Raw genomic sequence first — 111237 nt, 5'->3', positions numbered from 1 at the left:
CGGATCGAGTCCGCGAGGATCTCAATCGCTTTGGGGCGCGGGAAGCTGGCGCGCCAGGCAATCGCCACGGTACGGAACGGCACCGGCGGCGTGAGTGGGCGCACTTCGATCACGCCCTGGGCGTAGTGATGGCTGTCTACCGCAGACAGCGGCAGGATCGAGATGCCCAGGCCGGACGCGACCATATGGCGAATGGTTTCCAGGGAGCTGGATTCCACCGTGGTGTGCTTGGCGCCGTCGTTGCCCTTGGTCAGGGTCGGGCAGGCTTCCAGCACCTGGTCGCGGAAGCAGTGGCCTTCACCGAGCAGCAGCAGGCTCTTGTCATTGAGCAGGCCGGCGTCGATGGTGTCCTTCTTGGTCCACGGGTGGGAGGCCGGCATCAGCACGTAGAACGGCTCGTCGTAGAGCGGCAGGGTCAGCACGTCCGCCTCGTTGAAGGGCAGGGCGATGATGATCGCGTCCAGCTCGCCGTTGCGCAGTTTATCGCGCAGCACGTGGGTGAAGTTTTCTTCGATATACAGGGGCATCTGCGGCGCGACGCGGTGCAGTTGCGGAATCAGGTGCGGGAACAGGTAGGGGCCGACTGTGTAGATCGCGCCAACCTTGAGCGGTGCGGTCAGCTGGTTCTTGCCGGCCTGGGCCAGTTCGCGAATGCTTTGCGCTTGTTCCAGGACCTTCTGGGCCTGGGCAACGATGCCTTCGCCCACAGGGGTGAGGCGCACGGCGCTCTTGCTGCGCTCGAAAATCAGCACACCGAGTTCGTCTTCAAGCTTTTTCACACCCACCGACAGCGTCGGCTGGCTGACGTGGCAACGCTCGGCTGCATGGCCGAAGTGCTGTTCTTGGGCGAGGGTCACGATGTAGCGTAATTCTGTAAGAGTCATAGCGGGCGTCCATGAGGTTGCGGGCCAAGCATACCGGCTGCAATCGATAGACGCACGTTATCAGAACTTTGCTGTGGATTGAGTGGGGAATGTCGGAATTTTGCTGAGGTAATAAAGCGAATGCGGGAGGGAGCAAGTCCCCCCCACAGTGCTCTGTCAGCGGCGACGCTTGTCGATGTTGTAAACAAACGGTGCGACCAGTTCGACGCTGCCGTTTTTCAACAGGTCGGCCGGCGGCTTGGGCAACGGCTGAGCCTTGCGGATCATCTCAAGGGTCGCACGGTCCAGGTCGGCGTTGCCGGAGCGGCCTTCCAGCTCGTAGGACAGCACATTGCCTTCGCCATCGACCACGAAGCGCAAGCGGTTCATACCTTCCTTGCCACTGCGTTGGGCGCCAGGCGGGTACTTCTTGTACTTCTGCAGATGCGCCAGCAACGTGCTTTGCCAGGAAGCCTGGGCGGCCAGCTGCTGTGCCGATGGGCCCGGCGTAGGTTGTGCGGACTTCTGCGCAGGTGCGTTGCTCGGCGGCGTTTCGCTCGGTGGCTCCTCGGAAGGTTTCTCCTTGGGCGGCTCGGGCTTCTTCTCCACCGGCTTTGGCGGTTGTGGCTTAGGCTTGGGCTTGACCGGCTTGGGCACCTGGATCGTTGGCTTGGGCGCCTCGGCCAGCTTTGGCAGGGGCAGCTCTTCGACCGGTGGTGGCGGCGGCGCAACGACCTTGGGCGGTGCTGGAGGCGGCGGTGGCGCTGGCAGCGGCGCCAGGTCGATGACCATGGCGGCGGGTGGCAGCTGGATCGCCTGCGGCGCGGACCATTGGAGCGCGATGATGATCGCGACGGCATGCACGCCCAGCACGACGGCGAGGCTGGTGCCATAACGCGTCAGTTTGTGGCGCGTCGTGATCATTTCTTGGCTGCCGTCTCAAGTCCGACCAGGCCTACCTTGAGGTAGCCGGCTGCCCGCAGGGCATCCATCACGCTCATCAGGTCACCGTAGTCCACGCCTTTGTCGGCCTGGAAGAAGATCGTCGTGTCTTTCTTGCCTTGGGTCTTGGCATCCAGCACCGGCCCCAGGGTCTCAGCCTTGACTTCTTCTTCGCCCAGGAACAGGCGTTGGTCCGCCTTGACGCTGAGGAAGATCGGTTTCTCTGGCCGCGGCGCCGGCTTGGCGCTGGACGCAGGCAGGTCCACTTTGATGTCCACGGTCGCCAGCGGTGCGGCCACCATGAAGATGATCAGCAGCACCAGCATCACGTCGATAAACGGCGTGACGTTGATTTCGTGGTTCTCGACGAGTTCGTCGTCGCCTTGATTCAAATGCAGGCCCATGGCCGATTACCCCACTTTCACCATGTGCGGTTGCGAGCTGCGCTCGGTAGGCAGGTGATCGAGGTCACGGCTGACCAGCAACAGGACTTCTGCCGATGCATCCGACACCTGGGCCTTGTAGCCGGCAATCGAACGGGCGAAGACGTTGTAGATGACCACCGCAGGAATCGCGGCAACCAGGCCTAGGGCGGTCGCCAGCAGGGCTTCGGCGATGCCGGGGGCAACGACGGCGAGGTTGGTGGTCTGGGTTTTGGCGATGCCGATGAAGCTGTTCATGATGCCCCACACGGTACCGAACAAGCCGACGAAGGGCGCGGTGGAACCGATGGTGGCGAGTACGCCGGTGCCGCTGCTCATGTTACGGCCACAGGCGGCAACCAGGCGCTCCAGGCGGAAGCTGACGCGTTCCTTGATGCCTTCTTTTTCGCGGGTGTTGGCCGACAGGCGCATTTCTTCCAGCGCGTCGTGCACCAGCAGGTTGGCCAGGGTGCCCTTCTTGGTCGCGGTTTCGCTCGCTTCCTTGAGGGTGGTGGCTTTTTTCAGGTGGACGATTTCAGCACGCAGACGACGCTTGGCGCCCAACAGCTCGAAGCCTTTGGCAATCCAGATGGTCCAGGTAATGATCGAGGCAATGGCCAAGCCGATCATGACGGCTTTCACCACCACGTCAGCATTCTGGTACATGCCCCATGGCGACAAGTCGTGGGCCATGCCCAGGGTGTTGTCTTCTTCCAGCACCACGCCGGTTTCGTCGGCAGGTGCGGCAGCGCCGGCGGCCTGGGCCGGGTCGGTGGCCACTGGCGCGACGGCAGGCGCTGCCGGGGTCGCGGCATTTTGCTCGGCGGCTGCTGGAGCGGCGGGAGCGGTGGCGTCAGCGAATGCGGCGGTCGGTGCCAGCAGTACGCTGAACAGCATCGCAGCAATCGCACGCCAGGCGCGGGAGGGACTGTGAAGCTTGGTTGGCGAAGCGGGGGTTGTATGACGTGTCATGCTGGCCGGACCTGAGAAAAAAAATGGGTGATCGTCCTTCCAGACCCAAAGGGTCGAGGACAAATGGGCGGTCATTATTGCAAGTAATTCTTGTTAACAGAAGTAATACAGTAACTTTATTTGTGCTTTTTCTGGCCGTTGGTCATCTCTGGCGGCTAATCTGCGCCTTTAAGAATGGAGTTTTGTAATGTCTGCGCCTTCTGTTGTGATTGCCGGTTGCGGTGATGTGGGTAGTCGGCTGGCTAGCCAATTGCTGGCCTCGGAATGGGAGGTCCACGGCCTGCGCCGCGATATTTCACGCCTGCCCGACGGGGTGATCGGCATCGCCGGCGACCTGTTCAAAAAGGACTGCCCTGATACCTGGCCCATCGGCGGGGTGGATTATCTGGTGTACTGCGCCGCTGCCACTGACCACGACGAAGCCGGCTATCGCGCCGCCTACGTGCAAGGGTTGCTGCATGTGTTGGAGTGGCTGGAAGACTACGGCCAGACGCCCAAGCATTTGCTGTTTGTTTCCAGCAGCAGTGTGTATGGGCAGCAGAACGGCGAGTGGGTTGACGAAACGTCCGAGACGCAAGCGAAGGGCTATTCCGGGCAGGTGATGCTGGAAGCTGAGCAAGTGGCGCTCAACAGCGGTATTCCATCCACCATCGTGCGCTTGACCGGCATCTACGGCCCTGGCCGTGAATGGCTGCTGACCCAGGTGCGTCAAGGCTACCGCGTAGCGGTTGATCCGCCGTTGTATGGCAACCGTATCCACGCCGATGACGCCGCGGGCCTGCTCGCCTTTTTGCTGCGGCATGTGGAAAAGGGCGGCTCGCTGGACAAGGTCTATATCGGCGTTGACGATGCGCCGGCACCGCTGGCCGAGGTGGTGGCCTGGTTGCGCGAGTACCTGGGTGTGACTGAGTGGGCCGAGGACGCCAGTGTGCGCCGTGCTGGCAGCAAACAATGCAGTAATGCGCGTATCAAGGCGTTGGGCTGGGTGCCGACATACCCGACCTACCGGGAAGGCTATGCGGCGATTCTGAAAGGCTGAAACACGTTCAAAACTGTGGGAGCTGGCTTGCCTGCGATAGCCATAGGTATCTACACAACTTTGTAGCCTGTAGCAGCCACCGGTAACCACGATGCGAAGCGAGTCGCTCTTGATCTTGCTCTTGATCTGCTTTTGATCTTAGGCGCCCCGTTAAACCACGCTGGCCGGAATTCGACAGGGATTTGGGGGGTAAACCGGCAGGGATGCCGGTTTAGCCGCCCCGCGCCATGGATGGCGCGTGGCGGCGGCCCCCCAAATCACTGGCGGATTACGGGCACACCGAGCCTAGGCGAGGTGCCGAGTGGTGGGGCAAGAGCGTTTTGCTTACTTTTGCGCTTTTCAAAAGTGAGCCGCCGTCAGGGCGGAACCCTAAGTGGCCGTTACCTAAATAACGGATATGTACGCGGTCGAATCCAGCATCCCGGTCGGCTGTCAGGCCGTCTTCGCAGGCAAGCCAGCTCCCACATTTGGATCGCGGTGCGTCAGTTAGAACAGCATCGGCTGTCAGGCCGTCACGGGAGCAAGCTCCCTCGCCACAGGTTCAGCGTCGCACCAAAATTGTGTAGATACCTATGCTGCGATAGCGGTATATCAATTACATCTTTGTTGGATGTAATACCGTCATCACAGGCAAGCCAGCTTCCACATTTTGATCAAGTGAGGCTTTTATTACTTTTCAAGCAGCCACTGGCGCGGGCCTGGCGTAAACGAAGGCACTTCATCGGCCTGCGCAGTATTGATCGCCTGGAAGATCTCCAGTTGCTCACCCTTGCGCGCGAAGATCCAAGGGTTGCCCTGGCCGTTCAGTTGCAGCCAGATGCTGTCATAGCCGCCGCTCATGGAGGCGCAGTCGCCTGCCAGGCAGAGTGAATAGCGATCAACTCCCGGCAGGCCGGCGACCTTGCCGTCTGCCTGGAACTGCACCGTGGCGCCGCTGCCGGTGCCGTCGCTGATCTTCCAGTCGCCGCCCATGTAGGCCGCGTACAGTGCGCGTTCGAAGTTGGCGCCCAGTGGCGCGCCTTCTGGGGCCGGGTCTTTGGCGCGGGCAAACAGCTGCTCGGGCTCATTGTCGTTGGCCACTTGCAGCAGTTGCTTGCCTTTGCGCTTGAGTTCGGTGGCAGAGCTGCCATAGAAGTCCACGTTCCACGCGCCGGGCTTTTCACCCGACAACTTGCCTTCCGCTACTTCAAAACCGTTGTAGTAGCGCGCCTGCAAGGCCTTGGTGTTGACCTCCCACTCAAGGTTGGGGCCATAGGACTGCAGGGCTTCACGCAAAGGGCCGCCTTTGGCTGCCGCGTCGATGGCGGCCTGGTTGATCCAGGTGCCGCTCACATCCAGGTCGGCGGGGTTGCTGGCACAGCCGCCGAGCAGCAGGGCGAGCAACGAGGAGGCTACAAGCGCTTTGCGCATTACGAAATCCTTCTGAAACGAAGTCGGCGCAGCCTGTTGGAGCTGCGCCGGGTGTTTTACTCGATGACCAGAATGGCATCCATCTCAACCTGTGCGCCCTTTGGCAAGGCGGCAACGCCGATGGCGGCGCGGGCTGGGTAAGGTTGTTCGAAGTACTTGCCCATGATCTCGTTGACCTTGGCGAAGTGGCTGAGGTCAGTGAGGAAGATGTTCAGCTTGACGATGTCCTTGAACGAACCACCGGCAGCTTCAGCCACGGACTTGAGGTTTTCAAAGACCTGTACGGTCTGGGCTTCGAAGCCTTCAACCAGTTCCATGGTCTTTGGGTCCAGCGGGATCTGGCCGGACATGTAGACGGTGTTGCCCGCCTTGATCGCCTGGGAATAAGTGCCGATGGCAGCTGGAGCTTTATCGCTGGTGATAACTGTCTTGGTCATGAATGACTCCTTGTAATGGATCGGTTATGCACGCATGCGGGTGATGCGGATCACACCGGTCAAGGCGCGCAGTTTTTTGATCACGCGGGCCAGGTGCACGCGGTCGTGCACGCTGACCACCAGTTGGACCACGCTGATGCGACCATCGCGTTCGTCCATGCTGATTTTCTCGATATTGCCGTCGGCGGCGTTGACGCTGCTGGCCAGCAGGGCGATCAGGCCGCGCTGGTGTTCCAACTCCACCCGCAGCTCGACGTTGAATTCGCCGGTAACATCCTTGGCCCACGAGAGCTGGATGCATTTTTCCGGGTTGTGGCGGATTTCGGTGATGTTGCGGCAGTTGTCCAGGTGCACCACCATGCCTTTGCCTGCGGACAAGTGGCCGACAATCGGGTCGCCCGGGATCGGCGTGCAACATTTGGCGTAGCTGAGTACCAGGCCCTCGGTGCCGCGAATCGCCAGCGGGCCTTCAGGGCTCGGCAGCTGTTCGCCTTCGCCCAGCAGGCGGCGCGCAACCACGTAAGCCATGCGGTTGCCCAGGCCGATATCTTCCAGCAGGTCTTCGATGGTTTCCTGGCGGTACTCGTGGAGCATCGCTTGCACGCGCTCTTGCGGGATCTTGTCCAGGGCGCTGTCGAAGCCGTTGAGCACCTTGTTCAGCAGGCGTTCGCCCAGGCTAATGGACTCGGAGCGGCGCTGCAATTTCAGTGCGTGGCGAATATGCGTACGCGCCTTTCCGGTGACCACGAAGTTGAGCCAGGCCGGGTTCGGGCGAGCGCCCGGTGCGCTGACGATCTCCACCGTGGAACCACTTTGCAGCGGTTCGGACAGCGGGGCCAGGCGCCGGTTGATGCGACAGGCGATGCAACTGTTACCGACATCGGTGTGCACCGCGTAGGCAAAGTCGACCGCCGTGGAGCCTTTGGGCAGCTCCATGATCCGGCCTTTGGGCGTGAACACGTAGACCTCGTCCGGGAACAGGTCGATCTTCACGCTTTCGATAAATTCCAGGGAGTTGCCGGCACGTTGCTGCATTTCCAGCACGCCCTTGACCCATTGGCGTGCACGGGCATGGGTGCCTTTGGGCTGTTCGTCGCCGCTGGACTTGTACAGCCAATGGGCGGCGATGCCGTTGTTGGCCATCTCTTCCATTTCGCGGGTGCGGATCTGGATCTCGATCGGCACCCCGTGCATGCCAAACAGGGTGGTATGCAGCGACTGGTAGCCGTTGGCCTTGGGAATTGCGATGTAGTCCTTGAAGCGGCCCGGCAGCGGCTTGTACAAATTATGTACAGCGCCCAGCACGCGGTAGCAGGTATCGACCTTGTCGACGATGATCCGGAACGCATACACGTCCATGATCTCGTTGAAGGCCCGACGCTTGCCGCGCATCTTCTTGTAGATGCCGTAGATGTGCTTCTGCCGTCCGCTGACCTCGCCCTCGATCTCGTCGATCGCCAGGCAATGGCTCAGGGACTCTTCGATCTTGTTGACGATTTCCTTGCGGTTGCCCCGTGCGCGCTTGACCGCCTGGTAGATGCGCGCCGAGCGCATGGGGTGCATGGCTTTAAAGCCAAGGTCTTCGAATTCGATACGAATGGCGTGCATGCCCAGCCGGTTGGCGATGGGCGCATAGATTTCCAGGGTTTCCTTGGCGATGCGCCGGCGTTTTTCGCCGGACAGCACTTCCAGCGTGCGCATGTTGTGCAGCCGGTCGGCCAGCTTGACCAGGATCACCCGAATGTCTCGGGCCATGGCCATGGCCATCTTCTGGAAGTTTTCCGCCTGGGCTTCGGCCTTGGTCTCGAAGTTCATCTGGGTCAGCTTGCTGACCCCATCGACCAGTTCGGCCACGGTTTCGCCAAATTGCGCACTGAGCGCTTCCTTGGCAATGCCGGTGTCTTCGATCACGTCATGCAGCATCGCGGCCATCAGGCTCTGATGGTCCATGTGCATGTCGGCAAGAATATTGGCCACCGCAAGAGGATGGGTGACATACGCCTCGCCGCTACGGCGGCGTTGGCCGTCGTGGGCTTGTTCGGCGTAGAAATACGCTCGGCGAACCAGGTTGACCTGGTCGGCGCCGAGGTAGGCCGATAAGCGATCGGCGAGGGCGTCTATGCTCGGCAAAGTGTGAACTCCTGCCGATGGCTGTGACCCCGCGCCGTGCTACGTCGACCAGGCATAGGCTTAGACGTCCTCGTTGGACTCGCCTTCGAACGCTGCAAACAGCGGTTCGTCTTCAACGATTTCGGCGTTGGCGATGAACTCGTAGCTCATCAGGCCTTCAGCGATTTCACGCAGGGCTACAACGGTAGGCTTGTCGTTTTCCCACTGGACCAGGGGCTCTTTGCCGCCAGTGGCCAGTTGACGGGCACGCTTGGTAGAGAGCATGACCAGCTCAAAGCGGTTATCCACGTGTTCTAGGCAGTCTTCAACGGTTACGCGGGCCATGGTATTCCTCGGAGCGAATGCAAGATGCGCGCTGCCCGGTTGGGCGAGCGGACTGAGCAGTTTAAAAAATCACCAGCGTTTAGGGAAGCGCTGATTTTTCGCAGGCCTTCGCAAAACCGCTACAAGTGCCAATGTAAGGCCCTTGCAGCCGTTTTGGGAAGAGCCAATCAGCCGAGCAATTCGGCGAGTAATTTGCCGAAACGTTGCTGTTGGCGCTTTTGCTGCAGTTGGTTGGCGCGGAAAATCGCCTTCAAATCGTCCAGTGCGTGGGCAAAGTCGTCATTGATGATCAGGTAGTCGTAGTCGACGTAGTGGCTCATTTCGCTGACGGCCTCACGCATGCGGCCCTCGATGATCTCATCGCTGTCCTGGCCGCGGTTGGTCAGGCGCTGGTGCAGGGCTTGGAGCGAGGGCGGCAGGATGAAGATGGAGCGCGCCTTGGGCATCAGCTGGCGCACTTGCTCGGCGCCCTGCCAGTCGATTTCCAGGATCAGGTCGTGGCCTTCGTCCAGGGTCTGTTGCAGGTGGCTTTGCGAGGTGCCATAGAGGTTGCCGAACACTTCGGCGCGCTCCAGGAAGTCACCATGCTCGATCATCTTGACGAACTCGGTACGCTCTACGAAGTGATAGTGCACGCCGTCCACTTCGCCCGGGCGCATGGCGCGGGTGGTGTGGGAGACCGAAATGCGGATCTGCTCGTCGGCGTCGGTCAAAGCCTTGACCAGGCTGCTTTTGCCCGCGCCCGAAGGGGCGGAAATGATGTAAAGGGTGCCGGTGCTGTGGGTCATGGAGGGTGCCTTACTCAATGTTCTGTACTTGTTCGCGCATTTGCTCGATCAACACTTTGAGGTTGACCGCCGCCGTGGTGCTGCGCGGGTCGAACGCCTTGGAGCCCAGTGTATTGGCTTCGCGGTTGAGTTCCTGCATCAGGAAGTCCAGGCGCCGACCGGCGGCACCGCCCGACTTGAGTACGCGGCGCACTTCAAGGATATGGGTGCTCAGGCGGTCGAGTTCTTCGGCCACGTCGTTCTTCTGCGCGAGCAGGACCATTTCCTGTTCCAGGCGCGTCGGGTCGAGGTCGGCTTTCATGTCGGTAAAGCGGTCGAGGACCTTCTGGCGCTGGGTGGCGAGCATCTGCGGTACCAGTTCGCGCAGGGTCACCACGTCGGCTTCGATCGACGTCAGCCGCTCGTTGATCAGGCGCGCCAGCTCGGCGCCTTCGCGCTCGCGGCCGGCCTTGAGTTCCTTCAGGCCCTGGTTGAACAGGGCGAGGGCTTCGGCATTCAGGGCCTGCGGGTCGGCCGCGTCGGCCACCAGCACGCCGGGCCAGGCCAATACTTCCAGAGGGTTCAATGCGGCCGGCTGCTTGATCAGGCCAGCGATGGTTTCGGCCGCGGCCACCAGTTGGGCGGCGCGGTCGCGGTCAACCTGCAGCGGCTTGCCGGTGGTTTCTTCGGTAAAGCGCAAGGTGCATTCCAGCTTGCCACGGGAGATGCCCTGGCGCAGCGCTTCACGCACCGCTCCTTCGAGGTCGCGGAACGACTCTGGCAGGCGCAGGTGCGGCTCCAGGTAACGGCTGTTGACCGAGCGCAGTTCCCAGCTGAGGGTGCCTTGGGCCCCGGCTTTTTCGACACGGGCGAAGGCGGTCATGCTGTGCACCATGGAGGTACCTCGCGTTGGATAAATAGAAAGTGACCAGGCCGACCTGTAGGAGCGAGCTGGCTGGCGAAGAACGCAAGGGCACCGCGTTGAATCAGGAAGGCCCCGTAATCGTTGACGTTTTTCGCGAGCAGGCTCGCTCCTACCGTCTGGAGGCGCAGGATTGTAGCGCAGTGGGAGGGGGTCGCCCAAACCCGGGCATTGGTAACCGGATTTTTTAGAAGTGCCCCGAACCGGTTCGCGGCTCTATAATGCTCGGCAGTTTTTCGTCCTCAGTACAGGTATCCCCTATGAAACGTCCAAGTGGTCGCGCTGCCGATCAGCTCCGCTCGATCCGCATCACCCGCAACTACACCAAACACGCCGAGGGATCTGTACTGGTCGAGTTTGGCGATACCAAGGTCATCTGCACGGTCAGCGTCGAAAACGGCGTGCCGCGCTTCCTCAAGGGCCAGGGCCAGGGTTGGTTGACCGCTGAATACGGCATGCTGCCGCGCGCCACTGGCGAGCGTAACCAGCGTGAAGCCAGCCGTGGCAAGCAAGGCGGGCGCACCCTGGAAATCCAGCGCCTGATCGGCCGTTCCCTACGTGCCGCTCTGGATATGTCCAAACTGGGTGACGTCACCCTCTACGTCGATTGCGACGTGATCCAGGCAGATGGCGGCACCCGCACGGCGTCCATCACCGGCGCCATGGTGGCCCTGGTCGACGCGCTGAAAGTGATCAAAAAACGCGGTGGCCTGAAAGCGGGTGACCCGCTCAAGCAGATGATCGCCGCTGTATCGGTCGGTATGTACCAGGGCGAGCCTGTGCTGGACCTGGACTACCTGGAAGACTCGGCTGCCGAGACCGATCTCAATGTGGTCATGACCAGCACCGGTGGTTTCATCGAAGTGCAGGGCACTGCCGAAGGCGCGCCATTCCAGCCGGCTGAGCTGAACGCCATGCTGGCCTTGGCCCAGAAGGGCATGACCGAAATCTTTGAATTGCAGAACGCCGCGCTGGCTGACTGAGCCGGCCCCAAGGAGATGCACCATGAATGACAGCCAGTTGCCAGTTCCGGCACCGTCCAAGGAAGTACGCCAGTGGGCAATGTTGTGTCATTTCGCGGCATTCCTGGGGTTGGTATTTCCCTTCGGCAGCCTGCTGGGGCCGTTGATCCTGTGGCAGTTCAAGAAGGACATGGACCCGCTCGTCGATGACCAGGGCAAGGAAGCGCTGAATTTCCAGATCACCGTGGCGATCGCCTGGCTGGTGTGCCTGTTGTTGGGCTTTGTGGTGGTCGGCTTCTTGCTGATGACCGTGCTGGTGATGGGTGCGTTGATTCTGACGATCATCGCCGGTATCAAGGCCAACAAAGGCATTGCCTATCGCTATCCGTGGACCTGGCGCCTGGTCAAGTAACCGAGCGGCCACAAAAAAACCGACATCACTGTCGGTTTTTTTGTGCCTGGAGAATGACCTCAGATGGTCAATGTCCAATCGTAGTCCACGATCAGCGGCGCGTGCTGCGAGAAGCGCGGCTGGCGCGGCAGGCGTGCGCTACGTACGAACCGGCGCAGGCCAGGGGTCAGCAGCTGGTAGTCGAAACGCCAGCCAAGGTTGAGCATCTCGGCCTGTTCGTTATCCGGCCACCAGCTGTACTGGTCGCCTTCGCGGCTGACTTCGCGCAGGGCATCGACATAGCCCATGTTGCCGACAATCTCGTCCATCCAGGCGCGTTCCGGCGCCAGGAAGCCTGGGGATTGCTGGCTGTCGCGCCAGTTCTTGATATCCAGCTTCTGTTGCGCCACGTACAGCGAGCCACAATAAATGTACTCGCGACGTTTGCGTCGCTGTTTATCCAAGTAACGGGCGAAATCGTCCATTAGCTTGAATTTCTGGTTCAAGTCTTCATCGCCGTTCTGCCCGGAAGGAAGCAGCAAGGTCGCGATGCTGACCTTGTCGAAATCGGCTTGCAGGTAACGCCCGTAGCGGTCGGCTGTCTCGAAGCCGAGGCCGCTGATGACCGCCTTGGGTTGCAACCGCGAGTACAAAGCCACGCCACCTTGGGTGGGCACTTCGGCATCGCAGGCATAAAGGAAGTAGCCATCCAGTTGGAAGGCTGGGTCGTCCAGTTCAAAGGCGGAGGCACGGGTGTCCTGCAGGCAGATGACGTCGGCATTCTGTGCTTGCAGCCAACTGAGCAAACCACGCTCGACTGCAGCCTGAATACCATTAACGTTCACACTGATGATCCGCATAAATGGCCCCAAAAATCGCGTGCGTGTATGATACACGCCGTCCACCCAATTAGCTAAATCCGTGGTATCTGAGGCTTTTTTCATGCAGGCGTATCAGCGCGATTTCATTCGTTTTGCCATCGATCGCGGCGTTTTACGCTTCGGTGAGTTCACCCTCAAGTCCGGGCGCACCAGCCCGTACTTCTTCAATGCGGGCCTGTTCAATTCAGGTTCGGCCCTGGCTCAGCTGGGCCGTTTCTATGCGGCAGCCATCGTTGAGAGCGGTATTTCCTTCGACGTACTCTTTGGCCCGGCCTACAAGGGTATTCCCCTGGCTGCGGCGACGGCGGTCGCTCTGGCGGAGCATCACGGGCAGGACCTGCCGTGGTGTTTCAACCGTAAGGAAGCCAAGGCCCATGGTGAAGGCGGCAGCCTGGTTGGCGCACCGTTGACCGGCGATGTGCTGATCATCGATGACGTGATCACCGCGGGTACTGCTATCCGTGAAGTGATGCAGATCATTGCTTCCCAGGACGGCGCCAAGGCTGCCGGTGTGCTGATCGCCCTGAACCGCCAGGAGCGCGGCAACGGTGAGTTGTCGGCGATCCAGGAAGTGGAGCGCGATTTCGGCATTCCGGTGGTGAGCATCGTGTCGTTGAACCAGGTGTTGCAGTTCCTGGAAGATGACCCGCAGCTCAAGCAGCATTTGCCGGCGGTGCGTGCCTACCGCGAGCAGTTTGGCGTCTGACGCCGCTCTCCCTGTAGGAGCGAGCTTGTGTGGGAGCGGGCTTGCTCGCGAATGCGGTGGGTCAGCAACCTAATCAGTGACTGACACTGCGCATTCGCGAGCAAGCCCGCTCCCACAGGGGATCTCCATTGTCCTCACGCTCTATGCAAAAAAGCCCCGCTCAATTCAATTGAGCGGGGCTTTTTTGTTTGCAGCGATTAAGGCCGCTTGCGGTTACTGATCAGCGTGCCCATACCGGTATCCGTGAAGATTTCCAGCAGTACCGCATTCGGCACGCGGCCATCGATGATCAGCGAGCTGCCGACGCCGCCTTGCACTGCTTCCAGCGCGCAGCGGATCTTGGGCAGCATGCCGCCGTAGATGGTGCCGTCGGCGATCAGGTCATCCACCTGTTGGGTGGTCAAGCCGGTCAGTACCTTGCCTTCCTTGTCCATCAGGCCGGCGATGTTGGTCAGCAGCATCAGCTTTTCAGCCTTCAACGCTTCCGCCACTTTGCCCGCCACCAGGTCGGCGTTGATGTTGTACGACTCGCCATTGGCGCCCACGCCGATCGGCGCGATCACCGGGATGAAGTCACCCTTGACCAGCAGGTTGAGCAGGTCGGTGTTCACGCCCACCACTTCACCCACCTGGCCGATATCGATGATTTCCGGCTGAGTCATTTCAGGTGTCTTGCGGGTAACGGTGAGCTTTTTTGCACGGATCAGCTCCGCATCCTTGCCGGTCAGGCCGATGGCGCTGCCGCCGTGGCGGTTGATCAGGTTGACGATGTCTTTGTTGACCTGGCCACCGAGGACCATTTCCACCACGTCCATGGTTTGCGCGTCAGTGACGCGCATGCCATCGATGAAGTGACTCTCGATCGACAAACGCTTGAGCAGGTCGCCGATTTGCGGGCCGCCGCCGTGGACGACCACGGGGTTGATCCCCACGGCCTTCATCAGCACGATGTCGCGGGCAAAGCCGGTTTTCAGCTCATCGCTTTCCATGGCATTGCCGCCGTACTTGATCACCAGCGTCTTGCCGACGTAGCGTCGAATATAAGGCAACGCTTCGGACAGGACCTTGGCGGTGTTGGCAGCGGCTTCGCGTTCGAGGGTCATTCAGGGCTCCGGGCAAAAATCAGAACGGTAATTGGAGATCAGGGGCAACACGTTTCAACTGGGCGTGGAACACGTCCTTGATGCGCTGCAACTCCGCTTCGGTATCCGCCTCGAAACGCAGGACCAGCACCGGTGTGGTGTTGGACGCGCGAACCAGGCCCCAGCCTTTGGCGTAATCGACTCGCACACCATCAATGGTGGTCAGGTTGGCGCCTTCACCCCATTGCGCATCGTGCAATGCGTCAATGATGCTGAATTTGCTCTCCTCGGTCACATGGATATTGATCTCAGGCGTAGAAATATCATTCGGGAAGGTCTGAAACAGCTCTTGCGCCGTGGATTTCTCCTTGCTGAGGATCTCCAGCAGACGAGCGGCGCTGTAAATACCGTCGTCAAACCCGAACCAGCGCTCCTTGAAGAAGACGTGGCCGCTCATTTCACCGGCCAACAGCGCGCCGGTTTCCTTCATTTTCTTTTTGATCAACGAGTGACCGGTCTTCCACATTAGCGGGCGACCGCCGTATTCCTTGATCAATGGCGTGAGGCGACGCGTGCATTTCACGTCGAAGATGATCTCGGCGTTGGGGTTGCGCGCCACTACGTCACGGGCGAACAGCATCAGCAGGCGGTCCGGGAACACGATCTCGCCGGTTTCGGTCACCACGCCTACACGGTCGCCGTCGCCATCGAAGGCCAGGCCGACGTCGGCGCCCACTTCCTTGACCTTGGCGATCAGGTCCACCAGGTTTTCCGGCTTGCCTGGGTCTGGGTGATGGTTGGGGAAGTTGCCGTCCACTTCGCAGAACAGTGGGATCACTTCGCAGTTCAGGGCTTCGAGCAGTTGCGGGGCAATCACGCCGGCTGCGCCGTTGCCGCAGTCCACCACGACTTTCAGGCGGCGGGCGAGCTTGACGTCACGGGTGATTTCATCGGAGTAGCGCGGGAGGATATCGACCTTGGTGATGCTGCCGGTGCCGCTGGTCAAGTCGTTGGTCTTCAGGCGGGTGTGCAAGGCCTGGATCTGTTCATTGGCCAGGGTGTCGCCAGCGATGACGATCTTGAAGCCGTTGTAGTCCGACGGGTTGTGGCTGCCGGTGAGCATGACCCCGGATTTGCCCGCCAGTACGTTGGCGGCGTAGTACAGCGCGGGGGTTGGTACCAGGCCGACGTCGCTGACGTGGCAGCCGCTGTCAGCCAGGCCCTGGATCAGTTGCTCGACCAGCTCCGGGCCGGACAAGCGGCCGTCACGGCCTACCGAAACGTTGGGTTCGCCCTGGGCCAGGCTCTGGGAGCCGATGGCGCGGCCGATCCAGTAGGCGGTTTCGGCGGTCAGGGTCTTGGGGACCACGCCACGGATGTCATAGGCGCGAAAAATGCTGTCGGGAAAGGTCGGGGCTACGCGGGCTGCGGTACTCATCGCGGGGGAAACTCCATCTGAAAGGGGGCAAGGCTGGCCTGATGTGGCTGGCCGGCAGGCTCAAACTGAAGGGTATGACGGCGTTTTCGGCAGAGAGTTCGTGGTGTAAAAATGCCATCGGCGCTCTGGCTTTAGCATTATTTTTACGTAGTCCTTTGATTTCATTAGAGAAATCTCGATGATTATTTCCGCGCATTCTTCATCCTGAAAAGCCGGGCGGTGGCGCGTGGCCGGACGATGGCGTCCGGCCACGGTCAGCTTAGTCAGTGACTGCCGGAATGCCCAAAACCGCCTGCGCCGCGTTGGGTTTCGTCAAATTCCTGCACCAATTCAAAATGCGCCTGCACCACCGGCACCAGTACCAGTTGGGCGATGCGCTCGCCGATCGCGATGTTGAAAGCAGTCTGGCCACGGTTCCAGCACGACACCATCAACTCGCCCTGGTAGTCCGAATCGATCAGGCCGACCAGGTTGCCGAGCACGATGCCATGTTTGTGGCCCAGGCCGGAGCGCGGCAGGATCAACGCCGCCAAGCCTGGATCGCCGACATAGATCGACAGGCCAGTAGGAATCAGGATGGTCTGGCCCGGCTCAAGGACGGTGTCCTCCTTGAGCATGGCGCGCAGGTCCAGGCCGGCGGAGCCGGGTGTTGCGTAGGCCGGCAGGGGGAATTCGTTGCCGAGGCGTGGATCGAGGATCTTGGCTTGCAAAGCGTGCATGGAGATTAAACCTGGTTCAGCCGTTGGGCGATAAAAGAGATCAGTTGGCGGGCAATCTTGCCCTTGCTGGTCTGGGCGAAAAGGGTGGCGTGCAGTTCGCGGTCGATCACGCTGCACGCATTTTCCTCGCTGTTGAAGCCGATGCTCGGGTTGGCGACATCATTGGCAACGATCAGGTCGAGGTTTTTGTCTTTCAGTTTGCGTGCGGCGTAGTCCAGCAGGTGCTCGGTCTCGGCAGCGAAGCCGACGCTGAACGGACGGTCTGGACGGGTAGCGATGGTGGCCAGGATGTCTGGGTTACGCACCATTTGCAGGAGCAGGCCGTCGCCGCTCGTAGGGTCTTTCTTGAGCTTCTGCGGGGCGACGACTTCCGGGCGGTAATCCGCAACCGCTGCCGAGGCGATAAACAGGTCGCAGGGAATGGCGGCTTCGCAGGCTGCCAACATGTCCCGGGCGCTGACTACGTCGATCCGCGTGACACGATCAGGGGTCGGCAAATGCACCGGGCCTGTGATCAACGTGACCCGTGCGCCTGCCTCGACCGCGGCTTCAGCCAACGCAAAGCCCATTTTTCCTGAGCTATGGTTGGTGATGTAGCGCACCGGGTCGATGTTTTCCTGGGTTGGGCCGGCGGTGATTAGCACGTGCTTGCCGGTCAGGGCCAGGTGCTGGAAGCACTCGGCGGCGCATTGCGCCAGGTCCGTGGCTTCGAGCATGCGGCCCAGGCCGACGTCGCCGCAGGCCTGGCTGCCGGACGCCGGGCCGAACACCTTGAGGCCGCGGGTTTGCAGGAGTTGGGTATTGGCTTGGGTGGCCGGGTCGCGCCACATGGCCTGGTTCATGGCCGGTGCGATAGCGACGGTGGCGTCGGTGGCCAATACCAGGGTGGTGAGTAGGTCATCGGCAATGCCCTGGGCCAGACGGGCGATCAGGTCGGCGGTGGCCGGGGCGATCAGCACCAGGTCGGCCCATTTGGCCAGTTCGATATGGCCCATGGCGGCTTCTGCTGCCGGGTCCAGCAGGTCGAGGTGAACCGGGTGGCCGGACAGGGCCTGCATGGTCAGCGGGGTGATGAACTCGCTACCACCACGGGTCATGACCACGCGCACTTCGGCGCCCTGGTCCAGGAGCCTGCGAACCAACTCTGCGCTCTTGTAGGCGGCAATGCCGCCGCCGACGCCGAGAACGATGCGTTTCCGATACAGACGCTGCATTGGTTTGCCTTTCCAGTTCAGTGATGCCAGTTCAGTGACGCCTGCGATGACCCCTCCCCAGGTGAAATCGCCGGCAAAAAAGAGGGCCCTACGATAACACAGCGCCCGCCGGGCAACAGCGGAGCAGATACAGGGAGGTGGGATGAGTATTCGTGATTGGCCCGTGGCGGAGCGTCCGCGGGAGAAGTTATTGGACGGTGGCGCGGCGAGCCTGTCCGATGCCGAGCTGTTGGCGATCTTCCTGCGTACGGGAGTTGCCGGCCGAAGTGCAGTCGACTTGGCGCGCCATCTGTTGGCGCAATTCGGTGGCCTGCGCCCGTTATTGGAGGCCAGTCAGACGCTGTTCAGCCAGCATCTGGGGCTGGGGCCGGCGAAGTTCGCTCAACTGCAGGCGGTGCTGGAAATGTCCCGGCGCCACCTGGCCGAGCGCTTGCGGGCTGACTCGGTGCTGGAGAGCCCGTTGGCCGTGCGCGAGTACCTCAAGGCGCTGCTGCGCCATGAGCCCCATGAGATCTTCGGCTGCCTGTTCCTGGACTCAAAGCATCGGGTGCTGGGGTTCGAGGTCATGTCCCAGGGCACCATCGACGCTGCGATTGTCTATCCGCGACAAGTGGTCAAGCGCGCCTTGGCGTACAACGCGGCGGCGTTGATTCTGTGTCACAACCACCCGTCGGGGAGCGCGGAGCCCAGCGCGGCTGATCGAAAATTGACCAAATTGCTGCAAAAGGCGCTGGATGTGGTGGATGTGCGTGTGCTGGACCACATCATCGTGGGCGATGGTGATCCGTTGTCGATGGCTGAATACGGTTGGCTGTAATAACCCCGCCTCTGTCTGTAGGAGCGAGCTTGCTCGCGAAAAACCTGAGAACCCCGCGGGGCGTCAGGCTTGCCGAGTCATCGTTGTCGATTTTCGCGAGCAAGCTCGCTCCTACAGGTGGTGGGGCTTAGGGCTTGAGGCTGACCTTCGAGTAGTCCTGGCGGCCGAACGGGCTTACCTGGTACCCATCGATGTTCTTGCGGGTCAAGGCAAACGCCGTTGGGTGCGCCAGCGGTAACCACAGCGCTTGTTGCTGGATCTGCGCCTGGGCCTGTTGATACAGCTTGCTGCGCACACCTTGCTCGCTGGTGGTTTTGCCGGCACTGATCAACTTATCCAGGGTGGGGTCGCAATAGCGGGCGAAGTTGGTACCGGACTTCACCGCAGCGCAGGAGAACTGCGGCGTCAGGAAGTTATCCGGGTCGCCGTTGTCGCCGGCCCAGCCCATGAACAGCAAGTCGTGCTCGCCGGCCTTGGCGCGGCGGATCAACTCGCCCCATTCGATCACGCGAATCTCGGCCTGGATGCCAACCTTGGCCAGGTCGGCCTGCAACAGTTGGGCGCCGAGGTTCGGGTTGGGGTTGAGCAGGCTGCCGGTAGGGCGGGTCCATATCGTGGTTTTGAAGCCGTCCTTGAGCCCAGCGCGGCCCAGCAGCGCCTTGGCTTTGGTGAGGTCCTGCGGGTAGCCTGGCAACTCTTTGGCATAGCTCCAGGTGTTCGGCGGGTAGACACCGTTGGCCGCTTCGGCGGTGCCTTCGAACACGGCCTTGAGGTAGCTGCCCTTATCAAAGGCCAGGTTGATTGCCTGGCGTACTTCGGGCTTGTCCAGCGGCGGGTGCTGGCTGTTGATGGCGACGAATGCGGTCATGAACGCAGCGGTTTTCTCGACTTTCAGTGCCGGGTCCTTTTCCGCTTCGCCCACATCCAGGGGCTTGGGCGACAGGGCGATCTGGCATTCATCGCGGTGCAGCTTCTGCAGGCGTACGTTGGCGTCCGGGGTGATGGCGAAAATCAGGTTATCCACCGCCGGTTTACCGGCGAAGTAGTCCGGGTTGGCCTTGTAACGCACCACGGCGTCTTTCTGGAAACGCACGAACACAAACGGGCCGGTACCGATGGGCTGGCTGTTGAGCTTCTCGGGTGTGCCGGCCTTGAGCAATTTGTCGGCATATTCGGCCGGGTAGATCGAGGCAAAGCCCATGCTCAGTGCCGGCAGGAAGGTGGAGTCGGCGTGGTCGAGGGTGAAGCGCACGGTCAGCGGGTCAAGGGCGTCGATTTTCTTGACCAGTGTGGGCAATTGCAGGGATTGGGCGTGAGGAAAACCGCTCTGGGCGATCTTGTGCCACGGGTTGGCCGGGTCGAGCATGCGCTCGAAGCTGAAACGCACGTCTTCGGCGGTCAAGGTGCGGCTAGGGCTGAAATAGCTGGTGCGATGAAATTTCACATCGGGGTGCAGCTTGAAGGTGTACGTGAGCCCATCGGGCGACACTTCCCAGCTGTCTGCAAGGCTGGGTACCAACTTGCCACTGGCCGCGTCGAATTCCACCAGGCGGTTCATCAGCACATCGGCCGAGGCGTTGGTGGTGGTCAGCGAATTGTACTGCACCACATCGAACCCTTCGGGGCTGGCCTCGGTGCAAACGCTCAAATTGGTGGCGGCAACGGCCACTGGCGCAATAAAGAGAGGGGCAAGCAATAGCGGTAGGGCAGCGAGGCGCATATTCGGTTTCCTGTGCAGATCGAAGGCCCATCTGCGAGTGCAGTCTGGAAAAAGCCTACCGTAGAGGTCTGATTGATAAATGACTAGCCCATTTTTGCCTGTGCTTTTGGCCAAAATGCTGTTTTGATGGCGCCTGCGCGTGTTGCGCCGTGCACTTCCCTGTGACCGCAGGCGTTGTAAATCATTCTGTGCGACGAGCGGTCGGCTGTTACAGCGGCCCATCCTGGCAGCGGTTCAGGCGCTTGTGGTCACGATTTACGCTGCTAAAAGTACACAGGTTGTTGTTGCACTGGGGTCTTTCTGGTATAAAGCAGCGCTCTTTTCTAGGGGCCCGGTTCCTTCACTGTAGGTGTAGCCGGTAAGACCCTAAAGAAACGCGGCGCCTGGCGCCAAATGACTGAGAGATTAAGCGGCCAACCCATGCCGGGTTGGGCATGTGGTTTTAGAGGGCTGAGGCATGTCGAGAGTCTGTCAAGTTACCGGTAAGGGTCCGGTGACTGGGAATAACATTTCCCACGCAAATAACAAAACCCGTCGTCGTTTCCTGCCGAACCTGCAGCATCACCGCTTCTGGGTTGAAGAAGAGAAACGTTTTGTTCGCCTGCGTGTATCTGCTAAAGGCATGCGTATTATCGACAAGCGTGGCATCACTGTCGTGCTGGCCGAAATCCGTGCCGCTGGCAAGATCTAAGGAGCTCTATCATGCGTGAATTGATTCGAATGATCTCTAGCGCCGGTACTGGTCACTTCTACACTACCGACAAGAACAAGCGTACTACCCCGGACAAGCTCGAAAAGAAAATGTTCGACCCGCGCGTTCGCAAGCACGTGATCTACAAAGAAGGCAAAATCAAGTAATTGATTTTCTTCCTTGTGAAAAAAAGCCCGTATCTCACGATGCGGGCTTTTTTTTGCCTGGAGTTTGGTGATCAGGCTTTCTCTTCGAACACCACGTAGATCTTGCGGCACGCTTCCAGCACTTCCCAGGTACCGCTGAAACCGGCAGGGATCACAAAGCGGTCGCCGGCCCGCAGGGTCTTGGCATTCCCCTCGGCATCGCGCAACACCGACACGCCTTGCACGATCTCGCAGTACTCATGCTCGGTGTAGTTGACTTTCCACTGGCCCACTTCACCTTCCCAGACGCCGGCGTTCATCTGGCCGCATGGGCTGTTGTAGTGGTTGTAGAGTGTCTGCTCGGGATCGCCCTTGAGGATTTTCTCGGCGGCAGGGCGGTAACGTTCGGGGGCGGTGTTGGCTTGGCTGAAATCGACGATGTCCTGGATGCTCATGTGCATTTCCCGTCTGGCCTGCGGTTGGAGAGCCCAAAGTCTATGTTTATTAAAATGAACATCGCAAGGGCGTTTGCCACCGTTATGTCAAATATATTGAAACATCCCCAGCCGCTGGTTTAGGGTGGCAGCTGCCTTGAGCCGAACCGCAGGCTGGTCGGGCAAGCATTCGTGATGGCGCCGGGATAAACCTCCCAGGCCCTTGTATTCAATAAGAGGAGGACACTCGCATGACCACCCTGACCCGTGCCGACTGGGAACAACGCGCCAAGGCTCTGAAGATCGAAGGCCGCGCCTATATCAATGGCGAATACACCGCCGCCGTTTCCGGCGACACCTTCGAATGCATCAGCCCGGTGGATGGACGCTTGCTGGCCACTGTCGCCAGCTGTGATGCCAGCGACGCCCAGCGCGCCGTAGAAAATGCGCGTGCCACTTTCAATTCCGGCGTGTGGTCGCGCCTGGCGCCGGCCAAGCGCAAGTCCGTCATGATCCGTTTCGCCGCGCTGCTCAAGGCCAACGCCGAAGAGCTGGCGCTGCTCGAAACCCTGGACATGGGCAAGCCCATCAGCGACTCCCTGAACATCGACGTCCCCGGCGCGGCGCAAGCCCTGAGCTGGAGCGGCGAGGCGATCGACAAGATCTACGACGAAGTCGCCGCCACGCCTCACGATCAACTGGGCCTGGTGACCCGCGAGCCCGTCGGCGTCGTTGGCGCCATCGTGCCGTGGAACTTCCCGTTGATGATGGCCTGCTGGAAGCTCGGCCCGGCGCTGTCCACCGGTAACTCTGTCATCCTGAAGCCGTCCGAAAAATCCCCGCTGACTGCCATCCGCATTGCCGCGCTGGCCGTTGAGGCTGGTATTCCAAAAGGCGTGTTCAACGTGCTGCCTGGCTATGGCCACACCGTGGGTAACGCCCTGGCGGTGCATATGGACGTCGACACCCTGGTGTTCACGGGCTCCACCAAGATCGCCAAGCAACTGTTGATCCGCTCCGGCGAGTCGAACATGAAGCGTGTCTGGCTGGAAGCCGGTGGCAAGAGCCCGAACATCGTGTTTGCCGATGCGCCGAATCTGCAAGCGGCCGCCGAATCCGCCGCCAGCGCCATTGCCTTCAACCAGGGCGAAGTCTGCACCGCTGGCTCGCGCCTGCTGGTCGAGCGTTCGATCAAGGACACCTTCCTGCCGCTGGTGATCGAGGCCCTCAAGGGCTGGAAGCCTGGCAACCCGCTCGACCCAGCCACCACGGTCGGTGCCTTGGTGGATACGCAGCAGATGAACACCGTGCTGTCGTACATTGAAGCCGGCCACGCCGATGGCGCCAAGCTGGTCGCAGGTGGCAAGCGCACCCTGGAAGAGTCCGGCGGCACCTACGTCGAGCCGACGATTTTCGACGGCGTGACCAATGCCATGAAGATCGCCCAGGAAGAGATCTTTGGCCCAGTCCTGTCGGTGATCACTTTCGACAGCGCCGAAGAAGCCATCGCCATCGCCAACGACACCCAATACGGCCTGGCCGCAGCGGTGTGGACGGCGGATATCTCCAAGGCACACCTGACGGCCAAGGCTCTGCGTGCCGGTAGCGTGTGGGTTAACCAGTACGACGGCGGCGACATGACCGCACCGTTCGGTGGTTTCAAGCAGTCGGGTAATGGCCGCGACAAGTCGCTGCATGCGTTCGACAAGTACACCGAACTGAAAGCGACCTGGATCAAGCTCTAAGCAACACCGCTGATCCCCCTGTAGGAGCGAGCTTGTGTGGGAGCTGGCTTGCCTGCGATAGCATCACCGAGGTGTGGCTGACACACCGAGGCGTCTGCATCGCAGGCAAGCCAGCTCCCACACAGGTCCGCTCCTACAGTTCGTTTTGCAAACCAGAATTATCCACAGGAGCGTGGCAATGCGTTGGGCGACTTATTTCGCCGTGCTGGCCTCGGTACTCAGCGTTGGCCTGGCCCTGGGGGTCAGTATGCCGTTGGTATCCCTGCGCCTGGAAGGCTGGGGTTATGGCAGTTTCGCCATTGGCGTGATGGCGGCGATGCCGGCGTTCGGCGTGCTGCTGGGGGCCAAGGTCTCCAGCCGCATGGCGTCCTGGCTCGGCACTGCCAACCTGATGCGCCTGTGCCTGTGGGCTGGTGCGGTGTCCATCGGCTTGCTGGCGATCCTGCCCAGCTACCCGGTGTGGCTGGTGCTCAGGCTGATGATCGGGGTGATCCTGACCATCGTATTCATCCTTGGCGAAAGCTGGATCAACCAACTGGTGGTCGAACAGTGGCGTGGCCGGCTGGTGGCGCTGTATGGCTGCAGTTATGCCTTGAGCCAGCTGTCGGGACCGTTGCTGCTGGGCCTGATTGGCACCGACCATGACTACGGCTTCTGGGTCGGCGCGGGCCTTTTGGTGGTGGCGCCGCTGCTGTTGCTGGGACGCACCGGGGCGCCGACGGCGGATTCGTTCAGCGTGACGTTTGGCGACCTGTGGCGCTTTTGCCTGGGCCTGCCAGCGATTGCCTGGGCCGTGGCGTTGTTCGCTGCCTTCGAAGCGATGATTCTGACGTTGTTGCCGGTGTACTGCCTGCAACAGGGTTTTACCGCCGAGATCGCCTTGGCGATGGTCAGTACGGTGGTGGTGGGCGATGCGTTGCTGCAATTGCCCATTGGCGCACTGGCCGACTACCTGCCGCGACGGACCCTGTTCCTGGCCTGTGCGCTGCTGTTGCTGGCATCGAGCCTGGCGGTGCCGGTATTGATGCACACGTTGCTGATCTGGCCGGTGTGGGTGGTGTTCGGTGCGAGTGCCGGTGGGTTGTTTACCTTGTCGCTGATTTTGATTGGCGAGCGCTACCGCGACGATGCGTTGGTGCGTGCTAACGCTCACGTGGCGCAGCTGTGGGGCATTGGCTGCCTGATCGGGCCGCTAGTGGCGGGAGCGGGCAGCCAGTGGATCAGCGGGCATGCGCTGCCGCTGCTGATGGCGGCTGGGGCGTTGGGGTTGGTGGTGCTGTTGCTGCGCCAAGGGGCATTCGGTGCCGCGCAGCCGGCCTGACCTCGAAATGCAACCCATTGTAGGAGCGAGCTTGCTCGCGAAAAACCGGAGGGCGCCGCGTTAAACCAGATGCGCTGCGTTATCGTTGACGTTTTTCGCGAGCAAGCTCGCTCCTACAGGGTTTTTAGAGCATGCGTTCCAGGCCAACACTGGTGGCGAACCAGGCATTGAACCGCCGCCACCAACTGCCCGGTTCGCGGGTCAGGGTGTGCATCTGGCCGTTGTCTTCTGTCACCCACACCAACTGGCCGTCCTGCAGTTTGGCCTCATAGCTCAACGCTGGCGCCATACCTTGCAGCGCGAGGTTGCGTACGTGTTCGGCCAGCTCGGGGCTGTCCACCAGTACGCCGACTTCGGTGTTCCACAGCACTGAGCGCGGGTCGAAATTGAACGAGCCGATAAACGACTTTTCTCGATCAAAAATCATCGCCTTGCTGTGCAGGCTGGAGTCCGAGCCGCGCCAGCTGCCATGCCGAAACAGGCGCGGGCCGCTGCTTGCGCTGGGGTCGCCGGGTTGCCTGCGCAGTTCATAGAGCTTCACCCCGTGCTCCAGCAACGCCTTGCGATACGGTGCGTAACCACCATGCACGGCCGGCACGTCGGTGGCTTCGAGGGCGTTGGTCAGCAGGCGCACCGAAACACCCGCATCGGCGCGCCCTGTAAGGTAGACCAGCCCAGGTTGGCCCGGCACGAAGTAAGCCGAAATCATGATCAGTTCATGGCTGACCCCCGCAAGCTCTGGCGCCAGCTGAGTGGTCAGCAGCAGTCGTGGGTCGGGGTCGGCCTTGGCCAGTACCTTGCTCGGTGCGTCCCACAGCGCCTGGTTCCAGGCCCAGATCAACTCGCGGCGCCAGATGTCCATGCGGGGTTGGGTCTGGTACGTGCGCAGGCGGTTATACAGCGCGTGGTTCTGCTGACGGGATTGGGCGAGGGAGGCCTCAAGGCGCCCGCGGGCGACGGCGAGGTCGACCTTGGAGGGTTTGTTCGAGACAAAGTCATCGATAGGCTTGCTCAGGGCGCTGTTCCAGTACTGGTCGAAGCTGTGACCCAATTGCTCGGCCACCGGCCCGACGCTGAGCATGTCGATGTCGGTGAAATTCAGATTGGGTTCGGCGTCGAAATACTCGTCGCCCAGGTTGCGCCCGCCCACGATGGCCACGCTGTTATCGGCCAGCCACAGTTTGTTATGCATGCGCCGGTGTTGCAGTGACAGGTTGAATACCCGGCCCATGGCGCGTGTAACGCCGGTGCTGCGCCCCAGATGCAGCGGGTTGAACAGGCGTATCTGCACCTTGGGGTGGGCGGCGAGGGTGGCGATGATCTGGTCGAGGCCATCGCTGGTGGTGTCGTCCAACAGAATGCGCACGCGCACGCCGCGGTCGGCGGCTTTGAGCAGTTCGTCCACGAGCATGCGTGTGCTGATGCCGTCGTGCACGATGTAGTACTGCAAGTCGAGGCTGGTCTGGGCGTTGCGGATCAACTCGGCGCGGGCCATGAAGGCTTCACTGCTGTTGGGCAGCAAACGAAAGCCCGAGCGCCCTTGGTAGGGGGCGGCCTGGGCCTGGATCGAGCGACCGAACGACGATTGCGCGGCCGGCAGAGCCTGGCTTGGTTGGCGCATGGATTCAACGTTGGCGCAGCCGACCAGAGGCAGCGCAAGTACCAAAGCCAGTAGAAGGGGCAGGCTAAGTCTCAAAGTGCGGTGCCTCGGGTGGGGGGACGTTGCTGCATGGTACGGAATCGGACCACAGCAAGCTCGAAAGATCCCACATGCGATTTGTGGAGCCGATTACTAGGAAGGGTGACGCTTCCTACGCTTCGGTTGGATTATTCCTGTGTGTTGCTCTTTCAAGATTCGAAATGATCGGTGTGCACTGGATCCGTAGGGAGACGCTTTTGATCTTGTGTATTTCAACCACCTTCACTTTGGTATTTCTATGAAAAAGCAACTCCTGAGCGTCACGCTGGTCGCTGCCATGACACCCTTTGCAGCACAGGCGGCAAGCGTTGATCTGCTCGTGACCGGCACGGTTATTCCGACTTCCTGCGTTCCGTCATTCAACGGTGGTTCGACCGTTGACCTGGGGCGTATTCATTCCGCGGCTTTGAGCCCGACTGCACAAAATAATCTGCCGACACGTAACGTCACGCTGAGGATCCAGTGTGACGCCCCGGCTGCGGTTGAAGTGTCGGTGGTGGATAACCGCTTTGCCACCAAAGCACCAGGGCTGATCTTCAATAATCAGACTTCTGATGCCAATTATTATGGGTTGGGTAACGTTCAAGGCGTGGGCATTGGTGGTTTTGCCCTACTGGCCAACAGGGCTTATGCCGGTGGCTACCCGCATGAACTCCTCGTGCGTAGCTCGCTTAATCCCGTGTGGGGGGTTGCAAGCAATGGTTTGGTGCTGGGGGCTCCACTCTCCTATTCGTGGGGTGTGAACGCTACACAAGGCCCCGTCGCAGTAACCCAGCACGCACTGGAAATGAGAGTGGCGGCAGTTATCCGTCCCACCTCCCAGCTGCCAGCCGTTACTGACGAGTACAAGCTCGACGGTTCGGTCACCTTCGAAATGAAGTATCTGTGAGCCCACGTACTGCGTGGAGCTTTAGATTCTGATTTGACCGGGATGCCTCGCACGGAGGTTCTCGGCTCGTGATCAACGCATCACTGGGCGTCGTCCGGCGTGAGTTTGCACACGGCGGTCGAGGCCCTCTCGGAGAGTGGCATGCACTGCCTTATTTCTTTACGCGCACTCGTCGCTATGACGTTGTCGTGCCTGGCTTTTGTTACCAGCTCTAGCGCGTGCGCTGTTGGCATGGTGCCGGAAACACCCATTGTGATTGTCGACGAGGGCTTGGGAGAAGCCACGTTGAATGTGAAAAACAGCGACGATCAACCCGCCTTGCTTTATAGCACCCTCGAACATATTGCCGAGGATAGCGAACCGTTGGTGCTGCTGGCTCCTCCTGTTGCAAGGGTCGAGCCGGGCAAGAGCCAGCAGGTCAGATTTATCATGCGCGCTACTGCGCCACTCAAAACAGAGCGGCTCAAGCGTGTGGTGTTCGAGGGCATCAAGCCGAGCCAGGACGGCACGGGCGCGCGTATCAGCCTTGGGGTCAGACAGAATATTCCGCTCATTGTGCGTCCAGCCAATCTGGCGGTTGATCGCACACCTTGGAGGCGGTTGGTCTGGAGCGTCGTGGGCGACAAGGTGGAGGTCAGTAACCCCAGCCCGTATGTGGTCCGTCTGGCCAAGTCCGTGACCTTGCTCCCCGGCGGCGCTGTCCTGGACCTGGGCCGCACCTATATCTTGCCCGATGAGCGCTTGGTGCTTGAAGCAAGCTCGTTGCTGGGGACGCATGTAAGGCTTTCCCCCGCAAGTGCCTACGGATTTGCCGTCGGCAGTTACGACGCCCCACTGAGCCGTCAGTAATGCTCAAGGGGGTGAGTCAGCTCATTATTCGCTGCGCTTTACGCGTGGGCGTGACCGCACAGATGACTGTCGCTGGAAACGCTTGGGGTCAGGAATGGATCAATTTTGATTCGGCAGTGCTTGAAGCGCGGGGGCTAAGTCCACAAGTGGCCGAGTACTTTCGGGCAGCACCACGGTTCGACGCCGGGCCAAATCAGGTGGAGTTGATAGTCAATGGTGCTTCCGTCGGGCAGATATTGGCCCTTTTTGATGACGAGGGGCATCTATGTCTCGATGCGCAGTTGCTTCAACAAGCCGGCATCGAGGCTCCGGTATCGGCAGTGCCTGAGGCATTGGGCAAGGCTCGGTGTCCGCGTTTGGCCCAGCATTTTACTGATGTGTTGGTGCGTCCAGATCCTGGCACGCAGCAGGTCTCATTGCTGGTGCCTGTAGATTGGCTGACCAAGTCCTCGCCATTACAGCGCACCTGGTCCCGTGGTGGTGTAGCCGGGGTCTTGAATTACAGCGCATTGGCGGTTGCGGTATCTGGCCCTTCAACGTCAAACCAGTATCGCCACATCAATACGGAAGTCGGTCTGAACGCTGGCGATTGGGTATTGCGCAGTCGACAGAATTACACCCAGTCGGATAACCACTCCCGGTTTGAAAACGTCTACACCCAGGCATCGAGGACGTGGGAGCGTTATCAGGCCAATGTGCAATTGGGCAGCTCACTTTGCGTTCTTCGTTATTTGGGGGCGGTGCCTTCAGCGGGGTTCAAGTGCTGCCTGATACCGGGCTTACGTCCAGGAACGGCGGGTTGCTTGGCTCGGGATCCGCTGTGGAAGGGGTGGCGTATGGGCCGTCGCGTATTGAGCTGCGACAGAATGGTGCGTTGATTTACACCACGTTGGTGCCCAGCGGCCCCTTTACCTTGCGTGATTTGCCACTTTTGAGCCTGCAGCTGGACCTTGAAGTGACGATCATCGAGGAAGGCGCCGAGCCGCGTAAATTCTGGGTGCCTGCGGCCAATTTGCGTCCGGCGGGTGTAGTGAACACACCAGGATTCGCTTTGGCGGGGGGGCAAGTGCGCAGGTTTTCCAACGATAAGCGTGATCGTCCGAATTTCGTTGCCGGGACTAAGGAGTGGCAGTGGGACACGGCGACATTGTTCACTGCCGGAGCGATGGCGGCCACCGATTATCACGTGCTGGGCCTAGGGTTGGAGCATGCGTTGACGCGCTATTTGAGGGGTAATGTTCAACAATTGAGTTCTTCCGCTGCGTCGACTGGAATAGGTCAAAGCACTCAGGTTGGTTTGAATGTTTCTGTCGGGCCTAAGCTTTCCGCCAACCTCACGGCGATTCGCCGCAGCAAGCAATTCAGAACCTTGGACGACACCGACGCCGACGTCCCGATCGATAACCCCTTCGCCCGGACAGAACGCCAGTGGAGTGCCTCGTTGAGCTACGCAGACCCTTATTGGGGCGCACTGAGCAGTTCGTTTTCGCGTTACGACGGCGGCAGCGCAGGCGGTATATCGAGAGTGGGGGCGGGTTGGTCGCGCTCGTTCCAGGGGGTAAATCTGTCATTGAGCATGGACCGCGACAGCGGCGCCAATGCGCGGGGCCTTGGGGTTTACGCGACGTTGAGCGTGCCGTTGGGGCAGAGTCGCAACTTGAGTGTCTACGCTCGCCGCGATGACCATCGCGGAGCTCGCACGGGGGCTCGCTACAGTGAGCAACTCAGCGACACCGCGCGGTACAGCCTTGCCACCGACCGCACCGAGACTGGCCAGGCGGACTTCAATGCGCGGCTCGGCCTGGTGCCGCGCTACGCCAGTGTCGATGTCGGGCATTCCCGTAGCAGCAAAGGCAACCGCAGTTATGATCTGACCGTCGAAGGTGGCTTGGCTATTCATGACCAGGGTGTGACTGCATCGCCTTATGCACTGCAGGACACTTTTGGTCTGATCAAGGTCGGAGATGCCGCTGGCGTCAAGGTCCGTACGCCTCAAGGGCCGGTCTGGACAGACCGTGCCGGACGCGCTGTTGCACCTAGCCTGCCGGCCTACCAACTGAGCCGGCTGGAAGTTGACCATGCCAGCCTAGGGAGCAAAACGCAGGTTCTCAACGGTTTTCAGCAAGTTGAAGCGGGACGTGGCGCAGTGCCAAGGCTCGATTTTGCCGTCAGCAATCACCGACCGCTGATGTTGAATGTGCGTACCGACACCGGAGAGTGGGTACCCAAGGGAGGGGGGGTGTACGACCGCAATGGTCGCTACTTGACCACGGTGGTTGATACCGGTGTGGTGTACCTGGACGATGCGCCTGAGCCCATTGTCGTATTGCACCTGCCATTACCTGGTGAGCGCCGCTGTATTGTCGAATTGGACACGCGCCAGCCTGCGCAAACCAATGCGCCCTACCAGACGGCTGATGCCAGTTGTCGGGTGATTGACCTTTGACCGACAGGATAGCCATGAAAAGAATTTTTTTACTGACCACGCTGGTGTGTGCCAGCGCTGCGAACGCGAACGGCGATTGCACGCTGGCGCTCAGTCCCTCCTCAGTGAGTTATGAGGCACGCACGCTCAATATGCTGCAAGTTTCCGGGCATGGCGCAGCGTTGAGTTTCGGCGAGCGGCGCGTGAGATTGAGTGTGGACTGCCCGCGCATGCAGGCGCTCGAAGTGCGCTTCGATGCGCCGGCGGCAAGTCGGGATACTTATCGGTTTGGTCCGGGTGAGTTGCAGTTGCGAGTGGTCTCTGCTCGGCTCGATGGGAGAATGATCGAATGGTCACGGGAGCCTGACGGCGTGCGTAACGCTTCACTGTTGCGGCCGGGCGACCGTCTTCGGCCAGGGCTAAGCGCAGCGTTGACCCAGGGTCAGCAATGGCAGGTTGAGATGATCGTTGAGCCTATCGTCAAACGGCAGGCCGTGAGTATTACTGATTTGAGCCAGTTCCAGGCCCTGGGCAGCTTCCGGCTTGAATAGGCTCAGGCTTCTGCCAGCAATGCCGCAGCGGCTGCACCCACCTTGCGCACGGCCTCTTCAATCTGCGCCGTTGGCTTGGCAGCGTAGTTCATGCGCAAGCAGTTACGGTACTTGCCGGAGGCTGAGAAGATACTGCCCACCGCCACCTGTACGCCTTGTTCCAACAGCACGCGGTTGAGCTTCAAGGTGTCGAACCCTTCAGGCAGTTCGATCCACAGCATGAAGCTGCCCTGGGGCCGGCTGGCGCGCGTGCCAGCGGGGAAATAACGGCTTACCCAATCAAGCATCAAGTCGCGATTACGCTGGTATTGGGCGCGCATCCTGCGTAAATGCGGCTCGAAATGCCCGCCTTTGAGGAATTCGGCAATGGCGATCTGCGGCTGTGTGGCCGTAGAACCGGTGCTGATGTATTTCATGTGCAGCACCCGTTCCAGGTAGCGTCCCGGTGCGACCCAACCAATGCGCAGGCCGGGCGCCAGGGTTTTGGAGAAGGAGCTGCACAGCAGCACACGGCCGTCTTCATCGAAGGATTTGATGGTGCGCGGGCGCGGGTAGCTGTAGGCCAGTTCGCCATACACATCGTCTTCGATAATCGCCACGTCAAAGCGCTGTGCCAGGGTCAGCAAGGCGCGTTTGCGCGCTTCCGGCATGATGTAGCCCAAGGGGTTGTTGCAGTTTGGGGTGAGCTGGATGACTTTGATCGGCCACTGTTCCAGCGCCAGTTCCAGGGCTTCGAGGCTGATGCCGGTGAGCGGGTCGGTGGGGATTTCCAGGGCTTTCATGCCCAGGCCCTTGAGGGTCTGCATGGCGCCGTGGAAGCTGGGCGAATCCACCGCGACGATATCGCCGGGCTCACAAATCGCGTGAATGCTGGCGGAGAGGGCTTCGTGGCAACCGGTGGTGATCACGATGTCTTCGGCGCTCAGTTGGCAGCCAGAATCCAATGACAGCCGGGCAATTTGCTCACGCAGTTCCATACAGCCGAGGATGTTGTCGTAATACAGCCCCGGCAGGTCTTGGCGGCGGCTGACACGGGCGAGGCTACGCAGCAGCGGCTTCAAGGTAGGCGACAGTACATCCGGCATGCCCCGACCCATCTGTATGACGTCTTTGCGCGGCACCGCACGAATCAGTTCCAGCACCAGGTCCCACTGGGAGATTTCCACTGGCCGTTGGGCCGGGCGGCCTATCTCGGGCAGCGCCGGCAGTTCACGGCCCACCGGCACAAAATAGCCCGACTTGGGCTTGGGCGTCGCCAACCCGTTGTCTTCGAGCAACCGATACGCCTGCTGCACGGTGCTCAGGCTCACCCCATGCTCCACGCTCAAGGCCCGCACTGAAGGCAGCCGATCGCCCGGCCGATAGAAGCCCTGTTCGATGCGGGTGCCGAGCAATTCGGCGAGGTTGACGTAAAGGGTCATGGTGCTCACTCCCGAGGGACCAGTACAGATAGGGGCAAAATACAGGATTCAGCCGCGCAGAGGGAGTATCTGTATGGGTTTAATAAAAGTTTGCTGAATCTGTCATGGTTCTGGCCGCCCGCGCATGCTGGTCACTCAAGGCAACAGGCCAATGAGGGGCAGTCCAATGAGCGGCATGAGCGATGTACGGCTGGCGTTACGCAGTCAGGAACTGGAAATGGCGCAGGAACAGGTGATCACTGCCCCTGCGCCTGGCCGCTGGAGTCTGTTCTGGCGCCGTCGTCATACGCGCAAGGCCCTGCTGGACCTGAGCCGCGAGCAGTTACGCGACATCGGGCTGACCGCCGAGCAGGCGCGCCGTGAGGGTTTGAAACCCTTCTGGCGCGATTGATCAGAGCAGTTCTTTGAGACGGTGCCAGAGCATCCCCAGGGCCAGCAGCGGCGAACGCAGGTGTTTGCCGCCGGGAAAGGTGATGTGAGGCACTTGGGCGAACAGATCGAAGCGCCCCTGTTGCTCGCCGCTGATGGCCTCGGCCAACAGCTTGCCCGCCAGGTGCGTGGCGTTGAGGCCATGGCCGGCATAGGCCTGGGCGTAATACACGTTGGGTTGATCGGCCAGGCGGCCAATTTGCGGCAGGCGGTTGGCGCCGATGCCGATCATGCCGCCCCATTGGTAGTCGATTTTCACGTCAGCCAATTGGGGGAATACCTGCAGCATCTTCGGCCGCATGTAGGCGCCGATGTCCTTGGGGTCTCGACCGGAGTAGTGGCAGGCGCCGCCGAACAACAGGCGACGGTCGGCGGACAGGCGGAAGTAATCCACCGTCACGCGCTGGTCACACACGGCCATGTTCTGCGGTAACAGGCTGGTGGCTTGCGCTTGGCTCAAGGGCTCGGTGGCAATGATGTAGCTGCCGGCGGGCAGCACCTTGCCGCTCAGTTGCGGGTTGAGCCCGTTCAGGTAGGCGTTGCACGCCAGTACCAGGGTTTTGGCGCGCACAGTGCCTTGGGCGGTATGCACCTTGACCTCAGGGCCATAGTCGATGCGGGTCACTTGGGATTGCTCGTACAGCGCCACGCCCAACTGCTGGGCAGCGGCGGCCTCACCCAGTGCCAGGTTCAGCGGGTGCAGGTGGCCGGAACCCATGTCGATCATGCCGCCTACATAGCGATCAGAGCCGATTACCGTGCCCATCTCGCTGGCTTGCAACAGGCGCACGTCGTGGCGGTAACCCAGGCTGCGAAGCTCTTCGGCATCCTCGGCCAAGCCCTGCAGGTCGCGGGGTTTGTTGGCCAGGTCGCAGTAGCCCCAGGTCAGGTCGCAGGGGATCTGGAAGCGCTCGACACGCTCGCGCACGATCTCCACGGCTTCCAGGCCCATCAGCTTCATCTGGCGCACGCCGTCGCTGCCGATCACCTGGGTGAACTGATCCAGCCCGTGGCCGACACCGCGAATCAACTGGCCGCCATTGCGCCCGCTGGCGCCCCAGCCGATCTTGCGCGCCTCCAGCAACACCACGCGAAAGCCGCGCTCGGCCAATTCCAGGGCGGTGTTGAGCCCGGAGAACCCCCCGCCGATCACACAGACATCGGCGTTCACCTCACCCGTCAGCGTCGGGTAATCAGGTTGCGGCACGCTGCTGGCAGCGTAGTAGGAAGCGGTGTGCCGGGCGCTGGCGGTCATGGGGAACCTCCCTGTCTGGAAAATTTGACGCAGGATACAGTGGTCGCACGACGCTGTCTGCGCGGGGCGTTTTGCGTCAGAATCCACGTCTATTCGCCGTTCGGTATGGGTTTCGATGAGTTGCAACAGTCAGAAAATCAGCGCGCTGCGTCGCCAGATTCCTTCGTTTGAGTGCGTCCCGGGTTGCCACGACTGCTGTGGGCCGGTGACCACCTCGCCCGAGGAAATGTCGCGCCTGCCGCGCAAGACCGCCGCCGAGCAAGAGGCGGCGATGGACGAGCTGAACTGCGTGCACCTGGGGCCCAAGGGCTGCACGGTGTATGACGAGCGGCCGCTGATCTGTCGCCTGTTCGGCACCACCAAGACCTTGCCGTGCCCTAATGGCCGCCGGCCGGTGGAGCTGATTCATCCGCGGGTGGAGAAGCAGATTCACGAGTACATGGCGAGTACCCGGCAGGTGCTGGTCTAGCGGATGTACTCGGTTAAAACTGTGGGAGCTGGCTTGCCTGCGATAGCGGTGGGTCAGCTAGCACCTATGCCTCTGAACCGACGCTATCGCAGGCAAGCCAGCTCCCACATTTGACCGTGTTGTGTCAGTGGGTCAGTCCGGAATCGGCAGGTTCAGGCTCTCTTTCACCTCTTCCATCACGATATAGCTCTTGGATTCGCGCACATGGGGGAGCTTGAGCAGGATATCGCCCAGCAATTTGCGGTACGAAGCCATCTCCGAGATCCGCGCTTTCACCAGGTAGTCAAAATCCCCCGACACCAGGTGGCACTCCAGCACATGGGGTAGTTTCAGCACCGCGCGACGAAATTCTTCAAAGGTGTCACCCGACTTGTAATCCAGGCTGATCTCGACAAATACCAGCAAACTTCCCTTCAAATGCTGGGGATTGAGCCGTGCGTTGTAGCCCATGATGATCCCTTCGCGCTCCAGGCGCCGCACGCGCTCGGTGCAGGGCGTGGTGGACAGTCCGACCTTTTCCCCCAGCTCCGTGAACGAGATACGCCCGTCGGTTTGCAGGATGCGCAGGATATTGCGGTCGATCTTGTCCAGCTCCCGCTTGGTCTGGGTGTTGGTACGCATAGGGGATACGCCTCTGTCAAAAGGGTTTTTGCCAAGAATTGTCGCCAAATATAGGCATTTATATAGTGAAATGCACTGCCGATTGTTTTTTACACTGCGCCCATCATTGCTCGAATAACACACGTCAGCGGCCAAGCCCGCGATGAGGATATAAAAATGCGCGTTCTGGTCTTGGGTAGCGGCGTCATTGGGGTGACCAGTGCCTACTATTTGGCGCGGGCCGGCTTCGACGTTGTGGTGGTTGATCGTCAGCCTGCCGCTGCCATGGAAACCAGTTTCGCCAACGCCGGCCAGGTGTCCCCTGGCTACGCCTCGCCATGGGCCGCGCCGGGTGTGCCGCTCAAGGCCATCAAATGGCTGCTTCAGCGCCACGCGCCGCTGGCGATCAAGGCCACTGCCGATATCGATCAATACTTGTGGATGGCGCAGATGCTGCGCAACTGCACGGCCAGCCGCTATGCGGTGAACAAGGAGCGCATGGTGCGCCTGTCCGAGTACAGCCGCGACTGCCTCGACGAACTGCGCGCCGAGACCGGCATTGCCTACGAAGGCCGCAGCCTCGGGACCACCCAATTGTTCCGCACCCAGGCCCAGCTCGATGGCGCCGCCAAGGACATCGCCGTGCTGAAAGAGTCCGGTGTGCCGTTCGAATTGCTCGACCGTGCCGGCATTGCGCGGGTTGAACCGGCGCTGGCCAGCGTCACCGATATCCTCGCCGGGGCCCTGCGCCTGCCCAACGATCAGACGGGCGATTGCCAGATGTTCACCACGCGCCTGGTCGACATGTGCAAACAATTGGGCGTGGAATTCCGCTTCGAACAAGACATCCAGCGCCTGGACTACGCAGGCGACCGCATCAACGGTGTGCTGATCGACGGCAAGCTGGAAACCGCCGACCGCTATGTCCTGGCCCTCGGCAGTTACTCGCCCAAGCTGCTCAAGCCACTCGGGATCAAGGCGCCGGTGTACCCGCTCAAGGGTTATTCGCTGACTGTGCCGATCACCAACCCGGCAATGGCGCCGACCTCGACCATTCTCGATGAGACCTACAAAGTCGCGATCACCCGTTTCGACAACCGCATTCGCGTCGGTGGCATGGCTGAAATAGCCGGTTTTGACCTGTCGCTGAACCCGCGGCGACGCGAAACCCTGGAGATGATCGTCAACGACCTTTATCCTCAGGGCGGCGATCTGGCCCAAGCCAGTTTCTGGACCGGCCTGCGCCCGACCACCCCGGACGGCACGCCGATTGTGGGTGCCACGCCGTTCAAGAACCTGTTCCTGAACACAGGCCACGGTACCCTCGGTTGGACCATGGCTTGTGGTTCCGGTCGCTTGCTGGCCGACCTGATGGCGAAAAAAACGCCGCAGATCAGCGCCGCAGGCCTCGATATTTCCCGTTATGGCAACCACCAGGAGTCCGCACAACATGTCAATCCAGCGCCAGCTCACCAATGAGCGCATGAGCCAGATCGTTGTCCACAGCGGTACCGTGTATCTGGCAGGGCAAGTCGGCGACGATATGAGCGCCGGGATTGAACAACAGACCGGTGAAACCCTGGCCAATATCGAGCGCTTGCTGGACCTTGCCGGTACCGACAAGACCAAGTTGCTGTCGGTGACGATCTATCTGAAGGATATTGACGCCGACTTCGCCCTGATGAACGCGGTATGGGACAAATGGCTGCCCAAAGGCGTCGCCCCGGCCCGCGCCACCGTGCAAGCCAAGCTGTGCGAACCCGAGATTCTGGTAGAGCTGTCTGTCGTGGCTGCGCTGCCTTAACAACGATCCCTCTCCCGGTGCCGAGGTTGTTGGTCGGCACCGGTTTTTTTTACTTTGCTGCCTAGAAGCCTGCCGCCATGCGTCCAGCCCGTGCCCTGATCGACCTCCAAGCCCTGCGCCATAACTACCAACTGGCCCGAGAAGTCACCGGGGCCAAGGCCCTTGCCGTGATCAAGGCCGATGCCTACGGCCATGGTGCGGTGCCCGTGGCCCACGCGCTGGAAGCCGAAGCTGACGGGTTTGCCGTGGCGTGCATCGAGGAAGCGCTGGAACTGCGAGCCGCCGGCATTCGTGCGCCGGTGTTGCTGCTGGAAGGTTTTTTCGAAGCCGACGAGTTGCCGCTGATCATCGAGCAGGATTTGTGGTGCGTGGTGCATTCGTTGTGGCAGTTGGAGGCCATCGAACAGGCGCGCCTGAGCAAACCGCTCACAGTGTGGCTGAAGCTGGATTCGGGCATGCACCGTGTGGGCCTGCACCCCAAGGATTACCAGGAGGCCTATCAGCGCCTGCTGGCCAGCGGCAAAGTGGCGAAAATTGTGTTGATGAGCCATTTTGCCCGCGCCGATGAGCTCGATTGCGTCAGCAGCAACGAACAAGTAACGGTCTTCGAGGCGGCGCGCCAGGGGCTGGCGGCTGAAGTCAGCCTGCGCAACTCACCCTCTGTATTGGGCTGGCCGAGCGTGTCCAGTGACTGGGTGCGCCCCGGCATCATGCTGTACGGCGCAACGCCCTTTGGCGAAGACCAGGCCCTCGCCGCGCGCTTGCAGCCGGTGATGACCCTGGAGTCCAAAGTGATCTGCGTGCGCGAATTGCCAGCCGGTGAGCCGGTGGGCTACGGCGCCAGGTTCGTCACGCCCAAGCCGATGCGCGTCGGTGTGGTTGCCATGGGCTATGCCGATGGTTACCCGCGCCATGCGCCCACCGGCACACCGGTGCTGGTGGCTGGCCAGCGCAGCCGGTTGCTGGGGCGCGTGTCCATGGACATGCTGTGTGTCGACCTCACCGACTTGCCCCAAGCGGGCCTCGGTTCCACTGTGGAACTGTGGGGCAAGCACATCCTCGCCAGTGACGTTGCCGTCGCCGCCGAGACCATCCCCTATCAGATTTTTTGCAACCTGCGCCGAGTGCCAAGGCTCTATTGCGGCGCTTAGCCGCCGGCAACGAACCGAGCAGGCCGGGATTTAGGCCCAAGTGTTGTAAATACTGAACGCTGTCGCCATGATAACGCTCAATTACAACAAAGCCTGAATCCTAGGAGGCTCCTGCATTGGACGTCGGCGAACGACTGCAATCCATCCGTAAACTCAAAGGTCTTTCCCAGCGTGAGCTCGCCAAGCGTGCGGGTGTCACCAACAGCACCATTTCGATGATCGAGAAAAACAGCGTCAGCCCCTCGATCAGCTCCCTGCGCAAGGTGCTGGGCGGTATCCCCATGTCCATGGTCGAGTTCTTCTCCGAGGAAGTCCTCCAGGAAATACCAACGCAGATCGTCTATAAAGCCAATGAGCTGATCGACATCTCTGACGGTGCCGTCACCATGAAACTGGTGGGCCGGGCGCGCCCGAGCCGGGCCATCGCGTTTCTCACCGAGATCTACCCGCCAGGTGCCGACACGGGCGAAGAAATGCTCACCCATGAAGGCGAAGAAACCGGGATTCTGGTGGAAGGTCGCCTGGAATTGGTGGTCGGTCTTGAAACTTTTGTGCTCGAGGCGGGCGATAGCTACTACTTTGAAAGTACCAAGCCCCATCGTTTTCGCAATCCGTTCGACGTGCCGGCGCGACTAATCAGCGCAGCCACCCCCGCGAACTTTTAAGAATAGAGGCGCCCTGCCAGCGTTGCAGAGGTTCCCGCAGTTGTACACCGTGAGGCCGAATCTCCCTTTATTTAATAGGGTTGTTTCGGCCAGGCGGGCTAACCGTTATACTTTCGCCGCCTGCGAAACCGTGGCCGCAGGCGTGAATAGCCACCATTGAGGGTGAACGCGTGAACCTAATTATGAAAATGCTGGCTGCACCAGCAACCGTACTGGCCCTATGGGCTGTCAGCGCTCAAGCTGCGACCAACGACGACATTGCCAAGCGCCTGGAGCCTGTGGGCCAGGTTTGCGTCCAGGGCCAGGAATGCAAGGGCATGGAAGTCGCCGTGGCAGCGGGCGGCGGTGGCGCGAAAACCCCGGACGAGATCATCGCCAAGCACTGTAATGCCTGCCACAGCACGGGCTTGTTGGGTGCGCCGAAAATTGGCGACACCGCCGCATGGAAAGAACGCGCCGACCATCAAGGTGGCCTTGATGGCATCCTGGCCAAGGCCATCACCGGTATCAACGCCATGCCGCCTAAAGGCACCTGCGCTGATTGCTCGGATGACGACCTCAAGGGTGCGATCAAGAAGATGTCCGGGCTGTAATCGGCCGATCTTCGCCAAAAATGCCGCTTACGAGCGGCTTTTTTGTGCCTGCGATTTATGTATTGAGGCTGTTCATTGCAGCAAAGACCCGGCAAGCTCGGTCCAACCCCAATTCATGGAATGTTCGGGAGCAGTCGGATGGTGCAGTTGTGTTCAATCGAGCAAGCAGTTGACGACGTACTGGAGCGCCTGCCGGCGCATATCCACATGGGCATGCCCTTGGGCCTGGGCAAGCCCAATTTGTTCGTCAACGCGCTGTACCGGCGCATCGCCAAGTTGCCGGAGCGGGCGCTGACTATCTACACCGCGTTGAGCTTGGGTCGCCCGACGATGGGGGATGGCTTGCAGAAACGCTTTCTCGAACCCTTTATTGAACGGGTGTTTGGCGACTACCCCGAACTAGACTTTCTCGCCGACCTGCACAAGGGCAGCCTGCCGAAGAATATCCGTGTGCAGCAATTCTTCATGCAGCCTGGCAGCCTGCTCCACAGCGCCGCGGCGCAGCAGGATTATGTCAGCAGCAACTACAGCCATGCCGCCCGCGACATCAACGCCGCCGGCCTGAACCTGGTGGCGCAACTGGTTGCCAGTAGCAGCGAGCATCCCGACCGCCTGAGCCTGAGCTGCAACCCGGATATCACCCTCGACCTGATGCCCATGATCGCCAAGCGCCGCGCGGCCGGGGAGACCATTCTGGTCGTTGGCCAGGTCCATAGCGACTTGCCCTACATGCCCGGTGATGCCGAGCTGGGCATGGATGAGTTCGACTACCTGCTGGATGAAAAAGACAGCACCACGTTGTTCTCCACGCCGAATATGCCGGTGGGCTTTCAAGACCATTTTATCGGCCTGCATGCCAGTACCCTGGTGCGTGATGGCGGTACGTTGCAGATTGGTATCGGCTCCATGGGCGATGCGCTGACCGCTGCCTTGCTGGCGCGCCAGGCCGACAACGAGGCCTATCGCCTGTTGCTCACCGACCTGGATGTGTACCAGTGGGCGCCGTTGATCAGCCGCGAAGGCGGTGTCGAGCCGTTTGCCCGTGGCCTTTACGGTTGCAGCGAGATGTTCGTCAACGGCCTGCTGGTATTGGCCGATGCCGGTATTGTGCGGCGCAAGGTCTACCCGGATGTGGCGACCCAGACGCAGGCCAACGCGGGCACCCTGGACGACGCCGCGCAACCCGACGGCGTGGCGATCCATGGCGGTTTCTTCCTGGGGCCGCGCAGTTTTTACCAGCGCTTGCAGGAGATGCCCCACGCCAAGCGCCAGGCATTCAACATGACCCGCATCAGCTACATCAACGAGCTGTACGGCCAGGAAGAACTCAAGCGCCTGCAGCGCCTGGATGCGCGGTTTATCAACAGCGCGATCATGGTCACCTTGCTCGGCGCTGGCGTGGCCGATCAGTTGGAAGACGGTCGCGTGCTCAGTGGCGTCGGCGGGCAATACAATTTCGTAGCCCAGGGGCATGCGCTGGAAGGCGCACGCTCAATCCTGATTTTGCGCAGCTGGCGTGAGTCGGCGGGAGAGGTCAGTTCCAATATTGTCTGGGAGTACGGGCACTGCACCATTCCCCGGCACCTGCGGGATATTGTCATTACCGAATACGGCATTGCCGACTTGCGCGGCCAGACGGATGCCAAGGTGATCGAAGCGCTGCTGAACATCACCGACTCCAGGTTCCAGCGCGACTTGATTGAACAGGCGCAAAAGGCTGGCAAATTGCCCAAGGATTTCCAACTGGATCCGCGTTTTGCCGACAACACGCCAGAGCGGCTTCAGGCGATTCAGGCCAAGCATCGTCGCCTGTTCCCGGAATACCCCTTGGGCAGCGACTTCACGGATGAGGAGCGGGATTTGTTGCGGGCGCTGAACTGGCTCAAGAGCAAATTCAAGCTCACCGAGATTCTGGAGTTGGGCAAGGCGGCACTCGACGCGCCGGAGCCGGAGGCCTTTCCCAAGCATTTGCAGCGCATGCGCTTGGATAAGCCGGAGGGCATCAAGGAAGACCTGTATCAACGCTTGCTGCTGGCGGGCTTGCAGGCCACCACGGATTAAAATCCAGCGCAAAACCAAGTGTGGGAGCGGGCTTGCTCGCGAAGGCGGTGGGTCAGTGATGAATATATCAACTGACACTGCGCATTCGCGAGCAAGCCCGCTCCCACATGTTTACCCATGTTCAGGCAGACGTTATTCGATAAAGGTCACGACACCACCGGCCAGCGACTTCACCCGCGCCAGCGACTCAACCCGATAACCTTGGGCGTCCAGCTCCGCCCGCCCACCCTGGAACGACTTCTCGATCACAATGCCCAAACCGGCGACGGTCGCGCCAGCCTGCTTGATGATCGAGATCAGCGCCTGGGACGCCTTGCCGTTGGCCAAAAAGTCATCGATCACCAGCACGCGGTCGCTGCTGGTCAGGTGGCGCGGGGAGATCGCCACGGTGCTTTCGGTTTTCTTGGTGAAGGAATACACCGTGGCCGACAGCAGGTTTTCCGTGAGGGTCAAGGATTGCTGCTTGCGGGCGAAGATCACCGGAACGCCCAGGTTCAGCCCGGTCATGATCGCCGGGGCAATGCCCGAGGCTTCGATGGTGACGATCTTGGTGATGCCCGAATCCTTGAACAGTGCGGCGAATTCGTCGCCGATCAGTTTCATCAGCGCGGGGTCGATCTGGTGGTTCAAAAAGGCGTCAACCTTGAGGACCTGATCGGAAAGCACGATGCCTTCTTCGCGAATTTTCTTGTGCAGTGCTTCCACGGAAAGCTTCCTCTAATGGCGCGTTGTGCGCCGAAAGTAGATTAAAAAGTAGTCGATTCTAGCGCTTTAGCATCGCGCGTATATCCGCCAAGGCAGTGTTGCCGCGAACGGCCTTCACCTCGGTGGGGGTGTCGTCATTGCCTTCCCAGGCCAGGTCGTCCGGCGGCAGTTCATCCAGGAACCGGCTGGGGGCACAATCGATGATTTCACCGTATTGCTTGCGCTTGGCGGCAAAGGTGAAGGCCAGGGTCTGACGTGCGCGGGTAATGCCCACGTAGGCCAGGCGGCGTTCTTCTTCGATAGTGTCGGCTTCGATACTGGAGCGGTGCGGAAGGATTTCCTCTTCCATGCCCATGATGAACACGTAGGGGAATTCCAGGCCCTTGGACGCATGCAAGGTCATCATCTGCACGCCTTCGGCGCCGTCTTCCTCTTCTTGCTGGCGCTCGAGCATGTCGCGCAACACCAGTTTGCCGATGGCGTCCTCGACGGTCATCTCGCCGTCTTCGTCTTTTTCCAGGGTGTTCTTTAACGCCTCGATCAGGAACCAGACGTTGCCCATGCGGTAATCGGCGGCCTTGTCGCTGGAACTGTTGGTGCGCAGCCAGTTTTCATAGTCGATGTCCATGACCATGCTGCGCAGGGCGCTGATTGGGTCTTCGCCGGCGCACTGTTCGCGCACCTTGTCCATGAAGCGCTTGAAGCGTGACAGGCGATCGGTGAAGCGCGTGTCCAGGTGTTCGCCCAGGCCGATTTCGTCGGTGGCGGCGTACATCGAGATCTTGCGTTCGGTGGCGTAGTTGCCGAGCTTTTCCAGGGTGGTGGAGCCGATTTCCCGGCGTGGCACGTTGATCACGCGCAGGAAGGCGTTGTCGTCGTCCGGGTTCACGATCAGCCGGAAGTAGGCCATCAGGTCTTTGACTTCCTGGCGTCCGAAAAAGCTGTTGCCGCCTGAAAGGCGATACGGCACCTGGTGGTGCTGCAATTTCAGCTCGATCAGCTTGGCCTGGTAGTTGCCGCGATACAGGATCGCAAAGTCGCTGTAGGGCCTGTCGGTGCGCAAGTGCAGGCTGAGGATTTCCACGGCCACGCGCTCGGCTTCGGCGTCTTCGTTGCGGCAGCGGATCACACGGATCTCGTCGCCATGGCCCATCTCGCTCCACAGTTGTTTTTCAAACTCGTGGGGGTTGTTGGAGATCAGCACGTTGGCGCAGCGCAGGATGCGGCTGGTGGAGCGGTAGTTCTGCTCCAGCATCACCACTTTCAAGGAGGGGTAGTCTTCCTTGAGCAGCATCAGGTTTTCCGGGCGGGCGCCGCGCCAGGCGTAGATCGACTGGTCGTCGTCGCCTACCACGGTGAACTGGTTGCGCGTGCCGATCAGCAACTTCACCAGCAGGTATTGGCTGGCGTTGGTGTCCTGGTATTCGTCCACCAGCAGGTAGCGCACCTTGTTTTGCCACTTCTCCAGGATGTCCTTGTGCTCCTGGAATAGCTTGACCGGTAGCAGGATCAGGTCGTCGAAGTCCACCGCGTTGAACGCCTTGAGCGTGCGCTGGTAGTGGGTGTAGACGATGGCGGCGGTCTGTTCCTTGGGGTTGCGTGCGGCTTCCAGGGCTTCGGCGGGCAGGATCAGGTCGTTTTTCCAGGCGCCGATCATGTTCTTGATCTCGTCGACGCCGTCGTCGCCCGCGTATTCCTTCTGCATGATGTCGGTCATCAAGGCCTTGACGTCGGTCTCGTCGAAGATCGAGAAGCCCGGCTTGTAGCCCAGCCGCACATGTTCCTTGCGGATGATGTTCAGGCCCAGGTTGTGGAAGGTACACACGGTGAGGCCACGGCCTTCGCCACCCTTGAGCAGGGTGCCAACGCGCTCTTTCATTTCCCGCGCCGCCTTGTTGGTGAAGGTCATGGCGACGATGTACTGGGCGCGGATGCCGCAGTTCTGGATCAAGTGCGCAATCTTGCGGGTGATCACGCTGGTCTTGCCGGAGCCTGCACCGGCGAGCACCAATAGAGGGCCGCCGACGTAGTTCACGGCTTCTTGCTGCCGGGGATTGAGTCGGGACATACGGAATTTTTAGGGGTCGTTGTTCAAAAGGGCGGGCATTTTAACAGGCTGGAAAGATTCTGCTGCCATAGAACGACGGTGTGACGTACCACTCGATCTAAATTTGCCGGTTTTGCTACTTTGCCGCAGGATGTTAAGGATTATTCGAGACTAATATTTACAGTCTACGTGTTTGATAACACCTATCATTTGTCATCCTTTGTCATTGTCAGGCCGCACGTCATAATGGCACCGCTAATGAAATTTTGCAGAGTCTAGGGAGTTAGCGTGTCTACGCCTGTCGAACCCTTGCGTTTGCTGCTGCTGGCCGATGAGCCCGAGTGGGCGGCGTTGTTGCGCGAGTGCCTGGCGCCGATGGGCGAAGGGGCTGTGCTGATCAGTGCGCCCAACTGGGACTCGGTGAGCCGCCTGTTCGATGACGACCAGGGTGCTGTGTTATTGACCACGCCCAGCCTGCAGCCCGGCCCCGGCCGGTGCAGCCTGCCGTGTGTATTGCTGCTGGAGCAGGAGCCACTGGTGTCGCCGCTGGGTGTCAGCGATTGGTTGGTGCTGGAGGCATTGGACGCCGACACATTGCGCCGCTGTCTGCGGCATGTGCGCGAGCGCGGCGTGCTGGAGAACACCTTGCAGCGCCTGGCCGAGCAGGACCCGCTCACCGGTATTGCCAACCGCCAGGGCTTCCAGACCCTGCTGGCCGCGCGCTTGGCGGACAACGACGGCCGTGGCCTGGCCCTCGGTCATCTGGACCTGGACAATTTTCGTCACGCCAACGATGCCCTCGGCCATCAGGCGGGCGACCGGTTGATCCTGCAAGTGGTGTCGCGGCTCAAGAGCCAGCTCGAAGCCGGGGACCAACTGGCGCGCCTGGGCAGCGATGAGTTTGCCTTGTTGATTGATACCCGCCGGGCGCCCCAGCGCGCCGAATGGATGGCCGAGCGCATCACTGAAGTGATGGCCGAACCCTATTGGGTAGATGGCGAAAGCCTGTTGATCGGTTGCAGCCTGGGCATGGCCCATGCGCGCGCCCGTGCTGGCGCCGACCCGTTGATGTGGCACGCCCATATCGCCATGCAGCAGGCCAAAAGCACCCAGGGCTGTACCTTTCATATCTTCAATGAACGCATCAACCGCAACGCCCGCAGCCTTGCCGACCTGGAAAGCGAACTGCGCCGGGCCTTGCGTCGTGATGAGTTGGAGCTGCATTACCAGCCGCGCCTGGACCTGGACGACGGCCATATCGTTGGCCTCGAAGCCCTGGTGCGCTGGCGCCACGGCGAGCGTGGCTTGTTGCCGCCCAGCGAATTCGTGCCGCTGGCCGAACAGAGTGGCCTGATCGTGCCATTGGGTTACTGGGTGATCTCCCGCGCCCTGCGCGACATGCAAGACCTGCGTGAACGCGGCCTGCCGCCACTGCACATGGCGGTCAACCTGTCGTTTCGCCAGTTTCAGGACAGCCAGTTGCTGTCCACCCTCAGCCGCCTGATTGCCGAGCGCGGCGTGGAAGCGCAATGGCTGGAGTTCGAACTGACCGAAACCGCCGTGATGCGCCGCAGCGACCTGGTCAAACAGACCATGGATGCCCTTGGCCGGTTGGGTGTGCGGTTTTCCCTGGATGACTTCGGCACCGGTTTTTCATCGTTTGTGCACCTCAACAGCCTGCCGATTGCCTTGTTGAAGATTGACAAGAGTTTTGTCGGCGGCATGGAAGAACGCGAAGAAAACCGCAAGCTGGTGCACGCCATGATCAACCTGGCACACAACCTCAACCTGGAAGTGGTGGCCGAAGGCGTGGAAACCCCCGAGCAGCTTGAGCTTTTGCGCTTGTTTGGGTGCGACCAGGTCCAGGGTTACCTGATCAGCAAGCCGTTGCCCTTGCCAGAACTGGTGGAATACCTGCTGTTCGGGCAAAGCCAGCAGGCGCTGTTGGGTTAAGCCTTTAAAGTGGTTCAAATGTGGGAGCGGGCTTGCCTGCGATAGCGGCCTGGCAGCCGACGCCTATCTACCTGACACTCCAACGATCCCACTGTGGGAGCGGGCTTGCTCGCGAAGGCGGCCTGGCAGGCGACACAGTTGGATTGGGTATATATCCATTGCTGCGGTAACGGCTACTTAGGGTTCCGCCCTGACGGCGGCTCACTTTCGAAAAGCGCGAAAGTAAGCAAAGCGCTCTTGCCCCACCACTCGGCACCTCGCTTGGGCTCGGTGTGCCCGTAATCCGCCAGTGATTTGGGGGGCCGCCGCCACGCGCCATCCATGGCGCGGGGCGGCTAAACCGGCATCCCTGCCGGTTTACCCCCCAAATCCCTGTCGAATTCCGGCCAGCGTGGTTTAACGGGGCGCCTGAGATCAAAAGCAGATCAAGAGCAAGATCAAGAGCGGCTCGCTTCGCATCGTGGTTACCGTCTGCTGTTACAACCCACAAAGTTGTGTAGATCCTGTGCTGCGATGGCGGTGTTGGATTCACTACCGCTATCGCAGGCAAGCCAGCTCCCACATGGACCGCGTGCATTCGCTAGTCAGGCAGTGCCGCTTGGAATCCAACAGGAGCATCCGGCTCCTGCCGAATCATCCGTTTCATCTTCGCCTCAAACGCCCAGGTCAGGCTCACCGCCGCACACGCCAGGCCCAGTGCCAGGCCCCACCAGACGCCGGTTGGTCCCCAGCCCAGGGTGAACGCCATCAACCAGGCCGACGGTGCACCAATCAGCCAATAGCAACCCAACCCCACCAGGAAGGTGGTCTTGGCGTCCTTCAAGCCACGGATACAACCCATGGCGATGGTCTGCACACCGTCGAACAATTCAAACCAGGCGGCGACGGCCAGCAGGCTTACCGCCAGGACGATGACGTCATGGAATGCCGGGTCGTCATGGTCGAGGAACAGTCCGATCAGCGGGTCGGAAAACAGCCACAGCACCGCGGCAAATCCCAACATCACCATGGCGCCGAACCCTATGCCGACCCGCCCGGCCAAGCGTGCTTGCAGCAACTGCCCGGCGCCGTAGTGCTGACCGATGCGCATGGTCACCGCGTACGACATCCCCGCCGGTACCATGAAGGCCACCGACACAATCTGCAGGGCGATCTGGTGCGACGCCAACTGTGTGCTGCCCATGGTGCCCATGCACAACGCCGCAAAGGCAAATAACCCGACCTCTACCGCATAGGTGCCGCCAATCGGCAGGCCCAGGCGCCACAGTTCGCGCAGGTAGTGGGTATTCAGACGCAGCAGGCCGGTGCCCAGCGGGTAAGCGGCGTAGGCGCGGTTGCTGCGGATGTACCACATCAATGCCAGCGCCATGCCATTGGCGACGATGGCGGTCACCAGGCCAATGCCCATCAGGCCCAGTTTCGGCAGGCCGAACATGCCTTCGATCAGCGCATGGTTGAGCAGGTAGTTGACCACGGTGCCGCATAGGCTGATCACCATCACCGGGGTGGCCTTGCCAATGGCGCTGGTAAAGCCGCGCAGGGCCATGAAGCTCAGGTAGCCGGGCAGGGCAAAGGGCAGGATCGTCAGGAATTGCCCGGCTGCCTGCACGTTGGTTTCGGTCTGGCCGAACATCAACAGCACCGGCTTCAAGTTCCATAGCAGCAGCGCCGCCGCCAGGGCCATCAACCACGCCAGCCACAGCCCGGCCTGGGTCAGGCGAGTAGCGCCGTCGATATCGCCGGCGCCATGGCGAATGGCGACGAGGGTGCCCACGGCTGCAATCACGCCAATGCAGAAGATCGCCACGAACGAATAGCTCGCCGCGCCCAGGCCTCCGCCGGCCAGGGCCTCGGGGCTCAGGCGCGCCATCATCAGGGTGTCGGTCAGCACCATCAGCATGTGCGCCAACTGTGAGGCAATCAACGGCCCCGATAGCCGCAGAATGGCCCAGAGTTCGGTACGTGCCGGATGTTGCATGATCATCACACTCGAATAGTCAGGACAGTGGGGAAGGGTTGATTCTCGGCGCATTCAGCGCATTGCACAAAAGGATAAAAGCGATCGTTGGCATGATTAAAACTCATACTTGAGCGATTCTGGTAGGGTTTCCAGATTGCGCAGTCGGAGCTTTCAGCATGTCCCGTCGTCTTCCTCCTCTTTACGCCTTGCGGGCATTTGAAGCCGCCTCCCGCCACCACTCGTTTACCCGTGCGGCTGAAGAATTGTCGATTACCCAAAGTGCTATCAGCCGGCATATCCGCACGCTCGAAGATTATTTCGCCTGCCGGTTGTTCCAGCGCAGCGGTCGCACGTTGCAGCTCACGGAAGCGGCGCGTTTGTTGCTGCCTGGTGTACGGGAAGGCTTCGCTGCCCTCGAGCGTGCTTGCCATACCTTGAATGCCGAAGATGACATCCTGCGCATGAAGGCGCCGTCCACCTTGACCATGCGCTGGCTGCTGGCGCGGCTGAGTCGCTTCCGCGCCTTGCAGCCAGGCAATGAGGTGCAGCTCACCAGTGCGTGGATGAGCATCGATGAAGTGGACTTCAACCAGGAACCGTTCGACTGCGCGGTGTTGCTCAGCAACGGGCACTTTCCGGCGGACTGGGAGGCCAGTTATCTGTTTGCGGAAATGCTCATCCCGGTGGGAGCGCCCAATCTGCTGGACGACGGTCCCTGGGACGTGACGCGGTTGGCAACCGCCGAACTGCTGCACCCGACCCCGGACCGCCGAGACTGGCGTTACTGGCTGCAGCGCATGGGGCTGTCGTCTCAGGTTTCACTCAAGGGTGGGCAGGTGTTCGACACGCTTGAGCTGGGCATGATCGCCGCCGCCCGAGGCTATGGCGTGTCCATGGGTGATTTGCTGATGGTGGCCGAAGATGTAGCACAGGGGCGCTTGAGCCTGCCTTGGCCGACGGCGGTCGCCAGCGGAGAAAGCTACTACCTGGTATGGCCGAAAACTCGTCCGGGTGGGGAGCGCTTGCGACGGCTGGCGGAATTTCTTCAGGGGGAAGTCAAGGCGATGGAATTGCCCCAGGTCGAACGCCTCGATTGAGTGGCGGCGAGTTGTTAGTGCAATCGTTTGCGGGATACCCCTGTGATTCGCTCAAGTATTGCCAGATGCCGCCGAAGAAGGGGGTTGGAACCATCGTGCATCAACGTTTCCCACTAGATAATTTGCCGAGCAGCGCTATGAGATCAGGATGATCCTGGCCTCGGCCAGGAGCTGTCATGTCTCAACCCCGTGCCCGGATTGCCTCCCAGTTAGGCCTCGCACTCGCCGTGATTCTCGCTGTCGTCATCAGTGGCAGTACGGTCTTTGCCTTGCGTACCCTCGACTCCGCCAACCTCGCCACCCGCGAGGAACACCTGGCCAGCGAGGCGCGCTTGCTCGCCGACCAACTCAACACCTTCCACAGCACCTTGCGCGAAAGCACCCAGCGTTTGAGCGGGCTGTTTGAAAAGCGCTTCGGTGCCGGCTTGAGTGTGCGTGCGGACCAGCCCGTGGCCGTGGCCGGCGTGCAGACGCCGAGCCTCTACCTGGGCAACGAGGTGCTGAACAACAACTTCGAAGAAGTGGATGAGTTCAAGCAGATGTCCGGTGGCGTGGCCACGGTGTTCGTGCGCAGCGGCGACGACTTTGTCCGCGTCAGCACCTCCCTGACCAAGCAGGATGGCAATCGCGCCATTGGCACCGTGCTTGACCGTCAGGGCGCGGCCTACCAGCGCGTTGTGAGCGGGCAGACCTACATCGGCCGTGCCGTGTTGTTCGACCGTTCCTACATGACCCAATACAGCCCCGTGCGTGACAGCAGTGGCCAGGTCATTGCCGTGCTGTTCATCGGTTTCGATTACACCGATGCCCAGAACGCCCAGTTTGAAAACCTCAAGCGCTTCCGCATTGGCCAGACCGGCTCCCTCGCGCTGCTCGATGAGCAAAAGCACTGGCTGGTGCCGCCGGCTGGCGTGCAAGCGCCGGATCAGGCGGTTGCCGTGATGCTCGACCTGGCGAAAAAGCCGGGTGCAGGCCGTTTCTGGAGCGACAAGAACGAAGATTTCTATAGCGTCTCGGTGCCGTTCGAAGGCGGCCCTTGGGCGGTGGTAGCGAGCATGCCCAAGGCTGAGATTCGCGCCGTGACCTGGGAAGTCGGCATCCGCCTGGTGATCGGCAGCGTGTTGGCGATGTTGCTGGCAGTGGGCGCCACGGTGTGGCTGTTGCGCAGCAAGCTGGCGCCATTGAGCGAGCTGGTACGCCAGGCTCAGGCCCTGGGTGCGGGGGATTTGAGTGCGCGGCTCAATGTGTCCAGCCATGACGAAATCGGCCAGTTGGCGCGTAGTTTCAACCAGATGGGTGAGGCGCTGTCGACCATGGTGTCGCATATCCGTACCGCCGCCGAACAGGTCAACAGCCGCGCCCAGGCGCTGTCGGGCTTGTCCGGCGGTGCCTACGAAGGCATGGAGCAACAGTCCGGCGAGATCACCAGCATGGCCGGTGCGGTGGAAGAGTTCAGTGCTACCTCGCTGAACATTGCCGACAACATGGGCAACACCGAGCGCCTGGCTCAAGAGAATGCCCAGCAAACCCGTATCGGCCGTACCTCGATGCAAGAGGCTTCATCGTCCCTGGAACATATCGCCACCGCGCTGAACAGCACCGCTGCCGTGATCAACACCCTGGGCCAGCGTTCCCAGGAAATCGGCGGGATCGTCGGCGTGATTACCGCCATCGCTGAACAGACCAACCTGCTGGCGCTCAACGCCGCCATCGAAGCCGCCCGTGCCGGTGAGCAAGGCCGTGGTTTTGCCGTGGTCGCCGACGAAGTGCGCAACCTGGCTTCGCGCACCCGCCAGGCCACCGATGAAATTTCCGGCATGATCCAGAGCATCCAGCAGGAAACCGGCAACGCCATCAGCACCATGGAGCATGGTAATGCGCTGATGCAGGAAGGCCTGTCGCGCAACGCCGACGTGGCCTCGGCCCTGGCGCGTATCGACGAGCAAAGCCGCTCGGCCGGCCAGCAATTTGCTGCTATCACCACCGCCACCCAGGAGCAGAGCAGCACCGCGACCTTGCTCAGCGCCAACCTTCAGAGCATTGCGCTGGCCAACAGCGAGCAGCGCGAAGTGGTGTCGAACCTGGCGGTTACCGCCAAGGAACTGGAGACCTTGGCAGCAGGCTTGCGCCATGAGGTGGATCGGTTTCGCTGACGCACCGCCAAACAAATTGTGGGAGCGGGCTTGCTCGCGAATGCGGTAAATCAGTAGCAAATGGGTGACTGACACTCCGCATTCGCGAGCAAGCCCGCTCCCACATGGATATTGCGTAAGGCTCAAGTCACGGATGTGGGGCGGTACTGCAGGGCTTCCTTCAGATGGTCACGGGTGATGGCGTCCATCTGGTCCAGGTCCGCCAAGGTGCGCGCCACCTTCAGCAGCCGATGGGCCGCCCGCAGTGACAGTGTCAGTCGCTCGCAGGCGGTCTCCAGCCAACCCTCGTCGACCTTTGGCAGCTTGCAGTGCTGGCGCAGCCCCGGCAGGTCCAGAAAAGCATTGGCACACCCCTGGCGTCGCTGCTGACGCTCGCGTGCTTGCGCTACCCGCACCGAGGCATCGGCCGTGGTATCGCCCGCCTGTTGTGTGGGGCTCAGGGCAGTGGCCTCCCGCGCGACGGTCAGGTGCAAATCAATCCGGTCCAGCAACGGCCCGGAGAGCTTGTTGCGATAGCGCTGGATCTGCTCCGGTGTACACCGACAACGCCCGCTGGGCTCGCCCATGTAGCCGCAAGGGCAGGGGTTCATCGCCGCGACCAGTTGAAAGCGCGCCGGGAAGCTCACGCGGTCACGGGCCCGGGAGATCACGATATGCCCCGACTCCAACGGCTCACGCAGCACCTCCAGCACCTTGCGATCGAACTCTGGCAGCTCATCCAGGAACAACACCCCGTGATGGGCCAGGGTGATTTCCCCCGGTTGTGGCTTCGAGCCGCCACCCACCAGCGCCGGCCCGGATGCCGAGTGGTGTGGCTGACGGAACGGGCGGTTGGGCCAATGGCTCAGAGGGGCCAGGCTGACCACGGATTGGATTGCGGCCACCTCCAGCGCTTCCTGCTCGCTCAATGGCGGCAGCAAGCCCGGTAGCCGGCTGGCCAATAAAGTCTTGCCGGTACCCGGTGGCCCGCTGAACAGCAGGTTATGCGCGCCCGCCGCCGCGATCAGCAATGCGCGCTTGGCCGCGAGTTGGCCCTGTACTTCACTCAGGTCCGGGTAAGGCTTGTTCAAGTACAGCAAGCCGTCGGACCTATAGGGCTCAATCGGCACATGCCCATTCAAGTGCGCCACCACTTGCAGCAAGTGATCCACCGCAATCACCTTCAACCCCGACGCCAGGCACGCCTCCTCGGCATTGGCACGCGGCACTATCACGGTGCGCCCGGCCTTGCGCGCTGCCAGCGCGGCCGGCAATACCCCTTTCACCGCGCGCACCTCGCCGGACAACGCCAGTTCCCCAAGACACTCCACGTCATCGAGCGTCAAGGCCGGCACCTGCACACTGGCCGCCAGGATGCCCAGGGCAATCGCCAGATCAAAACGCCCGCCGTCCTTGGGCAGGTCGGCGGGCGCGAGGTTGAGTGTGATGCGGCGGGCCGGATATTGCAGCGCCGAATTGAGGATGGCACTGCGCACGCGGTCTTTGCTTTCCTTCACTGCGGTTTCGGGCAAGCCCACCAGGGTGAGAGACGGCAGGCCATTGGCCATATGCACTTCGACGGTGACGGCGGGGGCTTCTACACCGACCTGGGCGCGGCTGTGGACGATGGCGAGGGACATGCTCGTTCCTTGAATGGGAGGGCCGCTTCCTGCGGTTTTTCCAAGGGTAGACGAGGGGAGATGGAGCGGGGCGGGGGAGGTTTTACAGAACGTATCCGGGCGGCAATGCAAAACAAATGTGGGAGCGGGCTTGCTCGCGAATGCGGCCTGACAGCCGATGCAGTTATACCGGGTATATATCCATTGCTGCGGTAACGGCCACTTAGGGTTCCGCCCTGACGGCGGCTCACTTTTGAAAAGCGCAAAAGTAAGCAAAACGCTCTTGCCCCACCACTCGGCACCTCGCCTAGGCTCGGTGTGCCCGAACGCAGGCTTGAATCCGTGGGCCGCCGCCACGCGCCATCCATGGCGCGGGGCGGCTAACCCGGCGTCCTGCCGGGTTACCCACGAATTCAAGCCTGCGTTCGGCCAGCGTGGTTTAACGGGGCGCCTGAGATCAAAAGCAGATCAAGAGCGGCTCGCTTCGCATCGTGGTTACCGTTGGCTGCTACAACCTAAAAAAAATTGTGTAGATACCTATGGCCATCGCAGGCAAGCCAGCTCCCACACTCACCGTGTTTATTCAGCAGAGGGTGGCGTCAACCGTGCTTCAAGTTCAGCCACCTTCGCCTCCAGGCTCTCCAGTCGCGCACGTGTGCGGGCCAGCACCACCATCTGGCTGTCAAACTCTTCCCGGCTGACCAGGTCGAGCTTGCTGAAACCACTCTGTAGCAAAGCCTTGAACTGGCTTTCGATTTCATTGCGGGGCAGCGGGGTGTCGCCGCTGAACAGGCGAGAGGCGTGGCCGCTCAGGGCGTCGAGGAAGTCTTTGGGCGCGAGCATTGGACATATTCCGGAAAACAGTTGGCCGGCAGTGTATCACGCAGCGTCTATAGTCATTTTCACGCCCTGCTGCGCACGGTTTTCGCGCATTGGGGCGGGCGGGCGCGCACTGTTTTGATGCGCATTGCGGCCGCGCAGGCGCCCCGTAGGTGAGCACAAGCGGGCAAAGGATTGATTTCGGTGGTTTTTACGGAGCTGGCAAGGTTTCTGCTTAGACGATCATGACCCATGCACTGATGCAGTCGCTGTGACGAATGCAGTGCGCCGACGGATCCGGGGTACAGGGCTCGTCACCAGTGGTTCGCTGGCGTCGCGACGGCAAATGCCGAGGCGACGATGCGTTACAAAGCCAGGCACTGCGCTTAGACTTGAGACGGGTTTGTTTTCCTGGGGCAAGTCCACCAAATTCGGGAGAGAGTTTTCATGAAGCTAGTCACTGCCATCATCAAGCCGTTCAAGTTGGACGATGTTCGCGAGTCACTGTCCGAGATCGGCGTGCAGGGCATTACCGTTACTGAGGTCAAGGGCTTCGGTCGGCAGAAGGGTCATACCGAGCTGTATCGCGGCGCGGAATACGTGGTCGATTTCCTGCCGAAGGTGAAGATCGATGTCGCCATTGACGACAAGGATCTTGACCGGGTTATCGAGGCGATAACCAAGGCGGCCAACACCGGCAAGATCGGTGACGGCAAGATCTTCGTGGTCAATCTGGAACAGGCTATTCGCATCCGTACCGGCGAAACCGATACCGACGCAATCTAAGCCGCCAAACCCCAACGCCCCAGGAGAAAACAATATGACTCTGCGTAAATTCGCAGGGCTCGGAGCCCTGCTGTCCATCGTAATGCCAAGCCTGGCCATGGCGGCAGATGAAGTGGCTGCTCCAGTCCTCAATTCCGGCGACACCGCCTGGATGCTCACCGCCACCGCGCTGGTGCTGTTCATGACCATCCCTGGCCTGGCGCTGTTCTATGGCGGCATGGTCCGTTCCAAGAACATTCTGTCGGTGATGATGCAGTGCTTTGCCATCACTGGCCTGATCAGCATCCTCTGGGTCGTCTACGGCTACAGCATCGCGTTCGATACCACCGGTATGGAACAGGGCGTGGTCAATTTCAATTCCTTTTTCGGCGGCATGGGCAAGGCGTTCCTGGCGGGTGTCACCCCGGCCAGCATCACTGGGCCGGCGGCGCTGTTTCCGGAAGCCGTGTTCATCACCTTCCAGATGACCTTTGCCATCATTACCCCAGCGCTGATCGTCGGTGCTTTCGCTGAGCGTATGAAGTTCTCCGCGATGCTGATCTTCATGGCTATCTGGTTCACCCTGGTCTATGCGCCAATTGCGCACATGGTCTGGAGCGGCAACGGTGGCCTGATGTGGGACTGGGGCGTGCTGGACTTCGCGGGCGGCACCGTCGTGCATATCAACGCGGGTGTGGCTGGCCTGGTGGCGTGCATCGTGCTCGGCAAGCGTAAAGGCTTCCCGACCACTCCGATGGCCCCGCATAATCTGGGCTATACCCTGGTGGGTGCGGCCATGCTGTGGATCGGCTGGTTTGGCTTCAACGCCGGTTCCGCTGCGGCGGCCAACGGCACCGCGGGGATGGCGATGCTGGTGACTCAGATCGCCACCGCCGCTGCGGCCCTGGGCTGGATGTTTGCCGAGTGGATCACCCACGGCAAGCCAAGCGCCCTGGGTATCGCCTCGGGCGTGGTCGCAGGCCTCGTCGCCGTGACGCCGGCAGCGGGCACCGTGGGCCCGATGGGCGCCCTGGTGATTGGCCTGGTCGCTGGTGTGGTGTGCTTCTTCTGCGCGACCAGCCTCAAGCGCAAGCTGGGTTATGACGACTCCCTGGACGCTTTCGGCGTGCACGGTATCGGCGGTATCGTCGGCGCGATCCTCACCGGTGTGTTCGCAGCCCCGGCACTGGGCGGCTTCGGCACCGTGACCGACATCGCAGCCCAAGTGTGGATCCAGTGCAAAGGGGTGGGCTTCACCGTGATCTACACGGCGATCGTGACCTACGTCATCCTCAAGGTGCTCGACATGGTCATGGGCCTGCGTGTCACCGAAGAAGAAGAGGCGGTTGGCCTCGACCTGGCGCAGCACAACGAGCGCGGCTACAACTTGTAACTACGTGAAAAAAACATGCCCGGCTTGCCGGGCATTTTTTTGCCTGGCGTTTGTCTGTGGCTAAAGGTGCATGGGTTTTTTATCGAGTTTGTGATGGGATCCACACAGTACTTTTAAGGGTGCAAATGTCTTACAGGCATGAAGGCGTATTCGGCCCTTTGTTTTTTCTCAGAGCGCGCTAGAATGCGCGCCGATGGGCGGAGAACTGTATGTGGCAACAGACCCTGATTACCCTGCGGGCCAAGCCCCGGGGCTTTCACTTGGTAACGGACGAGTTGCTTGCCGGCTTGCCTGAATTGAAGGCCTGCCGTGTGGGCCTGTTGCATCTGTGGCTGCAGCACACCTCGGCCTCGTTGACCATCAACGAGAATGCCGACCCGGCGGTTCGCCGTGACTTCGAGCGTTTTTTCAACCTGCTGGTGCCACAAGGTCGCGCAGGGTTTGAACATAACGACGAAGGTCCGGATGATCTGCCGGCGCACTTCAAGGCCAGTCTGCTGGGCTGCCAGCTGAGTTTGCCGGTCAAGGCCGGCCGCTTGGCGATAGGGACCTGGCAAGGTGTTTATCTGGGCGAGCACCGTGATCATGGCGGTGCTCGTAAAGTCCTCGCCACCTTGCACGGTGAAGGGGCATAAGCCATAGGGAATCCTGTGGATGTTGATTTTTTTCCAGCGGCCTCGACAGAGGGTGAAGCTGGGCTATAACTAATCTGCTTTTCGCAAGTCATGAGGTAGAACATGAGCGACGATGATCTGGAACAAGACGACCTCGAAGTAGGTGATGAAGACGACACCGAAGACGGTCTTGAAGCAGTAGCGGCTGACGACGTTGCGGAAGATGACGATAACAGTGTTGGCGATGACGCGGCTCCCAAAGCCAAAGGCAAAGCCAAGGCGGCTGTTTCGGTAGACGAGTTGCCGAGTGTTGAAGCCAAGAACAAAGAGCGCGATGCCCTGGCCCGTGCGATGGAAGAGTTCCTCGCTAAAGGTGGCAAAGTGCAGGAAGTCGAGGCCAACGTGGTGGCTGATCCACCGAAGAAGCCGGATAACAAGTACGGCAGCCGACCTATCTGAGGTCTGCCTCCTGCTTGTAAGAAAAAGCCCGCCGTCGCTGCGGGCTTTTTCATGCCTGGAATTAAATCTCTCAGGTCACCACAAATCAAATGTGGGAGCGGGCTTGCTCGCGAATGCGCAGTGTCAGTTGATACCTTCATCACTGACCCACCGCATTCGCGAGCAAGCCCGCTCCCACATTTTTTGATCTATGGTGTTACTGCCAGCTATGCAGCAACTCCGGCAACTGCGTCAGGCTGCGAATCTGCGCATCCGGGTGCTTGTCTCCCTCCCAGGCCTTGCCCGTGGGGTTGAACCACACCGCCCGCAGCCCCGCCTGCTGCGCGCCGGCAATGTCATCCCCAGGATGATCGCCCACATGCACAGCCGCGCTGGCGTCCACACCGCCACGTTGCAGCGCCTCCTGAAACAGTCGTGCATCCGGCTTGGCGATGCCGATATCTTCAGCGCGCAGGGCAAAGTGAAAATAGTCCGCCAGGCCCACGCGCTGCACATCGGCATTGCCATTGGTGATCACCCCCAGCAGGAAGTGCTGGCGCAGCGCCTTGAGCATCGGCTCGGCTTCCGGGAACACGGTGAGTTGGTGACGTGCGTGGATGAACGCTTCGAAGCAGACGTCCGCCATCTCTGTGGCCTCAGGCTGGGGATAACCGGCCTCCTCGAACGCATGCATTAGCACGCGATGGCGCAGCAGGCTGATGCGGTGCTTGAGTTCGGGATGACGCTGCAGCACCTGTTGGCGCAGGCTGGCAAAATGCTCAAGGGGCAGGTCGCCGACCTTGGACGCGTGGGTCGCCAGCCATTCGCGCATCGACGCTTCGGCGCTGATGATGACGGGTACGTTGTCCCAGAGGGTGTCGTCCAGGTCGAAGGTGATCAGCTTGATACTCATGAGTCGCCGCCCTTGATGCGTTTGGCCCGTGGATGGGCGCTGTCGTACACCGTTGCCAGGTGCTGGAAGTCGAGGTGGGTGTAGATCTGCGTGGTCTTGATATCCGAGTGCCCGAGCAGTTCCTGCACGGCGCGCAAGTCTTGGGAGGATTCGAGCAGGTGGCTGGCAAAGGAGTGACGCAACATGTGCGGGTGCAGATTCTGCCCCAGCTCCCGCTCGCCGGCGGCCTTGACCCGCAGCTGGATCGCCCGTGGCCCCAGGCGCCGGCCTTGCTGGCTGACAAATACGGCATCGTCTGCCGGGTTGGTCAGCAAGCGTAGCGGCAGCCATAGCTGCAAGGCTTCACGGGCTTTCCTGCCCACGGGCAGTACGCGGGTCTTGCTGCCTTTGCCGAGCACTTGCACCAAGCCATCGGCGAGGTCCAGTTGATCGAGGTTCAGGCTCGTCAGCTCGGACAGGCGCAGGCCCGAGGAGTAGAACAGCTCAAGGATTGCCTGGTCACGATGGGCCAGGAAGTCATCCTCCACGGCACCGTCGAGCAGTTGCAGGGCGCGGTCGGTGTCCAGGGTCTTGGGCAGGCGCCGCTCGCCTTTGGGCGGCGACAGGCCATTGGCCGGGTCGTGGTCGCACAGGCCTTCGCGATTGAGGTAGTGATAGAGGCCGCGCACCGCCGACAGCAGGCGAGACAAGCTGCGTGAGGACTGGCCTTGTTGGTGCAACCGGGCGATCAGGCTGCGCAGGGCCTGGATATCCAGGGCCGTCCAACTGCTGACGTGCTGTTTTTCGCAATAGGCCAGGACCTTGTTCAAGTCCCGCCGATAGGCTTCCAGCGTATGGGGCGACACTTGGCGCTCATTGCGCAGGTGAGCGCAGTAAGCGTCCAGTTGCCGCTCCATGATCAGCGCACCGCGCGCAGGGTGGTGGTGTGGCGTGGCAGGACGCGGCCCAGCACTTCGGCGATATAGGTCAGGAACAACGTGCCCACCGAGCTTTTGTAGTGCGCCGGGTCGCGGCTGGCGATGGCCAGTACGCCGTGCAAGCCTTGATGGCTGAGGGCGATGACGGCCGTAGAGCCGATCTGCTTGCGCTGTTCGGCGCCAAACAGGAAGTCCAGCTCATGCTCGCGCAAGGTGCCGCTGACGGTCTTGCCTTCGGACAACAGGCCGCCGATGGCCGTCTGCGCCTCGCCACCTGTGACCCAGCGGCCCACCGGCATCGGGTTGTCGCTGAACAGGATCAGGCTGACGAAGGGCACCTGGAAATCCTCACGCAGGCTGTCTTCCACGGCGATCACCGTTTCTTCCAGGCTGGTGGCATCCATCAGGGTCAGAATCAGGCGGCGCGTCTTGTCGAACAAGCGGTCGTTGTCGCGGGCCACGTCCATCAGATGAGAGAGGCGGTGGCGCATTTCAATATTGCGCTCGCGCAGGATCTTCATCTGCCGCTCCACCAGCGATACGGTATCGCCGCGCTGGTGAGGGATGCGCAGGGCCGGCAGCAACTCTTCGTGTTCGACGAAGAAGTCCGGGTTAGCCTCAAGGTACGCCGCGACAGCAGCGGCCTCCAGGCTTTCACTCGGGGTTGCGTGTGCGGGTACTTGAGGCTTATCGGTCATTAGCTTGGCTCACTCATAGACGGACCTGTCCTTCGTATACACGCGTGGCCGGCCCGGTCATCATCACCGGGTGGCCAGGGCCTGCCCATTCGATGGACAAACGTCCACCGGGCAGGTCGATCAACAGCGGCGAATCCATCCACCCCTGGCTGATCGCGGCCACGGCAGCGGCGCAAGCACCGGTGCCGCAAGCCTGGGTTTCGCCGACGCCGCGTTCCCATACGCGCAATTGCGCACGGTTACGGTCGATCACCTGCAAAAAGCCCACATTGGCCCGTGCCGGAAAGCGCGGGTGATGTTCGATCTTCGGCCCCAGTTCGTGCACGGGGGCGTTATTGATGTCGGTGACCCGCAGCACTGCATGGGGGTTGCCCATGGACACGGCGGCGATCTCTACGGTTTTGCCATCCACGTCCAACGCGTAACTGAGGGCCTGCTCGGTGGCCTGGAACGGAATATCCGCCGGCACCAGGCGCGGCGCACCCATGTTGACGCTGATCTGGCCATCGTTGCGGATGTCCAGTTCGATCACGCCACCTTTGGTTTCGACGCGAATCTGGCGTTTGGCAGTCAGGCGTTTGTCGAGCACAAAGCGCGCAAAGCAGCGCGCGCCGTTGCCGCACTGTTCCACTTCGGAACCGTCGGAGTTGAAGATCCGGTAACGGAAATCCACCTCCGGGTTGCTCGGCGCCTCGACCAGCAGCAACTGGTCGAAACCGATCCCGGTGTGGCGATCGCCCCACTGTTTGGCGTGCTTGGGCAGGATGTGCGCGTGCTGGCTGACCAGGTCGAGGACCATGAAATCATTACCCAGCCCGTGCATCTTGGTAAAACGCAGCAGCATGGCTTACTCCGGCAGCAGGCTTTCGCCAGCATACAACTCGGCTACCGTCTCGCGGCGACGCACTTCAAATGCTTGATCACCGTCCACCAGCACCTCGGCGGTACGCCCGCGGGTGTTGTAGTTGGAACTCATGACAAACCCGTAGGCACCGGCCGAATGCACGGCCAGCAGATCACCTTCCTCAAGCGCCAACTCACGATCCTTGGCCAGGAAGTCGCCGGTCTCGCAGATCGGCCCGACGATGTCATAGGCGCGGGCGTCGCTTGCGCGCGGCGTCACGGCGGTGACATCCATCCAGGCCTGGTACAGCGCCGGGCGGATCAGGTCGTTCATCGCCGCATCGACGATGGCGAAATCCTTGTGTTCGGTGTGCTTGAGGTACTCGACCTGGGTCAGCAGCACGCCAGCGTTGGCGACGATGTAGCGGCCCGGCTCGAACATCAGCGTGAGGTCGCGGCCTTCGATGCGCTCGCGCACGGCCTGGATATAGTCGGCAATCAGCGGCGGCTCTTCATCGCGATAACGCACACCCACGCCACCACCGAGGTCGATGTGGTGCAGGTAGATGCCGCACTCGCCCAGGCGATCGATCAACGCCAGCAGGCGGTCGAGGGCATCCAGGAACGGTGGCAATGTGGTCAGTTGCGAACCGATATGGCAGTCGACACCCAGCACTTCCAGGTTCGGCAGTTGGGCGGCGCGGATGTACACGTCTTCGGCGTCGGCTATGGCAATGCCGAACTTGTTCTCTTTGAGACCGGTGGAGATGTACGGGTGGGTGCCGGCGTCGACGTCCGGGTTGACGCGCAGGGAGATCGGCGCACGCACGCCCATCTCGGCGGCGACCACTTGCAGGCGCTCCAGCTCGTCGGTGGATTCGACGTTGAAGCAATGCACGCCGACTTCCAGGGCGCGACGCATGTCTTCGCGGCTCTTACCGACGCCGGAGAAGACGATTTTGTCCGCCTGGCCGCCGGCGGCCAGTACGCGTTCCAGCTCGCCACGGGACACGATGTCAAAACCAGCGCCAAGACGCGCCAGGACATTGAGTACACCCAGGTTGGAGTTGGCCTTGACTGCGTAGCACACCAAGTGCGGCACGCCGTCGAGGGCGTCGGTGAACGAGCGGTATTGGGCTTCGATATGCGCACGCGAGTACACATAGGTCGGGGTGCCGAAGCGCTGGGCAATCGCGGACAAGGCCACGCCTTCCGCGAACAGCTCGCCGTCCCGGTAGTTAAAAGCGTCCATAAGTTTCCCTTGGCTTAGTAGGTGTCGTGCTTATGGGCTTTTGACGGCTTTTGCGACGATTGCGCCTGTTCGTTTGGATCTTTGCTGTCATCCGGCAGGTACAACGGGCCTTTCTGGCCACAGGCACTAACGAGGCAAGCGACCGCGACGAGCGCAGCAAGGGAAGAGATCAGGCGCTTCATGGCGAAATCCTTGAATATGCATTAATTGCGCCCGAGTATACCGACCACCCGCCAGCTTGCCTATGCGCCGCAACACCCGTCCGGCGGGGGTTTGCTGAGACAGTAGGGAAGCAGGCTACGATGCCTGGGGATATTTCGTACCGTCATCCGTGATCAAATCAGTATCCTTTGCAATCGGCGAAGCTCGCCCGTATCGTGCGGCGCTTGAGCAAAACCAGACACTTTTGAGGTTGCCACAATGAGTTTGACCGAAGCCCGTTTTCACGACCTGGTGGATGCCACCCAGCAGGGGCTGGAAGATATTTTCGACGACAGCGGCCTGGACGTGGACCTGGAAAACTCGGCCGGTGTGCTGACCGTCAAGTTCGAGAGCGGTCAGCAACTGATCTTCAGCCGCCAGGAGCCGCTGCGTCAGCTGTGGCTGGCGGCGCGCTCCGGTGGCGTTCACTTCGATTACGACGAAGAAAGCGGCAAATGGCAGTGCGACAAGAGTGAAGAGTTGCTGGGTGAGATGCTCGCCCGCCTGGTCCAGGAATACACCGGCGACGAACTGGATTTCGACGAGATCTGATGGTGAGTGAGCCTGCACCCGTACGCCCGCCCAAGCCGCTGTTCAGCAATGTCAGCCCGGCGGTGCCGTCACCTTGTATCAGTTTGTGTCGCCTGGACGAGCAGAAAGTCTGCCTGGGCTGCTTCCGCCATGTGGAAGACATCCGGGAATGGCGCTCTGCCGACGATGCGCGGCGCCGGGTGATCTGCGCCGAGGCCGAGCAGCGCAAGGCGAGCACCTGACGGCGTCTTGTTTATTTGTGTCGCTGTGGTAGTGTCCGGATACACCTCCATTCATCGAGGTCCGTGAGAACCCCGCCTTTTCCTGGCGGGGTTTTGCTTTTTTGTGCAGAAAAAAGGAGTCTGCCTGAATCATGACCACCGCACCGTCCATCATTCTTACCCGTCTTGACGTGCAGCGTCTGGAGCAACTGATCGACCGCTTGGGCGACGAGTCTCCCGGCGCCGAAGCGTTGCAAGCCGAACTCGACCGCGCCGAAGACGTGGTTGGTCACGATGAAGTGCCTGCGGGTGTCGTGACCATGAACTCCAGCGTGCATTGCCGTGAGCAAGGCAGCGGCAAGGACTATCACCTGACGTTGGTCTACCCCAAGCACGCGAACGCCGACGAAGGCAAGATTTCGATCATGGCGCCGGTAGGCAGCGCATTGCTTGGCCTGCAAGTGGGCCAGCACATCGACTGGCCGGCGCCTGGCGGCAAGACCCTGAAGCTGGAATTGCTTAGCGTCGAAGGCCAGCCCAAAGATGGCGGCGCCTTCCCGCTCTAAACCTGATTCAAGGCCGCATTGAGTGACTGTTCCAGTTCGGCTTTATAGCGCAGGTACAGATTGCTTGGGCTTTGCACATCACCGAGCAGCCCCGACAGATCCAGGTCAGTGATATAGCAGCGGTAACGCTCGGTTTCCCGACGTTGCCCGACGATCTCCCGGGCGACCACCGTAAACAGCTGGTCGCCAAATTCCAGTTCGGAAAACTCCCGCTGATTGCAGTAAAGGGTGATCCCTACCTGGCCCGGCGCGCCTTTGCCGATAATCGCCTGCACGTCATAAAACGCTTTGTTGGCAGGGTCTTGCGGGGCCGGCCGTGGCTCCACGCCTCGCGCACGGCCGCTGCCCGATGGCAACAGTTGGTAGTACAGGATCTGTACTTCGCCCGCGGGTTGCTGAGCGTCCAGGGACGATAGCGCTTCGCGGCGGTACAGGATCGATTGCAAAAAACGCTGCAGCGGCGCTAGCAGGCTTTGCTCATCATGAAACGGCAAGCGCTGTTGCCAGAGCGCGTTGAATTCGTCGAGCACGTACACGTCGGCGAAGCCTTCATTGACCCGGTAGAACACCTGCACACACTCGGCCTGGCCCATGGGCAGCAGCAGCGCCAGGTCGTGGTCTTCCAGGGCCATGGCGTCCAGGTGCCACGGGCTGTAGCTGGCCAACTCCTCGTTGAGGTAAGCGATCAGCGCGTCCTGGGTCGGCAGCGACACATGGGTGGCTTGGCCCGGCACCAGTTCCATGACGTGATAATGCTGCTGCACCTGGAGCAGGTAGCGATGGTTGCCCTGGCCGAGCAGCAGATGCTGCGCGGTGTCGAATACCTCTTCCACCCGCTGGGCAATGAACTGCGCCCGGTTGTGGCAGAAGCAGCGCGCCCGCAGGCGTGGCAGATGGTTCGATGGCAGTTGGTTGAGGTAGTCGCGCAGGCAGTCGAGCAGGGCGTGCGGGCCGTCATAGCGGCTGACCATCACTTCGTTCCAGCTGTTGAGCGTGACCTGGTCCAGGGTCAGCACCAGGTTGTCGCGCACGCCGGCATAGCTCAGGGAGTCGGTGCGCTCGGTGGTCATCAGGATATTCAGGTCGCGATGATGCTTGAGCGGGTCAACCCCAACGTTGATCAGCAGCAGCACTTCTTCTGGCACTGCCGGGCGCAGCAAGCGGCTCTCATCGACACTGGCCAGGGGCAGGGCGATGGTCTGTTGCAGGCTGCCCAGCAGGTTGAACAACTCGAACTCGGTCATGTCGCTGGTGCCGGGGTGCAGCGCCAGGCGGGTGCTGCTGTCGATCACGCCGTTGCGATGGCACCAGGTGAGCATTTCCAGCAGGTCGCGGCTGCGTTTGATCGGCGCGAAGTGTTCCCATTCCAGGGCGGTAAGGTTGCCGTTATACAGGCCCCAATGGTGTTGGCCCGGCTCTTTGCGGTTGGGCGACTGCACCAGGGTCAGGGTGTCTTCGGCCAGGTCGGGGGCGATGCCGGGGTTGATAAACTCGACCTTGCCGGCCTTGCGCTCGAACGCCGCGTACAAACGGCGGCCCAGTACATTGAGGTCGCGTTTATTGATCGGGCTGGCGGACTGTTCGCTGCGGGTGAACTGAGTGAGGAAGCGGTAGCTGTAGTTCAACTCATTGACCAGGGCGCGGCGCTCGGAAGCGACCTGGCGCACTTTCCATTGGCTGCGGCTGTCCAGCAGGGCCAGTTGGCGTGTGTCCCATCCCCATTCATGCGCCAGGCGTTCCAGTAGCTGCCGTTGCCAGCCAGCAGTGCGCTGGCCAGCGCTGAGTTTGCGGTTGACCTTCAGGTACAGGCTGCGGCGCACCAGTTCCAAGCGCTCCAGCTCGTTGCGGGCCTTGAGGTATTCCTCGATACGGCGGTAGACCATGATGTACGGGTCCAGCTCATCCAGGTCTACCTGATGGCTGAACACCGCCTGTTTGAAGCGCAGGCTCAGGCACTGCACCTTCGGGTGTTCGCTGGCGTAGACCTCGGTCAGCAGCAGCTTGAGCACCGATTTATAGGGCGACTCGATGCCCTTGAACAGTTGCCACAGCCCGGCGCCAATAAATTCCCCCGGAGGAATATGAGCCAAATGGCCGAGGTCGAGGGTTTCATCGGCGCGGATAAAGCGTTTGGAAATCAGTGCGTGAGTAAACTCGGCGTAGCGGTTTTCTTCGTAGACCGGCACCAACCACCAGATGGGCGTGCGTCCGGCCAGCCAGATCGCGGTGCGATAGAACTCATCCAACAGCAGGTAGTGCTGGGTGGTGCCGCAGTCGTCGGAGCTCAATTGTGTATCGCGATCACCCAACACAAAGCGCGTCGGGTCGATCAGGAAGAAATGCGCCTCGGCGCCCATGCCCAAGGCCCAGGTTTCCAGCAGTTGGCACTTTTTGCGCAGCTCGGCCAGCTCGGTCTCGCTCAGGTCGGGGGCGTGGCACACCCACACATCCATATCGCTTTGATCGGCCTGGGCCAGCGTGCCCAGGCTGCCCATCAAGAACAAACCGTGTATCGGCGTAGGCGGGTTACCGTGGCGCGGTTTATAGGAAAACGAGCGGGTCAGGCGCTGGGCATCGGCCAGGGCCTGGGCGTCCGGTTCAAAATTCGACAACCCGGCCGGCGTGCTGCTGGAGACGTAGCCTGGCAACAGCGGGTGATTGACGTGGAAAAACAGCGGCAACAAAGCCAGCACGCTTTGCTGGCGTGGCGTCAGCCCCTCGACGGCCCGGGCCATGCGGCCTTGATTGAGGGTCATGAAACGCGCGCGCAGTTGGGTCAGCACCTTGCGGTCGATGCCTTCGTCCAGATCGGGGCGGATTTCATGGGTGCGGGTCATGTCGAACTCGTTGGCTCGCAGGGCCCGACGCGGGCGGCCATGCAGGAGTTTACAGACAGTAGCGTAGGAGTTTTAGAGGGAAGTGGCTTTTTGGCGTCAGAATTTTGTATGCCGCGCAGCAATGCCCGCGGAATCCGCAGGCGGCGGACTCCATGGGCGGTATCAGGTATCAGGCGGCTTCTTTGGTGCTGGCAGTGGTGAGGATGGTCAGCAGGGTTTGGGCTTGCTCGGCAGCGTCCCGGCCAAGGCTCGTCAGATAGCCCCCGTCCGGTTGGTCGATCAGCCCTTTGGCATGGAGGCGCTTGGCAGCGGCGATGGCAGTAGGGGCGGCAGTCTGATGGACTTTCAAGCCTTCCTTGGTGCTGTCCAAGGGGAAGAGTACAAGGATTTCCAGTTCGGCAACCAACTCAGGGGTATACGACATAAGGACTCCAGACTTTCTAAAATTTATTAGAGGCTAGCAGGCCATAAGGTGAACGCACTTTGCCGAACTGTCCAGCGTGTTGCTGCGTGCCGGGGTTATTGCTTTTCCGGCGGCAGCTCGGGCAGTGCCCGCAGTGCTGTTTCATACCACTCGGTATTGAAGGCGCGGTCCTCGTCCAGCATGGCGTCGATCTCGAAGGCCAGAACGTGAGCCATCAGCTTCAGGATCTCTTCGCGCTCGTAACCCACCAGGGTCAGTTTATTGAACGTAGCCTTCGCCGCTGGCGGGTTATCGCTCTCGATCTGGTTCTCGATGGCTTCGATCAGCGTGGTTTCGGTGAATTCTTCTTCGTCGTTGTCGATATCGGTCGGCTCGCTCATGGCAGGCTCCTCAAGGAAAGGGCGTCAGTCTACCCCCATTCAGGTGGGTGATGCTGCTGGTCAGGGAGACCTCGAGGATCTATAACTCTTGCAGCCAACCCCACACCCGGCCTGGAGGCTTTGCGATGCTCAAGCTTTACGGATTTTCGGTCAGCAACTACTACAACATGGTCAAGCTGGCGCTGTTGGAGAAAGGACTGCCCTTCGAAGAAGTGCCTTTTTACGCCGGGCAAACCCCCGAAGCCTTGGCGGTCAGCCCCCGCGGCAAAGTGCCGGTGCTGGGTGTGAAGCAGGGGTTCATCAACGAAACCAGCGTCATCCTCGAATACCTGGAGCAGAGCCAGGAAGGCCCTGCGCTGCTGCCCGCCGACCCGTTTGCGCGGGCTCAGGTGTTGGCGCTGTGCCGTGAGATCGAGCTGTACATCGAGCTGCCTGCGCGGGCGTGTTACGCCGAGGCTTTTTTCGGCATGACAGTGCCGGAGGCGATCAAGGAAAAGTCCAGGGCCGAGCTGCTGCTTGGGATGGGTACGTTAGGCCGGCACGCTAAGTTCGCGCCTTATGTGGCAGGGGAGAGCTTCACCCTCGCGGACCTGTATTTCATGTACAGCTTGAACCTGGCCTGCGGTGTGGGCGAGAAGCTGTTTGGGCTGGACCTGCTGGAGCCGTTGCCGAAGGCGAAGGCGTTGTTGGCGCGCCTGAATGAGATGCCCAATGCGCAGAAGGTAGAGGCGGACAGGCAGGCGGCGATGCCGGCATTCATGGCGATGATTGCGGCCAAGAAATAAATCTTTGGCAGCTGTAAGGACGCCATCGCGGGCAAGCCCGCTCCCACATTTTGATGTGTGAACCCAATCAAGTGTGGGAGCTGGCTTGCCTGCGATGCTTTTAGCGGCTGGCGAGCAATTGCTGGCCGCGCACGACCGCTGCCTTGACCTGTGCCGGCGCAGTGCCGCCCACATGGTTACGGGCATTCACCGAGCCTTCCAGGGTCAGCACGGCAAATACATCCTGCTCGATCTGGTCGCTGAACTGGCGCAGTTCTTCCAGGCTCATTTCCGCCAGGTCTTTGCCGGTGTCCACACCGTACTTCACGGCGTGGCCAACGATTTCGTGGCAGTCACGGAACGGCAGGCCACGGCGCACCAGGTAATCCGCCAGGTCGGTCGCGGTGGAGAACCCACGCAGGGCCGCCTCACGCATGATCGCGTGCTTGGGCTTGATCGCCGGGATCATGTCGGCAAAGGCGCGCAGCGAGTCGCGCAGGGTGTCGGCGGCGTCGAACAACGGCTCTTTGTCTTCCTGGTTGTCCTTGTTGTAGGCCAGTGGTTGGCCTTTCATCAGGGTCAGCAGGCCCATCAGTGCGCCGAATACACGGCCACTCTTGCCACGCACTAGCTCTGGCACGTCGGGGTTTTTCTTTTGCGGCATGATCGAGCTGCCGGTGCAGAAGCGGTCCGGCAGGTCGATGAACTGGAATTGCGCGCTGGTCCAGAGCACCAGCTCTTCGGAGAAGCGCGACAGGTGCATCATCGCGATGCTGGCCGCGGCGCAGAATTCGATGGCGAAGTCCCGGTCCGACACGCCATCCAGTGAGTTGCCGCCCACGGCGTCAAAACCCAGCAGTTGTGCGGTGTACTCACGGTCGATCGGGTAGGTGGTGCCGGCCAGTGCCGCGCTGCCCAGCGGCATGCGGTTGGCGCGCTTGCGGCAATCGACCAGGCGCTCGTAGTCGCGGCTGAGCATTTCGAACCAGGCCAGCAGGTGGTGGCCGAAGGTCACAGGCTGTGCGGTCTGCAGGTGGGTGAAGCCGGGCATGATGGTGTCCGATTCACGCTCGGCCTGCTCCAGCAAACCTTTTTGCAGGCGGGTGATTTCGCCCAGGATCAGGTCAATCTCATCGCGCAGCCACAGGCGGATATCGGTGGCGACCTGATCGTTACGGCTACGGCCAGTGTGCAATTTTTTACCGGTCACGCCGATGCGATCGGTGAGGCGTGCCTCTATGTTCATGTGCACGTCTTCGAGGTCGACGCGCCAGTCGAACGTCCCTGCCTCGATCTCACCGCGGATGGTGGTCAGGCCGTCGATGATGCTGTCACGCTCGGCGTCGGTCAGCACGCCGACCTTGGCCAGCATCGTGGCGTGGGCGATGGAGCCCATGATGTCGTGGCGGTACAGGCGTTGATCGAAGGTGACGGAGGCGGTGAAGCGCGCGACGAAGGCGTCGACGGGTTCACTGAAGCGGCCGCCCCAGGACTGGTTGGTCTTGTCGGTGCTCATGGATTCGCTCGTGATCTGCTTAAAAGAGGCATGAAGGTGTGCTGGCGATCATAACAGGGTTGCCCGTGGGCGCGGTGCTGCGGGTGGCCGGCAATTTTATTTGTGTAAGAGATGGCTAAGTGCCTTGCCGCCGACCGCATCCGGGACGAGACTGGGGGCAGGTACTTATTGAAACGATATTTGACGATTGAGCAATGTCGCCTCGGTGAGCGTCTACAGTTGGACTGATAGTGTGTGAATGCACCAAAGTCGGGTGATGCGGTCATAACCAGACTATCCATTAAACAGGGGGGTATTCGGATTGTTTATCAGTGAACCCTACGACGATGCCCGGAGGCAGCGGGTCTTGGGCGCTATTGAACAGGTCCGGGTAAATTTGGGTGCCATTCTCAGGGCACTTTTTGCCGCTCGCGCTAGTCTTAGCGTGGATCGCTGTGACGTCAGTCACCGCACCTGTCTACGCTATCCTTGTGCGAGACTCACGCAGGAATCCAGCGCAATATGAATGTCCTGATCGTTGATGACGAACCCCAAGCCCGCGAGCGACTGAGCCGTCTGGTCAGTGAACTCGAGGGTTATACAGTCCTTGAACCGAGTGCCACCAGCGGCGAAGAGGCGTTGACGCTGATCGACAGCCACAAGCCGGATGTAGTGCTGCTCGATATCCGCATGCCCGGTTTCGACGGCCTGCAAGTCGCCGCCCGCTTGAGTGAACGCGAATCGCCGCCCGCCGTGGTGTTGTGTGCGGCGCAGGATGAGTTTTCTGCACAGACGCTGGAAGACAGCGGTGTCAGTTTTCTCATCAAGCCGGCCACGGCCGAAGCCTTGCTCAAGGCCCTGAAAAAAGCCGAGCGCCCCAGCCGTGCCCAACTGGCTGCCTTGACGCAGCCGGCTGCGCAAAGTGGTAACGGGCCGCGCAGCCATATCAGCGCGCGTACCCGCAAGGGCATCGAGCTGATCCCACTCGGCCAGGTGGTCTACTTTATTGCCGATCACAAATACGTGACCCTGCGCCACGAGACCGGTGAAGTGTTGCTCGATGAACCGCTCAAGGCCCTTGAAGACGAGTTTGGCGAACGTTTCGTGCGCATTCATCGCAACGCGCTGGTCGCCCGTGAACGCATCGAGCGCCTGCAGCGCACGCCCCTGGGGCACTTTCAGCTATTCCTGAAGGGGCTCAATGGCGATGCGTTGATCGTCAGCCGACGCCATGTCGCTGGCGTGCGCAAGATGATGCAGCAGCTTTAGCCCGAGGGCTGCGGCGCGGTCTGCGTTCCTTATCCCGGTGCGATGTGGCCAGGGAGGCCCCGCATTTGCCTGATTCAAATCAAAGCGTATTTGCCTGAGCTGTTATTATCCGCCGTATCTATTCAGTACGGATTGATCCATGTCCTCTCGCGAAATCCGCATCGCCACCCGTAAAAGCGCCTTGGCCTTGTGGCAGGCCGAATACGTCAAAGCACGCCTTGAACAGGCCCATCCCGGCCTCAAGGTATCCCTGGTGCCCATGGTCAGTCGCGGCGACAAGCTGCTGGACTCGCCACTGTCGAAAATCGGCGGCAAGGGTCTGTTCGTCAAGGAGCTGGAAACCGCGCTGCTGGACAACGAAGCCGACATCGCCGTGCATTCGATGAAAGATGTGCCCATGGACTTCCCTGAAGGCCTGGGCCTTTTTTGCATCTGCGAGCGCGAAGACCCGCGCGACGCCTTTGTTTCCAACACCTTCGCGTCCCTGGACGAATTGCCGCTGGGCAGTATCGTCGGCACCTCCAGCCTGCGTCGCCAGGCCCAGTTGCTGACGCGGCGTCCTGACCTGCAGATCCGCTTTTTGCGTGGCAACGTCAACACACGCCTGGCCAAGCTGGATGCCGGCGAATATGACGCGATCATCCTCGCCGCTGCCGGCCTGATCCGCCTGGGCTTTGAAGACCGCATCACATCGGCTATCAGCGTCGACGACAGCCTGCCGGCTGGCGGGCAGGGCGCAGTCGGTATCGAATGCCGCACCGCCGACAGCGAAATTCATGCACTGCTAAAACCTCTCGATCACGCGGACACCGAAGTGCGCGTCACCGCCGAGCGTGCCTTGAACAAACACCTCAACGGTGGCTGCCAAGTGCCCATCGCCTGCTATGCCGTACTCGAAGGCGAGAACCTGTGGCTGCGTGGTTTGGTCGGTGATCCGGACGGCGGTAACCTGCTGACCGCCGAGGTGCGTGGGCCGCAACGTGATGCCACGGCCTTGGGGATTCAGGTTGCCGAGGAACTGCTGGAAAAAGGCGCGGGTGCCATTTTGCAGAAAGTCTATGGCGAGGCCGGCCCGCATTGACCGACTGGCGAGTGCTGCTGACGCGGCCTGCCGAGGAGTCGACGGCCCTGGCGGCGCTATTGGCCCAGCGCGGTATTCACAGCAGTTGCCTGCCTTTGCTGGAGACCGAAGCGTTGCCGGTGACCGCTGAACACCACGCGGTGTTTGGCGCGCTGCAGCGCTATTGCGCCGTCATCGTGGTGAGCAAGCCGGCCGCGCGCCTGGCGTTGCAGCAGTTGGGGAGCAGTGTGCCACCCATGCCCTGGTTCAGTGTCGGCGCGGCCACGGCCCAGATACTGGCCGATCATGGCCTCCAGGTTCACTGCCCCGCCACGGGCGATGACAGCGAGGCCTTGCTTGAACTGCCTGCCTTGCGCGAGGCTATTGCAGTGCCGGGCGCCCGGGTGTTGATTCTGCGTGGCGAGGGCGGGCGCGAGTTGCTGGCAGAGCGTTTACGCGAGCAAGGTGCTAGTGTCGACTACCTGGAATTGTATCGGCGTTTTCTTCCGGTGTATGAGAAGGGCGCGCTGATGCAACGCATCCAGTTGGAACGCTTGAACGGCCTGGTGGTCAGCAGTGGGCAGGGTTTTTTACACTTGCACGCGTTGGCCGGTCCCGATTGGCCAGAGGTGGCACAGCTGCCGTTGTTCGTGCCCAGCCCGCGTGTATATGAAATGGCGCGGGCCGCGGGTGCAGAAAAAGTTGTGGATTGTCGCGGCGCGAGTGCCGCGGCTTTGTTAGTGGCGTTAGGGAGCTATCCCGTTCCCACTCTCTGATACGCAAAGGACGGATACGTGAGCGAAACAGCCTTGCCTAAAGATGAAGCTCAGCCCGCGCTTGATGCGCCGGTCGAGACACCGGTCAGCGCGCCACGCCGTGGCAATGGCCTGGCCATCGTCGCCTTGCTGTTGGGCGCTGCGGGCGTAGCCGCCGGCGGTTGGGGGATCTGGCAGGTCCGTGCCCTGCAAGCCAGCAGCCAGCACCAGTTGGGCCAGGTGCAGACCCTGGATGACCAGTCCCAGAGCCTCAAGCAAGGCCAGCAACAGTTGGCCGCCCGCCTGGCGCAGTTGCCGGGTGCGGATGAGCTGGAAGAACGTCGCCGTCTGGTCACTCAGTTACAGGGTGATCAACAGCGCCTCAACCAGCGTCTGGAAACCGTGTTGGGTGCCAGCCGCAAAGATTGGCGCCTGGCCGAGGCCGAGCATCTGATCCGTCTGGCCAGCTTGCGTTTGTCCGCCTTGCAAGATATCAACAGTGCTCAGTCGCTGGTCCAGGGTGCCGACGAGATTCTTCGCGAGCAGAGCGACCCAGGGTCTTTCGCCGCACGCGAGCAACTGGCCAAGAGCCTGGCTGCGCTGCGCAGTACCGAGCAACCGGACCGTACCGGCCTGTACCTGCAACTGGCCGCCTTGCGTGACCAAGTGGTGCAGCTTGCGGCGATTGCCCCGGAGTATCAGCTCACCGAGCCCGCTTCCCAGGGGCGTCCCACCAGCGATACGCAGAACCAGTTGAGCCAATGGTGGGAGCAGATTTCCCGTTACTTCCGCATCGACTTCAACCCGGATGACAACATCCGCCCATTGTTGGCAGGCCAAGGTCTGAACCAAGTGCGGCTGGCCTTGAGCCTGGCGCTGGAGCAAGCCCAGTGGGCTGCGCTTAACGGCGAGGCGGCGGTATACAGCCGCTCGCTGGGAGAAGCGCGCAGCGTGTTGCAGGACAACTTCAACCAGGACAACCCGCAGAGCAAGGCGATGCTGGCGCGTATTGCCGAGCTCGAGCCCAAGGCCGTGTCGGTGGTCACGCCTGACCTGGCCGCGAGCCTGGCTGCTGTGCAGGCGTACCTTGAGCGTCGTCATCTGTCTGCCGACGAAGCCAAGGCCTCGGCTGGCAAACCGGTGACCCAGGAGTAGAGCTGATGAAGCGTTTCTATGTGATCCTGGTGCTCGCAATTGCGCTCGCCCTGGCCCTGGGCGTGGGCATTTCGAAGCACACCGGCTACGTGTTGATTACCTATCCTCACTTGCTGCATTACGAATCAAGCCTGTGGGCGACATTGGTGGCGCTGTTCGCCATTGGCCTGGCGATTTACCTGATTCGTGTGTTGTGGAGCCTGGTCACCACATCCGGTGGCGTGGTCAACCCTTGGTCACGACGCAACCGCAGCCGTCGTGTGCAGATTGCTATCGAGCAAGGCCAGATGGACCTCGCAGAGGGCCGCTGGGCCAGCGCCGAACGCCACCTGCACCGCGCCGCCGAAGCAGAGCGTCAACCTTTGCTGTATTACATCGGCGCGGCCCGTGCGGCGAATGAGCAGGGTCGTTATGAGGAATCCGACGGTTTGCTGGAGCGCGCGCTGGAGCGCCAGCCCCAGGCCGAACTGGCCATTGCACTGAGCCATGCGCAATTGCAGATGGATCGTGGCGATACGGAAGGCGCTCTGGTCACCCTTCAGGCGATGCATGAGCGTCATCCGCATAACGCGCAAGTGCTGCGACAGTTGCAACGCCTGCATCAGCAGCGTGGCGATTGGTCGTCGGTGATTCGCCTGCTGCCGGAACTGCGCAAGGACAAAGTCTTGCCCGCCAATGAGCTGGCCGAGCTGGAGCGACGCGCGTGGGGCGAGAACCTGAGCCTGGCGGCCCAGCGTGAAGAGCAAGGCGAGGCGGGGTTGCAGTCCTTGGAGCGCGCATGGGAGCAACTGACCGCTGCCCAGCGCCAACAGCCACAACTGGTATTGGCGTATGCCGACCAACTGCGTCGATTGGGCGCCGATGCCAAGGCCGAAGAAGTGCTGCGTGGTGCGCTCAAGCGCGGTTACGACAGTCACTTGATCCGGCTGTATGGCCTGCTGCGCGGCAGTGACCCTGCGCGTCAATTGAAGTTTGCCGAAGGCTGGCTCAAGGACCATCCAGGCGATGCCAGCCTGCTGTTGACGTTGGGCCGTCTGTGCCTGCAAAACAGTCTCTGGGGCAAGGCGCGCGATTATCTGGAAAGCAGCCTGCAAGTACAGCGCAATCCCGAAGCCTGCGCCGAACTGGCTCGCCTGCTGGCCCAGTTGGGCGACACCGAGCGCAGCAACCAGCTGTTTCAGGAGGGCTTGGGCTTGCTGGACAATCGTCTGCTGTCCTCGCCGCTGCCGGTGCCTGCGCGAGTTTGAAGTAGGAAAGGGTGAGTGGATTGGCTCGGACCGATCCTCTCCCCGATCCTTCAAACCCTGCAAACACTCGGTTTAACTGGCCTTGTTGCTAATTCCTACTTGTTGTAACTGAATTTCCTCGGGCTCGTGGCGGGATGTCCTTATGTTTTCGAGGAAATGTCTGCTCTAGGGCGTATTGAAAGGGGTCGGGCCTTTCCTCTACCGTAGCGACCTATCTCTTGCAGTGCGGATAAACAATGTCTTTGGCCCCTTTACGCTCTTTGTTTTTCCTGGCGTTCATGGCGGGTGCGCTGACGTTGGGCGCGTCTTTCTACCTTCAATACGGCGCGCTGCTACGACCGTGTTTTCTATGCCAGGTACAGCGCCTGTTCCTCGCGTCTTTTGCATTGATCAACCTGATTGCCGTGCTTCACAAGCCTGGGCGTTCCGGCCTTTGCCTTTACGGGCTGGCGAGTATGGGCTGTGCGTTGCTGGGCGCCATCACCGCAGGCCGGCAAGTGCTGTTGCAGAACAGGCCGGCAAGTCAGGTGGGGGATTGCTGGCCCAGTCTGCAGCACATGCTTGAAAACCTGTCCGTCTGGCAGGCAATGCGCTCGGTGTTCAATGGCACGGTCGATTGTGTCGAAATCAACTGGACGCTCTTTGACCTGAGCCTGCCTGAGTGGAGCCTGTTGTTCTTCGTGGCGATGCTGATCCTAGGGCTCATGCAGGTGTCACGGTTGTTGTTCGGCAGGCATTTTCGCCTCGCAACGCCTTGAATACGGGACCCAGGTTGTAGGAGCGGATTAAACACTTGTATGAACATTCTCTCCTGCGTACCTTGAAGCCATAGTCATGCGGGCATAATCTGGCCCGCACGCGTTATCCAAACCGCTTGTCAGACGCGGCCTTGTCCGTCTGCTGCTTCATCCTTGAAGTGTTGCGCAGGTACAGAGCTGCGGCGCCCCAATAGGGAAGAGAGATCATCATGTTGGAACGTTGTCAGAATGCTCAGGAACGCTGGGGTGGTGTGCACAAGCTGATAGACAGCTGGTTGCAGGCACGTCACGAACTGGTTGGAGCCTTTGATGCTCTCGGCGCCAAGCCCGAAGCGTTGGGTGAGAATCGCGAAACATTGCAAGATTTTTGCGGTGTGCTGGTGGACTACGTGTCTGCCGGCCATTTCGGCGTTTACGAGCAACTGACCAAGGAGGCCGAAGCCTTCGATGATCAGCGTGGACTGGAGTTGGCCGAGACGATTTATCCGCGCATCGATGTGATTACTGAAAAGCTGCTGGCGTTCACCGACCTGTGTGATGCCGGGAAATGTGTTGCGGAAAAATTCAAAGAATTGGGCGCGCTGTTGCATGAGCGTTTCGAGCTGGAAGATTGCTTGATCGAAGTGCTGCACAACGCTCACAAAGAAGAACCCGCCACCCAGGCTTGAACCTGATGGCGAGATAAAAAACGGTGCGCATGTCGCACCGTTTTTTTATGGGTCAGTGGCGAGTGCCGAGCAGTTCGATCTCGAATACCAGCGGCGTATAGGGTGGGATCAACTCACCTGCGCCGTCTGCGCCATAGGCCTGTGCCGAAGGAATCACCAGGCGCCATTTCGCACCCACCGGCATCTGTTGCAATGCACTGCTCCAGCCGCTGATCACACTGTCCAGGCGAAACCATTGCGGTTGCGTACTTTTGTCGAAGACAGTCCCGTCAGGTAGTCGGCCCACGTATTTCACCTGTACTTCATCGCTGGCCGACGGCTTGTTGCCCGTGCCCTTTGCCAGCTCGGTGAGCAGGATGCCGTCGGCTAGTTGACGAACGCCGGCGGCGGCTTTTTCCCGAGTGAGAAATTGCTGCTCGGCAGCGAGTGCTTTTTCGCTTTGCGGCAGTTGGGCGTCGGCGGCATTCTGCGCTTCATGTTGGGCGAGGATCTGTTCAATGCGCGCGTTATCCAGCGCCAGTGGTTTGCCTTGGTAGGCTTGTTTGAGTCCATCGAGCAGGGCCTGTATCTGCAGGTCGGGGACTTCCTGGCGCAATCGTTCGCCAAGGCTTGCGCCCAGGCTATAGGCAAGGTCGTGCGGGGCTACGGCGGTGGTGTTTGACGAGGGCTGCTCGCTTGCATCGGCCACGCAGATCGCCAAGCCGAACACTAGAAAAAGGTAACGCGACATGGGCATTCTCCCGGCGAAAGTGCGACGGATTATGCCAGTGCGAGTGCGTAAAAAGTGGCGCGGTTTTCCGTTATATCGATAAGAATTTTCGCACGGTGCAACGCAAGGCAAAGGATACTGTCAACATGCCCTAGCGGCGGTAAGAGCAGAGGGCTAGTATGAGCCGCACCCACGTCAGCCAGGAGGTAAACCATGTCGGCCAAACAGAAGCCTGTAAATACCCCGTTGCACTTGCTCCAACAACTTTCGGGCAGCCTGCTCGAACATCTGGAAAGCGCGTGCTCCCAAGCCTTGGCTGATGCAGAAAAACTGCTCGCCAAACTGGAAAAGCAACGCGGTAAAGCGCAAGAAAAACTGCACAAGTCCCGTACCAAACTGCAAGACGCTGCCACTGCCGGCAAGTCCAAGGCCCAAGCCAAAGCCAAAGGCGCGGTCAAAGAACTTGAAGAGCTGCTGGATGCTCTCAAGGATCGCCAAGCCGAAACCCGCAGCTACATTTCCCAACTCAAAAAAGACGCTCAAGAAAGCCTGAAACTGGCTCAGGGCGTTGGCCGTGTGAAGGAAGCCGTAGCTAAAGCACTGGGTGCTCGTACGCCTGCAAAAGTAGCCGCTAAGCCAGTCGCTAAAACCGCTGCTTCCAAACCAACCGCCAAACCAGCTGCTAAAGCCACTGCTGCCAAAGCAGCGGCGAAGCCAGTTGCTAAAACTGCTGCTGCCAAACCAGCCGCTAAGCCAGCTGCTAAAACCGCAGCTGCCAAACCAGCTGCCAAGCCAGTCGCTAAAACTGCTGCTGCCAAACCAGCCGCTAAGCCAGCTGCTAAAACTGCTGCTGCCAAACCAGCCGCGAAGCCAGCCGCTAAAACTGCTGCTGCCAAACCAGCCGCGAAGCCAGCTACTAAAACTGCTGCTGCCAAACCAGCTGCCAAGCCAGCCGCTAAAACTGCTGCCGCCAAACCAGCTGCCAAGCCAGCCGCTAAACCTGCTGCTGCCAAACTAGCTGCGAAGCCAGCTGCTAAAACTGCTGCCGCCAAACCAGCTGCCAAGCCAGTCGCTAAAACCGCTGCCACCAAACCAGCTGCCAAGCCAGTCGCTAAAACCGCTGCTGCCAAACCAGCCGCGAAGCCAGCCGCTAAACCTGCTGCTGCCAAACCAGCCGCGAAGCCAGCCGCTAAACCTGCTGCTGCCAAACCAGCCGCCAAGCCAGCCGCTAAACCTGCTGCCGCAAAACCGGCCGCGAAGCCAGCTGCCAAGCCAGCGCCCGCAAAGCCAGCCACTCCAGCAGCCCCCACTGCCACCCCGGCAGCAGCCACCGCTCCAACAGCATCGGCCAGCAGCACCCCTGCACCGGTAGCGCCAAGCACCACCCCAACCAGCGCTTCCTAAGTGTTGGTGGCCATGACGCGCAATTGCAGCAGCGCGTCGTGGTCAAGGTTGGCGGCTTCGGTCGCCAGGCCTTCAAGCCATTCTTGCTGACCCAGCACCTCATTGATCGGCCATGCCTGCACCAGCGCTTCCAAGCGCGCCAGCAGCGTTCTTTCGGCCTCCAGCTCCAGTGTCTTGACCTGCTCGCGTAGCGATGCCAATTGCGCATCCTGCTGAGCCAAGGCGCGCCATTGCACGCGCATTTGTCGCAACGGTTCGACAACCTGCACCCGCCACGGATGAGCAATCTGTTGCAATGCCTGAATGCGTTCGGGCTTGTACGCCACACCTCGTTGCTCCAGCCAAGCACCACACAACAACAGGCACACGTCTGCCCCTTGCTCCTGCAAGCGCAGGCACGCGGCCTCCACGCCCGGGCGGGCATAGGTCGAAAGGGCAAAGCTCCACAGGTCAGCGCACATATTCACACCCAAGCCAGCGGCCAACGAAGCTGGTAGACTCCGCCGCCATTATGATCCGACTTCAAAGCCTAACATTACAGCGTGGCCCGCAACGTCTTCTTGAAGACGCCGAGCTGACCCTGCACGCCGGTCACAAAGCCGGCCTGATCGGTGCCAACGGCGCCGGAAAATCCACGTTGTTCGCCCTGTTGCTGGGTGAGCTGACCCCGGATTCCGGGGACTGCCTGCTGCCGGCCGACTGGCGCATCGCCCATATGCGCCAGGAGATCGACACCCTGGACCGCATCGCCATCGACTACGTGCTCGATGGCGACCTGCGCCTGCGTCAGGTGCAACACGACCTTGCCGAAGCCGAAAAAGCCCAGGACGGTGCCGCCCAGGCGCGCCTGCACTCGGAGCTGGACAGCGCCGACGGCTACACCGCCGACGCCCGCGCTCGCAAGATGCTCGCTGGCCTTGGGTTTACCAACGAACAGATGGACCGTCCGGTCGCCGATTTCTCCGGCGGCTGGCGCATGCGCCTGAACCTGGCCCAAGCGCTGATGTGTCCGTCGGACCTGTTGCTGCTCGACGAGCCGACCAACCACTTGGACCTCGATGCGATCCTGTGGCTGGAAGACTTCCTCAAAAGTTACCAGGGCACCTTGCTGTTGATCTCCCACGACCGGGATTTCCTCGACGCCGTGGTCGATAACATCGCCCATGTCGAACAGAAGAAAATCACCCTTTACCGTGGCGGCTATACCGCGTTCGAACGCGCCCGCGCCGAGCGCCTGGCCCAGCAGCAACAGGCCTACGAGAAACAACAGGCGCAACGTGCGCACATGGAAAGCTACATCGCCAGGTTCAAGGCCCAGGCCACCAAGGCCCGCCAGGCGCAGAGCCGGATCAAGGCCCTGGAACGCATGGAAGAGCTGTCGGCGGCTCATGTCGATTCGCCGTTCGACTTTGTCTTCCGTGAGTCGGTGAAGATCTCCAGACCGCTGTTGGACCTCTCGGATGCTCGCCTGGGCTACGGCGACAAAACCATCCTGGAGAAGGTCAAGCTACAGCTCACGCCGGGCGCCCGCATCGGTTTGCTCGGCCCGAACGGCGCCGGCAAGTCGACACTGATCAAGAACCTCTCGGGTGAGCTTGAGCCGCTGGCCGGCCGCCTCACCCGGGGCGAGAACACGGTGGTGGGTTACTTCGCCCAGCACCAACTGGACTCGCTGGACGCCAAGGCCAGCCCGCTGTTGCACTTGCAACGCCTGGCGCCGACCGAGCGCGAGCAGACCCTGCGCGACTTCCTCGGCGGTTTCGACTTCCGTGGCGCGCGCATCGACGAGCCCGTGCTGAACTTCTCCGGTGGCGAAAAAGCCCGCCTGGCCCTGGCCCTGATCGCGTGGGACCGTCCCAACCTGCTGTTGCTCGACGAACCGACCAACCACCTGGACCTGGAGATGCGCCTGGCGCTGACCATGGCCCTGCAGGAATTCAGCGGTGCGGTATTGGTGGTGTCTCACGACCGTCATCTGCTCAAGAGCACTACCGACAACTTCCTGCTGGTGGCCGACGGCAAGGTCGAAGAGTTCGACGGCGACCTGGACGACTACGCGCGCTGGCTGACCGAATACCGCCTGCGCAACGCGCCGGCCAGCAACACGCCGGTCAACCCGGACAAAACCGACAAGAAAGCCCAGCGCCAGGCCGCCGCCGCGCTGCGCCAGCAGTTGGCACCGCACAAGCGCGAAGCCGACAAGCTGGAAGCCGAACTGGGCAAGGTGCATGAGCGCCTGGCCAAGATCGAAGCCAGCCTGGGCGACAGCGCTGTGTACGAGGCGGCGCGCAAGGACGAGCTGCGTGACTTGCTGGCCGAACAGGCCAAGCTCAAGGTGCGCGAGGGGCAATTGGAGGAAACCTGGATGGAGGCCCTCGAGTTGCTCGAAACCCTGCAAGCGCAGCTGGAGGCGCTGTCCTGATGGAGGCGTTGCAATTACCGGTACCGGTGCAATGGATCGAGCCCATCTGGATCGGCGTGCAAATCCTGCTGATCCTGCTGGCCGGCTACCTGGCCCAGCGCTTTGTCGCCAAGGGCCTTACGCGCCTGGGTGAGCGCTACCCGTTCCCGCCGCAATTGCTGATGCCCCTGCGCGGCGGCTTGCGCTGGCTGATCATGGGCAGTGCGTTGATCTTTGTGTTGGGCCGCCTGGGTGTGTCTGCCACGGTGTTGTGGACGGCCCTGTCGGGGTTTGTCGCGGTGGCGGCCGTGGCGTTCTTCGCCATGTGGTCGGTGCTGTCCAACCTGCTGTGCGCGATCCTGATCTTTACCGTCGGGCCGTTTCGCTTGGGTGATATCGTCGAGTTGGTGGACACCGTCGACAAGCCGGGCGTGAAGGGCCGGGTCGTGGCGATCAACTTGCTCTACACCACGCTGATCGAAGTCGAGGAAGCCGGGACCAACAGCGCGATGGTGCAGGTGCCCAATAGCCTGTTCTTCCAGCGCTCGGTACGCCGTTGGCCCGGCTCTGGCACCAACATCCTGTAGGCGCGAGCTTGCTCGCGAAGACCGTTAACGATAACGCAGCGCTAGCAGTCAGCCTGCATCGCCTGTGCATTTTTCGCGAGCAAGCTCGCTCCTACAGAAATCTATAGCCAGCCTTTGGTCGCTGGAGTTAGCTTAAGGCACAACCGCTAACTCCCTTACGAGGTGTGCAATGGCTCTCGATACATGGCTGGCCTTTTTCCTGGCCAGTTGGATCATCTCCCTTTCCCCTGGCGCCGGTGCCATCGCCTCGATGTCCAGCGGCCTGCAATACGGTTTTGTACGTGGCTACTGGAACGCCATCGGCTTGCAGTTGGGCCTGGCGATGCAGATTGCCGTTGTGGCCGGCGGTTTGGGGGCCATTCTGGCGGCCTCGTCTACCGCGTTCTATGCGATCAAATGGTTTGGCGTGGCCTACCTCGTGTACCTGGCCATCAAGCAATGGCGCGCCTTGCCCATGGACATGACCGACGACGCCGCCGTACGCCCGATCGGCAAGCCGATGGCGATGATGTTCCGGGGCTTTCTGGTCAACGCCAGCAACCCCAAGGCGCTGGTATTCATGCTGGCGGTGCTGCCGCAGTTCGTGAACCCGCAGGCGCCGTTGTTGGTCCAGTACCTGATCCTCGGTGCGACCATGATCAGCGTCGATATGATCGTGATGGCGGGCTACACAGGGTTGGCGTCGAAAGTCTTGCGCCTGTTGCGTACACCCAAACAACAGAAGCGCGTAAACCGCACCTTTGCTGGGTTGTTTGTCGGCGCTGCCGGTTTCCTCGCCAGCCTGCATCGCGCCACGGCCTGACCAAGCGACTGGAGCAAAAATGTGGGAGCGGGCTTGCTCGCGAATGCGGAGTGTCAGTTGATACATTCATCACTGAACCACCGCATTCGCGAGCAAGCCCGCTCCCACATTGGTTTTATGGCGATATGAAATAACACCTTGAGTCGAATCCATTAAAGCTCAACAATAGTGTTACTTCGTATTTCCACTTGAGATTCATTCATGACCGCCCCTTTCCGCTTTCTCGCCTGGCTGCTGTTGCCGGCGTTGCTGTCGTGCAGCTTCAATCTGTTGGCCGCGACCGCCGAGGGCGCGCCGCAAGCCCTGCATTTGCTCGACTACATTGGCGCCGACTACCCACCGACGGTGGAGGCGGGCAAGGTGGTGGATGACTCGGAATACCGCGAACAAGTGGAGTTTCTCGGGGTATTGCAGGGGCTGGTGGCGGATTTGCCAGACAAGCCCGAGCGTGCCGAGCTGATAAAGGGCGTCGATGAACTGCTGGCCGCGGTCACTGCCCATCAGGACGGTGCAAGCGTTGCCCGCCAGGCCCGTCAATTGGGCGCCAAGCTGGCCGTGGCGTATGAAGTCAGCCAGGCCCCGGCCATCACGCCGGACCCGACGCGCGGCGCGCCGCTCTATGCCCAGCATTGTTCCGTGTGCCACGGCACAGCAGGTGCCGGCGATGGCCCCGCAGGCATGGGCATGACCCCACCACCCGCTAACCTGCGCGATGCCACGCGCCTGGATCGCCTGAGCCTCTACGCGATCTACAACACCCTCGGCCTGGGCGTCGAAGGCACTGACATGCCGTCGTTCGCTGACCAACTGGACGACCGCCAGCGCTGGGACCTGGCCACCTACATCGCCGGCTTCACGGCCGACCCGGCCGCCGCCAAAGGCGAGCAGACGTTCAACCTGGCCGACCTGGCCCGCCAGACCCCCAATGAAGTGCTCGCCGCTGATGGCCCTGGCGCTGCGGCGACATTCCGCGCCCAGCGTGCGCAGCCGCCGCAGGTTCAGCGTGGCCCCGCGCAGTTGCTCGACTACACCGCCGGCACCCTGGACAAGAGCCTCGCGGCCTTCCGCAACGGCGACCACGAGCAGGCTTACGATCTGTCCGTCGCGGCTTACCTGGAAGGCTTCGAGCTGGTGGAAAGCTCCCTGGATAACGTCGATGCCAATGTGCGCAAAGACACCGAGAAGGCGCTGATGGCCTATCGGCAATCGTTGCAGGACGGTTTGCCTATCGAGCAGGTGCAGCAGCGCCTGGATGTGGCCAAGGGCAAACTCACTGAATCCGCTGGCTTGCTCGGCGGCGATGGCCTGAGCTGGTCGTTGAGCTATATCTCCGGCCTGCTGATCCTGCTGCGTGAAGGCCTGGAAGCGATTCTGGTGCTGGCAGCAATCCTCGCCTTCCTGCGTAACACCGGCCAGCAATCGGCGGTGCGCAGTGTCAACGTCGGCTGGGGCCTGGCGCTGTTGGCAGGCTTGGCCACCTGGGCCTTGGCGGCCTATGTCATCGACGTCAGCGGTGCCCAGCGAGAATTGCTCGAAGGCTGCACGGCGCTGTTCGCCAGTGTGATGGTGCTGTGGCTCGGCGTGTGGATGCACGACCGGCGTCACGCGGCGGCCTGGCAGGACTACATCAAGAGCAGCCTGGTGGGCGGCGGTGGGCGTTTCGGTTTTGCCGTGCTGGCGTTCTTCTCGGTGTACCGCGAACTGTTCGAAGTGATCCTGTTCTACGAAACCCTGTGGCTGCAGGCCGGCCCTGCCGGGCACAACGCGGTGCTGGCCGGTGGTGCCACGGCGCTGGTGCTGCTGGTGGGCCTGGCCTGGGTGATCCTGCGCGGTTCGGCGAAGCTGCCGCTGGCGCTGTTCTTCGGCATCAACGCCGCGTTGCTGTGTGCGCTGTCGGTGGTGTTCGCCGGGCACGGTGTGAAGGCCTTGCAGGAAGCGGGCATCTTCGGCACGCGGCCGGTGGCGTTCTTTGACTTCGATTGGCTGGGCATTCACGCCGATGCGTACTCGCTGGGGGCGCAGGCCGTGGCGATTCTGGCGATTGTGGTGCTGTATGGCCGTAGTCGCCTGAGCGAAAAGCGCCGGGTGGCGGCGTAGCATGCGGGTGTGGATCGACGCCGACGCCTGCCCTCGGGCGGCCAAGGACCAAGTGGTGAAATTCGCCCTAAAGCGCCAGTTTGAGGTGGTGCTGGTGGCAGGGCAAAGCCAGATCAAACCGAGCTTTGCCTGTGTGAAGTTGATTGTGGTGCCCAGCGGGCCGGATGCCGCCGATGATTACCTGGTGGAGCATGCCGTGCCCGGCGAACTGGTGATTTGCAGCGACGTGCCCTTGGCCGACCGCCTGGTAAAGAAGGGGGTCACGGCCCTTGACCCGCGTGGCAAGGAATTCAGCCCGGCGAACATGAGCGAGCGGTTGGCGGTGCGTAACCTGTTTACCGACCTGCGCGAGCAAGGCCAGATGGGCGGCGGCCCACCGCCCCACGGCGAAAAGGACAAGCAGGCGTTTGCCAATGCACTGGACCGTATCCTCACCCGCTTGATGAAGCCTCTGTAGGAGCGAGCTTGCTCGCGAAAAACGTCAACGATAACGCGGGCACTCTGGATGAACGCGGCGCTCTCAGGTTCTTCGCGAGCAAGCTCGCTCCTACAGAAAGAGGGCGTCAGTCGTTCTCGTGGGTCAATTCCAATACCCGATCCACCAGCTTGTTGATGCCGGACGCCACCTCGCTGATGTTCTTGCCCAGCATATAGGCCGGCGTACTTACCAGCTTGCGCGCCGGGTCCTCGACGATGTCCTCCACCGTGCATTCGACGTGGGTGGCGCCCATCTTGTCCAGGGCTGCGGCGGTGTCGGCATCGTTACCGATGGTGCAAGTCACGCCAGGGCCGTAGATCTTGGCGGCCAGGGCCGGCGAGATGCAGATCAACCCCACCGGCTTGCCCGCTTCGGCAAAGGCTTCAGCCAGCGCCAGCACCTGCGGGTTGATGCTGCAGCCGGCGCCTTCCACGGCAAAGTTCGACAGGTTCTTGGCCGCGCCAAAACCGCCCGGCACGATCAGCGCGTCAAAGTCTGCGGCATTGGCTTGGCCAATATCCTTCACAGCGCCGCGGGCGATGCGCGCCGATTCCACCAGCACATTGCGCGACTCGGGCATTTCTTCGCCCGTGAGGTGGTTGATCACGTGCAACTGCGCAACGTCGGGTGCAAAGCATTCCACTTGAGCGCCGCGCTGGTCCAGGCGCAGCAGGGTGATCACGCTTTCATGGATCTCTGCGCCGTCGTACACGCCACAGCCGGAAAGGATCACTGCAATCTTTTTGCTCATGGGCATTTCTCCTGATTCATGGCGTTAAATGTCTACTAATTTGTAACCTGTTGCCAATGGGATCTCACGTCGCTGCACCTAATCTTGATGTAACAAAAATAGACCGGACTAGCCCATGGACTTTGTGCCTTACGCAGTACCGTTTTTTATTGCCCTGATTGTGGTGGAGTTGTTGGCCGACCGTTGGCGTGGCGTGCGCAACTACCGAGTGGCGGATGCCATCAACAGCCTAAGCACCGGCGTGCTGTCCACCACTACCGGCTTGCTCACCAAGGGCGTGGGCCTGCTGACCTACGCGTTCGCCCTCAAGCACCTGGCGCTGTTGGAGTTGCCAGCCCAAAACGTCTGGACCTGGGTATTCGCCTTTGTGTTCTATGACTTTTGCTACTACTGGCTGCACCGCATGGGCCATGAGCGCAACATCCTGTGGGCCGCGCATTCGGTGCATCACCAGAGCGAGGACTACAACCTCAGCACTGCCTTGCGCCAGACCAGCACCGGTTTCCTGCTGAGCTGGATCTTCTACCTGCCGCTGGCGGTGGCCGGCGTGCCGCTGGTGGTGTTTATCAGCGTGGCGTCGCTCAACCTGCTGTATCAATTCTGGGTCCATACACGCCATGTTCCCAAGCTCGGCTGGGTCGAATGGTTTTTCGTCACGCCGTCCAATCATCGGGCCCACCATGCACAGAACGCTCTCTACATGGATCGCAACTACGGCGGGGTGTTCATTATTTGGGACCGGCTGTTCGGCACCTTCCAGGAGGAAGACGACAACGAACCGGTGATTTTCGGCGTGACCACACCCCTGGCCAGCTGGAACCCGCTGTGGGCTAACCTGCAGTTTTATGCGCAGCTCTGGAGTGACGCCCGGCGCACTGAGCGTTGGTGGGACAAGCTGCGCATCTGGTTCATGCGCACCGGTTGGCGGCCGGCGGACGTCAAGGCCCAGTACCCGATGGCCAAGCCGGACCTGAGCCAGTTCCGCAAATTCGAGGTGCCGCTGGACGTGCGCCAACAGGTCTACATCGCCTTGCAGTTTGCGGCTTATGTGGGGTTTGGTAGCTATCTGATGAATTTCGGTGAGGGCTTGCCCACCTCGGCGCTGGTCCTCGGCTGGGGCACGATGGCGCTGGGGCTGTTTACTCTCGGGGTGGCGCTGGAGAATCGGCCATGGGCACTGAAGGCCGAGCTGGCACGCCTGGCGCTGAATGTGCCGTTGGTATGGCTGGCGCCGCTGGTGGGGTTGTGGCCCGCCAGCAACCTGGGCTGGCTGGGCCTGGCGAGCTACAGCCTGCTCAGTATCATCGGCCTCTACTGTTGCAGAAGCCGGCTTACTCGGTTGGCGTCTTAGGGGTTTCGACCGGGGCTGGCTCGTTGGCCAGCCGAGCCTTGGCCTCGGCACAGGCTTGGCGGGCGATGCGGGCATTCTTAAAGCGACGGCGCAGCCACAGGCCAAAGCCCAGCACCAACAAGGCGCCCAGCACCCACAGCTCGTATTTCTTGACGCTGCCGAGCATGCCTTCCAGCACCGCGCCGAAGTGATAGGCCGCCGCCCCCAGTGCCGCGGCCCAGATCGCCGCGCCAATACCGTTCAGAACCAGGTAGCGCAACGGTGGATAGCCAGACAAGCCAATCGCCACGGGCATCACCGTGCGCAAGCCGTAGACGAAGCGGAAACTCAATACCCAGATATCCGGATGCTTGCGGATATGTTCCAGTGCCTTGTCGCCCATCAATTGCCAGCGCGGCTTGCGCGCCAGCAACTTGCGGCCGTGCTTGCGCCCCATGTAGTACCAGAGCTGGTCGCCGGCGTAGCTGCCAAAAAAGGCAACGACCACCACCAGGTTGATATCCATGTAGCCACGGAACGCCAGGAAGCCTGCGAGTACAAGGATGGTCTCGCCTTCGAAGAACGTGCCGAGAAAAAGGGCAAAGTAGCCGAAGTCATGCAGAAATTGTTGAAGCATGGTCTAGGGTGCTGGCGAAATGAACGCGCAGCCTACGCCTTCACGAAGATTCATGAAAGTATCGAGATGTGTCACGAAGTGAACAATTCCTACGCAAATGACGAATGGGACTACAGGTCGCGTCGATAAGCACAACTGTCATTCATTCGTCATAATGGCCGCTTATAACTGCAACGCTCGCCCGTAAACACGGGCTCAGGAGTCTGTCGTGAGCTTTACCCCTGCCAATCGCCTGTTCCCCGCCACCCGTCTGCGTCGCAATCGTCGTGATGATTTTTCTCGTCGCCTGGTACGTGAAAATGTACTGACCACGAATGATCTGATCCTGCCGGTTTTCGTGCTTGACGGTGAAAATCGTCGGGAAGCGGTGGCGTCGATGCCGGGTGTGGAGCGTCTGACCATTGATTTGTTGCTTGAAGAAGCGGCGAATTGGGTCGAGTTGGGCATTCCGGCGCTGGCGCTGTTTCCGGTGACTCCGGCGGAACTCAAGTCCCTGGACGCCGCTGAAGCCTGGAACCCCGAAGGGATTGCCCAGCGTGCCACCCGTGCCCTGCGCGAGCGCTTCCCGGAACTGGGGGTGATCACCGACGTGGCGCTGGACCCGTTCACCACTCACGGCCAGGATGGCATTCTTGACGAAGACGGTTATGTTCAGAACGACATCACCGTCGATGCACTGGTCAAGCAGGCGTTGTCCCACGCCGCGGCAGGCGCCCAGGTGGTTGCACCGTCTGACATGATGGACGGACGCATCCAGGCGATCCGCGAAGCCCTTGAGCTGGCTGGCCACGTCAATGTACGGATCATGGCCTACTCGGCCAAATACGCCAGCGCCTACTACGGCCCATTCCGCGATGCGGTAGGCTCGGCGCTGAACCTGGGCAAGGCCAACAAGGCCTCGTACCAGATGGACCCGGCCAACAGCCAAGAGGCCCTGCACGAAGTGGCAGCCGACCTGGCCGAAGGCGCCGATATGGTGATGGTCAAGCCGGGGATGCCCTACCTGGACATTCTTTACCGGGTCAAAGAGGAATTCAAAGTGCCGACCTTTGTCTATCAGGTCAGCGGTGAATACGCCATGCACATGGCGGCAATCCAGAATGGTTGGTTGAGTGAAGGGGTGATCCTCGAATCCCTGACTGCCTTTAAACGTGCCGGCGCTGATGGCATTCTGACCTACTTCGCCGCCCGCGCCGCCCAATTGCTTAGAGAGCAACAATAGCCCTCACAGGAACACTCGATGAATACCGAAGGACTCTCAGAAGTTGCCGTAAAAGACGCTCACCCGGTGGTTGAACAAGTCGCCCAGACCCCGCCGGAGCTGGAGCCCGCACCGCCTGCGGTGGTGGCCGAAGCACCTGCGCCGGCGCCAGTGCCCGTGGTCACCAACCTGGATGACAGCAGTCTGTACATCCACCGCGAGCTGTCACAACTGCAATTCAACATCCGCGTGCTGGAGCAGGCGCTGGATGAGTCCTACCCCTTGCTGGAGCGGCTGAAATTCCTGCTGATCTTCTCCAGCAACCTGGACGAGTTCTTCGAGATCCGTGTTGCCGGCCTCAAGAAGCAGATCACCTTCGCCCGTGAACAAGCCGGTGCCGACGGCCTGCAACCGCACCAGGCCCTGGCGCGCATCAGTGAACTGGTGCACGGCCATGTGGACCGCCAGTACGCGATCCTCAACGATATCCTGCTGCCGGAACTGGAAAAGCATCAGGTTCGCTTCATTCGTCGTCGTCACTGGACCGCCAAGATCAAGACCTGGGTACGCCGTTACTTCCGGGACGAGATTTCGCCGATCATCACGCCTATCGGCCTCGACCCGACGCACCCGTTCCCCTTGCTGGTGAACAAGAGCCTCAACTTCATCGTCGAGCTTGAAGGTATCGACGCCTTTGGCCGCGACTCGGGCCTGGCGATCATCCCGGCGCCGCGTCTGTTGCCACGCATCATCAAAGTACCGGAAGAGGTGGGTGGCGCTGGCGACAACTATGTATTCCTGTCGTCGATGATCCACGCGCACGCCGATGACCTGTTCCAGGGCATGAAGGTCAAGGGCTGCTATCAGTTCCGCCTGACCCGTAACGCCGACCTGGCGCTGGACTCCGAAGACGTCGAAGACTTGGCCCGTGCCCTGCGTGGCGAGCTGTTCTCACGGCGCTACGGCGACGCGGTGCGCCTGGAAGTGGCGGACACCTGCCCCAAACACCTGTCGGACTACCTGCTCAAGCAGTTCAACCTGGCAGAGTCGGAGCTGTACCAGGTCAACGGCCCCGTGAACCTGACGCGCCTGTTCAGCATCACCGGCTTGGACAGCCACCCGGAGTTGCAATACAAGCCGTTCACCCCGCAGATCCCGAAACTTTTGCAAAACAGCGAGAACATCTTCAGCGTGGTGAGCAAGCAGGACATCCTGCTGCTGCACCCCTTCGAGTCGTTCACCCCGGTGGTTGACCTGTTGCGCCAGGCCGCCAAAGACCCGCATGTGCTGGCCGTGCGCCAGACCCTGTACCGCAGCGGCGCCAACTCGGAAATCGTCGATGCGCTGGTGGATGCGGCGCGTAACGGCAAGGAAGTCACCGCGGTGATCGAGCTGCGTGCACGTTTCGACGAAGAGTCCAACCTGCAACTGGCCAGCCGCTTGCAAGCGGCCGGTGCGGTGGTGATCTACGGCGTGGTCGGCTTCAAGACCCACGCCAAGATGATGCTGATCCTGCGCCGTGAAGCCGGTGAGATCGTGCGCTACGCCCATTTGGGTACCGGCAACTATCACGCCGGCAACGCCAAGCTCTACACCGACTACAGTTTGCTGACGTCCGACGACGCGCTGTGCGAAGACGTCGGCAAATTGTTCAGCCAGTTGATCGGCATGGGCAAGACCTTGCGCATGAAGAAACTGCTGCACGCGCCGTTCACGCTCAAGAAGGGCATGCTCGACATGATTGCCCGTGAGACCCAGTTCGCCCTTGATGGCAAACCTGCGCACATCATCGCCAAGTTCAACTCGCTGACCGACCCGAAGATCATCCGCGCGTTGTACAAGGCCAGCCAGTCCGGTGTGCGCATCGACCTGGTGGTGCGTGGCATGTGCTGCCTGCGCCCCGGCATTGTGGGCGTGTCGCATAACATCCACGTGCGCTCGATCATTGGCCGCTTCCTGGAGCACACCCGCGTGTTCTACTTCCTCAACGGTGGCGAAGAGCAGATGTTCCTCTCCAGCGCCGACTGGATGGAGCGCAACCTCGACAAGCGCGTGGAGACCTGCTTCCCGGTGGAAGGCAAGAAGTTGATCATGCGGGTCAAGAAGGAGCTGGAAAGCTACCTGACCGACAACACCCACAGCTGGAGCTTGCAGTCGGATGGGCGCTACGTGCGTAATACCCCGACCGGCAACCAGAACCCGCGCAGCGCGCAGGCGACGTTGTTGGAGAAGTTGGGTAGCCCGATTCTTGCGGTGAACTAGCTCAGGCATACGCAATTTCATGTGGGAGCGGGCTTGCTCGCGAAGGCGGTGTGTCAGTCAATGCATCTGGTGACTGACACACCGCCTTCGCGAGCAAGCCCGCTCCCACATTTGTTTTGCAGTGTGCTTTAGCGCAGGTTCAGGCTGAACCCTACGCGCGTCAGCCATTCCGCTTCCTGGGCGAAGTCCGCCTGGGTCAGCTGGTTTTCATCCAGCCAGCCTTTGGGGAACATCACTTCCAGGCTGTCGCCATCGGCGCGCAGTTTGACCTGAGGCATTTCCTGGGTGCCACGGATGTGGTGGAACAGGATTGCAAAGCGCAGCAGCGCACACAGGCGGATCAGCTTGATGCCGTCTTTACCGAACTCGGCAAACTTGTCCTTGGGAATATTGCGACGATGACCGCGCACCAACAGCGCGAGCATTTGCTGGTCTTCCCGTGAGAAACCGGCCAGGTCCGAGTGTTCGATCAGGTAGGCGCCGTGCTTGTGGTAATGGTAGTGGGCGATGTCCAGGCCCACTTCGTGCACCTTGGCTGCCCAGCCCAATAGCTCGCGCCAGACGCCGTCTTCCAGGTCCCAGTCCTCGGCCACCTGGTCAAAGGCGTGCAAGGCTTTGCGCTCCACACGGGCGGCTTGTTCCAGGTCGACGTGGTAACGCTCCATCAGCGAGCTGAGGGTGCGCTCGCGCACGTCTTCATGGTGATGACGGCCCAGCAGGTCGTAGAGCACACCTTCGCGCAGGGCGCCGTCACAGTGGTCCATGCGTTGCAGTTCGAGAGCGTCGAAGATCGCTTCGAGAATCGCCAGGCCCGCAGGGAAAATGGCGCGACGGTCGGGCTTGATGCCGTCGAAGTCGATTTTCTCTGCATCCCCCAGCTTGAACAGCTTGCGCTTGAGCCACGCCAGGCCTTCGGCGTTCACCTCGCCGGTGCCATGGCCGCCGGCTTTCAAGGCCAGGCCAATGGCACGGATGGTGCCGGACGAGCCGATGGCTTCATCCCAGGTCAGGCGGTGCAGGGCATGTTCGATGCTCATGATTTCCAGGCGCGCTGCGGTGTAGGCCTGGGCATAGCGCGCCGGGGTGATCTTGCCATCCTTGAAATAACGCTGGGTGAAACTCACGCACCCCATCTGCAGGCTTTCACGCAGCAGTGGTTCGAAACGCTGGCCGATGATGAACTCGGTGCTGCCGCCGCCAATGTCGGCCACCAGGCGTTTGCCGGGCGTATCGGCCAGGGTGTGAGACACGCCGAGGTAGATCAGGCGCGCCTCTTCACGGCCCGAGATGACTTCCACCGGATGCCCGAGGATTTCCTCGGCGCGATGGATGAACTCGTTGCGGTTGCGCGCTTCGCGCAAGGCGTTGGTGCCTACGATACGCACCGCGCCAGGGGGCATGCCGTTGATCAACTGGGCGAAACGCTTGAGGCAATCGAGCCCGCGCTGCATGGATTCTTCATTGAGCTTGCGCTCGTCGTCGATCCCGGCGGCCAGTTGCACTTTCTCGCCGAGCCGCTCAAGGATGCGGATCTCGCCGTTCTGGGCCTTGGCCACGACCATATGAAAGCTGTTGGAGCCCAGGTCGATGGCGGCGATCAAGGACAGATTCTTGGCTTGGGATTGCGGCATGGTTTGGGGATCTCGGTCGATAACCTTGCCATCGTGCCACGATCGACCGCTGACGCCAACGCGTTGTGCTTCGGTAATTGGCCCGATGTTGCCCGCGGGGAAATATCTGGGAAGTGTAGGGCGGCTTCGCGCACTTTAAGCGAATAGGTAATCCGATACTGTAAGACGTTTTAACTGTATGTCGTCGTAAGTTGCGTACGACACTGCCTACAAGTAATCGGGGTAGTAGATGATTCGGTTGCAGGTAGAGGACTACTTTGCTGGTGGAATAAAGTCGCTTCCAGACTTAATAGAGGCCACAGTAAATACCGTGTTGTCTGATTTTTTTACCAAGCACCCAGGCACCAGACTGTCAGTCGGCAATTTTGCCTGGGTGTTATTTATTTATAGTTTTGTATTACGGAAAATAAGGTGTTGGGCGATGGAGTCGCCAGAACCGAAATAAAGAACGCCTGTTAATTCCAAATGACAGGACGAACAATGAAAAAGATTATTGGATTAACCGTCGGTATGGCGTGCCTGGCTGCGGCCCTCAATGCCCAGGCAACCACCAGTGCGCAGTTGGTCGTCAGGGGCACGATTACACCGGCTGCCTGCAACCTCAGCCTGGCGGGCAGTGGCATCATCGACTACGGCACGATTCGCTCGGGTGAGTTGTCCCGCACGGCATTCAACCCGCGCGAAGAGAGGACCACTTCGCTGGTGATCAATTGCGGCACCACGCCTGCCAGGTTCGGGCTCACGTTTACCGATTTGCAAGCGGGCAGCAAGGTGACGGGCATCCTCGGCGCGGGCTTCACCGAAGCACAGAACTATGGTTTGGGTATGGTGGGCGCCCGGCGTACCGGTGGCTATTCGGTCACTCTCAGGGACCTCAGGTCGTCCGGCACGACGCTGTTTCCGATCATGCGCACCGGCCTTGGGGCCTGGTACAACAGCGATGGCAAGGTGGCCCAGTCGCCCAGCCAGTACTCCTGGCGTAATGGAGCGGCGATTACCCCTGCCGCTATCAGCCAATTGACCGGCACGCTTGCGGTGAAAGCGGTGATCAATAAGGCTCAGGATCTGGATTTAAGCCGCGACATTTCCATTGATGGGCGCGCCACGCTTGTATTGAGCTACATCTAAATAACCCAAAACAGCCGATCAAGAAACTGACCCTTTCTTATTGGCTGTTTTTCTATGGGCGCGTAATTACCAATCGTCAACGGCATGAGTGAGGGGAATACTGAGTGCGTGGGTTTTTAATAAGTTGTGCGCTGTTGTGGCATCTGTTTTTCAGTACTGTTGCCGCCGCCGACGGTATGTTGCCGGAAACGACAGTGGTGGTGCTTTATGAAGAGGACGGCGAAGCTACTCTTAGTATCAAGAACACCGATGCGGGGCCGGCGCTGCTGCATTCCGTTGTTGAGAATGTGCCTGAAGACCTGGAGCCGCTACTGATTGTCACACCGCCGGTTACCCGTGTGGAGGCAGGCGACACCCAGCTGGTGCGTTTTATCAGCACCCTGAAACAGCCGCTCAAGACCCAGCGGCTCAAGCGCGTGTCGTTCGAGGGCATACCCCAGGCGCGTGCTGCCGGTGGTGCGACCATCGGCATCACCCTGCGACAGAATTTGCCGCTGATCCTGCACCCGCAAGGCCTGCCACGGCACCACACGCCCTGGGAGTTGTTGACGTGGAAGCGCGTCGGGGACGGGCTCAGCGTCCACAACGACAGCGCCTATGTAGTGCGCCTGGCGCCGGATGTGCAACTGCTGCCACAAGGCACACTGGCGACATTGCCGCGCACTTACATTTTGCCAGGTGAGGCGTTGGTGGCGAAGGGCGAAGGTCCGTTGGGCAATGTGGCTCACGTAGAGATCCAGCCCGCCACGGTCTACGGTTTTTCGGTAGATAACTACCGAGCGCCGGTCACCACCGATGAAGGTTGATCGGTTCATGATCCCTTCGAGGCGGGGCATCGCTGGTACTGCCTGGCCCGGTCGGTCCAAGTTGTCCATCGGCTTCGCGGCGCTCTGGAGTTTGCCTGGTATCGCGACCGCACTGGAACTCGGTGAAGGGTTTGACCTGGCGGCCCTCACCACCCACGGCATAGACCCCAAGGTTGCCGATTACTTTCGCAGTGCGGCGCGCTTTCGCGAAGGTGTCCAGGTGGTGGGGTTGCGGGTCAATGGCAACCCGCTTGGGCGGGTGGATGCTCGTTTTGGTCCACAGGGGGAGTTATGTTTCACCCCTGGGTTACTGGAGAAGGCCGGGCTGGTGAAACCCGGCGCAATCCTGCAGCCAGGCGCCCGGCCAGACCAGGCCTGTCATGATTTTCTCGGCGCATTTCCAGCGACGATGGTGCGCCTGCGTCCCGGTACCGACGAAGTGGTGTTGGTGGTGCCGACCCAGGCCTTGCGCGAACCCGAGTGGGATAGCGGGGATTTTTCCCAGGGTGGCGCGGCAGCGTTGTTCAACTATGACGTGCTGGGTTACGACAGCCATTCGCGCAGCGGACCCAGCCGGTTCGTGTCGGCCCACACTGAAGCGGGTTTCAACCTCGACGATTGGATTGTCCGCAGCCGCCAGTTCTACGTGTCGGACAACGGCCAGACCCGTACCGAACACTTGCACGCTTATGCCCAGCGGGATATCGCCGCGTTGCGTTCGACGTTCCAGGCAGGCCAGCTCTCCAGTAATAACCCGCTGTTTGGCGGGATCCAACTATCGGGCGTGCAGTTCTCCCCCGATGGGCAGTCCAGAACACCCGCAGGCGGCAATCTCGCCGTGGTCGAGGGGTTGGCCCAAAGCCAATCGCGGGTCGAAATACGCCAGTCCGGTGTGTTGGTCCACAGTACGTTGGTGCCTGAAGGACCGTTCCGGCTGGCGGGCTTGCCCCTGCTCAACGCCACCAGCGACCTTGAGGTCAGCGTGATTGATGTGCGGGGCGCCAAGCGCAGTTTCGTGGTACCGGCGGCATCATTCGCGGGGGCTGCCCCGGCGGCGCCTGGTTACTATTTATCGGTGGGCGAACTGCGCAGAGCGGCGGGTGAGGAAGGGCCATCCCCGGTGATCGCCATGGCCAGTGGCACCTGGGGGCTGGGGAGCCACTCGTCTGCGGGTTTTGGCTTGTTGAGTACCGATGACTATTGGGCGGCAGGGGGCACCCTGAGCAGCGTGTTTTTCCAGCGGGTTTCTGTCAACGCACGCCATAACCTGTCCCGGGACAGCCATAAGGCCGTGTCCGGCTCACGCAGCAGCCTGTCACTGAGCAGCCCGGTCGGGGCCAATATCGACGTCAACCTCAGCGCCACCACGCAGACGCGTGGTTATCGCGAAGTCACGGAGGTGGGCCAGTCGCTCAGGGCCGATGATCTCAATTCGCACTTCAAAAACCAGTACACCGCGGGCGTGAGCTGGGCCGAACCCACGCTGGGCGTCTTTTCTTTGAATTACACCCGCAGCGCGCAATTTGGCGGGCAAACCAGCGAGCATGTGTTTGCCTCATGGAACAAGTCGTTTGGCCGGGCCGATGTGGCACTGATCGCTGACTCCCAAGTGGGCGGCTCACGGGCTCGCCGTGACGCCAACTATGCCGGTAGCCGGCGTGATCGTGCGGTAGATAACGACGTGTCCCTGCGGTTGCAGGTCAGTGTGCCCCTGGGCGGCGATCGCCGTGTGAGCAGCTACACCAGCCGCCGGGGGGAGCAATTTACCGCCGGCACTGCACTGAGCGAACGGGTCAACGAGTATGTGAACTACGAAGTGGCTGTGGAGCGTGACATGCGAGCCCGGGAGCAATCGTTGCGTGGGCAAGTGGACGTGTTGCCACGCTATGCACGAGTGGGCCTGGGCGTCAGCCGCGACCCGTTGGGTAGCAGCTACACAGGCCAGTTGCAGGGGGGCGTGGTGGCTCACGACGGCGGGCTGACCTTTTCGCCGTACAGCGTGCAGGACACGTTTGGCATCGTCTCGGTCGGCGATATCGGCTCGGCGAAAGTCGAGACGCCACAAGGCCCGGTATGGACCGACTTCAGCGGCCAGGCGGTGATCGCCGGCTTGCCGGCCTACACCAACAGCCGCGTCCAGGTACAGACCCCTTCGTTGCCCAAGCAGGTAGACCTGAAAAACGGCACCCAGGTCATTTCGGCGGGCCGAGGCTCATTCAATCACGTGGATTTTGACGTGGTGAAAGTACGCCGGATGCTGGTGACCGCCAATGATCAGCACGGCCGGCCATTGCCTCAGGGCGCCTCGGTGTTCGGCAAGGACAATCGCTTTGTCACCAGCGTGGTGGGCGAGGGCATGATTTTTCTCAACGACGTCTCCGAGTCGCAAAACCTGAGGGTTTCATTGCCCGACTCTTCCACTTGCCTGTTGCACATCGACCCCGAGGCCAAGCCCGACAATGACAAATTCTATGAAGCTGCATCGGCGGTATGCCAGGGTGGTTAAGCGTACCAGCCTGCCCTTGGCGCTCTCTTGCATGCTGCTGGCAACGCTCGATGCGCAAGCTGAAAACTGTCGGCTATCGCTGAGCCAGTCGCACATCGACTATGGCGCAATACGCCGCGATGCAGTGGTCGAAAACGCCGCTGTGGTGCTGGCCACTCGCACGTTCAACCTGACTGTGCTCTGCGTTGAGCCGGCGGCAATGGCCCTGCGTTTTGTCGCAGCGCCTGCCGATGGGCAGGGGTTTCGGTTTGGTCGTGAGGGGCGTTTTCGCTTGCATCTCAAGCATGCCCAGGTCGACGGGCGAGCTGTCGGCTGGGTGTCTGCTCAAGCACCTGATGAGTCGGCCAAAGGCCAGTTGTTACCCGGCCAGGCCTTGATTGCGCGCGCCGCAGGTGTGCCGGTGACAGGGCGGCGACTCACCGCCCAGGTCGCTATCGACACCGAACTGCCCTTCGATGCGTTGATGGTGCGCGGGGAGGCGCGCCTTGAAGGGCAGGGCAGTTTCGAACTGATCAGCCAAGCTGTTCCACCGAGCCAATGAAGTTGGCGAGCTCGACTGTTTGCGGGTTGGCGAACAACACCTTCGGGTCACCGGTTTCATGCACCTTGCCCTGGTGCATGAACACCAGCTTGTCGCCGACCTCACGGGCAAAACGCATTTCGTGAGTCACCATGATCAGGGTCATGCCGTCCTGGGCCAGTTGGCGCACCACGCTCAGCACTTCATTGACCAGTTCGGGGTCCAGGGCCGAGGTGATCTCATCGCACAGCAACACCTTGGGCGACATGGCCAGGGCGCGGGCAATGGCGACGCGCTGTTGCTGGCCGCCGGACAGGCGATCGGGAAAGGCGTCGAACTTCTCGCCCAGCCCGACCCGGTCCAGCATCTGCCTGGCCAATACGGCGGCCTTGGCCTTGGGCACTTTTTGCACCACTTGCGGCGCCAGCATCACGTTCTCGCCCACGGTCAGGTGCGGGAACAGGTTGAATTGCTGGAAGACCATGCCGACCTTTTGCCGCAGGCTGCGCAGGTCGGCGCGGGCGGCGTCGAGGTATTCGCCATCGACTTCGATGACGCCGTCGTTGATCGACTCCAGGCCATTGAGGGTGCGCAGCAAGGTGGACTTGCCCGAGCCGCTGCGGCCGATGATCGCCACCACCTGGCCTTCGTCCACCGTCAGGTCGATGCCCTTGAGTACGTGGTGATCGCCGTAATACTTATGCAGGGCAGAAATTCTAAGCAGAGGCATGCAGTCTCCTTTCCAGGTAGCGCGCACTGAGGGACAAGGGATAACAGAGCAAAAAGTAACCGAGGGCCACCAGGCCATAGACCATGAAGGGCTCAAAGGTGGCGTTGGCGAGCATGCCGCCCGTCTTGGTCAGTTCGGTGAAGCCGATGATCGAGGTCACGGCGGTGCCTTTGACCACCTGCACCGAAAAGCCCACCGTCGGCGCGACAGCAATACGCAATGCCTGTGGCAGGATCACATAGCGCAGTTGTTCAAGCGGGTTGAGGGCCAGGCTGGCCGAGGCTTCCCATTGGCCGTGGGCAATGGAGTCGACGCAGCCGCGCCATATTTCAGCCAGGTAGGCGCTGGTAAACAGGGTCAAGGCAATCGCCGCTGCCAGCCAGGGCGATATGTCCACGCCAAGCAGGGCAACGCCGAAAAACACCAAAAACAGCTGCATCAGCAGCGGCGTGCCCTGGAACAGTTCGATATAGGTGCGGGCCATATTGCGTGGGAACGCTTTGCGGCTGATGCGCAGGGTCATCACCAGTAAGCCGATCAGGCCGCCGCCCACAAACGCCACCAATGACAGCAGCAGCGTCCATTGCAGGCTGGTCAGCAGGTTGCGCACGATGTCCCAGAACGAAAAATCACTCATCGGCTGTTCCTCATGACAAACCGTCGGCCGATCCAGTTGAGCAATTGGCGAATCATCAGCGCCATGCACAGGTACACCAGGGTGGTCAGGGCATAGGTTTCAAAGGCGCGGAAATTACGCGACTGGATAAAGTTGGCGGCAAAGCTCAGCTCTTCAGTGGCGATCTGCGAACACACCGCCGAACCGAGCATCACGATGATGATCTGGCTGCTCAGGGCCGGCCACACCTTGCCCAGGGCCGGTAGCAGCACCACATGGCGGAACGCCTCGAAGCGCGTCATTGCCAGCGCCGCGGCCGCCTCCAGTTGCCCGCGTGGGATGGCCTGGATGCCCGCACGGATGATCTCGGTGGAGTACGCCCCCAGGTTAATCACCATCGCCAGCACGGCGGCTTGCCACTCGGTGATTTTCAACCCCAGGGACGGCAGGCCGAAGAAGATAAAAAACAGTTGCACCAGGAACGGCGTGTTGCGGATCAACTCGACATACACTCCAAAGAACCATGCAAACGGCTGGATCTTCCACGCCCGTACTACCGCGCCGACAGTGCCCAGGGCCACGCCGAGGATGGCGCCAATGGCCGTCAGTTCAAGGGTGAACAGCGCGCCGCGCAGGAGCAGGTCGGTATTGGCCAGCACCGGCACAAAGTCGAATTGATAGGCCATCTTTGAGCTCCGCGTCAGAGGTCGGCAGGCAGCGGTTCTTTGAGCCACTGCATCGCGTTTTTCCCCAGGCTGCCGTCAGCCTTGGCTGCCACCAGGATCTGGTTGACCTTTTCCAACAGCGCCGGCTCGTTCTTGTTCACGCCCACGTACACCGGCGAGTCCTTGAGTTTCACCTTCAGTGCCGGTACGCGTTTGGGGTTGCGTTCGCTGATGGCCACCATGACCACGTTGCCGCTGGCGATCAGGTCCACCTGGCCGGCCAGGTAGGCAGCGATGGTGGAGTTGTTGTCTTCAAAACGCTTGATGGTGGCTTCCTTGGGGGCCACCGCGGTCAGCTCGATATCCTCGATGGCGCCACGGGTTACGCTGATGGTCTTGCCCTTGAGGTCGTCGAGGCTGGCGATGGCAGCATCAGGCGGCCCAAACACGGCAAGGTAGAACGGTGCGTAGGCGTTGGAGAAGTCGATGACCTTGGCGCGCTCGGGGTTCTTGCCCAGGCTGGAAATCACCAGGTCGACCTTGCCAGTGGTGAGGAACGGGATGCGGTTGGTACTGTTTACCGGCGTCAGTTCCAGCTTGACCTTGAGTTGGTCGGCCAGCAGCTTGGCGGTGTCGATGTCCAGACCGCGTGGCTTCATGTCCGGGCCCACCGAACCAAAGGGTGGGAAGTCCTGGGGCACGGCAACCTTCAGGGTGCCACGGGCGACGATGTCATCCAGACCATTCGCCTGGGCGGGTGCCTGGCTCAGCATCAGGCTGGCAAACAGGGCAGTGAGCAGGGCGCTGTAGCGCTTGGTCATGGCAACTCTCCGAAAATGGCGAAGGAATTTTCTGAGTTTGCCCAGTGCACAGCCCATGCCAGCACCGTTCGGATCGTCTGCAAGGCTGATGTTTGTTGAGGTGCACAGGTCTTACTGGTCTGAACAGTGGTCAGGTTTTTCGCACCCTTTTCGAGCGTCGACAAAAAGCGGCGAGCCCCTTTGGGGCGTGGCTTGCAGCCGGCCCTGAATAGTTTTACAACGGGTCACACCGCTATCTGGAACCCAGAGCTTTTTATGAATTCGATTGCCCAAGCCGTACCGGAAGCGGCCTTGCAGGCCATCCGCAAACTGATCAAGGAGCAAGGCTTCGGGCCGGGCGACGCGTTGCCGTCCCAGCGCGACCTGGCGCTGCAATTGGGGGTGAGCCGGGCGTCGTTGCGCGAGGCGCTGTCGTCCCTCAGCGCCTTGGGCGTGGTCAGCGTGCAGCCGGGCAAGGGCGTGTTCGTGCAGGACATGCAAGAGGCGCCGGGGTTCGCCTGGCCCTTTGCGGCGCAGGCCACGCCGCCGGATATCTTCCAGTTGCGCTACGCCTTGGAGGGGTTTGCGGCGGGCTTGGCAGCGGTGACACTAACCCTCGATGCACTGGACAGCCTGCAAGACAATGTTCAAGCCATGCGCAAAGTGCTCAAGGCGGGCGACTTCGAAGCGGCTGCCCGCCTGGACTTCGAGTTTCACCAGCGCATTCTGCTGGCCAGCGGTAACCAGGCCATGGTGAGCATCCTCAGCGCCAGTGCCGAGGTGTTTCTGGAAAGTCAGAAGCTACCGTTCATCCGGCCGGAGCGGGCCATGGAGACCTGGCAGGAACATCGCAGAATCCTGCGCGCCCTGGCCCGCCGCAGCAGTACGGCGGCGCAGAAAACCATGCAGGAACATATACGTAATGCAGCGTTGCGCACGGGCATCGCGTTCGTGACGCCCGCTACGCCGTGACGGGGTCATACCCACACTCATTCAAGTTCATAGCAAGACTCAATCAGACGCGGCTTCCTGAACAGGGGAAGGGCAGCTATGATGGGCAACGTTTTTTTTGCTTACAATCCGGAGACATCCATGAGCAGCGATCTTATCAAGCACGTCACCGACGCGTCCTTTGAAGCCGAAGTCCTCAAGGCTGACGGCCCGGTGCTGGTTGACTACTGGGCTGAATGGTGCGGCCCTTGCAAAATGATCGCTCCGGTCCTGGACGACATTGCAACCACTTACGCAGGCAAACTGACCATCGCCAAGCTGAACATCGACGAGAACCAGGAAACCCCGGCCAAGCATGGCGTGCGTGGTATCCCGACTCTGATGCTGTTCAAGAATGGCAATGTCGAAGCGACCAAAGTGGGCGCGCTGTCGAAGTCCCAACTGCAAGCTTTCCTCGACGCAAGCCTCTAAGCGTCGTCAAAAAAGCCCCGCAAATTGCGGGGCTTTTTCGTAAAACAGGGCTAGACGCTCCGAAATCCAGGTGGTACATTCGGCCCCGCAGTGGTTTCTCCACTGCCCCCTGCAAGCCGTCGCCGACGCATTCCTTTTCGATTAGTACGCGATCCTGTCGCCTTCTCTGCGGCGCGGCCTCATTAAGCCAAAAGCTTAATTTCCCCCCTCCATAAATGATTACGTCATTCCTATATGAATCTGACTGAACTCAAGCAAAAGCCGATTACCGACCTGCTCCAACTGGCCGAAGAAATGGGCATAGAAAATATGGCCCGTTCGCGCAAGCAGGACGTGATTTTCTCCCTGCTCAAGAAGCACGCGAAAAGCGGCGAGGAAATCTCCGGTGATGGCGTGCTGGAGATTCTCCAGGACGGCTTCGGCTTCCTCCGCTCTGCAGACGCGTCCTATCTCGCCGGCCCAGACGATATCTACGTCTCGCCGAGCCAGATCCGTCGCTTCAACTTGCGCACCGGTGACACCATCGTTGGCAAGATCCGTCCTCCGAAGGAAGGCGAGCGTTACTTCGCCCTGCTCAAGGTCGACACGATCAACTTCGATCGCCCCGAGAACGCGAAAAACAAGATTCTCTTCGAGAACCTGACTCCGCTGTTCCCGACCGTGCGCATGAAGATGGAAGCCGGTAACGGCTCCACCGAAGACTTGACCGGCCGTGTGATCGACCTCTGCGCTCCAATCGGCAAAGGCCAGCGTGGCCTGATCGTCGCCCCGCCCAAAGCTGGCAAGACCATCATGCTGCAGAACATCGCCGCGAACATTGCGCGTAACAACCCTGAAGTTCATCTGATCGTGCTGTTGATCGATGAGCGTCCGGAAGAAGTGACCGAAATGCAGCGCACCGTGCGCGGCGAAGTGGTTGCCTCGACGTTCGATGAGCCGCCAACCCGTCACGTGCAGGTTGCCGAAATGGTGATCGAAAAGGCCAAGCGCCTGGTCGAGCACAAGAAAGACGTGGTGATCCTGCTCGACTCCATCACCCGTCTGGCCCGTGCCTACAACACCGTGATCCCGAGCTCCGGCAAGGTGCTGACCGGTGGTGTCGATGCTCATGCCCTGGAGAAACCGAAGCGTTTCTTCGGCGCTGCGCGCAACATCGAAGAAGGCGGCTCGCTGACCATTATCGCCACCGCGCTGGTTGAAACCGGCTCGAAGATGGACGAAGTGATCTACGAAGAGTTCAAGGGTACCGGCAACATGGAACTGCCTTTGGATCGTCGCATCGCTGAAAAGCGTGTGTTCCCTGCGATCAACATCAACCGTTCCGGCACCCGCCGCGAAGAGTTGCTGACCGCAGACGACGAACTGCAGCGTATGTGGATCCTGCGCAAGCTGCTGCACCCGATGGACGAAGTCGCTGCCATCGAGTTTTTGATCGACAAGCTGAAAACCACCAAGACCAACGACGAGTTCTTCCTGTCGATGAAACGTAAGTAAATACTGCGTTTCTGGTCCAAAAAAATGGCGCCCCCCAGGGGGCGCCATTTTTTTTGCGTCGAGTTTGTGTGGTTTTTATGGCATAAGTATCAGTTAAGTAACAAAAATTGACGCGTGACTACGCTCATTCCTTTCGTCACAGACTGACCACATTCATATGACCACTCTTGCTTACCGCAGAGACATCGACGGCCTGCGTGCCATCGCTGTCCTCGCAGTCGTGTTGTTTCACTTTGGCGTTCCAGGCATTACTGGCGGTTTTGTTGGCGTTGATGTGTTTTTCGTCATTTCCGGCTTTCTAATTACGTCAATTATCTGGCGTGAGCGTCAAGCTGGACGCTTCAGCTTCATCGACTTCTGGGCTCGCCGCGCCCGGCGTATCTTGCCGGCACTGTTTGTGATGATTGCGGCGACACTGGCAGTGGGTTGGTTTCTGTTGGCGCCCAAGGACTATGAAGAGTTGGGGCGGTCTGCGCACTATCAGGTGACTTTTACCTCGAACCTGTTGTTCTCGCGTCAGCACGGATACTTTGATGCCTCATCGGACATCAAGCCGTTGCTGCATACCTGGTCATTGGCGGTAGAAGAGCAGTTCTATATTTTCTTCCCGTTGCTGCTGGCTTTGCTTTCCAGCCGTTTGAAGCACTGGCGCCTGGCATTGTTCGCGGTGCTGCTGGTGTCGTTTGGCATGAGCGTCTGGGCGGTTCAGCATGAGCCGCAGAAAGCTTTCTTCCTGTTGCATCTGCGGGCCTGGGAGCTACTGGCCGGTGCGATGCTGGCGGTGCAGCCCAAGCGTGAATGGCGCGCCTCGCCGGCCTTGGCCCAAGGCGTCAGCCTGGCTTCCCTGGCATTGATCCTCATCGCTGTACTGGGTTACGACGCGAAAACCCCGTTCCCAGGCGCGACCGCGTTGTTGCCCGTGCTGGGGGTGGTCGGGTTGATCTGGGCCAACGGCCAGCAACCGACCTGGGTCGCTCGCCTGTTGGGCACGCGGATCATGGTGGGTATCGGGCTGATCTCTTATTCCTGGTACCTCTGGCACTGGCCGGTGTTCGTGTACGCCAACTATGCCGCAGTGGATGGCTTGAGCGCCCTGGAACTGGCGGGGCTGATGCTGCTTTCGCTGGTGCTGGGTTACCTGTCCTGGCGCTTCGTGGAAACGCCGTTCCGGGAAAAACGTTTGCTGGCTTCGCGTAAGGCGATTCTGGCGTCAGCCATGGTCGGCATTCTGGGGCTGGGCTTCACTGGCCTTGCGATACGCGAAGCTGACGGCGTGCCTTCGCGCTTGTCCGAACAGGCGTTGCGCTTTGCCCAGGCCAAGAAGTGGAGCCCGGACCTGTTGGCGTGCATGGCCGACAAAGATACGCCCGATGAACGCTTGTTCTGCCATTTCGGCCCCAAAGGCCAGTCGGTTTCAGCGTTGGTATGGGGTGACAGCCACGCCACCGCGCTGATACCGGCACTCAAAGAGGGCGCTGATCGCCACGATATCAGCCTGGTCGAAGCCAGTTTTGCCGGCTGTATTCCCCTCGATGGCCTGGAAAATATTGCCCGCTGCGCGCATTTCAACCGTCGCGTCGAGAAGGCCATGGCCGAGCAGGCATTCAGCGATGTGGTGTTGGCCGCCCGCTGGAGCCTGTATGTGTATGGGCAAATGTCCGGTGACAAGGAGCATGCGCTCAAAGACCCTGGCACCGGCGAGTATGTGCGTGCCGTCGCCGAACAACGCTTTGCCCAGGGCTTGCGCGAGCGCATCCAGGGCCTGCGCGCTGCCGGGCACAAGGTCTGGCTGGTCAAGGAAGTGCCGCTGCAGGAAATCATCGTGCCTTACCGTCTCAGCCGTCTGGCCATGATGAACCGCCCCGTGGACGGTGAAGGGCTCGCATTGGCTGAGCATGTGAAACGCCAGGCCTTTATCACGCAATTGTTTGATGAGTTGGCGGCTGCTGACAGGGGTGTCGCGGTGCTGGACCCCGCGCCATTGCTGTGCGGCGCCGATGGGTTGTGCCGGGTCGAACTCAATGGCCGCGCGCTGTATACCGACGATAATCACCTTTCAGACGTCGGCGCGCGACACATCGAAGCCTTCCTGGAGCCGTTGTTCAGTTCTTTGCAATCACGCGGTTTGACGGCCAATTAAGCTGCCAGCCGCCCTCAGAGCAGGTAGGATGTACGCCTATTTTACGGGTGGCATGGTTAATGAAATTCAAGGATCTTCGGGATTTCGTGCAGCAACTTGAGCAGCGCGGAGAGTTGAAACGTATCCAGATGCCGATTTCTCCGGTGCTGGAAATGACTGAGATTTGCGACCGTACCTTGCGCAACAAGGGCCCGGCGCTGTTGTTCGAAAACCCGACCGGCTTTGATATCCCGGTGCTGGGCAACCTGTTCGGCACTCCCGAGCGCGTGGCCTTTGGCATGGGCGCCGAGTCCGTCAGCGAGCTGCGCGAGATCGGCAAGCTGCTGGCCTTTCTCAAGGAGCCCGAGCCGCCCAAGGGCTTGAAGGACGCCTGGTCCAAGCTGCCGATCTTCCGCAAGATCATTGCCATGGCCCCCAAGGTGGTCAAGGACGCGGTGTGCCAGGAAGTGGTCATTGAAGGCGATGATGTCGACCTGGCCATGCTCCCGGTGCAAACCTGCTGGCCCGGCGACGTCGGCCCGTTGATCACCTGGGGCCTGACCGTCACCAAAGGCCCGAACAAGGACCGCCAGAACCTCGGTATCTACCGTCAGCAAGTCATTGGTCGTAACAAAGTGATCATGCGCTGGCTGAGCCACCGCGGCGGCGCCCTCGACTTCCGCGAGTGGTGCGAGAAGCATCCCGGCAAGCCGTTCCCCGTTTCCGTAGCCCTGGGTGCTGACCCTGCGACCATCCTCGGCGCAGTGACACCCGTACCTGACAGCCTCTCCGAGTACGCCTTCGCCGGCTTGTTGCGCGGTAATCGCACGGAGCTGGTGAAGTGCCGCGGTAATGACCTGCAAGTGCCGGCCACCGCCGAGATCATTCTTGAAGGCGTGATTCACCCAGGTGAAATGGCCGATGAAGGCCCGTATGGCGACCACACCGGGTACTACAACGAAGTCGACAGCTTCCCGGTGTTCACCGTCGAGCGCATCACCCATCGGGTCAAGCCGATCTATCACAGTACCTACACGGGCCGTCCGCCCGATGAGCCGGCCATCCTCGGCGTGGCGCTCAACGAAGTGTTCGTGCCGATCCTGCAAAAGCAATTCCCGGAGATCACCGACTTCTACCTGCCGCCCGAGGGCTGTTCGTACCGCATGGCCATCGTGACCATGAAGAAGTCGTATCCGGGGCATGCCAAGCGGGTAATGCTCGGTGTGTGGTCGTTTTTGCGACAGTTCATGTACACCAAGTTCGTTATTGTCACCGACGACGACATCAATGCCCGGGACTGGAACGACGTGATCTGGGCTATCACCACGCGCATGGACCCCAAGCGCGACACGGTGATGATCGACAACACGCCCATCGACTACCTCGACTTCGCCTCGCCGGTTTCGGGCCTGGGCTCAAAGATGGGCCTGGATGCCACGCATAAATGGCCGGGCGAAACCACGCGTGAGTGGGGCCGGGTGATCGTCAAGGATGAAGCCGTCACGGCGCGGGTCGATGCGATCTGGAAAGAATTGGGAATAGATTGATGCGTGTAACCCTGCAACCTTCCGGTGCTGTGCTGGAACTGGCCCCTGGCGAGCGAATCCTCGAGGGCGCACGCCGCCTGGGCTATGAGTGCCCCCAAGCCTGTCGCAATGGCGTGTGCCATGTCTGCGCGGCGTTGCTGGTGGAGGGCCGCGTACAGCAAGCCGGGGAGGTGCGCGATCATGGTGAGTTCTACACCTGTATCGCCGAGCCGCTGGAGGACTGCGTGGTGTTGTGGGATGGCGTTCTGGCGCCGGGAGAGTTGCCGTTGCGCAAATTGTCGTGCCAATTGACCGAGTGTGTGCAAGTGGGTGGCGATGTGTGGCGTGTGCGGCTGCGCGCCCCGGCAGGCAAGGCGGTGCGTTACCACGCCGGGCAATACCTGATGATCGAGCGGGACAGCGGCGAGAAATCGGCGTTCTCCCTGGCCTCGGCGCCCCATGCCGGGCGTGAGTTGGAGTTGCATGTACTGGCACGGGAAGCCAGTGCGCGCAGCCTCATCGAGCAGTTGCAGCGTAACCAGATGGCCCGCGTCGAGCTGCCGTTTGGTGACACTCACCTGGCTGAACTGCCAGACGGTCCCCTGGTACTGATGGCCGCCGGCACCGGCATGGCGCAGATGCACAGCCTGATCGAGCATTGCCGCGCTTCAGGCTTCAAGCACCCGGTGCATCTGTACTGGGGCGTGCGCCTGCCGGAAGATTTCTACGAAATCGAGCACTGGGATCAATGGCTGCATTTACCCAACCTGTTCCTGCACAAAGTGGTCAGCGACCTGTGTGGTTGGGAAGGGCGCTGTGGTTTGCTGCATGAGGCGGTGTGCGAAGACATTGCCGACCTCAATAGCGTGCACGTCTACGCCAGCGGTTCGCCGGCGATGATCTACGGCACCCTGGACGCACTGGTCAACGCCGGCATGGATGCGCACCGGATGCGCGCCGACGTCTTCGCCTACGCCCCAAGGCCCTAATGTGGGAGCTGGCTTGCCTGCGATGGCGGCCTGCTAGCCGAAGCCTATCTACCTGACACCCCTCGATCCAACTGTGGGAGCGGGCTTGCTCGCGAAGGCGGCCTGGCAGTCAACAGGGTTGGATTGTGTGCATATCCATTGCTGCGGTAACGGCCGCTTAGGGTTCCGCCTGACGGCGGGTCACTTTGGAAAAGAGCCCCAAAGTAACCAAAGGGCTCTTGCCCCACCACTCGGCACCTCGCCTGGGCTCGGTGTGCCCGTAATCCGCCAGTGATTTGGGGGGCCGCCGCCACGCGCCATCCATGGCGCGGGGCGGCTAAACCGGCATCCCTGCCGGTTTACCCCCCAAATCCCTGTCGAATTCCGGCCAGCGTGGTTTAACGGGGCGCCTGAGATCAAGATCACAAGCAGATCAAGAGCAAGATCAAGAGCGGCTCGCTTCGCATCGTGGTTACCGTCTGTTGCTACAGCCCACAAAGTTGCGTAGATGCCTATGCTGCGATAGCGGTGGGTCAGCGCCTCATTTGATGACTGGCACACCGCTATCGCAGGCAAGCCAGCTTCCAGCCGGGACCGTGCTGTGTCAGAAGCGCACTCCAGTCGTCACCATTGCCGCGTTGAACCCGAGCAATACCAGCTCAGCCGCCACTGGCCCGTAATGCGTGCCCACCGATGGAATGATCACCGGCGCCACGCCGAATCGGTTCAACGGGATCTTGTCGCGGTACTCGCCGCGATAGCCCTGGAGCAGCCCGCCGGTCAATTTTGCATACACCGGATAGTCGGCCATGTCATAGCGCTTGCCCACATAGGCGTAGTACGAGCGCTGGCGGAACGAGTTACGAAAGGTCACCCCACCGTACAGCAGGCCCGATGCCTCGTTGCGTTCCAGGCCGATCAAGTCCTGCTTGTTGTTGTGCTCAGGGTCGGGTGCGAAGTGCCGGGTGTAGACGCTGGTCTGGGCGTACCAGAAGCCTTTGTCGTCGTTGGCAGGTGGGGTTTCGCTCGCCAGAGCGGTGGTGGCTTGGGCCAGTAACAACAGCCCAGGCAATCGAAATTTTTTCATGGGGCGACCTCGATAGTCGATGTGATGAACGGCTAAGTGGGTCGTTGTGTGCGCGCTATTTTGACGGCTTGGCGCCCGCCCAGGCTGAACCGGGGCTGACAGTAGCGGGATTAACCGTGCAAATCCTGACGAGTGGTGGGCGTTGATTATGCCCAGTGGGACTTTTTCGCCGTACGGTTACAGCGCTGCGTTTTATTACGGTAAAGTCGCTTACAGCTGGTAACACACAGGAGGCGCACCGCATTTCGCCATGACCGTCATTGAAACCGATCTTCTGCAATTGGCTTACCCTCCGCGACTCGATCTTGGGCCGCAACTCACCCACGAACAGTTAATGAGCTCGATGCAAGCCACCATGGCTCGGCATAAGGGTGGGCCGGTGTGGCTATTTGCTTATGGTTCGCTGATCTGGCGCCCTGAATGTTCATCCACCGAACGCGTACGGGCGCGGGTCCACGGTTATCACCGGGGCTTGTACCTGTGGTCCCATGAGCATCGGGGTACGCCGGAGTTGCCGGGTTTGGTGTTCGGGCTGGATCGCGGGGGTTCCTGCAGCGGGTTTGCTTACCGTTTGCCGGAAGACCAGTTGGAGGCCTCGCTGTATGCTCTGTGGCAGCGCGAGATGCCTTACCCCTCTTACCGGCCGCACTGGCTCAGCTGCCGATTGCAAGATGGCAGTACCGTGCAGGCGTTGGGGTTTGTGTTGGAGCGGCATTTGCCCAGCTATGCCGGCAACTTGCCCGATATCGTGCTTAACCATGTACTGCAAAGCGCTTGCGGGCGTTACGGCACCACTCGCGATTATGTCGAGCAGACCGTGAACGCCCTGCGTAGCCACGCCATGCCAGATAAAAACCTGGAGGCGCGGCTCAAGCGTTGTGCCAAGGATTGCCCGGGCGGTTAGCGCGCCGAGCTGACACTATTGGTGTGCCACAGCGTAGGGATCAGGAACGCGATCGCCAGTACGCAGGCGCCAATCAGCAGTACGAAACCACCGTCCCAGCCGAAGTGGTCAACTGTGTAGCCCATGGCCGCACTGGCCGCTACCGAACCGCCCAGGTAACCGAACAAGCCGGTGAAGCCTGCTGCGGTGCCGGCGGCTTTCTTCGGTGCCAGCTCCAGCGCCTGCAGGCCGATCAGCATCACCGGGCCGTAGATCAGGAAGCCGATGGAGAACAGCGCAATCATGTCGATCATCGGGTTGCCCGGCGGGTTGAGCCAGTAAACCAGGGTTGCCACTGTTACCAGGGCCATGAACACGATGCCGGTCAGGCCGCGGTTGCCACGGAAGATCTTGTCCGACATCCAGCCGCACAGCAGCGTGCCCGGAATACCCGCCCACTCGTAGAAGAAGTACGCCCAGGACGACTTATCGACCGTGAAGTGCTTGGCTTCTTTCAAATAGGTGGGCGCCCAGTCCAGTACGCCATAACGCAGCAGATAGACAAACACGTTGGCGAAGGCGATGTACCAGAGCATTTTGTTGCGCAGCACGTATTTGACGAAGATTTCCTTGGCGCTGAATTCGTCTTCGTGGCTGGCGTCGTAGCCTTCTGGGTAGTCGTTCTTGTATTTCTCGATAGGCGGCAGGCCCACCGATTGCGGGGTGTCGCGCATGGTGATGAAGGCAAACGCCGCCACTGCCAGGGCCACGGTGGCCGGCACGTAGAACGCTGCATGCCAGTCGTTGAACCACGCCATGCCCAGCAGGAACAGCGGGCCGATCAAGCCACCGCCGACGTTATGCGCAACGTTCCACACGGACACCACGCCGCCGCGTTCTTTCTGCGACCACCAGTGCACCATGGTCCGCCCACTTGGCGGCCAGCCCATGCCCTGGGCCCAGCCGTTGATGAACAGCAAAATGAACATCATGGTCACGCTGGACGTTGCCCAAGGTGCGAAACCGAAAATGAACATCACCCCCGCCGAAACCAGCAGGCCGAAGGGCAGGAAATAGCGTGGGTTGGAGCGGTCGGACACCAGGCCCATCAGGAATTTGGACAAGCCGTAGGCAATCGCAATCGCCGACATCGCCAGGCCCAGTTCGCCACGGGTGTAACCCTCGTCGATCAGATAAGGCATGGCTAGGGAGAAGTTTTTACGCAGCAGGTAGTAGCCGGCGTAACCAAAGAAAATACCCGCGAAGATCTGCCAGCGCAGTCGTCGGTAGGTACTGTCTATTTTTTCTTCAGGCAGGGGCGCCTGGTGTGCGGCAGGTCGAAAGAAAGCAAACATTCAAGAGCTCCAAATTTCTTGTTTTGACTGCGGATGCGAATGTTACAGTTTCGTTACCGAAAATAGCATCGCCTCTTATCCGCAAACACAGGAAACACGAGCAATTGCATGTTCTTTTACGAACATGTCGCTAATAGATAAGTTGTGTGCGTGATTAGGTCCTAAGACCACTGAGTAACCACTGTGGGAGCTGGCCTGCCTGCGATGGCGGTCTTTCAGGTTCATTTGTAGCAGCTGACCCACCGCTATCGCAGGCAAGCCAGCTCCCACATGGATTGCATTTCAGGTGTGTTATCGGGTTTGGACAACTATTTTACCCACCGCCTTGCGCTGTCCCAGGTCATTGATCGCCTGTGCCGCCTGTTCCAGCGGATACACCTGCGACACCAAAGGCTTGAGCTTGCCCTCGCCATACCAGGTGAATAATTGCTGGAAATTCGCCGCATTGTCCTGTGGCTGGCGTTGGGCAA

General features: G+C 60.7%; 106 protein-coding genes and 5 pseudogenes (2 of these 111 running past the window's edge). 62 read left to right on the top strand and 49 right to left on the bottom strand.

Features of this window, described 5'->3' with window-relative positions; all coding sequences use genetic code 11:
* The 4 genes from N2A98_RS26370 to exbB form a co-directional block, all read right to left on the bottom strand.
* Positions 1-884 carry the 5' portion of a hydrogen peroxide-inducible genes activator gene (locus N2A98_RS26370; RefSeq protein WP_003195523.1) on the bottom strand. Its footprint begins 37 nt before the window's first position, so 884 of the gene's 921 nt are visible here — the first part of the coding sequence; it begins with the start codon at positions 882-884; its stop codon lies beyond the left edge, outside the window.
* A gap of 156 nt (positions 885-1040) precedes the next feature.
* Positions 1041-1787, bottom strand: a complete 747-nt coding sequence (locus N2A98_RS26365; protein WP_003195521.1) for an energy transducer TonB — start codon at positions 1785-1787, stop codon at positions 1041-1043.
* Complete coding sequence (exbD, locus tag N2A98_RS26360) at positions 1784-2209, bottom strand: TonB system transport protein ExbD (RefSeq protein ID WP_003195519.1); 426 nt, start codon at positions 2207-2209, stop codon at positions 1784-1786. Before exbD ends, N2A98_RS26365 begins: the two co-directional genes overlap by 4 nt.
* A gap of 6 nt (positions 2210-2215) precedes the next feature.
* Positions 2216-3199: a tonB-system energizer ExbB gene (exbB, locus tag N2A98_RS26355; protein ID WP_032894531.1), complete on the bottom strand. Its 984-nt coding sequence runs from the start codon at positions 3197-3199 to the stop codon at positions 2216-2218.
* A 187-nt stretch (positions 3200-3386) separates the two neighbouring features.
* On the opposite strand from exbB, the gene N2A98_RS26350 reads away from it, so the two are divergent.
* A complete protein-coding gene (locus N2A98_RS26350; protein ID WP_047712078.1) occupies positions 3387-4238 on the top strand; it encodes an SDR family oxidoreductase in 852 nt (283 codons plus the stop codon).
* 669 nt (positions 4239-4907) lie between these two features.
* Here N2A98_RS26350 and N2A98_RS26345 read toward each other — a convergent pair.
* The 6 genes from N2A98_RS26345 to N2A98_RS26320 all read right to left on the bottom strand — a co-directional run bounded on the left by N2A98_RS26345 (position 4908) and on the right by N2A98_RS26320 (position 10201).
* On the bottom strand, positions 4908-5648 hold the full coding sequence (locus N2A98_RS26345) for a hypothetical protein (protein ID WP_003195513.1): 741 nt from the start codon (positions 5646-5648) through the stop codon (positions 4908-4910).
* A 56-nt stretch (positions 5649-5704) separates the two neighbouring features.
* Positions 5705-6085, bottom strand: coding sequence for a RidA family protein (locus N2A98_RS26340; protein WP_003176922.1), 381 nt, complete (start codon positions 6083-6085; stop codon positions 5705-5707).
* 24 nt (positions 6086-6109) lie between these two features.
* A complete protein-coding gene (spoT, locus tag N2A98_RS26335) occupies positions 6110-8215 on the bottom strand; it encodes a bifunctional GTP diphosphokinase/guanosine-3',5'-bis pyrophosphate 3'-pyrophosphohydrolase (RefSeq protein ID WP_003195510.1) in 2106 nt (701 codons plus the stop codon).
* Between the two features lie 60 nt (positions 8216-8275).
* On the bottom strand, positions 8276-8539 hold the full coding sequence (rpoZ, locus tag N2A98_RS26330) for a DNA-directed RNA polymerase subunit omega (RefSeq protein WP_003195508.1): 264 nt from the start codon (positions 8537-8539) through the stop codon (positions 8276-8278).
* A 167-nt stretch (positions 8540-8706) separates the two neighbouring features.
* A complete protein-coding gene (gene gmk, locus N2A98_RS26325; RefSeq protein WP_003195506.1) occupies positions 8707-9327 on the bottom strand; it encodes a guanylate kinase in 621 nt (206 codons plus the stop codon).
* 10 nt (positions 9328-9337) lie between these two features.
* A complete protein-coding gene (locus N2A98_RS26320; protein WP_275622813.1) occupies positions 9338-10201 on the bottom strand; it encodes a YicC/YloC family endoribonuclease in 864 nt (287 codons plus the stop codon).
* Positions 10202-10488: 287 nt separating this feature from the next.
* Between N2A98_RS26320 and rph the strand changes: the two genes are divergently transcribed.
* Positions 10489-11211 (top strand): ribonuclease PH, encoded by a 723-nt coding sequence (rph, locus tag N2A98_RS26315; RefSeq protein WP_003195497.1) that lies wholly within the window; start codon positions 10489-10491, stop codon positions 11209-11211.
* Positions 11212-11233: 22 nt separating this feature from the next.
* Entirely contained in the window at positions 11234-11602 is a 369-nt protein-coding gene (locus N2A98_RS26310) for a DUF4870 domain-containing protein (RefSeq protein WP_044269858.1), read from the top strand.
* Positions 11603-11661: 59 nt separating this feature from the next.
* Here N2A98_RS26310 and N2A98_RS26305 read toward each other — a convergent pair whose 3' ends face one another.
* Entirely contained in the window at positions 11662-12441 is a 780-nt protein-coding gene (locus tag N2A98_RS26305) for an exodeoxyribonuclease III (protein WP_003195493.1), read from the bottom strand.
* A gap of 82 nt (positions 12442-12523) precedes the next feature.
* On the opposite strand from N2A98_RS26305, the gene pyrE reads away from it, so the two are divergent.
* Positions 12524-13168 (top strand): orotate phosphoribosyltransferase, encoded by a 645-nt coding sequence (pyrE, locus tag N2A98_RS26300; RefSeq protein WP_003195489.1) that lies wholly within the window; start codon positions 12524-12526, stop codon positions 13166-13168.
* A gap of 197 nt (positions 13169-13365) precedes the next feature.
* Here pyrE and argB read toward each other — a convergent pair whose 3' ends face one another.
* The 4 genes and pseudogenes from argB to coaBC form a co-directional block, all read right to left on the bottom strand.
* Entirely contained in the window at positions 13366-14271 is a 906-nt protein-coding gene (argB, locus tag N2A98_RS26295; RefSeq protein WP_032894535.1) for an acetylglutamate kinase, read from the bottom strand.
* Between the two features lie 19 nt (positions 14272-14290).
* Positions 14291-15703 (bottom strand): annotated as a pseudogene (locus N2A98_RS26290) (phosphomannomutase/phosphoglucomutase); the annotation flags it as partial.
* 248 nt (positions 15704-15951) lie between these two features.
* Positions 15952-16407, bottom strand: coding sequence for a dUTP diphosphatase (dut, locus tag N2A98_RS26285; RefSeq protein WP_003195482.1), 456 nt, complete (start codon positions 16405-16407; stop codon positions 15952-15954).
* A gap of 5 nt (positions 16408-16412) precedes the next feature.
* Complete coding sequence (coaBC, locus tag N2A98_RS26280; protein ID WP_003195481.1) at positions 16413-17621, bottom strand: bifunctional phosphopantothenoylcysteine decarboxylase/phosphopantothenate--cysteine ligase CoaBC; 1209 nt, start codon at positions 17619-17621, stop codon at positions 16413-16415.
* 142 nt (positions 17622-17763) lie between these two features.
* On the opposite strand from coaBC, the gene radC reads away from it, so the two are divergent.
* Positions 17764-18438, top strand: a complete 675-nt coding sequence (radC, locus tag N2A98_RS26275) for a DNA repair protein RadC (RefSeq protein WP_047712074.1) — start codon at positions 17764-17766, stop codon at positions 18436-18438.
* Positions 18439-18454: 16 nt separating this feature from the next.
* Here radC and N2A98_RS26270 read toward each other — a convergent pair.
* A pseudogene (locus tag N2A98_RS26270) lies at positions 18455-18541 on the bottom strand (outer membrane lipoprotein carrier protein LolA); the annotation flags it as partial.
* A gap of 24 nt (positions 18542-18565) precedes the next feature.
* Entirely contained in the window at positions 18566-20158 is a 1593-nt protein-coding gene (locus tag N2A98_RS26265) for an ABC transporter substrate-binding protein (protein WP_044269851.1), read from the bottom strand.
* 457 nt (positions 20159-20615) lie between these two features.
* Between N2A98_RS26265 and rpmB the strand changes: the two genes are divergently transcribed.
* Together rpmB and rpmG are read left to right on the top strand one after the other, a co-directional pair.
* Positions 20616-20849, top strand: coding sequence for a 50S ribosomal protein L28 (gene rpmB, locus N2A98_RS26260; protein ID WP_003176907.1), 234 nt, complete (start codon positions 20616-20618; stop codon positions 20847-20849).
* Positions 20850-20860: 11 nt separating this feature from the next.
* Positions 20861-21016, top strand: coding sequence for a 50S ribosomal protein L33 (gene rpmG, locus N2A98_RS26255; RefSeq protein ID WP_003176906.1), 156 nt, complete (start codon positions 20861-20863; stop codon positions 21014-21016).
* 71 nt (positions 21017-21087) lie between these two features.
* Here rpmG and N2A98_RS26250 read toward each other — a convergent pair whose 3' ends face one another.
* A complete protein-coding gene (locus N2A98_RS26250) occupies positions 21088-21450 on the bottom strand; it encodes a cupin domain-containing protein (RefSeq protein WP_014720478.1) in 363 nt (120 codons plus the stop codon).
* Positions 21451-21680: 230 nt separating this feature from the next.
* Here N2A98_RS26250 and N2A98_RS26245 point away from each other — a divergent pair, with 230 nt between their 5' ends.
* Together N2A98_RS26245 and N2A98_RS26240 are read left to right on the top strand one after the other, a co-directional pair.
* Positions 21681-23174 carry an aldehyde dehydrogenase gene (locus N2A98_RS26245; protein WP_003195472.1) on the top strand — a complete coding sequence of 498 codons (1494 nt, stop codon included), beginning with the start codon at positions 21681-21683 and terminating at the stop codon, positions 23172-23174.
* Positions 23175-23352: 178 nt separating this feature from the next.
* Positions 23353-24495 carry an MFS transporter gene (locus N2A98_RS26240; protein WP_047712072.1) on the top strand — a complete coding sequence of 381 codons (1143 nt, stop codon included), beginning with the start codon at positions 23353-23355 and terminating at the stop codon, positions 24493-24495.
* Between the two features lie 124 nt (positions 24496-24619).
* Here the strand turns inward: N2A98_RS26240 and N2A98_RS26235 are convergent, their stop codons facing one another.
* Positions 24620-26116: a phospholipase D family protein gene (locus N2A98_RS26235; RefSeq protein ID WP_228391054.1), complete on the bottom strand. Its 1497-nt coding sequence runs from the start codon at positions 26114-26116 to the stop codon at positions 24620-24622.
* Positions 26117-26432: 316 nt separating this feature from the next.
* Here N2A98_RS26235 and N2A98_RS26230 point away from each other — a divergent pair, with 316 nt between their 5' ends.
* From N2A98_RS26230 to N2A98_RS26210, 5 genes and pseudogenes are all read left to right on the top strand, one after another.
* Positions 26433-27083 carry a DUF1120 domain-containing protein gene (locus tag N2A98_RS26230; RefSeq protein ID WP_044269845.1) on the top strand — a complete coding sequence of 217 codons (651 nt, stop codon included), beginning with the start codon at positions 26433-26435 and terminating at the stop codon, positions 27081-27083.
* A 141-nt stretch (positions 27084-27224) separates the two neighbouring features.
* Positions 27225-27932 carry a fimbria/pilus chaperone family protein gene (locus tag N2A98_RS26225; RefSeq protein WP_047712071.1) on the top strand — a complete coding sequence of 236 codons (708 nt, stop codon included), beginning with the start codon at positions 27225-27227 and terminating at the stop codon, positions 27930-27932.
* A pseudogene (locus tag N2A98_RS26220) lies at positions 27932-28381 on the top strand (FimD/PapC N-terminal domain-containing protein); the annotation flags it as partial. The gene N2A98_RS26225 and the pseudogene N2A98_RS26220, both read left to right, overlap by 1 nt.
* Before the next feature lie 224 nt (positions 28382-28605).
* Positions 28606-30378, top strand: a complete 1773-nt coding sequence (locus N2A98_RS26215; protein ID WP_275622812.1) for a fimbria/pilus outer membrane usher protein — start codon at positions 28606-28608, stop codon at positions 30376-30378.
* 14 nt (positions 30379-30392) lie between these two features.
* Entirely contained in the window at positions 30393-30908 is a 516-nt protein-coding gene (locus tag N2A98_RS26210) for a hypothetical protein (RefSeq protein WP_044269840.1), read from the top strand.
* Positions 30909-30910: 2 nt separating this feature from the next.
* On the opposite strand, the gene N2A98_RS26205 is transcribed toward N2A98_RS26210, so the two are convergent.
* Positions 30911-32329 (bottom strand): PLP-dependent aminotransferase family protein, encoded by a 1419-nt coding sequence (locus tag N2A98_RS26205; RefSeq protein WP_044269838.1) that lies wholly within the window; start codon positions 32327-32329, stop codon positions 30911-30913.
* Positions 32330-32495: 166 nt separating this feature from the next.
* Here N2A98_RS26205 and N2A98_RS26200 point away from each other — a divergent pair, with 166 nt between their 5' ends.
* Complete coding sequence (locus tag N2A98_RS26200; RefSeq protein ID WP_069557953.1) at positions 32496-32720, top strand: DUF1127 domain-containing protein; 225 nt, start codon at positions 32496-32498, stop codon at positions 32718-32720.
* Here the strand turns inward: N2A98_RS26200 and N2A98_RS26195 are convergent, their stop codons facing one another.
* A complete protein-coding gene (locus N2A98_RS26195) occupies positions 32721-34013 on the bottom strand; it encodes an FAD-binding oxidoreductase (RefSeq protein WP_153474416.1) in 1293 nt (430 codons plus the stop codon).
* A gap of 115 nt (positions 34014-34128) precedes the next feature.
* Here N2A98_RS26195 and N2A98_RS26190 point away from each other — a divergent pair, with 115 nt between their 5' ends.
* Complete coding sequence (locus tag N2A98_RS26190; RefSeq protein WP_003195461.1) at positions 34129-34482, top strand: YkgJ family cysteine cluster protein; 354 nt, start codon at positions 34129-34131, stop codon at positions 34480-34482.
* Positions 34483-34614: 132 nt separating this feature from the next.
* Here the strand turns inward: N2A98_RS26190 and N2A98_RS26185 are convergent, their stop codons facing one another.
* Positions 34615-35103, bottom strand: coding sequence for an Lrp/AsnC ligand binding domain-containing protein (locus N2A98_RS26185; RefSeq protein ID WP_003176896.1), 489 nt, complete (start codon positions 35101-35103; stop codon positions 34615-34617).
* 156 nt (positions 35104-35259) lie between these two features.
* On the opposite strand from N2A98_RS26185, the gene dadA reads away from it, so the two are divergent.
* The 6 genes from dadA (at position 35260) to N2A98_RS26155 (ending at position 41356) form a co-directional block, all read left to right on the top strand.
* Positions 35260-36561 (top strand): D-amino acid dehydrogenase, encoded by a 1302-nt coding sequence (gene dadA, locus N2A98_RS26180; RefSeq protein WP_003195458.1) that lies wholly within the window; start codon positions 35260-35262, stop codon positions 36559-36561.
* Positions 36533-36886, top strand: coding sequence for a RidA family protein (locus N2A98_RS26175; protein ID WP_044269829.1), 354 nt, complete (start codon positions 36533-36535; stop codon positions 36884-36886). The genes dadA and N2A98_RS26175 overlap by 29 nt, the downstream gene beginning before the upstream one ends.
* 77 nt (positions 36887-36963) lie before the next feature.
* Positions 36964-38037, top strand: coding sequence for an alanine racemase (gene alr / locus N2A98_RS26170; protein ID WP_275622811.1), 1074 nt, complete (start codon positions 36964-36966; stop codon positions 38035-38037).
* 116 nt (positions 38038-38153) lie between these two features.
* Positions 38154-38702 carry a cupin domain-containing protein gene (locus N2A98_RS26165; protein ID WP_044269825.1) on the top strand — a complete coding sequence of 183 codons (549 nt, stop codon included), beginning with the start codon at positions 38154-38156 and terminating at the stop codon, positions 38700-38702.
* Between the two features lie 182 nt (positions 38703-38884).
* Positions 38885-39295, top strand: a complete 411-nt coding sequence (locus N2A98_RS26160) for a c-type cytochrome (protein ID WP_003195451.1) — start codon at positions 38885-38887, stop codon at positions 39293-39295.
* 138 nt (positions 39296-39433) lie between these two features.
* Positions 39434-41356: an acetyl-CoA hydrolase/transferase C-terminal domain-containing protein gene (locus tag N2A98_RS26155; RefSeq protein WP_125970849.1), complete on the top strand. Its 1923-nt coding sequence runs from the start codon at positions 39434-39436 to the stop codon at positions 41354-41356.
* 132 nt (positions 41357-41488) lie between these two features.
* On the opposite strand, the gene N2A98_RS26150 is transcribed toward N2A98_RS26155, so the two are convergent.
* Together N2A98_RS26150 and rep are read right to left on the bottom strand one after the other, a co-directional pair.
* Entirely contained in the window at positions 41489-42061 is a 573-nt protein-coding gene (locus tag N2A98_RS26150) for a xanthine phosphoribosyltransferase (RefSeq protein WP_003195447.1), read from the bottom strand.
* Positions 42062-42119: 58 nt separating this feature from the next.
* Positions 42120-44129, bottom strand: coding sequence for a DNA helicase Rep (gene rep / locus N2A98_RS26145; protein ID WP_003195444.1), 2010 nt, complete (start codon positions 44127-44129; stop codon positions 42120-42122).
* A gap of 267 nt (positions 44130-44396) precedes the next feature.
* On the opposite strand from rep, the gene N2A98_RS26140 reads away from it, so the two are divergent.
* The gene (locus N2A98_RS26140; RefSeq protein WP_020302860.1) at positions 44397-46061 is read left to right on the top strand and encodes a bifunctional diguanylate cyclase/phosphodiesterase; all 1665 of its coding nucleotides are present in this window, start codon (positions 44397-44399) and stop codon (positions 46059-46061) included.
* A 580-nt stretch (positions 46062-46641) separates the two neighbouring features.
* Here N2A98_RS26140 and N2A98_RS26135 read toward each other — a convergent pair.
* A complete protein-coding gene (locus N2A98_RS26135) occupies positions 46642-48045 on the bottom strand; it encodes a NorM family multidrug efflux MATE transporter (RefSeq protein WP_044269818.1) in 1404 nt (467 codons plus the stop codon).
* 152 nt (positions 48046-48197) lie between these two features.
* On the opposite strand from N2A98_RS26135, the gene N2A98_RS26130 reads away from it, so the two are divergent.
* Complete coding sequence (locus N2A98_RS26130) at positions 48198-49118, top strand: LysR substrate-binding domain-containing protein (RefSeq protein WP_003195439.1); 921 nt, start codon at positions 48198-48200, stop codon at positions 49116-49118.
* A 176-nt stretch (positions 49119-49294) separates the two neighbouring features.
* Positions 49295-51271, top strand: coding sequence for a methyl-accepting chemotaxis protein (locus N2A98_RS26125; RefSeq protein WP_044269816.1), 1977 nt, complete (start codon positions 49295-49297; stop codon positions 51269-51271).
* Positions 51272-51393: 122 nt separating this feature from the next.
* Here N2A98_RS26125 and N2A98_RS26120 read toward each other — a convergent pair whose 3' ends face one another.
* Both N2A98_RS26120 and N2A98_RS26115 read right to left on the bottom strand, forming a co-directional pair.
* Positions 51394-52890: a YifB family Mg chelatase-like AAA ATPase gene (locus tag N2A98_RS26120; protein WP_069557949.1), complete on the bottom strand. Its 1497-nt coding sequence runs from the start codon at positions 52888-52890 to the stop codon at positions 51394-51396.
* A 558-nt stretch (positions 52891-53448) separates the two neighbouring features.
* Complete coding sequence (locus tag N2A98_RS26115; RefSeq protein ID WP_003195432.1) at positions 53449-53712, bottom strand: accessory factor UbiK family protein; 264 nt, start codon at positions 53710-53712, stop codon at positions 53449-53451.
* A gap of 423 nt (positions 53713-54135) precedes the next feature.
* Here N2A98_RS26115 and glnK point away from each other — a divergent pair, with 423 nt between their 5' ends.
* The 4 genes from glnK to sutA all read left to right on the top strand — a co-directional run bounded on the left by glnK (position 54136) and on the right by sutA (position 56919).
* Positions 54136-54474 (top strand): P-II family nitrogen regulator, encoded by a 339-nt coding sequence (glnK, locus tag N2A98_RS26110; RefSeq protein ID WP_002555808.1) that lies wholly within the window; start codon positions 54136-54138, stop codon positions 54472-54474.
* A gap of 34 nt (positions 54475-54508) precedes the next feature.
* A complete protein-coding gene (locus tag N2A98_RS26105) occupies positions 54509-55846 on the top strand; it encodes an ammonium transporter (RefSeq protein WP_020302863.1) in 1338 nt (445 codons plus the stop codon).
* A gap of 209 nt (positions 55847-56055) precedes the next feature.
* Positions 56056-56481 carry a secondary thiamine-phosphate synthase enzyme YjbQ gene (locus tag N2A98_RS26100; protein ID WP_032894557.1) on the top strand — a complete coding sequence of 142 codons (426 nt, stop codon included), beginning with the start codon at positions 56056-56058 and terminating at the stop codon, positions 56479-56481.
* 102 nt (positions 56482-56583) lie between these two features.
* On the top strand, positions 56584-56919 hold the full coding sequence (sutA, locus tag N2A98_RS26095; RefSeq protein WP_047712064.1) for a transcriptional regulator SutA: 336 nt from the start codon (positions 56584-56586) through the stop codon (positions 56917-56919).
* 196 nt (positions 56920-57115) lie between these two features.
* On the opposite strand, the gene N2A98_RS26090 is transcribed toward sutA, so the two are convergent.
* From N2A98_RS26090 to N2A98_RS26065, 6 genes are read right to left on the bottom strand one after another with little or no spacing between them, the layout of a single operon-like run.
* Positions 57116-57811, bottom strand: coding sequence for an HAD-IA family hydrolase (locus N2A98_RS26090; protein WP_275622810.1), 696 nt, complete (start codon positions 57809-57811; stop codon positions 57116-57118).
* On the bottom strand, positions 57808-58707 hold the full coding sequence (gene xerC, locus N2A98_RS26085; protein ID WP_047712062.1) for a tyrosine recombinase XerC: 900 nt from the start codon (positions 58705-58707) through the stop codon (positions 57808-57810). Before xerC ends, N2A98_RS26090 begins: the two co-directional genes overlap by 4 nt.
* Before the next feature lie 2 nt (positions 58708-58709).
* Positions 58710-59426 carry a DUF484 family protein gene (locus tag N2A98_RS26080; RefSeq protein ID WP_014720458.1) on the bottom strand — a complete coding sequence of 239 codons (717 nt, stop codon included), beginning with the start codon at positions 59424-59426 and terminating at the stop codon, positions 58710-58712.
* Positions 59427-59439: 13 nt separating this feature from the next.
* Entirely contained in the window at positions 59440-60270 is an 831-nt protein-coding gene (gene dapF / locus N2A98_RS26075; RefSeq protein ID WP_003195419.1) for a diaminopimelate epimerase, read from the bottom strand.
* Positions 60271-60273: 3 nt separating this feature from the next.
* Positions 60274-61521, bottom strand: a complete 1248-nt coding sequence (lysA, locus tag N2A98_RS26070) for a diaminopimelate decarboxylase (protein WP_044269794.1) — start codon at positions 61519-61521, stop codon at positions 60274-60276.
* A 14-nt stretch (positions 61522-61535) separates the two neighbouring features.
* Complete coding sequence (locus N2A98_RS26065) at positions 61536-61703, bottom strand: lipoprotein (RefSeq protein ID WP_003195417.1); 168 nt, start codon at positions 61701-61703, stop codon at positions 61536-61538.
* 238 nt (positions 61704-61941) lie between these two features.
* Between N2A98_RS26065 and cyaY the strand changes: the two genes are divergently transcribed.
* From cyaY to rnk, 3 genes are all read left to right on the top strand, one after another.
* Entirely contained in the window at positions 61942-62274 is a 333-nt protein-coding gene (cyaY, locus tag N2A98_RS26060; RefSeq protein ID WP_032894564.1) for an iron donor protein CyaY, read from the top strand.
* Between the two features lie 2 nt (positions 62275-62276).
* The gene (locus tag N2A98_RS26055) at positions 62277-62495 is read left to right on the top strand and encodes a DUF1289 domain-containing protein (protein WP_044269871.1); all 219 of its coding nucleotides are present in this window, start codon (positions 62277-62279) and stop codon (positions 62493-62495) included.
* A 131-nt stretch (positions 62496-62626) separates the two neighbouring features.
* Positions 62627-63040, top strand: a complete 414-nt coding sequence (gene rnk / locus N2A98_RS26050) for a nucleoside diphosphate kinase regulator (protein ID WP_032894565.1) — start codon at positions 62627-62629, stop codon at positions 63038-63040.
* Here rnk and N2A98_RS26045 read toward each other — a convergent pair.
* The 3 genes from N2A98_RS26045 to N2A98_RS26035 form a co-directional block, all read right to left on the bottom strand.
* Positions 63037-65877 carry a class I adenylate cyclase gene (locus tag N2A98_RS26045; RefSeq protein ID WP_275622809.1) on the bottom strand — a complete coding sequence of 947 codons (2841 nt, stop codon included), beginning with the start codon at positions 65875-65877 and terminating at the stop codon, positions 63037-63039. The genes rnk and N2A98_RS26045 overlap by 4 nt on opposite strands.
* Before the next feature lie 169 nt (positions 65878-66046).
* A complete protein-coding gene (locus N2A98_RS26040; RefSeq protein ID WP_003195403.1) occupies positions 66047-66301 on the bottom strand; it encodes a TIGR02647 family protein in 255 nt (84 codons plus the stop codon).
* A gap of 95 nt (positions 66302-66396) precedes the next feature.
* The gene (locus N2A98_RS26035) at positions 66397-66681 is read right to left on the bottom strand and encodes a hypothetical protein (protein WP_044269789.1); all 285 of its coding nucleotides are present in this window, start codon (positions 66679-66681) and stop codon (positions 66397-66399) included.
* Positions 66682-66806: 125 nt separating this feature from the next.
* Here N2A98_RS26035 and N2A98_RS26030 point away from each other — a divergent pair, with 125 nt between their 5' ends.
* A complete protein-coding gene (locus N2A98_RS26030) occupies positions 66807-67466 on the top strand; it encodes a glutathione S-transferase (RefSeq protein ID WP_275622808.1) in 660 nt (219 codons plus the stop codon).
* A gap of 100 nt (positions 67467-67566) precedes the next feature.
* Here N2A98_RS26030 and argH read toward each other — a convergent pair whose 3' ends face one another.
* Positions 67567-68961 carry an argininosuccinate lyase gene (argH, locus tag N2A98_RS26025; protein WP_020302866.1) on the bottom strand — a complete coding sequence of 465 codons (1395 nt, stop codon included), beginning with the start codon at positions 68959-68961 and terminating at the stop codon, positions 67567-67569.
* 373 nt (positions 68962-69334) lie between these two features.
* On the opposite strand from argH, the pseudogene N2A98_RS26020 reads away from it, so the two are divergent.
* From N2A98_RS26020 to N2A98_RS25985, 8 genes and pseudogenes are all read left to right on the top strand, one after another.
* Positions 69335-69466: pseudogene (locus N2A98_RS26020) on the top strand (sensor histidine kinase); the annotation flags it as partial.
* Positions 69463-70209 carry a LytTR family DNA-binding domain-containing protein gene (locus N2A98_RS26015; protein ID WP_010053067.1) on the top strand — a complete coding sequence of 249 codons (747 nt, stop codon included), beginning with the start codon at positions 69463-69465 and terminating at the stop codon, positions 70207-70209. The pseudogene N2A98_RS26020 and the gene N2A98_RS26015, both read left to right, overlap by 4 nt.
* Positions 70210-70348: 139 nt before the next feature.
* Entirely contained in the window at positions 70349-71290 is a 942-nt protein-coding gene (gene hemC / locus N2A98_RS26010; RefSeq protein ID WP_275622807.1) for a hydroxymethylbilane synthase, read from the top strand.
* Entirely contained in the window at positions 71287-72045 is a 759-nt protein-coding gene (locus tag N2A98_RS26005) for a uroporphyrinogen-III synthase (RefSeq protein WP_047712055.1), read from the top strand. Before hemC ends, N2A98_RS26005 begins: the two co-directional genes overlap by 4 nt.
* Positions 72046-72063: 18 nt before the next feature.
* The gene (locus N2A98_RS26000; protein ID WP_275622806.1) at positions 72064-73179 is read left to right on the top strand and encodes a uroporphyrinogen-III C-methyltransferase; all 1116 of its coding nucleotides are present in this window, start codon (positions 72064-72066) and stop codon (positions 73177-73179) included.
* A gap of 5 nt (positions 73180-73184) precedes the next feature.
* Positions 73185-74426, top strand: a complete 1242-nt coding sequence (locus tag N2A98_RS25995) for a heme biosynthesis protein HemY (RefSeq protein WP_003195384.1) — start codon at positions 73185-73187, stop codon at positions 74424-74426.
* A gap of 236 nt (positions 74427-74662) precedes the next feature.
* Entirely contained in the window at positions 74663-75184 is a 522-nt protein-coding gene (locus N2A98_RS25990) for a disulfide bond formation protein B (RefSeq protein WP_044269779.1), read from the top strand.
* Positions 75185-75393: 209 nt separating this feature from the next.
* Positions 75394-75852 carry an Rsd/AlgQ family anti-sigma factor gene (locus N2A98_RS25985; protein WP_044269777.1) on the top strand — a complete coding sequence of 153 codons (459 nt, stop codon included), beginning with the start codon at positions 75394-75396 and terminating at the stop codon, positions 75850-75852.
* Positions 75853-75904: 52 nt separating this feature from the next.
* Here N2A98_RS25985 and N2A98_RS25980 read toward each other — a convergent pair whose 3' ends face one another.
* A complete protein-coding gene (locus N2A98_RS25980; protein WP_047712054.1) occupies positions 75905-76582 on the bottom strand; it encodes an FKBP-type peptidyl-prolyl cis-trans isomerase in 678 nt (225 codons plus the stop codon).
* Positions 76583-76774: 192 nt separating this feature from the next.
* Between N2A98_RS25980 and N2A98_RS25975 the strand changes: the two genes are divergently transcribed.
* Entirely contained in the window at positions 76775-77965 is a 1191-nt protein-coding gene (locus N2A98_RS25975) for an AlgP family protein (RefSeq protein WP_275622805.1), read from the top strand.
* Here the strand turns inward: N2A98_RS25975 and N2A98_RS25970 are convergent.
* The gene (locus tag N2A98_RS25970; protein ID WP_044269772.1) at positions 77962-78426 is read right to left on the bottom strand and encodes a TIGR02444 family protein; all 465 of its coding nucleotides are present in this window, start codon (positions 78424-78426) and stop codon (positions 77962-77964) included. The two genes, N2A98_RS25975 and N2A98_RS25970, sit on opposite strands and share 4 nt — an antisense overlap.
* A 50-nt stretch (positions 78427-78476) precedes the next feature.
* Between N2A98_RS25970 and N2A98_RS25965 the strand changes: the two genes are divergently transcribed.
* From N2A98_RS25965 to N2A98_RS25940, 6 genes and pseudogenes are all read left to right on the top strand, one after another.
* Positions 78477-80387 (top strand): ATP-binding cassette domain-containing protein, encoded by a 1911-nt coding sequence (locus tag N2A98_RS25965; RefSeq protein WP_275622804.1) that lies wholly within the window; start codon positions 78477-78479, stop codon positions 80385-80387.
* On the top strand, positions 80387-80953 hold the full coding sequence (locus N2A98_RS25960; RefSeq protein ID WP_003195372.1) for a mechanosensitive ion channel family protein: 567 nt from the start codon (positions 80387-80389) through the stop codon (positions 80951-80953). The genes N2A98_RS25965 and N2A98_RS25960 overlap by 1 nt, the downstream gene beginning before the upstream one ends.
* A 169-nt stretch (positions 80954-81122) precedes the next feature.
* The gene (locus tag N2A98_RS25955; protein WP_003195369.1) at positions 81123-81755 is read left to right on the top strand and encodes a LysE family transporter; all 633 of its coding nucleotides are present in this window, start codon (positions 81123-81125) and stop codon (positions 81753-81755) included.
* A gap of 201 nt (positions 81756-81956) precedes the next feature.
* Positions 81957-83852 carry an FTR1 family protein gene (locus tag N2A98_RS25950; RefSeq protein ID WP_078804027.1) on the top strand — a complete coding sequence of 632 codons (1896 nt, stop codon included), beginning with the start codon at positions 81957-81959 and terminating at the stop codon, positions 83850-83852.
* 1 nt (position 83853) lies between these two features.
* Positions 83854-84309, top strand: a complete 456-nt coding sequence (locus N2A98_RS25945) for a YaiI/YqxD family protein (protein WP_032894581.1) — start codon at positions 83854-83856, stop codon at positions 84307-84309.
* Between the two features lie 8 nt (positions 84310-84317).
* Positions 84318-84404, top strand: a pseudogene (locus tag N2A98_RS25940) (outer membrane lipoprotein carrier protein LolA); the annotation flags it as partial.
* Positions 84405-84415: 11 nt separating this feature from the next.
* Here the strand turns inward: N2A98_RS25940 and elbB are convergent.
* Positions 84416-85081, bottom strand: a complete 666-nt coding sequence (elbB, locus tag N2A98_RS25935) for an isoprenoid biosynthesis glyoxalase ElbB (RefSeq protein WP_044269766.1) — start codon at positions 85079-85081, stop codon at positions 84416-84418.
* A 115-nt stretch (positions 85082-85196) separates the two neighbouring features.
* On the opposite strand from elbB, the gene N2A98_RS25930 reads away from it, so the two are divergent.
* A complete protein-coding gene (locus N2A98_RS25930; RefSeq protein WP_153474425.1) occupies positions 85197-86432 on the top strand; it encodes a sterol desaturase family protein in 1236 nt (411 codons plus the stop codon).
* On the opposite strand, the gene N2A98_RS25925 is transcribed toward N2A98_RS25930, so the two are convergent.
* Positions 86413-87048 (bottom strand): DedA family protein, encoded by a 636-nt coding sequence (locus tag N2A98_RS25925; RefSeq protein WP_032894585.1) that lies wholly within the window; start codon positions 87046-87048, stop codon positions 86413-86415. The genes N2A98_RS25930 and N2A98_RS25925 overlap by 20 nt on opposite strands.
* A 208-nt stretch (positions 87049-87256) precedes the next feature.
* Here N2A98_RS25925 and hemB point away from each other — a divergent pair, with 208 nt between their 5' ends.
* Together hemB and ppk1 are read left to right on the top strand one after the other, a co-directional pair.
* Positions 87257-88270, top strand: coding sequence for a porphobilinogen synthase (gene hemB / locus N2A98_RS25920; RefSeq protein ID WP_032894586.1), 1014 nt, complete (start codon positions 87257-87259; stop codon positions 88268-88270).
* Between the two features lie 18 nt (positions 88271-88288).
* Positions 88289-90511 (top strand): polyphosphate kinase 1, encoded by a 2223-nt coding sequence (gene ppk1, locus N2A98_RS25915; protein WP_032894587.1) that lies wholly within the window; start codon positions 88289-88291, stop codon positions 90509-90511.
* Positions 90512-90639: 128 nt separating this feature from the next.
* Here ppk1 and ppx read toward each other — a convergent pair whose 3' ends face one another.
* Entirely contained in the window at positions 90640-92142 is a 1503-nt protein-coding gene (gene ppx / locus N2A98_RS25910) for an exopolyphosphatase (RefSeq protein ID WP_044269760.1), read from the bottom strand.
* A 480-nt stretch (positions 92143-92622) separates the two neighbouring features.
* Between ppx and N2A98_RS25905 the strand changes: the two genes are divergently transcribed.
* The 4 genes from N2A98_RS25905 to N2A98_RS25890 all read left to right on the top strand — a co-directional run bounded on the left by N2A98_RS25905 (position 92623) and on the right by N2A98_RS25890 (position 97123).
* Positions 92623-93270, top strand: a complete 648-nt coding sequence (locus N2A98_RS25905) for a DUF1120 domain-containing protein (RefSeq protein ID WP_078467842.1) — start codon at positions 92623-92625, stop codon at positions 93268-93270.
* Between the two features lie 176 nt (positions 93271-93446).
* Entirely contained in the window at positions 93447-94076 is a 630-nt protein-coding gene (locus N2A98_RS25900; protein WP_047712271.1) for a fimbria/pilus chaperone family protein, read from the top strand.
* 7 nt (positions 94077-94083) lie between these two features.
* Positions 94084-96582 carry a fimbria/pilus outer membrane usher protein gene (locus N2A98_RS25895; RefSeq protein ID WP_234454756.1) on the top strand — a complete coding sequence of 833 codons (2499 nt, stop codon included), beginning with the start codon at positions 94084-94086 and terminating at the stop codon, positions 96580-96582.
* Positions 96583-96613: 31 nt separating this feature from the next.
* Positions 96614-97123: a hypothetical protein gene (locus N2A98_RS25890; protein WP_275622803.1), complete on the top strand. Its 510-nt coding sequence runs from the start codon at positions 96614-96616 to the stop codon at positions 97121-97123.
* On the opposite strand, the gene N2A98_RS25885 is transcribed toward N2A98_RS25890, so the two are convergent.
* The 4 genes from N2A98_RS25885 to N2A98_RS25870 are packed head-to-tail and all read right to left on the bottom strand — an operon-like array spanning position 97095 to position 99934.
* Positions 97095-97832, bottom strand: a complete 738-nt coding sequence (locus N2A98_RS25885) for an amino acid ABC transporter ATP-binding protein (RefSeq protein ID WP_275622802.1) — start codon at positions 97830-97832, stop codon at positions 97095-97097. The genes N2A98_RS25890 and N2A98_RS25885 overlap by 29 nt on opposite strands.
* Positions 97819-98469, bottom strand: coding sequence for an amino acid ABC transporter permease (locus N2A98_RS25880; RefSeq protein ID WP_275622801.1), 651 nt, complete (start codon positions 98467-98469; stop codon positions 97819-97821). The genes N2A98_RS25885 and N2A98_RS25880 overlap by 14 nt, the downstream gene beginning before the upstream one ends.
* On the bottom strand, positions 98466-99134 hold the full coding sequence (locus tag N2A98_RS25875) for an amino acid ABC transporter permease (RefSeq protein ID WP_017736949.1): 669 nt from the start codon (positions 99132-99134) through the stop codon (positions 98466-98468). Before N2A98_RS25875 ends, N2A98_RS25880 begins: the two co-directional genes overlap by 4 nt.
* A 14-nt stretch (positions 99135-99148) precedes the next feature.
* Complete coding sequence (locus N2A98_RS25870; protein ID WP_044269753.1) at positions 99149-99934, bottom strand: transporter substrate-binding domain-containing protein; 786 nt, start codon at positions 99932-99934, stop codon at positions 99149-99151.
* Between the two features lie 255 nt (positions 99935-100189).
* Here N2A98_RS25870 and N2A98_RS25865 point away from each other — a divergent pair, with 255 nt between their 5' ends.
* From N2A98_RS25865 to N2A98_RS25840, 6 genes are all read left to right on the top strand, one after another.
* A complete protein-coding gene (locus N2A98_RS25865; RefSeq protein ID WP_047712045.1) occupies positions 100190-100885 on the top strand; it encodes an FCD domain-containing protein in 696 nt (231 codons plus the stop codon).
* Positions 100886-101005: 120 nt separating this feature from the next.
* On the top strand, positions 101006-101335 hold the full coding sequence (trxA, locus tag N2A98_RS25860; RefSeq protein ID WP_044269751.1) for a thioredoxin TrxA: 330 nt from the start codon (positions 101006-101008) through the stop codon (positions 101333-101335).
* 234 nt (positions 101336-101569) lie between these two features.
* A complete protein-coding gene (gene rho / locus N2A98_RS25855; protein WP_003176825.1) occupies positions 101570-102829 on the top strand; it encodes a transcription termination factor Rho in 1260 nt (419 codons plus the stop codon).
* Between the two features lie 157 nt (positions 102830-102986).
* Positions 102987-104969, top strand: a complete 1983-nt coding sequence (locus N2A98_RS25850; protein WP_275622800.1) for an acyltransferase family protein — start codon at positions 102987-102989, stop codon at positions 104967-104969.
* A 59-nt stretch (positions 104970-105028) separates the two neighbouring features.
* Positions 105029-106495, top strand: coding sequence for a 4-hydroxy-3-polyprenylbenzoate decarboxylase (ubiD, locus tag N2A98_RS25845; RefSeq protein WP_003195329.1), 1467 nt, complete (start codon positions 105029-105031; stop codon positions 106493-106495).
* Entirely contained in the window at positions 106495-107463 is a 969-nt protein-coding gene (locus N2A98_RS25840) for a CDP-6-deoxy-delta-3,4-glucoseen reductase (RefSeq protein ID WP_047712043.1), read from the top strand. Before ubiD ends, N2A98_RS25840 begins: the two co-directional genes overlap by 1 nt.
* A 583-nt stretch (positions 107464-108046) precedes the next feature.
* Here N2A98_RS25840 and N2A98_RS25835 read toward each other — a convergent pair.
* On the bottom strand, positions 108047-108529 hold the full coding sequence (locus tag N2A98_RS25835) for a sn-glycerol-3-phosphate transporter (RefSeq protein ID WP_275622799.1): 483 nt from the start codon (positions 108527-108529) through the stop codon (positions 108047-108049).
* Between the two features lie 250 nt (positions 108530-108779).
* On the opposite strand from N2A98_RS25835, the gene N2A98_RS25830 reads away from it, so the two are divergent.
* Positions 108780-109433 (top strand): gamma-glutamylcyclotransferase, encoded by a 654-nt coding sequence (locus N2A98_RS25830; RefSeq protein ID WP_032894602.1) that lies wholly within the window; start codon positions 108780-108782, stop codon positions 109431-109433.
* Here N2A98_RS25830 and glpT read toward each other — a convergent pair.
* Complete coding sequence (gene glpT / locus N2A98_RS25825) at positions 109430-110767, bottom strand: glycerol-3-phosphate transporter (RefSeq protein WP_032878817.1); 1338 nt, start codon at positions 110765-110767, stop codon at positions 109430-109432. The genes N2A98_RS25830 and glpT overlap by 4 nt on opposite strands.
* A gap of 291 nt (positions 110768-111058) precedes the next feature.
* Positions 111059-111237, bottom strand: partial view of an NADPH:quinone oxidoreductase family protein gene (locus N2A98_RS25820; protein WP_019817790.1) — the end only. Its footprint extends 799 nt past the window's final position; the window shows 179 of its 978 coding nt (coding positions 800-978); its start codon lies beyond the right edge, outside the window; its stop codon occupies positions 111059-111061.

The organism is Pseudomonas sp. FJ2-5-13, from assembly GCF_029201605.1.
In the GTDB taxonomy this organism is placed as follows: Bacteria; Pseudomonadota; Gammaproteobacteria; order Pseudomonadales; family Pseudomonadaceae; genus Aquipseudomonas; species Aquipseudomonas lactis.
This window is presented reverse-complemented; position numbering and strand designations above follow the sequence as displayed.

What these genes read in the sequence shown, in the direction of transcription:
- N2A98_RS26195 (WP_153474416.1), bottom strand. Translation starts at nt 34,013, where the DNA reads ATGACCGCCAGCGCCCGGCACACCGCTTCCTACTACGCTGCCAGCAGC.
- N2A98_RS25865 (WP_047712045.1), top strand. Translation starts at nt 100,190, where the DNA reads ATGAATTCGATTGCCCAAGCCGTACCGGAAGCGGCCTTGCAGGCCATC.
- ppk1 (WP_032894587.1), top strand. Translation starts at nt 88,289, where the DNA reads ATGAATACCGAAGGACTCTCAGAAGTTGCCGTAAAAGACGCTCACCCG.
- N2A98_RS25875 (WP_017736949.1), bottom strand. Translation starts at nt 99,134, where the DNA reads ATGGCCTATCAATTCGACTTTGTGCCGGTGCTGGCCAATACCGACCTG.
- N2A98_RS25985 (WP_044269777.1), top strand. Translation starts at nt 75,394, where the DNA reads ATGTTGGAACGTTGTCAGAATGCTCAGGAACGCTGGGGTGGTGTGCAC.
- N2A98_RS25990 (WP_044269779.1), top strand. Translation starts at nt 74,663, where the DNA reads ATGTCTTTGGCCCCTTTACGCTCTTTGTTTTTCCTGGCGTTCATGGCG.
- glnK (WP_002555808.1), top strand. Translation starts at nt 54,136, where the DNA reads ATGAAGCTAGTCACTGCCATCATCAAGCCGTTCAAGTTGGACGATGTT.
- N2A98_RS26310 (WP_044269858.1), top strand. Translation starts at nt 11,234, where the DNA reads ATGAATGACAGCCAGTTGCCAGTTCCGGCACCGTCCAAGGAAGTACGC.
- N2A98_RS26030 (WP_275622808.1), top strand. Translation starts at nt 66,807, where the DNA reads ATGCTCAAGCTTTACGGATTTTCGGTCAGCAACTACTACAACATGGTC.
- dut (WP_003195482.1), bottom strand. Translation starts at nt 16,407, where the DNA reads ATGCACGCTTTGCAAGCCAAGATCCTCGATCCACGCCTCGGCAACGAA.
- N2A98_RS26350 (WP_047712078.1), top strand. Translation starts at nt 3,387, where the DNA reads ATGTCTGCGCCTTCTGTTGTGATTGCCGGTTGCGGTGATGTGGGTAGT.
- N2A98_RS26210 (WP_044269840.1), top strand. Translation starts at nt 30,393, where the DNA reads ATGAAAAGAATTTTTTTACTGACCACGCTGGTGTGTGCCAGCGCTGCG.
- N2A98_RS26130 (WP_003195439.1), top strand. Translation starts at nt 48,198, where the DNA reads ATGTCCCGTCGTCTTCCTCCTCTTTACGCCTTGCGGGCATTTGAAGCC.
- N2A98_RS26115 (WP_003195432.1), bottom strand. Translation starts at nt 53,712, where the DNA reads ATGCTCGCGCCCAAAGACTTCCTCGACGCCCTGAGCGGCCACGCCTCT.
- rep (WP_003195444.1), bottom strand. Translation starts at nt 44,129, where the DNA reads ATGTCCCGACTCAATCCCCGGCAGCAAGAAGCCGTGAACTACGTCGGC.
- N2A98_RS25895 (WP_234454756.1), top strand. Translation starts at nt 94,084, where the DNA reads ATGATCCCTTCGAGGCGGGGCATCGCTGGTACTGCCTGGCCCGGTCGG.
- N2A98_RS25970 (WP_044269772.1), bottom strand. Translation starts at nt 78,426, where the DNA reads ATGTGCGCTGACCTGTGGAGCTTTGCCCTTTCGACCTATGCCCGCCCG.
- N2A98_RS25905 (WP_078467842.1), top strand. Translation starts at nt 92,623, where the DNA reads ATGAAAAAGATTATTGGATTAACCGTCGGTATGGCGTGCCTGGCTGCG.
- dadA (WP_003195458.1), top strand. Translation starts at nt 35,260, where the DNA reads ATGCGCGTTCTGGTCTTGGGTAGCGGCGTCATTGGGGTGACCAGTGCC.
- N2A98_RS26125 (WP_044269816.1), top strand. Translation starts at nt 49,295, where the DNA reads ATGTCTCAACCCCGTGCCCGGATTGCCTCCCAGTTAGGCCTCGCACTC.
- hemC (WP_275622807.1), top strand. Translation starts at nt 70,349, where the DNA reads ATGTCCTCTCGCGAAATCCGCATCGCCACCCGTAAAAGCGCCTTGGCC.
- N2A98_RS25975 (WP_275622805.1), top strand. Translation starts at nt 76,775, where the DNA reads ATGTCGGCCAAACAGAAGCCTGTAAATACCCCGTTGCACTTGCTCCAA.
- ppx (WP_044269760.1), bottom strand. Translation starts at nt 92,142, where the DNA reads ATGCCGCAATCCCAAGCCAAGAATCTGTCCTTGATCGCCGCCATCGAC.
- N2A98_RS26230 (WP_044269845.1), top strand. Translation starts at nt 26,433, where the DNA reads ATGAAAAAGCAACTCCTGAGCGTCACGCTGGTCGCTGCCATGACACCC.
- N2A98_RS26365 (WP_003195521.1), bottom strand. Translation starts at nt 1,787, where the DNA reads ATGATCACGACGCGCCACAAACTGACGCGTTATGGCACCAGCCTCGCC.
- N2A98_RS25930 (WP_153474425.1), top strand. Translation starts at nt 85,197, where the DNA reads ATGGACTTTGTGCCTTACGCAGTACCGTTTTTTATTGCCCTGATTGTG.
- N2A98_RS26100 (WP_032894557.1), top strand. Translation starts at nt 56,056, where the DNA reads ATGTGGCAACAGACCCTGATTACCCTGCGGGCCAAGCCCCGGGGCTTT.
- N2A98_RS26105 (WP_020302863.1), top strand. Translation starts at nt 54,509, where the DNA reads ATGACTCTGCGTAAATTCGCAGGGCTCGGAGCCCTGCTGTCCATCGTA.
- N2A98_RS26235 (WP_228391054.1), bottom strand. Translation starts at nt 26,116, where the DNA reads ATGCGCCAACCAAGCCAGGCTCTGCCGGCCGCGCAATCGTCGTTCGGT.
- N2A98_RS26135 (WP_044269818.1), bottom strand. Translation starts at nt 48,045, where the DNA reads ATGATCATGCAACATCCGGCACGTACCGAACTCTGGGCCATTCTGCGG.
- N2A98_RS26320 (WP_275622813.1), bottom strand. Translation starts at nt 10,201, where the DNA reads ATGGTGCACAGCATGACCGCCTTCGCCCGTGTCGAAAAAGCCGGGGCC.
- N2A98_RS25945 (WP_032894581.1), top strand. Translation starts at nt 83,854, where the DNA reads ATGCGGGTGTGGATCGACGCCGACGCCTGCCCTCGGGCGGCCAAGGAC.
- N2A98_RS25980 (WP_047712054.1), bottom strand. Translation starts at nt 76,582, where the DNA reads ATGTCGCGTTACCTTTTTCTAGTGTTCGGCTTGGCGATCTGCGTGGCC.
- argB (WP_032894535.1), bottom strand. Translation starts at nt 14,271, where the DNA reads ATGACCCTCGAACGCGAAGCCGCTGCCAACACCGCCAAGGTCCTGTCC.
- N2A98_RS25950 (WP_078804027.1), top strand. Translation starts at nt 81,957, where the DNA reads ATGACCGCCCCTTTCCGCTTTCTCGCCTGGCTGCTGTTGCCGGCGTTG.
- N2A98_RS25995 (WP_003195384.1), top strand. Translation starts at nt 73,185, where the DNA reads ATGAAGCGTTTCTATGTGATCCTGGTGCTCGCAATTGCGCTCGCCCTG.
- pyrE (WP_003195489.1), top strand. Translation starts at nt 12,524, where the DNA reads ATGCAGGCGTATCAGCGCGATTTCATTCGTTTTGCCATCGATCGCGGC.
- rpoZ (WP_003195508.1), bottom strand. Translation starts at nt 8,539, where the DNA reads ATGGCCCGCGTAACCGTTGAAGACTGCCTAGAACACGTGGATAACCGC.
- N2A98_RS26345 (WP_003195513.1), bottom strand. Translation starts at nt 5,648, where the DNA reads ATGCGCAAAGCGCTTGTAGCCTCCTCGTTGCTCGCCCTGCTGCTCGGC.
- coaBC (WP_003195481.1), bottom strand. Translation starts at nt 17,621, where the DNA reads ATGCAGCGTCTGTATCGGAAACGCATCGTTCTCGGCGTCGGCGGCGGC.
- lysA (WP_044269794.1), bottom strand. Translation starts at nt 61,521, where the DNA reads ATGGACGCTTTTAACTACCGGGACGGCGAGCTGTTCGCGGAAGGCGTG.
- N2A98_RS25900 (WP_047712271.1), top strand. Translation starts at nt 93,447, where the DNA reads ATGTTGCCGGAAACGACAGTGGTGGTGCTTTATGAAGAGGACGGCGAA.
- N2A98_RS26305 (WP_003195493.1), bottom strand. Translation starts at nt 12,441, where the DNA reads ATGCGGATCATCAGTGTGAACGTTAATGGTATTCAGGCTGCAGTCGAG.
- N2A98_RS26045 (WP_275622809.1), bottom strand. Translation starts at nt 65,877, where the DNA reads ATGACCCGCACCCATGAAATCCGCCCCGATCTGGACGAAGGCATCGAC.
- xerC (WP_047712062.1), bottom strand. Translation starts at nt 58,707, where the DNA reads ATGGAGCGGCAACTGGACGCTTACTGCGCTCACCTGCGCAATGAGCGC.
- N2A98_RS25960 (WP_003195372.1), top strand. Translation starts at nt 80,387, where the DNA reads ATGGAGGCGTTGCAATTACCGGTACCGGTGCAATGGATCGAGCCCATC.
- N2A98_RS26175 (WP_044269829.1), top strand. Translation starts at nt 36,533, where the DNA reads ATGTCAATCCAGCGCCAGCTCACCAATGAGCGCATGAGCCAGATCGTT.
- N2A98_RS26155 (WP_125970849.1), top strand. Translation starts at nt 39,434, where the DNA reads ATGGTGCAGTTGTGTTCAATCGAGCAAGCAGTTGACGACGTACTGGAG.
- rph (WP_003195497.1), top strand. Translation starts at nt 10,489, where the DNA reads ATGAAACGTCCAAGTGGTCGCGCTGCCGATCAGCTCCGCTCGATCCGC.
- sutA (WP_047712064.1), top strand. Translation starts at nt 56,584, where the DNA reads ATGAGCGACGATGATCTGGAACAAGACGACCTCGAAGTAGGTGATGAA.
- N2A98_RS26205 (WP_044269838.1), bottom strand. Translation starts at nt 32,329, where the DNA reads ATGACCCTTTACGTCAACCTCGCCGAATTGCTCGGCACCCGCATCGAA.
- exbD (WP_003195519.1), bottom strand. Translation starts at nt 2,209, where the DNA reads ATGGGCCTGCATTTGAATCAAGGCGACGACGAACTCGTCGAGAACCAC.
- N2A98_RS25830 (WP_032894602.1), top strand. Translation starts at nt 108,780, where the DNA reads ATGACCGTCATTGAAACCGATCTTCTGCAATTGGCTTACCCTCCGCGA.
- N2A98_RS26200 (WP_069557953.1), top strand. Translation starts at nt 32,496, where the DNA reads ATGAGCGGCATGAGCGATGTACGGCTGGCGTTACGCAGTCAGGAACTG.
- N2A98_RS26250 (WP_014720478.1), bottom strand. Translation starts at nt 21,450, where the DNA reads ATGAGCATCCAGGACATCGTCGATTTCAGCCAAGCCAACACCGCCCCC.
- N2A98_RS25925 (WP_032894585.1), bottom strand. Translation starts at nt 87,048, where the DNA reads ATGCTTCAACAATTTCTGCATGACTTCGGCTACTTTGCCCTTTTTCTC.
- N2A98_RS26015 (WP_010053067.1), top strand. Translation starts at nt 69,463, where the DNA reads ATGAATGTCCTGATCGTTGATGACGAACCCCAAGCCCGCGAGCGACTG.
- exbB (WP_032894531.1), bottom strand. Translation starts at nt 3,199, where the DNA reads ATGACACGTCATACAACCCCCGCTTCGCCAACCAAGCTTCACAGTCCC.
- elbB (WP_044269766.1), bottom strand. Translation starts at nt 85,081, where the DNA reads ATGAGCAAAAAGATTGCAGTGATCCTTTCCGGCTGTGGCGTGTACGAC.
- argH (WP_020302866.1), bottom strand. Translation starts at nt 68,961, where the DNA reads ATGAGCACCGACAAGACCAACCAGTCCTGGGGCGGCCGCTTCAGTGAA.
- N2A98_RS26040 (WP_003195403.1), bottom strand. Translation starts at nt 66,301, where the DNA reads ATGTCGTATACCCCTGAGTTGGTTGCCGAACTGGAAATCCTTGTACTC.
- N2A98_RS26080 (WP_014720458.1), bottom strand. Translation starts at nt 59,426, where the DNA reads ATGACCGATAAGCCTCAAGTACCCGCACACGCAACCCCGAGTGAAAGC.
- dapF (WP_003195419.1), bottom strand. Translation starts at nt 60,270, where the DNA reads ATGCTGCTGCGTTTTACCAAGATGCACGGGCTGGGTAATGATTTCATG.
- rnk (WP_032894565.1), top strand. Translation starts at nt 62,627, where the DNA reads ATGACCACCGCACCGTCCATCATTCTTACCCGTCTTGACGTGCAGCGT.
- N2A98_RS26090 (WP_275622810.1), bottom strand. Translation starts at nt 57,811, where the DNA reads ATGAGTATCAAGCTGATCACCTTCGACCTGGACGACACCCTCTGGGAC.
- N2A98_RS26245 (WP_003195472.1), top strand. Translation starts at nt 21,681, where the DNA reads ATGACCACCCTGACCCGTGCCGACTGGGAACAACGCGCCAAGGCTCTG.
- N2A98_RS26225 (WP_047712071.1), top strand. Translation starts at nt 27,225, where the DNA reads ATGCACTGCCTTATTTCTTTACGCGCACTCGTCGCTATGACGTTGTCG.
- N2A98_RS26160 (WP_003195451.1), top strand. Translation starts at nt 38,885, where the DNA reads ATGAAAATGCTGGCTGCACCAGCAACCGTACTGGCCCTATGGGCTGTC.
- radC (WP_047712074.1), top strand. Translation starts at nt 17,764, where the DNA reads ATGAGTATTCGTGATTGGCCCGTGGCGGAGCGTCCGCGGGAGAAGTTA.
- gmk (WP_003195506.1), bottom strand. Translation starts at nt 9,327, where the DNA reads ATGACCCACAGCACCGGCACCCTTTACATCATTTCCGCCCCTTCGGGC.
- cyaY (WP_032894564.1), top strand. Translation starts at nt 61,942, where the DNA reads ATGAGTTTGACCGAAGCCCGTTTTCACGACCTGGTGGATGCCACCCAG.
- N2A98_RS26265 (WP_044269851.1), bottom strand. Translation starts at nt 20,158, where the DNA reads ATGCGCCTCGCTGCCCTACCGCTATTGCTTGCCCCTCTCTTTATTGCG.
- N2A98_RS26065 (WP_003195417.1), bottom strand. Translation starts at nt 61,703, where the DNA reads ATGAAGCGCCTGATCTCTTCCCTTGCTGCGCTCGTCGCGGTCGCTTGC.
- N2A98_RS25965 (WP_275622804.1), top strand. Translation starts at nt 78,477, where the DNA reads ATGATCCGACTTCAAAGCCTAACATTACAGCGTGGCCCGCAACGTCTT.
- trxA (WP_044269751.1), top strand. Translation starts at nt 101,006, where the DNA reads ATGAGCAGCGATCTTATCAAGCACGTCACCGACGCGTCCTTTGAAGCC.
- N2A98_RS25890 (WP_275622803.1), top strand. Translation starts at nt 96,614, where the DNA reads ATGCTGCTGGCAACGCTCGATGCGCAAGCTGAAAACTGTCGGCTATCG.
- ubiD (WP_003195329.1), top strand. Translation starts at nt 105,029, where the DNA reads ATGAAATTCAAGGATCTTCGGGATTTCGTGCAGCAACTTGAGCAGCGC.
- N2A98_RS26240 (WP_047712072.1), top strand. Translation starts at nt 23,353, where the DNA reads ATGCGTTGGGCGACTTATTTCGCCGTGCTGGCCTCGGTACTCAGCGTT.
- N2A98_RS26185 (WP_003176896.1), bottom strand. Translation starts at nt 35,103, where the DNA reads ATGCGTACCAACACCCAGACCAAGCGGGAGCTGGACAAGATCGACCGC.
- N2A98_RS26340 (WP_003176922.1), bottom strand. Translation starts at nt 6,085, where the DNA reads ATGACCAAGACAGTTATCACCAGCGATAAAGCTCCAGCTGCCATCGGC.
- N2A98_RS25955 (WP_003195369.1), top strand. Translation starts at nt 81,123, where the DNA reads ATGGCTCTCGATACATGGCTGGCCTTTTTCCTGGCCAGTTGGATCATC.
- N2A98_RS26120 (WP_069557949.1), bottom strand. Translation starts at nt 52,890, where the DNA reads ATGTCCCTCGCCATCGTCCACAGCCGCGCCCAGGTCGGTGTAGAAGCC.
- N2A98_RS25835 (WP_275622799.1), bottom strand. Translation starts at nt 108,529, where the DNA reads ATGAAAAAATTTCGATTGCCTGGGCTGTTGTTACTGGCCCAAGCCACC.
- N2A98_RS26190 (WP_003195461.1), top strand. Translation starts at nt 34,129, where the DNA reads ATGAGTTGCAACAGTCAGAAAATCAGCGCGCTGCGTCGCCAGATTCCT.
- N2A98_RS25870 (WP_044269753.1), bottom strand. Translation starts at nt 99,934, where the DNA reads ATGACCAAGCGCTACAGCGCCCTGCTCACTGCCCTGTTTGCCAGCCTG.
- rpmB (WP_003176907.1), top strand. Translation starts at nt 20,616, where the DNA reads ATGTCGAGAGTCTGTCAAGTTACCGGTAAGGGTCCGGTGACTGGGAAT.
- glpT (WP_032878817.1), bottom strand. Translation starts at nt 110,767, where the DNA reads ATGTTTGCTTTCTTTCGACCTGCCGCACACCAGGCGCCCCTGCCTGAA.
- alr (WP_275622811.1), top strand. Translation starts at nt 36,964, where the DNA reads ATGCGTCCAGCCCGTGCCCTGATCGACCTCCAAGCCCTGCGCCATAAC.
- rho (WP_003176825.1), top strand. Translation starts at nt 101,570, where the DNA reads ATGAATCTGACTGAACTCAAGCAAAAGCCGATTACCGACCTGCTCCAA.
- N2A98_RS25840 (WP_047712043.1), top strand. Translation starts at nt 106,495, where the DNA reads ATGCGTGTAACCCTGCAACCTTCCGGTGCTGTGCTGGAACTGGCCCCT.
- rpmG (WP_003176906.1), top strand. Translation starts at nt 20,861, where the DNA reads ATGCGTGAATTGATTCGAATGATCTCTAGCGCCGGTACTGGTCACTTC.
- N2A98_RS26035 (WP_044269789.1), bottom strand. Translation starts at nt 66,681, where the DNA reads ATGAGCGAGCCGACCGATATCGACAACGACGAAGAAGAATTCACCGAA.
- N2A98_RS25850 (WP_275622800.1), top strand. Translation starts at nt 102,987, where the DNA reads ATGACCACTCTTGCTTACCGCAGAGACATCGACGGCCTGCGTGCCATC.
- N2A98_RS25880 (WP_275622801.1), bottom strand. Translation starts at nt 98,469, where the DNA reads ATGAGTGATTTTTCGTTCTGGGACATCGTGCGCAACCTGCTGACCAGC.
- N2A98_RS25885 (WP_275622802.1), bottom strand. Translation starts at nt 97,832, where the DNA reads ATGCCTCTGCTTAGAATTTCTGCCCTGCATAAGTATTACGGCGATCAC.